Here is a 113,309-nt window from a genome sequence, read left to right as displayed (position 1 = left end):
CTGCCAAGTCGACGCCAGACACTGCGACCTCGACCACATCGAGCCCTACAACCCCCACGGCCCACCCGGACAAACCAGCCCCTCCAAGCTCGCCGCCCTCTGCCGACGACACCACCGCGCCAAGACCGCAGGACTCTGGCGCTACACACGACTGCCCCACGGCGGCTACGAGTGGACCGGACCCGGCGGGATCACCGCACTCGTCTGACAACCGAGCCCGCCAATCATCCGTTGGCCGCCCGGGACTACAGCTCGAGCAGGTCGCGCGCCAGGTCGGCGGTGATCCGGCGCCCTATCGCGTCGTCCGCCGCCACGCCGGGGAAGCCACCATGGGCGAAGACGTCGTTCAGGTAGTCGACGAACGACATCAGCGTCTCGCCCGACCAGGTGCCGTCGACCCCGCGGTCGGGCAGCACGATGCCGTACGGGTCGCCACCGCTGGTGTTGCTCTTGTGCAGCGCGTCGGGCGCGAGCGGGATCACGAAGGGGTCGGCGTCGGGGTCCTCGTCGGACCACTCGCTCCATGCGTCGTGCTCGTCCTCGAAGTACCCCTGGATCGCCTCGCCGTCGGTCTCGCCCTGGACCGTGCCCTCGATCTCCAGGACCAACGGGTCCGACGCGTCGGCGTCCGCCCAGTCGGGGTGGGTGCCGACGAACCAGACGTCGCCGACGTGACGGACCCACGACTTCATCGTCAGCGGCACGCCGCCGAACTGCTCGTCCAGCCAGTCTGCGTGCTCGCCGGCGGTGGCGGTCGGGGGCGAGTGCGGAGGCATCGACGTCCTCCGGCCGTCGTTGGAGTGGAAGCGGTAGCCCGCGGCCGTCAGCCGGCGTACGAGCTCCTCCACGTTGCGCCGGGCACGGCGGGCCATCTCGTCGCACACCTCGGTCGCGGGTGCGAGCAGACCCGGCGAGCGGATGTCCGCGCCGACCTCGCGCATCTCCTGCCAGACCGTCGCGCGGTCGCCGGCGGCGTACCGCGCCGGCCAGTCCATGGCGTCCACGGGCCCATGATGCAGCGGAGAGTGGCCCGGCGACTGGCATTCGCGGGGAGTTCTGTGGGCACAGTGGGGGATGGTTCCCTGGCCAGACTTCCTCCTCCGCCTCGGCGTCGCGCTCCTCGTCGCGACCGTGGGCGTCGTCGTGATCCACGTCGCCGTGCGGCTGCTCGCCCGTCGCTGGTCGTGGGGCGGCGACCTGCTCCGCAAGACGTCGATACCGTTCCGGCTCACCGTGGCCTCGGCGACGGTCCTCGGCGTCGTCACCAACACCCGCCCCGAGGAGGTGGCCGAGGGTGGATGGGACGTGCTCGTCCTGGCGCTGCGGCTGCTCACCATCGGCGTCGGCGCCTGGCTGCTCGCGGCCGCGCTGATCTTCGTCGAGGACCTCGGGCTGAGCCGCTACGACACCGGCGTCGCCGACAACCGGCTGGCAAGGCGGGCCAAGACGCAAGGCCTCATCATCAGGCGGCTCACGGTCGCGATCGTCGTGGTCGTCGCGGTGGGAGCCGGGCTCTACAGCTTCCCCATCGTGCGCACGGTCGGCGCCAGCCTGCTCGCCTCGGCCGGCATCATCGGCATCGTCGCCGCCGTCGCCGCGCAGTCCACGCTGGCCAACCTGATCGCCGGCCTGCAGGTGGCCTTCAGCGACGCGATCCGGCTCGACGACGTGGTGATCGTCGAGGACGAGTGGGGCTGGATCGAGGAGATCACGCTGTCGTACGTCGTCGTCCGGCTCTGGGACGACCGGCGGCTGGTGCTGCCGTCGACGTACTTCACCAAGACGCCCTTCCAGAACTGGACCCGCCACAGCTCCGAGCTGCTCGGCGCCGTCGAGCTCGACGTCGACTGGCGGGTCGACGTGGAGGCGCTGCGCGCCCGGCTCGACCGCGTCCTGGACGGCACCGACCTCTGGGACGGCCGCACGAAGGTCCTCCAGGTGACCGATGCCGTCGCCGGGCTCGTGCGGGTGCGCGCGCTGGTCACCGCCACCGACGCGGCCCGCCTCTTCGACCTGCGCTGCCACGTGCGGGAGGAGCTGGTGTCCTGGCTCCAGGTGCACGACAGCGACAGCATCCCGCGCCAGCGGGTCGAGATGGTCGAGCACGAGGAGCGCCGGGTCCGGACGGCGACCCCGACCCAGGAGCAGGCGGACCGACCGGGCCTGTTCTCCGGCGACGAGGCCGGCGAGGCCCGGGCCGCCAGCTTCCGCCGCGGCGAGCAGGAGAACGCCCAGGTCGACCAGGAGCAGGGCGGGCCGAGTTGACGAGTGGGGGCCACTCCGTAGGCTCAACATGTGACAGACGTGAGACAAAGACTCGGTGAGGCGCTGTTCGCCCGCGTCGCCGGGCCCGACGGCGCCCGGCACCGCGAGCGGATCCACGGCACACCGGGGCCGCGCTGGTTCGACGCCGCCAGCCCGATCGTCCAGGTGCACGCCGACGCGGCGATGTTCGTCGGCGGCATCCGGGCCGTGCTGCTCCAGACGCTGCACCCCGCGGCGATGACGGCGGTGTCCGAGCACTCGGGCTACCGCGGCGACATGTGGGGCCGGCTGGCGCGCACCAGCCGTTACCTGGCGGTGACGACGTTCGGCACCGCCGAGCACGCCCAGCAGGCGGTCGACGCGGTGCGCAGCATCCACGCGCGGGTCACCGGCACCGTCGACGACGGCACGCCGTACGCCGCCGACGACCCGCACCTCCTGATGTGGGTCCACGTCGCGCAGATCGACAGCTTCCTGCGCGCGCACCAGACCTACGGGCGGCTCCCCCTGGACCAGGCCCGAAGGGACGAGTACGTCGTGCAGACCGGCGAGGTCGCCCGCCGCCTCGGCGTGGTCGACCCGCCGCAGACGGAGGCGGAGCTCGCTGACGTCCTCGAGAGCTACCGGCCGGAGCTCCGGGTCACCGACCACGCGCGGGAGGCCGTGCGGCACCTCGTCTGGCATCCCGACCTGCCCTACGCCGCCCGGCCGGCGTACGGCGTGCTCATCGCCGCCGCCATCGGCTCACTGCCCGCGTGGGCTCGGCGCGACCTGCGCCTGCCCTGGCTGCCGGTCACCGGGCCGGCCGTCACGAGGGCCCTGGGGAAGGCGGCGACGTCGACCATCCGGTGGGCGATGCGGCCACCCGCGGTGGTGGTACCAGCCGCCGCGACGTCTGGACAAGGGGCCTAGACCAGTGCGCCAACGGTGTGCTCGGAGGGGCAAGATCCCAGACAAGCTCCCCCGGCCCACACATCGAAGGAGCGCAGCATGCTCAAGATCCACCAAGGGCGTCTCGGGTTGGCGATAGCCGGCGCCGCGACCCTCAGCCTCATCACCACCTCCGCCGCCACCGCGGCGGTCGCCCCGAGCGAAGATCCCGTGGCCCTGGGCAACGCGATGTCCGCGGTCGGCGTGACCGGCGCCGCCTTGACCATCGACTACGACTGCACGGCGGGCCCATGCCCCACCGGCATCGGTGACTCCGCCCTGGCGGGCTTCCCGACTGCGGGCGGGACGTTCGGCATCATCACGAGCGGCGACGCCAACCTCGCGGACGACGCGAACACCGAGGGCGGCAGCGGCGAGTCGTGGTCCCAGACCGGCACGCCGATCGCCGGCGACGTCTGGGACCAGCAGGTGCTGCGCGTCGACCTGCCCGCCGCCACCGGCAACTGCCTGGCGTTCGACTTCCGCTTCCTCTCCGAGGAGTACCCGGAGTTCGTCGAGTCGGGCTACAACGATGCCTTCGTCGCCCAGCTCGACACCTGGAACGTCAGCGTCGACCCAGCCGCGCAGAAGGTGAACGCTCCCGGCGACTTCGCCGCGGGCGCCGGCGACACGATCTCCGTCGACGCGGCCGGCCCGAGCTCGATGAGCGCGGCCGAGGCGGCCGGCACGACGTACGACGGCGCGACGCTGCGACTCGTGGCCCGCACCCCGGTGGCTCCCGGCTCGGCGCACGCGCTCTACCTGACGATGTTCGACCAGGGCGACTCGATCCTCGACAGCGCCGTGTTCGTCGACAACATCCGCTTCGAGAACCAGGCGGCCGGTCAGTGCAAGTCGCTCGCCCTGGACCCGTTCGAGGCGACGACGGGGGCGAGCGTCGCCGGTGTGCCGACGTTGAGCGGCACCACGCTCAACATCCCGGTCACGTGCAACCTGCCGCAGGGCCCGATCGGGTGCCCGCTGACCGCCTCGGTCAGCTTCGTCAACTGGGGCGACACGCTCCCGGCGCGGAAGGCCACCACGCCGTTCGCCTCCGGGTCCGCGACGATCCCGGCCGCGACGACGGGGACGATCGCCGCGGCGACGACACCTGAGGGCATCAAGGCGCTGACGGCGGCGAAGCTGCTGCCCAAGAAGCTCAAGAAGAAGGCGAAGAAGCTCCTCAAGAAGGCCAAGAAGCTGAAGGCCAAGGCCGCGACGCTCAGCCCCGCCAAGGCTGCCCCGCTGCTCAAGAAGGCGGCCAAGCTGATCAAGAAGGCCAAGAAGTTGAAGAAGCGGGCCCGGAAGCTGCTCAAGCAGCCGCTCGGCACCTTCTCGGTGCGGCTGACCAACTCCAGCAACGGCGCGACCGCGGTCACCAACGTGACGTTGCCTCGCTGACGCCGCGTCACTCAGTCCGGGTCGGCGGCCAGCGTGCCGTCGGCCCGGACTGACACCCGCACCGGGTCGATGATGTCGAAGGCGAGAACGCCTTCCGGCTCGGTGTTGCGGAAGCCGACGAACGCCCACGATCCGTCCCGCTGCTCGACGAGTGGCGCGGCGAAGAGGTGCGGCTCGGCCACGAGGGGCAGCGCCCGGCTGACGTCCCATGGACCCAGGAGGCCCTGTCCGTCGGCGGCCGGCACGGACCAGGTGCAGCAGCCGCCCGACGCGGCCCGGCGGGCCGCGGTCATCTCCTGGGGGTGGCACGTGAAGACGAGCACCGGTGCGCCGTCGACGACCCGCACCTGGGCCACCTCGAGCTGACCGAACCCGGCCCCCGGCTCGCACACTGGTGGGCCGAGTTCCCACGTGCGCAGGTCGTGGCTGCGCGCGTGCGCGAGCACGCCGTCGTCGTTGGGTTCCGCGCCGACGGCCCGGGCCGTGACCAACATGTGCCAGCCGTCGCCGTCCGGATCGCGGAAGACGAAGGGGTCGCGCCAGGTCTCGCTGGCGGTGCCGTTCTCGGGCAGGGTCTTGTACCAGCGTGGGTCGGGCGCCAGCAGCGGCTCGCGGCCGACCTTGCGCCAGGTGATCAGGTCGTCGGACTCGGCGAGGCCGAGCCGCTGGTCACGCAGCCCGTGACCGCGACTGTTGATCGCGGTGTAGAACATCCGCCAGCGACCTTCGTCCCCGCGGACCACCGACCCGGTCCAGATCGCGACGTCGTCCCACGCCCCAGGCGTCGGCCCGAGCGCGTCCGGAAGCACCTCCCACTCGACGAGGTCGCGTGACCGCGCGTGCCCGACGGTCGCGCGCGTGTGTCGGAGACCCGCGTCACCGAGGGACCGAGGCGCTTGGAGGTAGAAGAGGTGATAGTCGACTCCGTCGTCGGCGACCCAGCTGTCCCAGACCCATGAGTTGTCCAGTCTCAGCACGGGCCCATCCTGGCGTAGAGTCGCCCTCCCGCCATCGCCACCCGGGAGGTCCTGCCATGCCCACGTCCGAGCTCGAGCGGGAGCAGGCCCACCTCGCGAAGTCACGGGCCCAGCTCGCCCGGATGCGCGAGCGCACGGCCTCGATGGACGCGGCCGGTGCGGCCGACTGGGTGAGCCGGGAGTACCTCCAGTCCACCTTCGAGCTGCGGATGCGCCAGCTGCAGGACGACCCGACGGTGCCGCTCTTCTTCGGCCGGCTGGACTACGACGAGGAGTCGGGCCTCGGCTCGTCGGGCGCAAGCTTCCACATCGGCCGGCGGCACGTGTCCGAACCGGGCGGCGAGCCGATGGTGGTCGACTGGCGGGCCCCGGTGAGCGTGCCGTTCTACCGCGCCACCAAGCTCGAGCCGATGGGCGTCACGCTCCGGCGCCGCTACGGCTACCAGCACGGCACGCTGACGGCGTACGAGGACGAGGACCTCGCCTCGCCGGGGCAGGACGACGACTACTCCGCCATCCTCGAGCAGGAGATCGAGCGCCCCCGGGTCGGGCCTATGCGCGACATCGTCGCCACGATCCAGCCCGAGCAGGACGTCATCGTGCGCGCCGACGTCTCGCGCAGCATCGCCGTGCAGGGCGCGCCCGGCACCGGCAAGACCGCGGTCGGGCTGCACCGCGCGGCGTACCTCCTCTACGCCCACCGCGACCAGCTGCGCCGGCAGGGCGTGCTCGTGGTCGGGCCCAACGAGAGCTTCCTGCGCTACATCCGCGACGTGCTGCCCGCCCTGGGCGAGATCGAGGCGGGCCAGACCACGATCGAGGCGATGGTCGCCAAGAGCCTGCGCACCCTCAATGCGAAGTGGACGATCCGGGGCGCGGACGAGCCGCACGTCGCGACGCTCAAGGGCGATGCCCGGCTGGCCGAGGTGATCGCCCGAGCGGTGTGGGCGCACGTCGGGACGCCCACCGAGGCGCTGGTCGTCCCGGTCGGGGCGCGGCGGTTCCGGGTGCCGGCGTACGAGGTCGAGGAGATCCTTTCCGACCTGCGCACCCGCGGCGTCCGCTACGGCGCGGCCCGCGCGATGCTCCCCCAATCGCTGGCGCACCGGATCCTGGTGAAGATGGAGCTCTCGGGCGACTCCCCCGACGACCGCGTGCAGGCTTCGGTCGCCAGGAGCAAGCCGGTCAAGGCGTACGCCGCGCAGCTGTGGCCGGCGGTCGACCCCGCCAAGCTGGTGCACCGGCTGCTGGCCGACCCGGCGGCTCTCCAGGTGGCGGCCGACGGCCTCCTCACCGACGACGAGCAGGCCGCGCTCCTCTGGGCGAAGCCGAAGGCCTCGCCCGGCACGACGCCCTGGTCGTTGGCCGACGCCGTGCTGCTCGACGAGGCCGCCGACGTCATCGAGCGCACGCCGTCGCTCGGCCACATCGTCGTGGACGAGGCCCAGGACCTGTCGCCGATGATGCTGCGCGCCATCGGCCGCCGCTCCTCCACCGGGTCGCTGACCGTCCTCGGCGACCTGGCCCAGGCGACGACCCCCTGGGCCACCCGCTCCTGGGGCGAGGCGCTCGGCCACCTGGGCAAGCCGCAGGCCCACGTGGAGGAGCTGACCCGCGGCTTCCGGGTGCCCGGCGAGGTCATCGAGTACGCCGCCCGGCTGCTCCCCCACATCGCCGCGACCCTGGCCCCGCCCACCTCGGTTCGGCGCAGCCGTGGCGAGCTCAGCCTCGTCGAGAGCGCCGACCTGGCGCACGAGGTCGAAGCCGCGCTGCTCCGGGAGGGGTCGGTCGGACTGATCGTGCCGGACGCCCGCCTGGCCGAGGCCGAGCGCGCGATCGCCTCGCTCCCCCACGTCGTGCTCGGCCGCGACGTGCCGGACGACGACCTGGAGACCGAGTTCGACACGCGGCTCGACCTGGTGCCGGCGTCGCTCGCCAAGGGGTTGGAGTTCGACCACGTCGTGCTGCTCGACCCCGAGGGGGTCGTCGAGGGCGAGCCCGACCGGGTCACCGGCCTGCGTCGCCTCTACGTCTGCCTCACCCGCGCGGTCACCTCCCTGGTCGTGCTGCACACCGGCCCGCTGCCGGCCGAGCTCGGCGCGTGACGGAACTGCGGGAGCGCTGGCCGCTCGACGACCGGCACGCCCTGCGCGACGAGCTGCTGGCGGCGTACGCCGATCCGAGCCGCGGCTACCACGACACCCGCCACCTCACCGAGGTGCTCGACCGGCTCGACGAGCTCGCGGCCGCCGGCGAGGACTTCGACCGGGTCGCGGTCGTGCTGGCGGCGTGGTTCCACGACGGCGTGTACGACGGTCGCCCGGCCGCTGAGGAGCGGTCAGCGCAGTGGGCGGAGCAGGCCCTGCCCCCCGACGTCGCGGCCGAGGTCGCTCGCCTGGTCCGGATGACCGAGCACCACCGCCCCGACGAGTCCGACCGCAACGGGCGGGCGCTGAGCGACGCCGACCTCGCCATCCTCGCGGCCGGTCCCGAGCGCTATGCAAAGTACGTCGCGGCCGTCCGTCGCGAGTACGCCCACGTCTCCGACGCCGACTTCGCGACCGGCCGCGGGCTCGTCCTGCGCGACCTGCTGGCCAAGCCGGCGCTGTTCCAGACCCGGCACGGCCACGACGCCTGGGAGGCGACGGCGCGGGCCAACCTGCTCGCCGAGCTAGCTCTCTGACTTCCGGCGCCGCAGCCCGGCCCGCACCAGTCGGCCGACCAGCTCGCGCGACGACACCGGCACGGCGCCGGCCTCGACCAGCCGGATGTAGAACTGGTCGGGCACGTCGTAGTGATCGCGCTCGAAGCCGCGGGCCGGGATGCCGTGCGCGGCGGCGAACTCGTGCAGCTCGTCGTACGACGTGTCGCTGACCAGGTGCGACCACATCCGCCCGTGCGCCGGCACCGCAGGCGGGTCGATGAGGATCATCGCGCCGGCGCCGAGTCGAGGAGCGTCCGCCACGACCGCACGAAGCCGGCGTCGACGTACGACTTGTAGCTCTGGCCGGGGCGGACCTGCACGCCGACGTGGAACTGCGTCACGCCCGCCCGCGCGAACCACGGCACGTGCTCGGCGAGCAGCCCTCCGGCCGGCATGAGCAGCCTGGCCACGTCCGGGTCGGCCGTCGCCAGCGCGAGGAGGTCGTCGTAACCGTGCGCCAGCCCCTGGGGCGAGCCGCCGGAGCGCACGGCCGTGAGGCCCGGCAGGTGCTTGACCTGCCGCCAGGCGCGGCGCGGGTCGAGCGCGGAGTCGATGGCGCGGTGGAAGGTCCAGGGCACGGCGGGCAGCGCCCGCGCCAGCGCCTCGCAGGTCTCGACGTCGATCTCGAGGTCGGCGTCCAGGAAGCCGAAGACGACGCCCTCGGCCCCGAGCGAGAGGTACTCCTCGGCGAGACCCACCAGGCGGGTGAACTCACCGCCCGTCGTGGTCGTCGAGTCGTTGAGGCGCAGCATCACCCGGACCGGGAGGTCCGTGGCGCGCAGCACGGCCGAGGCGGCCGCGACGTCGGGCGAGAGCCCGGCGGTCTCGCTCGGCGCCACGAGCGCCAGCCGGTCGGCACCGCCGTCCTGGGCGCCGCGGACGTCCTGGACGTGGTGGACCGCCACCTCCAGCAACAGCCCCGACAACATGGACGGCAGCCTAGAGGGAGCCGGCGTCGCCGAGCGCCGTCACGAGCGCCCGGATCGCCGGCGAGCGGTCCTGGCTGCGCCGCCACACCACGATCACCTCGCGCTCGGGAACCGGGTCGGTGACCCGGACGGCGCGGGTGCCGTCCGGCAGCGCGGACCGGCCGAGGCGGGGCACGAGCGCGATCCCGAGCCCGGCGGCGACCAGGGCGAGGTGGGAGTCGAACTCCATCGAGGTGTGCTCGATGACCGGGAGACGGCCGGTGCCGGCGTACATCCGGTCCAGCCACTGGCGGCAGATGGTCCCCTCGGGCGTGGCGATCCAGCATTCGTCGACGAGGTCGCGCGGGGTGACCGACCGCCGGCCCGCCAACGGGTGGTCGACGGGGAGCACGACCTCGGCCACGTCGCGATGCACCACCTGCCGCGCGAGGCCGTCGGGGATCGCGATCGGCACGTCGCCCCAGCGGTGCACGACGCCGACGTCGGCCCGCCCCGCGGCGACGCGGTCGACGGCGTCCCACGGCTCGACCTCGGCGAGCCTGATCCGCAGCGAGGGGTGGTCACGCATCAGCGCCGCCGCGACGGGACCGACGAGCCCGCGCATCGCCGTGCTGAACCCGATCAGGTCGAGCTGACCGGCGACGCCACCGGCATGGGCGTGCAGGTCGGTCTCCAGGCGCTCGAGGTCGGCGGTGATCCGGGCGCCCTCGGCGACCAGGATGCGACCAGCCCCGCTCAGGATGACGCCGCGGCCGACACGTTCGAGCAACGGCACCCCGGACTGCCGCTCCAGCCGTTTGATCTGCTGGGACACCGCCGATGGCGTGTAGCCCAGCGCCTCGGCCGCCCCGACGACCGATCCGTGCTCGTGCACGGCGTCGAGCGAGCGCAGCGCGGTGAGATCCATCATGCAGCGATGCTACGTGAATAGATGCACATCATGTCGCTGGTGCTTCACGGTCGTCTGATCGAGAATCCGTGACATGACCACGCGCGACTCGCTCCTCGCCGCGCTGGTCGCCACCGTCTGGGGCTTCAACTTCGTCGTCATCGACTGGGGGATGGGCGACGTGCCGCCGCTGGTGTTGGTCGCCGTCCGCTTCGCCGCCGTGCTGGTGCCGGCCGTCTTCCTCGTGCCCCGTCCGCAGGCGCACTGGCGCACCGTGGCCGGTGTCGGGCTCTTCATGTCGCTCGGTCAGTTCGGACTTCTCTACACGTCCATGCACGCAGGGTTGCCGCCCGGGATCGCCGCCCTCGTGCTGCAGGCGCAGGTGCTGTTCACCGTGCTGATCGCCGCGGCGTGGATCGGCGAGCGTCCGACCGGGCTCCAGCTGGTCGGGATCGGCGTGGGCGCGGCCGGCCTGGTGGTCGTCGGGGTCGGCCGCGGCGGGCACGTCCCGCTGTCGGCGCTGCTGCTGTGTGTCGCGGCGGCCCTGTCCTGGGCGGTCGGCAACGTGATCAGCCGGCGCGCCGGCGTACGCGCCGGTCTGTCGATGGCGGCGTGGTCGTCACTGGTGGTGCCCGTGCCGCTGCTGGCGCTGAGCCTGCTCCTCGACGGGCCGACCGCGGTCGCCGAGGGGTTCCGCGCCTTCGACGGCGCGGCTGCACTGTCCACGCTCTACACAGCCGGGCTCGCCTCGCTCGTGGGCTACTCGCTCTTCAACGGGTTGCTCGCCCGCTATCCGGCCTCCTCGGTGACGCCGTTCGTGCTGATCGCGCCGCCGGTCGCGATGGCCAGCGCGTGGCTGCTCCTGGACCAGTCGCCCAACCTGGCTGAGGGCGCCGGCGCCGTGGTCGTCCTGGGCGGCGTGCTGCTCACCGTGCACGCGGGACGGCGGGCGTCGGCAGCCGGCGCCGCAGCGGCGGCTGCGGCCGCGATCCCGGCTCGCGCCTGACCCGCGCGACCGGTCGCCTGGCAGGATGGATCAGTGGTCGACTCCGTCTTCCTCGCGGCGCGCGCGGCGGTGCTCGCCGACCTCGAGGCTCGACGCGCCGCCAACGCCGACGCCGTCTCCGCCCTCGAGGACGCGCTGGAGCAGCGCCGGTGGTGGGCCGAGCAGTGGCCCGAGGGATCGGTGTACGTCGCCGGGCTGGTCGCCCAGGACGTGCAGGACGCGCTCTTCGAGACTGCCGGCCGCTGGCCGCTCTGCCTCGCGTGCGACGACGCTCCCGAGCACCCGCTCTACATCCAGCCCGACCTCGGCGGCCCCGACCCGAAGTGGGTCTGCGAGGAGTCCGGCGCCGAGGTGGCTCCGCTCGGCAGGCTCGGCTCGCTGTCCGGGATGGACGGCTAGCTTTCCTCGCCCAGCTGCACCCAGAGGGTGAACCGGTCCGCGCGGTAGACCGAGCGTGAGACCTCGACGGGCTTCTCCCCCGCCAGGGCCCGGCGGGCGACGACGAGCACGGAGGTGCCCGGCTGCACCTGGAGCAGGTTGGCCTCCTCGGCGTTGGCCTTGTCGGAGGTGATCGCGTCCTCCGCCCAGGTGGGCCGCAGCCCGCGGGCGGCGAGCGCGTCGAAGAGGCTGGTCGGCATCGCCGCCTGCAGGAAGCCCGGCAGCAGCACCTCGTTGAGGTAGGCGTCCTCGATGCACATCGGCGCGTTGTCGGCGTACCGCATCCGCTTCCAGTGGATCACCGCGTCGCCCGGGGTGATGCCCAGCGCCTTCGCGACACCCGGCCCCGCCTGCTCCCGCCGGGCGAGGAGAGTCTGGGACTCCGCGAGCATGCCGCGGCGCTCCATGTCCTCGGTGAAGCTCGTCAGTCGGCCGACCCGCCGGCGCGGCCGGGCGACGAAGGTGCCGCGCCCGGGCATGCGTTCGAGCAAGCCCTCACTCACCAGGGCGTCCATCGCCTGGCGAACCGTCATCCGTGCCACGCCGAACCGCTGCACCAGCTCCCGCTCGGAGGGGGCGGGGGATCCAGCATCGGCCCCCTCGACTAGCGACCGTACGTACTCGCGGACCGCGACGTGCTTGAGAGACCGTGGCGTAGCTGCCACTTCGTCCACGTGGGCACTCTAGGGGTGGTCTAGACCCTCTGTCACCGATATGCGTGCCGCGGACACATCTTGGGTAAGTGAGAGGTTTGCCTCGTCACTCGGTGGCGATCGCTCTGAGCACGTCGAGACGGGCCGCTCGGCGGGCCGGGAACACCGCCGCCAGCACGCCGATGACCAGTGAGAGCAGCACGAAGACCAGCAGCTGGCCCGTGGGGACGCTGATCACCTCGAGACCCTCGTCACGCAGCGAGTACATCAGCGCGATGCCGAACACCAAGCCCATCACCGTGCCGAGCAGGGCGCCCAGCACCGAGATGACGACCGACTCCAGCGTGATCATCCGGCGCAGCTGACCACGGCTCAGGCCGATCGCCCGCAGCAGGCCGACCTCCCGGGTGCGCTCGATCACCGAGAGCGCGAGCGTGTTGACGATGCCGAGCACGGCGATGATCAGCGCCAGCCCGAGGAGCGCGAAGATGATCAGCACGAACTGGTCGATCGGCGCGCGTTGCTCCTCGGCGAACGCGGCTTGGTCCTTGACCGTGACGATCGGGAGGTCGGCCACCACCTCGTCGAGCCGGTCCTCGAGTGCGGCGCCGGCTCCCGGTTCGGCGAAGACGATGAGGGCGTTGTCGGCCTCCTCGAAGCCGGCGTCCGCGAGCGTGGTGAGGGTGGTCACGACGCTGGCGAAGACCACCGGGTTGTCCTCGACGATGCCGACGACCGGCCACTTCTGGTCGCCGGACGGGACGGCGACCTCGACCTCGTCGCCGACCCCGAGGTCGTGCTCGTCGGCGAAGGAGCGCTGGACCAGGACGGTGCCGTCGACGAAGTCCGCGGCAGAGCCCTCGGTGACGTCGAGCCGCAGCGGCTCGACCGCCGAGGGGTCGATCGCCCCGAGCGCGTCGTCGTCGCCCTCCACCTCGGTGAACTGGTAGCGCTGCCGCACGACCGAGTCGACCCCGTCGACGTCGGCCATCTGGTCGGCGATGGTCGTGTTGAACTCGCCGCCGAAGGTGTTGCTGACGACGTAGTCGCCGACGAAGTTGTCCTCGATCGTCTTGTCCACCGACGCCTTCGCCGAGTCGCCGACGATCGCCATCGTCGCGGCCAGGGCCAGGCCGATCATCAGGGCCGACGCGGTCGCCGCCGTACGCCGTGGGTTGCGCAGGGAGTTCTGGCCGGCGAGGTTGCCGACGGTGCCGAAGAGGCGGGCGTACACCGCGCGCGCCAGGGCCAGGAAGGGACGGGCGAGGACAGGGCTCGCCGTGGCCGTGCCCAGCAGCATCAGGAGGACACCGGCGCCGACCCACCAGCCGGGTCGCGGCACGTCCGCGAAGAGGCCGGTCGTGAGCACGCCCGCCCCGGCGACCAGCATCGCGACGCCCACCAGGAGACGGCGGTGCAGCGAGGCCTCGGGGAGCGCGATGTCGTCGCGCATGGCCTGGACGGGGGCGATGCGGCCGGTGCGCCGCGCGGGCAGGTACGCCGCGACCATCGTGACGACGATCCCCACGGCGTACGACGCCAGCACGGTCGTGGGCTGGAAGATCAGCGGCTGGCCTGACAGGTCGAGACCGAACTGCCCGAAGACCACCCGCAGCAGCATGGCGAGCAGCACCCCGAGACCCAGGCCGATGGTGGAGCCGAGCGCGCCGAGCACGAACGCCTCCACCAGGACCGAGCGGGTGACCTGACGACGCGAGGCGCCCAGCGCGCGCAGGAGCGCCAGCTCGCGGCTGCGCTGCGCGACGAGCATGGAGAAGGTGTTGACGATCAGGAAGGCGCCGACCACCAGAGCGATGCCGGCGAAGATGAGCAGGAACGTGGTGATGAACGAGATCGCCTCGAGCAGGTCGGAGGCCGACTCGTCGGCGGCGGCGTCGCCGGTGACGGCCTCGACGCCGTCGGGGAGCAGGGGGGCCACCGCCGCCCGGAGCTCTTCTTGGGAGACGCCGTCCTCCCCGGTCACCCAGATGTCGTTGAAGACGTCCTCCCCGTCGAGGAAGAGGTCCTGCGCGGTGGCGGTGTCGAAGGCCGCGAAGGTCGCGCCGTTGAGCGAGCCGCCGTCGGGGAAGCCGGCGATCCCGACCAAGGTGGGCTGCATCAGGCTCTCGCCGCGCGGGCTGATGAGCGGCACCGCGTCGCCCACGGCGTAGCCGGCCCGCTCGGCCGTGCTGTCGTCGAGGACCACCTCGTCCGGGCCGTGCGGCTCGACGCCCTCGACGAGGGCGAGACCCTCGCCGCCGGCGGCGGGCGCGTCGGACCAGTTGCCCGCGAGCGCGGGTGGGCCGAGACCGCCCACCACCTTGCGGTCCCGGTCGACGACGTAGACGCCGACCGCGAACACGTTGCCGTCCACGCGCGCCACCCCGTCGACGTCGTCGAGCTCGTCGACGACCGAGGCGTCGATGGTCAGCGCCGACGGGCCGCCCTGCTGGGTGGTGCCCCCCTCGGGCCGGACGACGACGTCACCGACCGTCGAGGCGAAGAGCGCGGTGAAGCTGCGCGACAGCGTGTCGGAGAAGACCAGCGACCCGGCCACGAACGCGACGCCCAGCACGATCGCGAAGGTGCTCAGCAGCAGCCGCAGCTTGCGGCCGAGCAGGCTCTTGAGGGCGACCCTGAGCACGGGTCAGACCCCCGCGGCCATCGCCTCGAGCACGGACTCGCGGGTCGGCTGACGCAGCTCGCGCACCACCTTGCCGTCGGCGAGGAAGACCACGCGGTCGGTGTAGGCCGCCGCCACCGGGTCGTGGGTCACCATCACCACGGTCTGGCCGTGCTCGTCGACGCTGCGCCGGAGGAGGTCGAGCACCTCGGCGCCGGACTGGCTGTCGAGGTTGCCGGTCGGCTCGTCGGCGAAGACGATCGTGGGCCGGCTCACCAGCGCGCGCGCGACGGCGACTCGCTGCTGCTGGCCGCCGGACAGCTCGTTGGGCTTGTGGGTCAACCGGTCACGCAGGTTGACGGTGTCGATGACGCTGTCGTACCAGGCGGCGTCGGGCTTGCGCCCCGCGATGGCGAGCGGCAGCACGATGTTCTCCCCCGCGGTCAGCGTCGGCACGAGGTTGAACGACTGGAAGACGAAGCCGATCTCGTCTCGGCGCAACCGGGTCAGCGCCTTGTCCTTGAGCCGGGTCAGGCCGTGCTCGCCGATGTGCACCGACCCGGAGTCGGCCGTGTCGAGCGCCGCGCAGCAGTGCATCAGGGTCGACTTGCCCGAGCCGCTCGGACCCATGACGGCGGTGAACTCCCCCGCGTAGAGGTCGAGGGTCACGCCGTCGAGCGCGCGCACCATCGCGTCGCCCGTCCCGTAGGTCTTGGTCAGGTCGACCACCCGCGCCGCAGGGGTGCGCTCCCTCGTCCCGTCACTGGTCATGTGGACACTCTCCCAACTCGCACCGACAACCAGCCACCGGGTTCACCCTGGTCCAACCCTTGGTATGGCCGGGCTGCAGCTCCTGGTCATTCGAACAGGTGTTCGGTATCCTCGACGGGGTGGACTACCAGGGCTCACTCTTCGACTCGCCCGTGCTGGACCGGCGCCTCGACGCCGCCTCGCTGGCCGGCACCACCCGGACCCCGCTCGATCGGGGCGCCTGGGTCGACGTACGCCGCGACTGGCTGGCCGACGCCGACGGGGTCTTCTCGACGATGGTCGCCGAGGTGCCGTGGCGTGCCGAGCGCAGGCAGATGTACGACCGGGTCGTCGACGTCCCCCGTCTCGTCTGCATGTACGCCGTGGGCGAGGAGCTCCCGCACCCGACGCTCGAGCTCGCCCGCGACGCGCTGTCGGAGCACTACCGCGGGGAGCTGCGGGAGCCGTTCGTCACCGCGGGCTGCTGCTTCTACCGCGACGGCCGCGACTCGGTCGCCTGGCACGGCGACCGCATCGGTCGCGGCGAGCGCAAGGACACCATGGTCGCGATCGTCTCCCTCGGCGATCCGCGCCGCCTGGCGCTGCGGCCTCGCGGTGGCGGCGCCTCGATCTCCTTCACCATGGGCCACGGCGACCTGCTCGTCATGGGCGGTTCCTGCCAGCGCACGTGGGAGCACGCGGTCCCCAAGGTCGCCTCGGCAGGTCCTCGGATCAGCGTGCAGTTCCGGCCACTGAACGTCTTCTAGCCACGGGGGGACTCGGCGCGCACCTCGCTGTCTCGTGACGGTTGCCGGCGCAACCTCGAGACCCCCCACGGCTAGAAGCTGACCGTCGGCGGGACTTCCTGGCCGGCGGGGGCCTCGTAGAACTCGCGCTGCTTGACGCCGGCGATGCCGGTGAAGAGCAGCCAGGGCAGCGTGCGCACGAGGGTGTTCAGCTTGGCCACGGCGTCGTTGTAGTACTGGCGCGCGAAGGACAGCTGGTTCTCGGTGTCGGCGAGCTGGCGCTGCAGGTCGAGGAAGTTCTCGTTGGCCTGGAGGTCGGGATAGGCCTCGGCCACGGCGTTCAGGTTGATGAGCGCCTGCTGCATCGCGGCGTCCGCCTCGGCCTTGGCGTGCACGTCGTCCCCTGCGGCGGCGGCCTGGAGACCGGCCCGCGCGCGGGTGACCTCCTCGAAGACCGACTTCTCGTGGGCGGCGTACCCCTTGACCGTGTTGACCAGGTTGGGGATCAGGTCGGCGCGACGGGTCAGCTGCACGTCGATGCCGCCGAGTGCCTCCTCGGCCCCGACGTCGGCGGTACGCAGCTTGTTGAAGCCGACCACCGCGAATCCCGCGAGTGCGACGAGCACCGCGATGACGATGACTGCGGTCATGAGAGACCTCTCCTCTTGTTGTGAACCATTGGCCCGTCCGCTCTGCTCACCAGGATCCCCCGCCGCCGCCGCCACCGCCGCCGCCTCCGGAGAAGCCGCCGCCACCGCCGCCGCTGGACGACGACCGTTGGGTGGCTTCGTAGGAGCTGATGGCGGAGTTCAGCGTGCTCGAGAAGTCCCCGAGCATCTGGGAGACGTGGTTGGAGGTGTGGGCGCCGTAGTAGCCGGTGCCGAGGTACGTCGGGACGGGCGGCTCGACGCCCATCTCGGTGCGGTACTTGGCCGCCCACTCGTCCGCGCAGTCGAGCGCGATCGCCCAGGGGATGTAGGCGGTGTAGAGCTCCTGGCGTCCGGAGAAGTCGAACCTCTCCTTGCTCGACGGCGTCGACAGCACCCGGTGGAAGCCGCCGATGCGCGACCACAGGTCACGGCCCTTGGCGGTGCGCTTGGTGCCCGAGCCGCGCCGGAGCAGAGGTGCGGCGAACACCGCGAAGACGCCCGGGACCAGGGCGAGCACGCTCATCTTGAACGGGTTGAACAGCGCGAGCAGCACGGCGAGGCCGAACGCGACGAGCACGACGATCCCCCCGGCGCCGGCGAGCCCGCTGGTGACCATGAGCCCCTCCTGACGGGCCCACGACTTGGTGCTCGACTCGAAAGAGGAGAGCTCCGACTGCAGCACCTTGCCCGTGCTCACGTCGCTGGGCAGCGCCACGAACGTGCCGCCCTCGCCGGGCAGCAGGCGTGCGACCCGGTTGGTGATCTTGTCGAGACGGGCCCAGCCCTTCGGGCCCTGCTGGTCGGTGACGGTCCAGGCGCCCTGGTTGCGCTCGAGCTTCACGGCGCCGCGCTCCGCGGCGTACATCATCGTGGCGACGTAGTCCTCACGGTCGGACACCTCGGTGAAGATGTACGCCGCCTGGGCGGGCCCGAGCCCCTCGGGCGGCGCGTACATCAGCGGGAAGGGCGGCGTCGGCTCGTAGGACGAGCGCGCGGCCCGCCAGCCGACGAGCGCGAAGAGCGCGACGGCACCGGCCACGAACGGCAGCAGCCAGACGCTGGGGCCGAAGACGGGGTCGAAGCGCGGCGTCCACGGACGCGGGTCGCCCGGGTCGGGCGTGGCCATGTCGAGCCCGGCGCGGACCGTCACCGGCGTGCGCGCCGGGAGCGGCCCGGTCGTCACGGTCAGCGTGGTCCCGTCGACCGAGGCCTCACAACCCTCGGTCTGCCCGACCCCGACGGCGCACTCGACGTCCTGCGGGGCGACCGGCAGGTGCACCACGAGGTGCGACTCCTCGATGGCTTGTTGCCAGCCACCGGGCACGAGGTCCCAGTAGAGCTGGGTCGGCAGGTCTCCGCTGCCCGGCTGCAGCACCCCGTCGATGGTGTAGTCGATGGTGTAGCGATGGTTGCCCGGCTCGAGGGTGACCTCCTCGCGCCCGATGCGGGCGACCCGGTAGCGGGTGCCGTCGCGGGTGACGTCGAGCCCGTCCTCACCGCCGTCGCGGGTCACCTCGATGTCGTGGGGGATGTGCCGCACGTGCGGGTCGCTCTGGTCGATCACGTCCCAGAACCGGAAGATGCCGTGCTTGCCGGAGTAGGGGAAGTAGACGTCGAGCGTCTCTTTGGCGGTCAGGTCACCGTCCTCGTCGATCGTGAGCTCGGCGTCGTAGTCGGTGATCGTGGTCTCTTCGTACGTCGTCGACTCGGTGCCGAGGTCGAGCCCGAACCACGCCGCGGGCAGGAAGACCAGTCCGGTGAGCAGGCCGAGGCCGAGGAGATAGCCCACCAGCCTCTTCACGGCTCGGAGACTAGCGGCGCGCGGCTCTCCGGGTCAGTCAATCGCCGGAGCGGGCTGGACCGGTGTCCCCGATCGCCGTGGTCACGAGACCTTCGTCAGAACAGGATGACGAGCAGCACCACGATCACGACGAGGGCGACGACCGCCTGCTTCCAGTAGGTCTTGGCGAGGATCGGCAGGACGGCGGCGCCGAGGTCGAGCGCGTCGTCGTTCTTGCGCGGCGGCGGCGCGGCAGCAGGAGGAGGAGCCGCAGCCGGAGGGGCGGCAGCCGGAGCCGGAGGTGGCACCTCGGCAGCCGGGGCCTCGCTGGTGGCGTCGAGCTCGGCGACGGCAGCCGCCTCGGACGTGACCGCCTCTTCCGTGTCCGCGGGCGGCACCGCTGGGGCTTCTCCCCCGAGCCGCTCCTCGAGGCAGGCGACGAACTGCCCGAGGAGCTTGTCGGAGACGTCCTGCATCACGCCCCGGCCGAACTGCGCCGGCTTGCCGGTGATCGCCAGGTCGGTGACGACCTCGACGTCGGTCCCCGCAGCAGCGTTGGACGCCATCGTCAGCGTCACCTTCGCCCCGGCGGTGCCGTTGCCGCGCTTGTCCTTGCCCTTGGCGTCGACGACGAACCGGTGCAGGTTCTCGTCCTTCTCCACGAAGGTGCCGGTGCCGTTGTAGACCAGCGCGATCGGCCCGAGCTTGACCTTCACCGAGCCGGCGAACGAGTCGCCGTCGGCCGAGGTGACCTGGGCGCCGGGGAAGCACTCGGCGACAGAGGCGATGTCGTTGAAGTGCGCCCAGGTCTCGTCGACGCCGACGGGGACGGTGAAGCGATGGGTGAGATCCACAGGCTCAGACGCCTCCCTCAAACATGGGCTGCCTTGAGGACCGCGCGCCTGGTGAGCACGCCCGCGAGGTGCCGCCGGTAGTCGGCGTTGCCGTTGAGGTCGCTCGGCGGGTTGGTGCCCTCAGTGGCGCGGTCGCACGCAGCCTGCACGCCGGACTCGGTCGCCTCCGCGCCCGCCAGGCCGGCCTCGACGCCGCGCGCCCGGATCGGCGTGGACCCCATGTTGGTCAGGCCGATCCGTGCGTCGGAGATGGTCGAGCCGTCGCTCTTCACGGCGGCCGCGACGCCGACGATCGACCACTGGTGGGCGATCCGGACGAACTTCTCGTAGTGGGCGCCCCAACCGGTGTGCTTGGGGATCCGCACCTCGGTCAGGATCTCGTCCTCGCCGATCGCGGTCTCGAAGATGTCGACGAAGAAGTCGTCGGCCGAGACCGTGCGGGTGCCGCCGGACCCCGCGATCACGAAGTCGGCGCCCAGGGCCGCGACGGGTGCTCCCAGGTCGCCGGCGGGGTCGGCGTGCGCGAGCGCCCCGCCGAAGGTCCCGCGGTGCCGGATCTGCGCGTCGGCGAGGTCGTGGACGGCGCGGGCGACCAGCAGGGCGTGCTCGTTGACCAACGGGTCGTGGAGCACCTCGTGGTGCGTGGTCATCGCTCCGATCACGATCGCGTCGCCGTCGTCGCGTACGCCGCGCAGCGACTCGATCTTGCCGAGGTCGATGACCAGCTCCGGCGCGTTGAGGCGCATCCGCAGCACCGGCAGCAGCGACTGCCCGCCCGCCATGATCTTCGCGTCGTCGCCGGCCTCGGCCAGGGCGGACAGGGCATCCTCGACCGACGTCGGAGCGACGTAGTCGAACCGGGTGGGGATCACTGCTGGCCTCCCTCGGCCTCGAAGTGCGGTTGGGCGTCCTCGACCGTCGGGGCCCCGGAGCCCGCCCCTTGGATGGCTGTCCACACGCGTTCGGGCGTGCACGGCATCAGGATGTCGTTCACCCCGAAGTGCCGCACGGCGTCGACGACCGCGTTCACGACCGCCGGCGTCGACGCGATGGTGCCGGCCTCGCCGACGCCCTTCGTGCCCAGCGTGTTGGTGGTCGACGGGGACGTCGTGTGGTCGATCTCGAAGCTGATCGTGTCGGCCGCGGTCGGCAGCAGGTAGTCGACGAAGGAGCCGCTGACCAGGGTCCCGGACTCGTCGTACACCGCCTCCTCCCACAGCGCCTGCGAGATGCCCTGCACCAGGCCACCGTGCACCTGCCCCGACACGATGAGCGGGTTGATGATGTTGCCGATGTCGTCCACGCAGACGTACTTGCGCAGCGTCACCTGACCGGTCTCGGTGTCGACCTCCGCGGCACACAGGTGCGTCCCGTGCGGGAACGAGAAGTCGACCGGGTCGTAGGTCGACTCGGCGTCGATGCCCGGCTCCATGCCCTCCGGGTAGTTGTGCGCCGCGAAGGTCGCCAACGCGACCTCGGCGATGCCGATGCCCTGGTCGGTGCCGCGCACGGTGTACCGGCCGTTGGCGAACTCCAGGTCGTCGGCGCTGGCCTCCAGGAGGTGCGCCGCCAGGGGCTTGGCCTTCTCGATGACCTTGTCGGCCGCGAGCACCAGGGCCTCGCCGCCCACCACGAGCGACCGCGAGCCGTAGGTGTCGAGGCCCTTGTGCGACACCTGCGTGTCGCCGTGCAGGATCTCGACGTCCTCGAAGGGCACGCCCAGCCGGTCGGCGATGATCTGGCTGAACGCCGTCTCGTGGCCTTGCCCGTGGGCGCTCGTGCCGGTGATCACCTCGACCTTGCCCGTCGGCAGCATCCGGACGGTGGCGTGCTCCCAGCCGCCGGCGCCGTAGTTGAGCTGACCGAGCACCCGGCTGGGGGCCAGACCGCACATCTCGGTGAACGTCGAGATGCCGATGCCCAGCTGCACCTTGTCACCGCGGTCGCGCCGCTCCTTCTGCTCGGCGCGCAGGGCGTCGTACCCGAACATCTCCTTGGCCTTGGCCGTGGCCGCCTCGTAGTTGCCCGAGTCGTAGGTCATGCCGGCGACCGTGGTGAACGGGAACTCGTCGTGCTTGATCCAGTTCATCTCGCGGACCTCGAGAGGGTCCTTGCCGACCTCGGCGGCGAGCTCGTCCATGAGCCGCTCGATGGCGTACGTCGCCTCGGGCCGTCCGGCACCGCGGTAGGCGTCGACCCACGTCTTGTTGGTCAGCACCGGCGTGCAGTTGAACTGGTAGGCGTCGAACTTGTAGATCGCGTTGAACATCCACGCGCCCAGGACGGGCACGCCGCCGCCGATGACGCCGATGTAGGCGCCCATGTCGGCGAGCAGGTCGACCTTGAGGCCGGTGACCCTGCCCTCCTTGGTGGCGCACAGGGTGAGCTTCTGCCACTGGTCGCGGCCGTGGTGGCCCGAGACGAGGGACTCCGAGCGGGTCTCGGTGTACTTGCAGGGCTTGCCGATCCTGCGGGCCACCGCGAAGGTGATCCACTCCTCCGGCGTCGTCTGGAGCTTGCCGCCGAAGCCGCCGCCGACGTCCGGGGCGATGACCCGGATCTTCGACTCGGGCACGCCGGTCGTGGCCGCCAGGAGGAACCGCGTGATGTGCGGGATCTGCGTGGAGGTCCACATGGTGATCTGCTCGCCGGTCGGGTCGACCACCGTCGAGCGCGGCTCCATGAACGCGGGGATCAGGCGCTGCTGGCGGTACTCGCGCTCGATGACGATGCCGCCGGCGCGTGCCTCCTCGATGACCTCGTCGATGCCGCGCGTGCTGCTGCCCTGACCCTGGGAGTCGAGCTGCCAGAACGCGCTCTTGTTGGTGCCGAGGTCCGGGTGCGCCAGCACCCCGTTGTCAGCGTCGGCCTCGGCGGCTTCCTTGAGGTCGAGGGCGGCCGGGAGCAGCTCGTACTCGACGTCGACCAGCTCGGCCGCGTCGCGCGCCTCGGCAGCGGTGCGAGCGACCACGACGGCGACGATCTCGCCGGCGAAGGCCACCCGGTCGACCGCCATGGGCAGGTGGGCCGGGGCGATCTGGTCGGGCGTGATCGGCCAGGCGTTGGCGTTGACGCCCTGGGTGTCGGCCAGGTGCTTGCCGGTGAAGACCTCGTAGATGTTGAGGGACCTGTCGGCCGCCTCGATGTCGATGCTCAGGATCTTCGCGTGGGCGTGGGGGCTGCGGACCATCGCCAGGTGCAGCATGCCCGGGAGGGCCATGTTGTCGGTCCACCGGGTGCGGCCGGTGATGAGGCGCTGGTCCTCCTTGCGACGGCGATCCCGACCAATCTCAGGGCCGCTGTCGGGTGCGACGTCCGGACGGTCGTCGACGGCGGTCATGCGCCCACTCCTGTCTCTTGGCTCTTCTTGAGCTGGGCGGCGTGCAGGACCGACTTCACGATGTTGTGGTAGCCGGTGCAGCGGCAGAGGTTGCCCTCGAGGCCGAGCCGCACCTCCTCCTCGGTGGGGTCGGGGTTCTCGTTGAGGAGGTCGACGGTCTGCATGATCATCCCGGGCGTGCAGTAGCCGCACTGGAGGCCGTGGCACTCGCGGAAGGCCTCCTGGACCGGGTGCAGCGTCCCGTCGTCGTCGGCCAGCCGCTCGATCGTGTCGACGACGGCGCCGTCTGCCTGGACGGCGAGCACGTTGCACGACTTCACCGACCGCCCGTCGAGCAGCACGGTGCAGGCTCCGCAGTTGCTGGTGTCACAACCGATGACGGTTCCGGTCTTCCCGAGCTTCTCCCTCAGGTACTGCACCAGCAGCATCCGGGGCTCGACGTCGTCGGAGACGTTCTCCTGGTCGACGCGCAGGTTGATCCTCGTCATTGACGCACCTCCTGGAATGGCGCAGGCGTCTGCGCCGTGATGCGCGTCACGCTAGGGCGGGCAGGTTGGCGCTTGGTTGGCCCCTGGTCCCGACAGGCCGCTCCCGGTTGTCGAGCCGAGTCGAGGCATCGCTGCTCGACCACTCGGCTGGGGAAATGCCCGATCGGCTATTCCCCTTTCGGCCGACCCGGCGCACACTCGACGGGGGCATGGGGCCTCATCTCGGGGTTATTGCATAGGAACGCTTCGACATGGGACAGCACGACCACGAGGTGGCGGTCTACGAGACCGTCCGCGAGCTGGGCGGGCGCGTGGCGGCCTTCGTGGCCGCAGGGCTCGCGGCCGGCGAACGCAGCCTGATGCTCGCTCGTCCCACGCTGCGCCTCGCGGTCGACGACGCGCTCCTCGCGTCGGGTGTCGACGTCGTCGAGGCCGAGCGGGCCGGCGACTACGTCCCGCTGGACGCGGAGACGACCCTGGCGCGATTCCTCGTCGGGGGCGTGCCCGATGCCGCGCGCTTCATGGCGCTGGCCTCGGAGTCGATGCCCGACGACGGCCGGCCGACCCGCGCGTACGGCGAGATGGTGTCGCTGCTCTGGGAGCGCGGCGACGTGGTGAGCGCGCTCCAGCTCGAAGCGCTCTGGACGGCGTACTCACGCGGCCGCCCGATCTCCATCATGTGCTCCTACCCCGTCGCCGCGGTCTCGCAGGCTGACCTCGGTGACGTGGCCCGGCTCTGCGAGCTGCACACCGACGTCGCGTACGCCGGCGACTACGCGCTGACCGAGCTGACCACCAGCTCCTCCGACGCCGCGTCGGGCGTGCTCGTGCCGGTGCCCGCGGCCGTCGCGGCCGCCCGGCACTTCGTGGTCGACGTGCTCCGCTCGTGGGGCCGACGCGACCTCACCGCCGATGCCGCCCTCGTCATCTCCGAGCTCGCCACCAACGCCGTCACCCACGGCGGGTCCCCCTTCCGCGCGCTCGTGCACCGCGAGCAGGACACCGTCCGGGTCTCCATCGAGGACGTCGCGCCCAGCTGGCCCGAGCGCCAGGACGCGCTGCCCACCGACCTCGACGGCCGCGGGCTCGCCATCGTCGAGGCCGTCGCCACCCGCTGCGGCTGCTCGGTGTCTCCCCAGGGGAAGGTGGCCTGGGCCGAGCTGTCGGCGTGACCTTGACAGGACCACGCCTGAGTGATGGGTTGGCGACTTTAGTCACCCCAGCTCCACTCTTGCCATGGAGGCACTCGTGAACACCCTCGTGAGGCGGTCCCTGACCGCGCTCCTGACGCTCGCCGCGCTGACCACCGTCAGCGCTCCGGCGCAGGCCATCAACTACGGCGTCGACGACGACGGGGCACACCCCTACGTCGTCCTCGTCGCCATGTTCGACGCCGATGACGAGTACATCGGCCGCTGCAGCGGCTCGCTCCTCGCCGCCGACGTCGTGCTGACCGCGGCGCACTGCACGGACGGCGCGGAGTACGCCCGCATCTTCCTCGAGGAGAACCTCGAGGGCGTCGCCTTCGCCACCTCGGACCTGTACGACGCCACCGGCGAGCCGCACGCGATGCCCGGCTGGACCGGCGCGCTCACCACGCCCGACACCCACGACCTCGGCATCTACACGCTGGACACCGAGCTCGTGGTCGAGCGCTACGCCACGGTCGCCCCGCTCCGCACCCTCGACGAGCTCGCCACCAAGCGTGGCACCCGCGACACGTACTTCACGACGGTCGGCTACGGCCTGCAGCAGCGCAAGCCCTACCTCGTCAACCAGCCGAAGCGGATGTACGCCGTCAGCGACCTGATCAACCTGCGCAGCAACCTCGTCGACGGCGTCGGCCTGCAGACGACCAACAACCCCGGCGACGGCCGCGGAGGCAACTGCTCCGGCGACTCGGGCGGCCCGATCCTGTGGCAGGACTCCGACGTGATCGTCGCCGTCAACAGCTTCGGGCTCAACAACACCTGCAAGGGCAACGACTTCGCCTACCGCGTCGACACGGAGGCCGCGCAGGCGTTCATCCTGCCGTTCCTGGCCTAGTCGGGCCGCGGTCGCCCGGGCCGGTCAGGTCCGGGCGGCTGCGAGCCGGCCCTTGAGCAACGGCTTGGCCGGGTGCGCGTGCTCGCCGAGCGCGGCGAGGCAGACCTCGACCACCTCGATGTCGTACGGCGCCCGCTCGCTGTAGGCCAGCACGGCGTCGGGGCGCGGGTCGGCCAGCAGCGCCTCGCGCAGCGCGACGGCGACGTAGTCGGCCAGCTCGGTGAGCGCCGGCGAGTTGGTGCCGGGCAGCAGGTCGCCGCCGTACGCCGCCACGGCCGCGCCCACGTCGCCGTGCCGCAGCAGCGTGAGCACCTGGTCGACATCCGTCGCGACGGGCAGCAGCAGGCGGTACGGGCGGGAGGCGAGCTGCCCACCGACGGCGCTGCGCAGGTGGGACACCTCGGCCTTGAGCGTCGAGAAGGTGACGGCCTGGTCGCCGTAGACGAGCGCGTGCAGCTGCTCCAGCGACAGGCCCTCGGGGTGCAGGGCCAGGAGCGCCAGGATCTCGGTCTGCCGACGGTTCAGGAGCAGCCGCTGCCCGTCGAGCCACGACTCGGCGGTGCCGAGCAGGGTCATCGTGAGACCGGGGGCCGGCTGGGGCGCCTCGCCAGCAGGGTCGGCGTACCAGCCCGAGCGCGGCATGGCCGTCTCGATCATCCGCGCCATCATCCGCGCGGTCGCGAGGCCGATGGGGTGGCTCCGGTCCCAGGTGGTCGAGAGGTCGAGGACGCCGATCGGCTGACCGCTCGCCGGGTCGATCACGGGGGCCGCCCAGCACACCCAGTTGTGCACGATCGAGGCGTAGTGCTCGGCGCTGAAGACCATCGACGGGGTGCCCTGCCGCATGGCGATGGCCAGGGCGTTGGTGCCGACGCTGGCCTCGTCCCAGCGGCCGCCCGCCACGAAGTTGACCGTCTCGGCCTTGCGCCGCATCACCCGGCCGCCGTACGTCCACAGGATCCGGGTGTCCGCGTCGGTGACCGCGATGACGAGGTCGCCGTCCTCGGCGGTACGCCGCAGCTCGTCCTCGACCGCGGCGACCGCGTGCTGGAGCGGGGACCCGCGCCACACCTCCGCGGTGTCGCTCTCGTCGGCGAGCGGGGCGCTGCTGACGTCGGGGGTGACGGCCTGCTGCGAGAGCTCCCAGCTGCGCAGGATCTCCGGGCGCACCAAGTCACTTGCTCGGTCACCCTGCTCGACGAAGGCCGCCCACGCGCGCGCAGCGGCGACCCGACGGTCCTGCAGATCTCGGTCGTGCGGTTTCATCGTGCTCCGGCCCACTGTCGTAGTGACGGTGGTCACGGTACCGCCCGGTGCCGAAGAGACCAGAGGGTCAGGGATTCTGGACGAAGCGTGGTCGGCGTCCACCCGCAGGCCGTAGCGCGCGTGACGCGACGAAGCCCCCGGTCCGGCGCCGGAGGGCGCCGGCCGGGGGCCGCGTTCGGTGCTGCGTCAGGTGCGGCGGATCAGCCGATCCAGACGACCTTGCCCCTGGGCGAGGAGCCGGGCTCGAGCCCGGTCAACGCGTTGGTCGTGGCGTAGAGACCGTCCTCGGTCCACTCGACCGCCGCGGTGAGCTTGGACGAGTAGTAGGGCTTCGCGACGCTCTTGCCCTTCTTGATGCGCGAGATCGTCCCCGGGAACAGCTGGGAGACGTAGACGTCACCGTTGTCGGCGACGGCCACGCCCGTGGCGCTGAACAGGTTGTCCGCGAGCAGCTTCACCGCCCCGGTCTTCGGGTTGATCTTGTAGACCTTCGAGAGCGCGCCGGTGCTGCCGTCCTCGGGACCGCCCGTGAGGGTCGAGACGTACAGCTTGCCGTCAGACCCCTTCTCCACGTCAGTGGGCACACCCTCGAGCACGTAGGTGAGGCCCACGGTGCAGTTGGGGAACCCGATGGCCGTCGCGATCTCCTGGGTGATGACGACGGGCACGCCCGGGATCAGGGCGACGGTCTTGATCTTGCCGTTGCCCTTGACCGCGAGGATCGCGTTGGCGCCGGCGTCCGCGACGTACGTCGTCGAGCCGTCGATCGCCGAGCCGTAGGGGTGCGAGTCGACGATGCCGGTGTACTGCGCCGGGGGCGCTTCCGGACCCGTGGGCAGCTGCTGCGCGCAGCCGGGGGTGATCGTCTCGAAGCCGTAGTGCGCACCGGCATCGGGGTTCTTCTCCGCCTCGTAGGCGCCGAGGTCGGCCATCTTGACCGGCTTGCCCGATCCGCCGATGCCCCAGAGGAGCTTCTTCTTGCCCGTGGTGGCGAAGCGCACCGAGCCGTGGTGCTCCGAGACCGCGCCGACCTCCTCGCCCTTCTTGCCCTGGAAGTGCTGCACGGGCTTCTTGCCCGGCGACTTGCTGAACAGCTGACCCGCGAAGTTCTGCGAGTAGTAGACGGTGCCGTCGTCGGACACCGCGAGGCTCAACGGGCTGAGCAGGTTCTTGACGATGGTCTTCGACGAAGGCGCGTCGGCGACCACGGCCGTCGCGGGTGCCGTGGTGGCCCCCGCCGCCACCAGGGCCAAGGTCGCGGCTGCGGCCGCGAGATGCTTGCGGTTCAACGTGGGTACTCCCTTTGGGGTTCTTGTCGGTACGCGCAGGCCGCCGCCTGCGCCACGAGGCACGATGCTGGGTCGGGCGCGGACTGTAAAGAGATTTGGCCAGCGTGTTCTGCTAAAGATCGTCCGGCTTTCGCAGCAGACAGGGCAGAAGTGGCCTGTCAGCGGTCGGCGAGGTGGTGGATTCGCCCGTCCGTGACCGCCAGCGGCTGGCCCGTTCCACCCCAGCGCACCGCGATGATCTCGGCCGCGATCGAGATCGCTGTCTCCTCGGGAGTGCGCGCTCCGAGGTCGAGGCCGATCGGGCTGGAGAGCCTGGCCAGCTCCTCGTCGGTCAGTCCGGCCTCGCGCAGTCGGGCGGTGCGGTCGTCGTGGGTACGCCGGCTGCCCATCGCGCCGACGTACGCCAGTTCCGGCAGCCGCAGGGCGACCTCGAGCAGCGGCACGTCGAACTTCGGGTCGTGGGTCAGGACGGTGATGACGGTGCGGGCATCGACCGAGCCGGCGTCGACCAGCTTGGTGAGGTAGCGGTGCGGCCAGTCGACGACGACCTCGTCAGCCTCGGGGAACCTGGTGGCCGTCGCGAAGACGGGCCGCGCGTCGCAGACCGTGACGTGGTAGCCGAGGAAGGCGCCCACCCGCGCCACGGCGGCGGCGAAGTCGATCGCCCCGAACACCAGCATCAGCGGCTTCGGCGCGAACGCCCAGACGAAGACCTTCATGCCCTCGCCGCGCCGCTCGCCGTCGGGGCCGTAGGTGAGCGTCGCACTGGTCCCCGAGGCCAGGAGCCCCAGCGCGTCGTCGCGCACCGCGTCGTCCATGCGCGCGGACCCGAGGGACGCGCCTTCGACGGCTTCGTCGGGTCGGACGAGGATCCGACGTCCGACGACCGTGGGGTCCGGGTGCTCCACCACGGTGGCCACCGCGATCGGGCGGCCGGCCTCGATGTCGGCGGCGATGTCGGCGAGCTCTGGGAAGGTCTCACGCGAGACCTTCTCGACGTACACGTCGAGGATGCCGCCGCAGGTGAGCCCGACCGCGAACGCGTCGTCGTCGGAGACGCCGTACCTCTCGAGCACCGGGGTGCCCTCGGCGACGACCGACTGGGCCAGGTCGTAGACCGCACCCTCGACGCAGCCGCCCGACACCGACCCGACGGCCTCGCCGTCGGGCCCGACGAGCATCGACGCGCCAGGGGGCCGCGGCGCGGACTGGAAGGTCGCGACCACGGTGCCGACGCCGATCGTCTCGCCGGCCTCCCACCACCGCATCAGCTCGGGCAGCACCTCACGCACGCGCGATCACCTCCGCGACCTCGTGGAACGTCGCCAGCGAGTGCCCGGCGACGAAGTCCTGGCACCACGGCAGCGCCGCGACGACGCCCTGCTGGACGGGCTCGTAGCCCACCTTGCCGCGGTGCGGGTTGACCCAGACGACGCGGTGCGCGATCCGGTGCAGGCGCTGCATCTGCTCGGCCAGCAGCGTCGGGTCGCCGCGCTCCCAGCCGTCGCTGAAGATGACCACGACCGCGCCGCGCGCCATGCCCCGCTGGCCCCAGCGGTCGAGGAAGACGCGCAGGGTCTCGCCGAGCCGGGTGCCGCCGGACCAGTCCGGCACCGTCTCCCCGGCCGCGACGATGGCGCGGTCGGCGTCGCGCAGTCGCAGCGCCCGGGTGAGGTGGGTGAGCCGGGTGCCCACGGTGAACGTCTCGACACGCGCCCTTCCGCTGGTCGAGCCGGTCGAGACCGTGAAGCGGTGGGCCAGGCGCAGCAGCGCGTCGGCGTACGCCGTCATCGAGCCGGAGACGTCGACCAGCAGCACCACCCGGCGCGGCCGCCGCCCACGGCGTCGCCGGGCGATCTCGGCGGGCTCGCCCAGCCGCCGCAGGCTGGCGCGCAGGGTCCGGGTCGCGTCGATCTCGCCGCGGTGCCAGCGCTGGTGCCGGGCGGTACGACGCGTCGGCGGCCGCAACGACAGCGAGGCGAAGAGCGCGGCCAGCCGCTGCTTCTCGGCCGGGGTCATCGCCGCGACGTCGCGGTGCCGCAGCACCTCGGTCTCGCTGGCCAGCGCGCGGACGTGGTCCTGGTCGTCGGAGTCGGCGTCGCCCTCGGCCGCGTCGTCGTCCTCCAGGCTCATCGAGCTGACCGGGGTCGGCTCCGAGGCCGGCCGGGAGCGCGGCAGCCCGTCGCGGGCGTTGAAGTAGGCGTCGAAGACCTGGTCGTAGCGGGCCCGGTCGTCCGGACCTGCGCAGAGGGTGGCCCGCCCGGCCCAGTACGTCGCGCGCCGGTCGTCGACGCCGACGATCGAGGCGGCCTCGAGGTAGCCCTGCGTGCGGTCGAGCGTCACCGGCACCCCGCTGGCCGCCAGGGCCCTGGCGAAGCCGACCAGGATCTCGTCGGGCTGCCTCAGGGTCGCCGTCACGTCGTCAGCATCCGCTCGAGTGCCTGCCTGACCCGGTCGCCGTCCTCGCGGTACTTCACGAGGGCGCCGAGCGTCGCCGACGCGGTGGCGAGGTCGACCTCGGCGGCGCCGAGGTGGTGGAGCGCGCGGGCCCAGTCGAGGGTCTCGGCGACACCCGGCGGCTTGAGCAGGCCGTCGCCGGTGCGCAGCTGCTGGACCAGGGTGACGACCTGCTCGGCCAGCGCTTGCGAGACCTCGGGCGCCCGCGACCGGACGATGGCCACCTCCCGCTCCAGCCCCGGGTGGTCGATCCAGTGGTAGAGGCAGCGCCGCTTCAGTGCGTCGTGCAGCTCGCGGGTGCGGTTCGAGGTCAGCACCACGAAGGGCGGGCGGGCTGCCTTCACCGTGCCCAGCTCGGGGATGGTCACCTGGTAGGTCGACAAGACCTCCAGCAGGAACGCCTCGAACTCGTCGTCGGCCCGGTCGACCTCGTCGACGAGCAGCACGGCCGGGCTCTCCTGCAGCGCGGTCAGCACCGGACGCGCCAGCAGGAAGCGGGCGTCGTACAGGCTCTTCTCGGCCTCTTCGACGTCCTGCTCGGCGCCGCCGCGGTTGGTGACCGCCTCGAGGGCGCGCAGGTGCAGGATCTGGCGCGGGAAGTCCCAGTCGTAGAGCGCCTGCGTGGCGTCGATGCCCTCGTAGCACTGGAGTCGGATGAGCGGCAGGTCGAGCGACTGCGCCATCGCCTCGGCCAGCGCGGTCTTGCCGGTGCCGGGCTCGCCTTCGAGCAGCAGCGGCCGCTCCATGCGCTGGGCGAGGAACACGACGGTCGCGAGCGCCTCGTCGGTGAGGTAGCCGGTCGCCTGCAGCCGCGCGGCGACGTCCTGCACCGACTCCCCAGGCTCGGCGTTGTCCACGCTTCCAGGCTACTCAGCGGGGTGTTGGTTCCTGGTTGGCCGAGCGCCGCAGCCTGGACGGTGAGCGACCTCGACGACGACCTGGAGCGCACGATCCAGGATCCGCAAGTCCAGATAGGTGACCACGATCAGCACGGATAGGTGACCGCTCGGACGTGCTCCTCGTGGTCAGCTAACGCGAGTCCTGGTCGTGCCCGGACGCGAGGTCGCCGCACTCGACGAGGGTGAGCTGGTGCTGGTGGGCGAGGAGGTAGTCGCGGGCGCCCCGGTCACCGGCAGCGGTCTCGATGACGCCGGCCCAGTGGTCGCGGCCGAGGAGGACGGGGTGGCCGGGCTCGCCGTCGTACGCCGCCCTCGCGAGCGCCTGCGGTCCGGTCGCCGCGGCCAGCACGCGCGCGACCACGTCGGGTCCGACGTCGGGCAGGTCGACGAGCGAGACCAGGGTGGCGACCGGCCCGGTGAGCGCGTCAGGGAGCGCGCCGAGCCCGGCGCGGAGCGAGGCGCCCATGCCCTCCGCCCAGTCGGCGGCGATGACGACCTCGACCTTGCCGTCCAGCATCAGCCGGGCCTCCGCCGCACCGGCCCCGAGGACGACCGTGACCTGCGCGCAGCCGCCGTCGCGCAGCGCGGCGAGCGAGCGGTGCAGCCAGGACGTGCCGTCGTCGTCACGGACCAGCGCCTTGGGCATCCCCATCCGCCGGCCCTCGCCCGCCGCCAGGAGCAGACCGTGGACGCCGGTGGGATCAGGGAACCGATCAGCCACCGAACGCCTCGTCGTAGAGGCCGGCCAGCTGCTCGTCGTACGCCGCGCTGAGCCCACAGACCATCAGCTCCCCGTCGATCCCGGCGACCAGGAACCGTCCGCCCTCCTCGAACGCGACGGCACCGATCAGTGCCTGCATCTGCCCGGACTGGGCGCGGACCTGCGCGACGTCGCCGCCGTCGCCGCGGTACCAGTCGTCGACCTCGACGTCGACGAGCCCGTGCTCGATCGACCGGACCGTGCCGCTGAAGGCCACGTCCGCCTCGGCGAGCACGTCGGCCGACGGCGCCATGCAGCGGCCTGCGCCGGCGTCGGGCGGGGCCTCGAGCAGCACCGCCTCGCCGGCCGGCGACGACCCGCTCGTCGAGGCCTCGGCGGCACTCTCCGCGCCACCCAGGTCGTCGTCCTGGGCACTGGACCCGCACCCGGCGACCGCGAGGAGGACGACAGGGACGAGGAGACCGAGGCGTCGCATGCCTCCACGGTGCCACACTGCCGAGGTGGACCACCTCGAGCCGGAGCAGCTCGACGTCGACGGCCGGAGGATGAGCTACCGCCGGGCGGGCGCCGGCGACCCGCTGGTGCTGCTGCACGGCGGCTGGAGCGACAGCCGGGCCTGGTCTCACCAGCTCGGCTCACTCTCGGACGACTTCGACGTCCTGGCGTTCGACGTGCCCGGCTGCGGCGGCTCCGACGACCCGCCCGGGCCGGTGCCGTTCGCGTGGTACGCCGACGCGGTGGCCGACCTGATCGATACGCTCGACCTCGGGCCGGTCCACCTGGGCGGGCTCTCCTTCGGGGCCGGACTGGCCCTGGCCTTCGCGCAGCGGTATCCGGCGAAGGTGCGCTCGCTGGTGCTCGCCGGTGCGTACGCCGGCTGGGCCGGTTCCCTCCCGGCCGACGAAGTCGCCGCCCGGCTGACCCGGCTGCGCGGCGAGCTCGCCCGCCCGCCGTCGGAGTGGGCCGACGCCTATCTGGCGGAGTTCTTCCACACCGACCCGGGCCCCGAGCCGACCGAGCTGTTCCGCACGATGCTGCACTCCGTGCGCCCTGCCGGGACGCTGCCGATGATCGAGGCGTTCGCCGCTGCCGACCTGCGACCCGGACTGGCCGGTCTCGACCGTCCGACGCTGCTGATGGTCGGCGAGCACGACGTGCGCGCTCCGCTGCCCGTCGCGCGGGCGATCCACGCAGCCCTGCCCGACTCCCGGCTCGTCGTCGTGCCGGGCGTCGGCCACGACGTCCACGTCGAGGCACCCGGGTTCTTCGAGCGCGAGGTCCGCGCGTTCCTCGCCGGCCTCTAAGACGCAGAACGCCGTGACGCAGAACGGCCCCCGCCGAAGCGGGGGCCGTTCTGGTGTTGCGCTGTCTGCTTGGCGGACCGAGGCTTCGAGACGCACCGGGCAGTCCTTCGCTTCGCTCAGGTCTGCGCCGGACGCTCCTCAACCTGATCGACCGACGGCGTCCGCGGCTTCGCCGCGTGCGCCTGGTCGATCAGAAGTCCATCCCGCCCATGCCGCCGGACGGGTCGCCGCCCATCGGGGCAGCCTTCTCCGGCTTGTCGGCCACGACGGCCTCGGTGGTGAGGAACAGCGCGGCGATCGACGCGGCGTTCTGCAGCGCCGAGCGGGTCACCTTGGCGGGGTCGATGATGCCGGTGGCGATCATGTCGACGTACTCGCCGGTGGCCGCGTTGAGCCCGTGGCCCGGGGTCAGGCCGCGCACCTTCTCCGCGATGACGCCACCCTCGAGACCGGCGTTGACCGCGATCTGCTTGAGCGGGGCCTCGATGGCGACCTTGACGATGTTGGCACCGGTGGCCTCGTCGCCCGAGAGGTCGAGCTTCTCGAACGCCGTGGCGCCGGCCTGCACCAGGGCCACGCCGCCGCCGGCGACGATGCCCTCCTCGACGGCCGCCTTCGCGTTGCGAACGGCGTCCTCGATGCGGTGCTTGCGCTCCTTGAGCTCCACCTCGGTGGCCGCGCCGACCTTGATGACGGCCACGCCGCCGGCCAGCTTGGCGAGGCGCTCCTGGAGCTTCTCGCGGTCGTAGTCGGAGTCCGACTTCTCGATCTCGGCGCGGATCTGGTTGACACGACCGGCGATCTGGTCGCTGTCGCCCGAACCCTCGACGATGGTGGTCTCGTCCTTGGTGATGACGACCTTGCGGGCCTGGCCCAGCAGCTCGACGCCGGTCGACTCGAGCTTGAGACCGACCTCCTCGGAGATGACCTGGCCACCGGTCAGGATCGCGATGTCCTGCAGCATGGCCTTGCGGCGGTCACCGAAGCCCGGTGCCTTGACGGCGACGGACTTGAAGGTGCCGCGGATCTTGTTGACCACCAGGGTCGACAGGGCCTCGCCGTCGACGTCCTCGGCGATGATCAGCAGCGGCTTGCCCGACTGCATGACCTTCTCGAGGAGCGGCAGCAGGTCCTTGACCGAGGAGACCTTCTGGTTGGCCACGAGGATGTAGGGGTCCTCGAGGACCGTCTCCATGCGCTCGGGGTCGGTGACGAAGTAGGCCGAGATGTAGCCCTTGTCGAAGCGCATGCCCTCGGTCAGCTCGAGGTCCAGCCCGAAGGTGTTGGACTCCTCGACGGTGATGACGCCTTCCTTGCCGACCTTGTCCATCGCCTCGGCGATGATCTCGCCGACGGTCTCGTCGGCCGCGGAGATGGACGCCGTCGAGGCGATCTGCTCCTTGGTCTCGACGTCCTTGGCCATGGTCAGCAGCTGGGCGGAGACGGCCTCGACAGCCGCCTCGATGCCGCGCTTGAGGCTCATCGGGTTGGCACCGGCTGCGACGTTGCGCAGGCCCTCGCGGACCATCGCCTGGGCGAGCACGGTGGCGGTGGTGGTGCCGTCACCAGCGACGTCGTCGGTCTTCTTGGCGACCTCCTTGACGAGCTCGGCACCGATCTTCTCGTAGGGGTCCTCGAGCTCGATCTCCTTGGCGATGCTCACACCGTCGTTGGTGATCGTGGGGGCGCCCCACTTCTTCTCGAGGACGACGTTGCGGCCCTTGGGACCGAGCGTGACCTTGACGGCGTCCGCGAGCGTGTTCATGCCACGCTCGAGGCCGCGCCGGGCCTCCTCGTTGAAAGCAATCAGCTTGCTCATGCTGGGCGATTCCTTTACCGGATCTGATGTCCTGGAGGATCGGAACGCTGCCCGCGACGGACGGCCCGGCCGTGTCGGCGGACCCTTCCCGCCGGCGTTCCGGACCTCAGCCTCCCCGATCCAGGGTTGTCACTCTCGTGTCGAGAGTGCCAGCGTCATGTTTAGCACTCGCCCACGTCGAGTGCAAACGGTGCGCGTTTCCGGTAGACAGGCCTCATGACGCTCTCTCGGATGCTCGCCCGCCCGATGCTCGCCTCGGTGTTCGTCGCTGGGGGCGTCGCCGCGCTCAAGGACGCGAAGTCCAAGGCAGGGGCCGCGGAGCCGGTGACCGACAGGCTGGTCCCGCTGCTGCAGAAGCTCGCCCCTCAGCTCCCGATCCCCGAGGACCCCACGACGCTCGTGCGGATCTCCGGCGCGGCGCAGGTCGTGGCCGGCCTCGCGCTCGCCACCGGGCGCGCCCCCCGGCTGTCGGCGACGGTGCTGGCCGTGACGCTGGTGCCCACGACCGTGGCCGAGCACCCCTTCTGGGAGGAGCCCGACCCCGCGGCCAAGCGCGCCCAGCGTCAGCACTTCCTCAAGAACGTCTCGATGCTCGGCGGCCTGTTCCTCGCGGCCGTCGACACCGAGGGCAAGCCGGGTCTCGCCTGGCGGGCGCAGCGGGTCGCCGGCGACGCCCGGCGCGAGGCGCGTCAGCTGGCCAGGGAGGCCCGGCGCGAGGCCAGGCTCGCCCGGGCCCGCCTCACCTGAGCCGTCCCGGACCCAACCGCGCAGCCACCAGGTCGGCGAACGGCTCGGCGAGCCCCGGCAGCACGTCGAGGTAGAGCCCCGGCTCGATCAGCTCCAGCTCCCCCACGCACCAACGACCCTCGTGACGGAGCAGGTCGACGCGCGCGTAGTCGATCCGGCGCCCGGTGATCTCGCCCGCCCGCACGAGCGCTGCCTCGGCCAGCGCGACGACGTCCTCGTCGAGGGACACCGGACTCACGACCGCTCCGCGCTCCTCGTGCGCCCGGATCTCGCCGCGGCCCGGCACCTTCCGGACCCGACCCCGGGCCCGCCCGTCGATCATGAAGATCGAGTGCTCGCCCTCTGTGCGTATCGACTCGACGAGCGGTTGCACGACGAGGGGTACGTCGGGCACGCCTGCCAGCACCGGGTCCGCGGCGTCGGAGGCCAGCACCACGCCGTGCCCGCTCGCGCCCACGCGTGGCTTCACCACGGCGACCCGCCCCAGCGCCGCCACCGCACCCACCAGCCCCCACCGGCCGGCCAGCGCCACGGTCGGGACGACGGGCAGGTCGCCGAGCCCGGTGAGGTAGGCCTTGTCGGAGTTCCAGGCGAAGACGTCGGCGCCGTTGAGCAGGAGCGTCTCCTGCTCGACCTGCCGCGCCCAGACGAGGAAGTCGTCGAGACGGTGGGTGTAGTCCCACGTGGACCGAACCGCGACCAACCCGGCCTCCGACCAGCGGACCGCAGGGTCGTCCCACCGCACCCAGCGGGAGTCGATGCCACGCGCGGCCAGTGCCGCGTCCAGGACGGCGGCGTTCGGCTCACCCTCGGGACGATCGGCGCAGGTAGCGAGTAATACGCTCACCTCATCATGCTAGGCCCGCGCCCGTGGTCTGGACAATCATCAGAGCCTTGTCGATTCGACAGCTCGTCGCCCGTCATCTCGATGACAGACTCCGACCGAGCGAGAGGAACCCCATGACCGAGTACATCGTCCTGATCCCCGACAACGAGACCACCTGGGCGGCGCTCGACGAGACCGAGCGCCAGCGGGTCTACGGCAAGCACCGCGACTTCGCCGCCGCGCTGGCCGAGCGCGGGCACAAGATGACCGGGGGCGCCGAGCTCGCGCCGGCGTCGCAGGCACGCGTCGTACGACGCGACACCGGCGGCGCGATCGCGGTCACGGAGGGACCGTACGCCGAGGCCGTCGAGCAGCTCAGCGGCTTCTACCTCATCGAGACCGACGACCTCCCGGGACTCCTCGACACCGTCGGCATCCTCGCCGAGGGGGAGGGCGCCCTCGAGGTGCGCGAGTGCCTGTCCGGAAGCGGGGGGTGACGGTGTGAAGTTCGTCGTGATGATGGCGGAGGAGAACGCCGCCGAGCGCTGGGAGGCGTTGACCGAGGCCGAGCGCGACGAGGCGATGGCCGCGATGGGCGCCTTCCACGAGGCCGTCGAGCAGCGCGGTTCCGTCGTCGCGGGCGAGGCGCTCGACGACGCGTCCACCGCGCGCACCGTGCACCCCGGCTCCGGCGCGGACCGCAAGGTCACCGACGGCCCCTACGCCGAGACCGTCGAGCAGGTGGGCGGCCTCTGGATCGTCGACCTCCCCGACCTCGACACCGCCGTCGAGCTCGTCCGGATGCTCCCGGCCGCCTACACCGTCGAGATCCGCCCCGTGGTCGACATCGGCGAGTGACCCCGGAGCCGGAACCGCAGCCAGGCGCCCAGACAGGCGCCCAGACCGTCTTGGCGACCGTCCAGCGCGACGAGTGGGCCCGACTGCTGGCCCTGCTCGTCGCTCAGTACCGGCGCCTCGACCTCGCCGAGGACGCCCTCGCCGACGCCGTCGAGGCCGCAGCCCGCACCTGGGCGCGCGACGGCGTCCCGACCAACCCACCCGCGTGGCTGCTGACCACCGCGCGGCGCAGGGTCCTCGACCGGATCCGGGCCGAGGCGGTGCACGCCCGCACCCTGCCCCGGCTCGCCGTCGAGGCCGAGATCCAGGAGGAGGCCCAGCGCGTCATGGCCGACTCCACCGCCCCGGGCGAGAGGCTCGTCCACGACGAGCGCCTGCGCCTGGTGCTGTTCTGCACGCACCCCGCGCTCGCTCCCGAGGCGGCCGCTGCGCTGACCCTGCGCCTGGTGATGGGCGTGCCGACGGCCGACATCGCGCGGCTGTTCCTGGTGCCGACCGCCACCATGGCGGCCCGGCTCACCCGGGCGCGAAAGCGCCTGGCGGCCGAGGCGTTCGTGCTGCCCACCGGCGCCGACCTCGACGGGCGGCTGGACCTCGCCGCGGAGGTGGCCTACCTCGCCTTCACGGCCGGCTACGCGCCCGGGTCGGGTCCTGACGTCCTGCGCACCGACCTGGCCGCCGAGGCGGTCCGGCTGGTGCGGGTCATCCGGGAGGTCGCGCCGCCCCGCGCCGAGCTGGACGCCCTCCTGGCGCTGGTCCTGCTGCAGCACTCGCGGCGCCGCGCCCGGGTCGCCCCGGACCCGGAGACCGGCGAGCCCGCGGTCGTGCTGCTGCCCGACCAGGACCGGACGCGCTGGGACCACGCGGCGATCGACGAGGCGATCCGGCTGCTCAGGCCGCTCGTCCACGCCAGCCCGGCGCCGTACCTCCTCCAGGCCCTCATCGCCGCCGAGCACGCCATGGCCGCGAGCGCGGCCGAGACGGACTGGCCGCGGATCGCGGAGCGGTACGCCGAGCTCGAGCAGCTCACCGGCTCCCCCGTCGTCCGGCTCAACCGCGCCGTCGCGATCGCCGAGGCCGACGGGCCGCTCGCGGGTCTCGCCCTGCTCGACGGCCTGGACCTGCCCGGTCACCGGTTGCCGTCGGTGCGCGCCGAGCTCCTCGTCCGGGCCGGGCGTCACGACGAGGCGCTGGCGGCGTACGACGCTGCGCTGGCCCGCTGCGACAACGAGGCCGAGCGAGCGCACCTGCGCCGGCGCCGCGAGGCCGCGGCGGCCGAGACGAGGGCCTAGCCCTGGCCGGGCACCGCCAGCCCGAGGAAGATCAGGATCCCGTCACCGCCGGGGTTGCCGTCCTTGCCGGGAGCGCCGAAGGCGTCGACGTCGAAGGGCGGCTTCCAGTTGTTGATGGTCCAGAGGTTGCCGGCCGCGTCGATCTGCGACGCGGTCTGCCGCATCATCGGGCTGAAGCTCGGCTTGCCGCCCGTGCCGTAGAGCGGGGTCCCGTCGGCGAGCAGCACCTGGCTGCCCGCGCTGGGCATGGTCAGACCGGTGCCCGGCGTGAGGGGGGCGCCGGTGGCGGCGCCGCCGCAGTGCCGCCTCGAGAGACCGCACAGCGCCGAGACGCGACCGTAGGGCAGCCTGTCGTCGACCTCGACGTGGCCGAAGTTGCTGATCCAGAGGTTGTCGTGGCCGTCGACGGTGACGTCCCAGGGGCCGAGGACGCCGCCGGCGTCGTGGAAGGGGCCGATCTTGTCGCCGTTCGGGCGGATGCCGTAGACCGAGTCGTCACCGAGGGACGCGACCCAGGCCACGCCGTGCGAGTCGACGTCGATGCCCTTCAACGCGGTGCCGACCTGGACGACGAAGCTCTCGTGGAGCCGCGTGCCGTCGAAGGTCAGCCGGGCGACGGAGCTGGTGAAGGTGCCGAAGAGCCCGCCGCTCAGCGAGACGTACGCCGCACCGTCGGGCGCCACCGCGACGTCGAAGGGCTGGCTGCCGGGGTAGAACTCGTGGCCGATCCCGGCGCCGAGGTCGCCCTTCGGGAAGACGAAGACCTTGTTGTTGCCATAGCTGGTCACCCAGACGTTGCCGTCGGCATCGGTGGCCATGCCCTGCGCGCGGTCGACGCCGGGAGCCGAGGCGAAGCCACCGACCGGCTCGCCCGAGGGTGAGTAGCGGGTGATGCTCTGGCCGGGCGCCGGCTGGTAGTCGGAGCCACCCCACCCGTAGTTGCCGAACCAGACCCGGCCGTTGGCCCCGACGGTGACCCCGAAGCCGGTGCCGAGGATGCCGCCGCCGACGACCGGCGACCTCGGGGTGCTGCCGCTGCCGTCGGCCGGTGAGCCGTCGGGCTTCAGCACGACCACCGAGGTGGCGGAGTAGGGAGTGCCCTGCACGACGTTGTTGGTCGCCCAGGCGAAGCCGCGGCGGTCGAACGCGATGTTGCCCGGCCCGCCCCACAACGTGCCGTCGTCGCCGGTGTCGTTCACCTTCACCGCGATGGACCAGTTGTCGGGGGTCCTGCCGAGCCCCGGCCTGAAGGTGACGCGCTGCCGCGACAGGTCGTGGATCTCGTCGGCGTCCTGCCCGGGGATCCTGGCCAGGTTGGCCAGGCCCTGGACGACGCTGCCCGGCCGGCGACCGAAGCGGCGCGTCGAGTGGAGGAAGTCGTCGGTCGCCACCCGGCTCGCGACGGTCGCGGCCACGACGTTCGCCAGCGACCGGGTCAGCCGCAGGGAGATCGTCTCGTCGGCGTTCGGCGACCTGCGCAGCACCTTGCCGACGGCGCCGGTGAGCGGCGACGCGACGTTGCGCGCCATGCCGTCGGCGATCTTGAGCGCCTGCACGTCGCCGCTGAACTCGCCGCGGTGGCTGAGCTGCGCCAGCGCGTACGCCGCCGCGACCGTGGTCAGCTCGTTGACCGTCGCCTTGCCCGGCAGCTGGGAGCCGAGCAGCGTGACCAGGTCGACGCGGGGCGCGACGGCGGCCGACAGGTAGTAGACGCCCTTCGGCGGCTTGTGCTTCGGCGCGACGGTGAAGCGCCCGCGGGCATCCGTCGTCGTGGTCGCGAACACGCGGGGACCCTTGGCGGTCGCGCGCATCAGCCTGACGGGTACGCCGGCGAGCGGGTCGGCCCCGCTGCCCGCGCCGCTCTGCACGACGCCGTCGAGCGTCGGCCAGGCGGTCTCTCGAGACGCAGCAGGTGGCGTCTCGCTCGGCACCGCCCCCGTGCTCGCCACTGGAAGCGCGCCCAGCGCACCCCCGAGCAGCCCCAGCGCACCCACGACCGCGACGCAGCTCCGACCCAGCTCCATTGGCGTACCTCCCCAGCGGAGTCTCGCTGCCGGGGCGGGACCCGTCAATGCGGTCGTATCATCTCGCGCTCGCGAGCCACTCGACGACGGTTCGGCCGAACTGGTCGCGCAGGTCGGTGGTGAGCGAGTGCGTGACGCCCTCGACGAGCCGGACGTCGGCGTGCGGGACCGCCGCGGCGAACCTCGGGGCGGCCTGCTCGCTGAGCTCGCGCGTCGCGGCGGGCTCGGTGGCGAGGAGCAGCAAGACCGGGTAGCCGCCGGCGGCGATCGCGGGCCAGCGCGACACGGGCGAGCTCTGCATGAGGTGGTAGCGCGCGGCCCCGGCAGCGACCGCGCCGACCTTGGTGACCAGACCTCCCTCGGGGTCCTCGGTGACCGCGATCAGGATCAGGTCGACCAGCGGGTCGTCGACGTCGACCTCGAGCTGGCCGGCCAGGTCGGCGCGGTCGCGCGCGCGCAGCCGGCTCTCCCCCGCGGCGGCCACCATCTCCTCGAGCGTCGCGCCGACCGGGGCGCCGGTCGAGGCGTCGTAGTCGACATGCCCGCTGTCGACGAGCACCAGGGACTCGACCCGCTCGGGTCGCGCCGCGGCCATGTACGCCGCGATAGCGCCGCCCCAGCTGTGCCCGCCGAGCACGACTCGGTCGAGGCCGAGCTGGCCGGCCAGCGACCAGAGGCGGTCGGCCATCGCGGGCACGGAGTAGTCCTCGGCGGCCAGCGCGGGCGAGTCGCCGTAGCCGGGCAGGTCGGGCGAGACGACGTGGAAGCCCGCCTCTACCAGGGGCGCGACCGAGACGTCCAGCAGGGCGGCCGAGCTGGCCGGGCCGAGAGCGTGCGCGAAGAGCACCGGTCTCCCGCCTGCCTCTCCCCACTCGCGGACCGCCAGGTCGGTCCCGCCCACGTCGACATGCCGCACTCGCATCTCGCGATCGCGCCGCAGCGACCTCATCATGTACTGCGCGACGTCTCCGTAGTCATTCGGACGGCGACCGCCGATCACGTCCACCGTTCTGTGAGTGATGTCGTACGACGGCCCACACTTGCTCGTCCATTGACCGTCCGGCAGTTGACGGGCGGCATGCGTCGGGGCTCCTGACAAGGAGTACAGGGCAACCTTTTCCAGGCCTTCTTCAGGGTCGCCGGAGTCACAAGGCTCGTAGCCCAGAGTGCGGAACGCTGCGACAAAGTTCTCTATCGTCGGATCGAGGTCAATCCCATCGGGCCAGTAGTGACCTCCGAGCTGCCGTCCACCAATGGACTGAGCTGGCCACCACCATCGCTGATCGTCCCCAGCGGCCCAAGCGATGCAGTTGTACTCCGGAGTTCTGTTGCTGGTTACGACGAAATGATCGGGCCGCAACCGTGGAAAGACCTGGCAGAGCAGGGTTTCCGCGGTCAGCGGCCCTGGTCGTACCATTCAACCCACTTTTGAGCAGCTTCGCGCATCGTGTCAGCTCCAGTTCCGTGATCTGTCCCCACGATGGCCGCCAGCGCCCAGTAGTAGTGCTGCGGCCCGCTCCGCAGTTCATCGATCATGAACGGGACTACTTGTGGGCCAAGTCCGATCATCTGTTGGTACGCAGGGTGCATCGTCATTTGCTGGACGTTGGAAACCATCTCCGTCGCTGCGAGCCACTCGTCGCGAAGATCTGAGAACTGGGCGAACACTTCTACATTGCTTCGCTGTAACCCGTCCGGTCTCGGCGGCGCGATCTTCGCGAACTGCAGCAGATCAAACTTGTACGACTTTCCTGGATCGTCGATCTCCCAGCCGCCACGTAGCCCTTCGGCTTTGGCCTCAGATGGGGTCGGCTCGTCTGAGTACTCCTTGATAGGGTCCAGCACTTCGTGTTCACGCTGAGAGGAGCGGAGAGGCATTAGTCATCCTCGGAAGTGTCGAAGGCGGACATCGAGAGTCGGCCAAGCATGGCTTCCAGCGATGCGGCCTTCTGTTGAGCGCGGGTGATGGCCTCCAACAGTTCGGAAAGTTGAGATGTGGTCATCGCGACCTCCACCACCTCGTCCCGTTCGGCGAAGCAATCGAGGCGGAGTCGGTGTACCACCACGGCGCCAAGTGGCTCTTCGTCGGGGTCATCAAAGATAGGCACCAGATCAGTCACGAATCTTGCGAGGTGTAGTCGGCGTGAGTGCTCCGTGACAAGGTCCGCGGCTTTGCCGAGCGTCTTCACCGCTGGCGAGTCGAGAGCTCCGTGTAGGAACGCGACGAAGCCACCTCGCTGCTCGTCGTCAACATCAACGCCGTCAGCACGCGAAACTCCATCTGCAACAGCCTCAAGACCCCAGTCATGGGCTTTCGCGACGGCTGCGAGCCCGAATAGCTCGCCAAGTACTTCATTTGCCCACTTTGTTGACTCCGGGGCATTCCCCAGCGCCTCCGCGATTTCTACTTTCAGCGCGTGCATCGAAACTGTGACGGGCTTACCGTGTAGGACTCGCTGGACTGCAGCCCGCGCGTCGGCATTCAGCGAGACCAGAAAATTGATTGTCGGAACGGCTCGCGCCGGAACACGCACTCCAACTCGCTCAACCACCTCTGCTCCTGTCCCTCGGGCGCCTGACGACGTCAGGATGTCACACAGCACACAGTCACCTGGGCACCTTCGTTGGAAGGGCGACAAGGCAAGTAGCGGTTCGCGGGTCCCGCCCTCGCATCAGGTCGTCGTCTTCTCGGGGATCTCGGGGTCCTCGGAGTCGTCTAGCACCGGTGGCGGCAGCCAGCGCGGGAACAGCCCCGCCACCACGACCACGAGCACGGCCATGCCCGACACCAGCGCCGCGTAGCCGAGCCAGAACGACCCGATCGCGAAGCCGGCGTACAAGCCCATCGCGAAGATCTCCGAGCCGAGGCCCGCGACCGACGTGACGGTGGCCCGCGCCGGTCCCTCGATGGCGTCCTGCAGCCGCGCCTCGGTGACGATGAGGACGAGCTGGAGAACGCCGTACCCGAGCGAGATCCCGACGACCGCCGGATAGAGCGACAGCGCCGCGCCGACCCCGATCAGCATCGCCGAGACCGCTGTCAGGGCAGCCATCGAGAGCGCTGACAGGCGCGCGGCCGGCCCGGCCAGCAGCCCACCGAGCGCCTGCGCGGCCGCGGTCGCGGCGGTGAGGAGCGCGACCATCGCGGTCGTCGCGCCGAGGTCGACGAAGACGAGTCCGAAGTACTCGTCGAAGGCGAGGAAGCCGTACATCAGCGCGGTGAGCACGACAGCCCGGCGGACGACCTGGTGCGTGGTCGCCTCTCGGGTGCCGGCCCGGAGCATCGTCCACCAGCGGGCGAGCGGTCCGCCTCGCTGGTCGATCTCGGGGTCACATTCGAACCCGGTTCCTGAGGAGGGAGCGAAGCGACCGCCTCGAAGGGCGGCCTCGGTGTGCGGCGAGGCGCGCGGCAACGACAGCGCGACGAGCGCGTTGACGCAGCAGACCCCGAAGCTGATCCAGCCGGTGAGCTCGATGCCACCCAGGTCGATCAGGGGGGCGGCGGCCAGGTTGGACAGCAGCAGGCCGACCAGTCCGGCGGTCGTGGTCCAGCCGATCACCTGGGCGTAGCGGTGCTCCTGGCCGGCGGCGGCGAGCTCGTCGTAGGTGAACGCCTCGTAGGTCCCCGACGCGAGCGCGGAGGCCAACCCCCACAGCACGAAGCCGATCAAGAAGCCGGTGTAGCCCGGCCAGGCGACCCAGAGCGCGTAGCCCAGACCGTTGACCACGGCGCTCGCCGCCAGCAGCGCGCGCCGCGAGACCACGTCGGCCCAGGCGCCGGAGGGCACCTCGAAGAGGAAGGTGGTCGCCGACCAGACCACGAACAGCGAGGAGATCTCGGCGGCCGACAGTCCGTGCTGGGCGAAGAGCAGCGCGTAGACCGGGTAGATCGGGATCGACTCGCTGAGGAAGGCGTACGCCAGGAGCCTGCCGGTCGGAGCGCTCGGGGCGGATCGGCGGCTGCTGTCGGAGCGTCGGCTGGGTCAACCCTTGGGAGCGGTGAAGGCCATGCCCCATCCTGGCCCGGTCACGACGACGGCTCAAGCACATAACGACTCGGCGTCAGGTCTCGGCGGTCCGTCGCAGCGGGGGCAGGATCGGGCCATGCCCCTCCTCAGGCCCGTGGCACGCCCGCGCGTGGACTGGCTGACGGGCGAGATCAGGACATGGCAGAGCGAGGGCTGGCTCGAGGCGCAGCACGCCGAGGAGCTGCTCCGCCCGCGGCGGCGGGCCCGGCGCCAGCACCTGGACGTGCTCGTCGACGACCTCGTCGACGCCGTCGCCAGCGGAGCGCGCGTCGTCGGCGACCTGGTGGCCAGGTGCGCCGGGGCGCTCAGCCGCCCGCGACCGCGGGGATGACCGAGATCTGCGTGCCGTCGGGCGTCGCGGTGTCGAGGTTGTCGAGGAAGCGCACGTCGTCGTTGCCGACGTACACGTTGACGAATCGCCTGATCTGACCCGCTTCGTCGAGGATCCGGCCCTTGATGCCGCTGTAGCTCGCGTCGAGGCTGTCGATCACCTCGGCCAGGGTGCCGCCCTCGACGCTCACCTCGGACTCGCCGCCGGTGTAGGTGCGCAGGATCGTCGGGATGCGGACGGAGACGGACATCGTGCGGGGCTCCTCGGTCTCGGTGTCAGAGGTTGGTCGCGGCGAAGGCAGCGTACGACGGGTCGATGGTCGCGGCCGGTCCGACCCGGTCGGCCACGGCGTCGATGGTCTTGAGGCCCATGCCGGTGTTGATCACGACGGTCTCGAGCGTCGGGTCGAGCTGGCCGGACTCCACGAGCTTCTTGAGGACGCCGACCGTGGTGCCCCCGGCGGTCTCGGTGAAGATGCCCTCCGTGCGGGCCAGCAGCACGATGCCGTCGCGGACCTCGTCGTCGGAGACGTCCTCGACGGTGCCGCCGCTGCGGCGGCAGATGTCGAGCACGTAGATGCCGTCGGCGGGGTTGCCGATGGCGAGGCTCTTGGCGATCGTGTCGGGCTTGACCGGGCGGATCGCGTCGACGCCGTCCTTGAAGGCCGTGGCGACCGGGGAGCAGCCGCTGGCCTGGGCGCCGTAGATCTTGTAGGGCTTGGCCTCGACGAGGCCCAGGGCGATCAGCTCCTGGAAGGCCTTGTCGACCTTGGTGAGCTGGGAGCCGGACGCGACGGGGATGACGACCTGGTCGGGGAGCCGCCAGCCGAGCTGCTCGGCGATCTCGTAGCCCAGTGTCTTGGAGCCCTCGGCGTAGAACGGGCGGACGTTGACGTTCACGAACGCCCAGCCCTCCTCCTCGCCGGCGATCTCGGAGGCGAGCCGGTTGACGTCGTCGTAGTTGCCGTTCACCGCGACGAGCTGCTCGGTGTACACCGCGGAGTTGATCTGCTTGGGCCGCTCGAGGTTGCTCGGGATGAAGACGACGGTGCGGATGCCGGCGCGGGCGCCGGCCGCGGCGACGGCGTTGGCGAGGTTGCCGGTCGAGGGACAGGCGAAGGTCGTCGCGCCGAGCTCGCGCGCCGCGCTCAGTGCGCAGGCGACCACGCGGTCCTTGAAGGAGTGCGTGGGGTTGGTGGAGTCGTCCTTGACCCACAGCCGGTCGATGCCGAGCTTGTCGCCCAGGTTGTGGGCGCGCAGCAGACGGGTGAAGCCGGGCTCGGTGTTGGGGCTCTCCTCGATGTCGGTCGGGACCGGCAGCAGCGCCTTGTAGCGCCAGATGTTGCGGGGGCCGGCCTCGATCTGCTCGCGGGTCACCGCCGGGAAGTCGTAGGCCACCTCGAGGGGACCGAAGCACTCCGGACAGGCGTACTGAGGGCCCAGGTCGACCTGGTGACCGCACTCGCGGCACGACAGGGCCCGGGCGTTGCCGAAGGCTCCTTCGCGCAGCGCGCGGCCGGTGGTCGCGCTCGGCGTGACGGGCTCTGACAGAACGGCGCTCATGGAGGTCCTCCTTCTCATCTGCCCCGGACGACGGTCGTCCGGGCCGGAATTAGCACCGTTTCCGCGACCGTCCCGACCAGGCGATGGAGCTGCTGACCAGAACAGGAGGCTCGCGGCGGTTGCCGGGACTTCGACGGGCCGTTCCCTCAGTCCCTCTTGATGAGCTGTCCCTCAGCGTAGGCGAAGCCGTCTCAGCATGCGAGTCGACTGTCCGCGATGTGATCAGGGAGCGTCGGCGGTGAGCTGGCGCAGCAGGTCGAGGACGCCGTCGGGGCCCGGGACGACCACGTCGGCGAGCTCGACCAGGGCCGACTGCTCGTCGGAGGCGGAGCAGACCAGCAGCGTGTCGAGACCCCGCGTCCGGAGGTCGGCGACCGCGTGGAACGCCTCGAGGTCGCCGAGGTCGTCGCCGGCGAAGAGGAAGCCGCCGGCCTCGAGCTGCTCGGCGAGGTAGTCGACGACCAGGCCCTTGTGCATGCCACCGGCGCGCACCTCGACGACCGCCCGACCGGGCTCGAGGCTGAGGTCGTGCTGGGCGGCGGCCTTCTCCAGGACGGGGATGAGCCGCTCCTGCGCCGCCGCCGGGTCGTCGAGCTGCCGCGTGTGCACGGCGACCGCGAGACCCTTCTCCTCGATGTACGCCCCCGTGACGTCGGCGCTGCGGATCAGCTGGGGCAGCTCGCGCAGGAACCGCGCGAGCCCGGCCGGCGGCCGCGGGGAGACGATGCGGCGCTGAGTCGAGGACCAGCGCTCGTTGCCGTACTGGCCGAAGAGGTAGAGCTCGCGGCCCTCGCCGGCGATCTCGGCGCCGATCTCGTCGAGGCCTCCCAAGGCCAGCGCCTGGCGGGCCGGGCGTCCCGTGATCACCGCGACGGCCAGGGCCTTGGTCGCGAGCGGGACGAGGACGTCGTGGGCGTCGGGGTGGATGTGCGCCTGGGCCGGGTCGTCCACGATCGGCGACAGCACGCCGTCGAAGTCCAGCCCGATGACGGTGCGCGACATGTTCGCCGCCAGGGCGGCGTACCGCTCCTTCGCCTCGTTCGAGGTCAGCTCCACCCTCGACAGCCTGCCACCCTCCCCCTCAGCGCAAGTGACAGGGGTTTCGACGCGCCCTGCGCGACCTCGCACGCTCGGTCGCGGGCTTGCTCGACCTGGCCCAGCCCACGCCGACCGCTCGTTCCTCGCGGCCGGCTGCTCGTCTCACAGCTCGCCCGTGAGGACGATCGTCAGTCGGTCCAGCTTCATGGAACCGACAGCAGGTTGGACGCGGCGGATGCCGAGGTCGAGGGCGAGCTGGCGGCCGGCGGCCTTCAGCCGCGGCGGGAAGTAGACGGTGTTGGCCGGGATGGTGCCGACCCAGTTGTCGGAGCCCACGACCTGCCAGCCGATGTCGGTGGCGCGCTGCGAGACCCGCCCGGCAAGCCCCTGGATGCCGGTGTTGTTGTAGACCTCGACATAGACCTTGGCCCGCTGGACCTTCGGCTTCGCCGGCTTCTTCTCCGGCTCGGGCGTGACGGTCGGCGTCTCGCTTGGGGTGCTGGGCGGCGCGGCGGCGGGGGTGATCTGCCGCTCGGTCTCCGGCTGGTCCCGCGTGGCCACGAAGGCGATGCCCGCCATCGCGACCGCGACCACGCTGAGCATCACGAGGGGGGACGGGTAGGCGAAGCCACGCTCGTTGCGGGCTCTGTCGAGGGTGCTGCGGACGAACATGGGGAAGACGTCCTTCGGTCGGCGCTGTCCGGGCTGGAGCGTCAGAGCTCGAAGCCGAGACGGCGGGCGGATCGCTGACGCTGGCGGGAGGCCCGCAGCCGGCGCAGCCGGCGGACCAGGAGCGGGTCGGCCTCGAGCGCCTCGGGCTTGTCGATCAGCGCGTTGAGGACCTGGTAGTAGCGAGTGGAGGACATGTCGAACTTCTCGCGGACGGCCGTCTCCTTGGCGCCGGCGTACTTCCACCACTGCCGCTCGAACTCCAGGATCTCCCGGTCGCGGTCGCTCAGGGTCGGCTTGTCGCCCTGGGGCGAGAGCGAGCTGGCGGCGTCCATCTGACAGGCTCCTGGAAGAGAGGGCTGGGCGGTCGTGAGGCTGTGGCTGACCTCAGCATAGGTGACGAATCACAGCGATGTCATTCGTCCTCGGGCGAGTCGCGGCGCGGTGTCAGGTGTGCCAGGGTCGCGGCATGACTGTGGGCTCGACCATCGACTCCCCCATCGGTTGGGGCATCTGCTCGACCGGCAAGATCGCGACGGGCTTCGCCCGCAACCTCGCCGGGGTGCCCGGCGCCCGGATCGCCGGCGTCTCGTCCCGGGCGGTCGAGACCGCGGCGGCGTTCGCGCGCGAGCACGGCGACGGCTCCACCCGGTCGTACGACTCGGTCGAGGAGCTCGCGGCGGACCCGGCCGTCGACGTCGTGTACGTCGCGTCGCCACACTCCCTGCACCCGACCCACGCCCGCGCGGCCATCGAGGCGGGCAAGGCGGTGCTCTGCGAGAAGCCGCTCACGCTCAACGCCCGCCAGGCGCAGGAGCTGGTCGACCTGGCTCGCGAGCGCGGCGTCTTCTTCATGGAGGCCATGTGGATGGCCTGCAACCCGGTCGTCCGCGAGCTGCTGTCCCAGCTCGCCACCGGCAGGTTCGGCACCCCCCGCCAGGTGCGCGCGGACCTCGGCTTCCGCGTGGACCGCCCGGCCACGGACCGGCTGCTCGCCCCCGAGCTCGGCGGCGGGGCGCTGCTCGACATGGGCATCTATCCCCTCACCTTCGCGCACCTGGTGCTCGGAGCGGCGGAGACGCTGACCGCGACCGGGGACCTGTCCGACACCGGGATCGACCTCGACGTCGCCATCGCGGGCCGCTACCCGGGCGGCGCCGTCGCCGCCCTTTCCGCGTCGATCACCTCCGCGCTCAGCACGACGGCCACGATCGCCACCACCGAAGGCCTGCTGTCCCTGCCGCGCCAGTTCCACCACCCGACGTACGTCGACTGGGAGCCCACCGACGGCCAGCCGGAGCGCATCGAGGCTCCGGGGCTCATCGGCAGCGGGCTCGGCAACGAGGCGGCGGAGGTGCAGCGGTGCCTGAGCGAGGGGCTGCTCGAGAGCCCTCTGGTCCCGCACGCCCAGACCCTGACGCTGATGCGGCAGCTGGACTCGATCCGAGCACAGATCGGTCTCGTCTACCCAGGGGACGACCCTGCGGGGTGAGCACGCCTCAGGCAGGTGACCCTAGGGTTGAGCCGTGACCACGAGCGGATCGGCGGACCTGGTGATCGTGGCCAACCGGCTACCGGTCGATCGCGTCCGCGACGCCGAGGGCAACCCCGCATGGCGGCGGTCACCCGGTGGCCTGGTGTCCGCGCTCGAGCCGGTGCTGCGTCGCAACGACGGCGCCTGGATCGGTTGGCCGGGCGGTGACGAGGCCGGCCTCGAGCCCTTCACCGAGGACGGCCTGCGGCTGGTCCCGGTGGCGCTCTCGGCCCAGGAGATCGAGGAGTTCTACGAAGGCTTCTCCAACGGCACGCTGTGGCCGCTGTACCACGACCTCGTCGCCAAGCCGGAGTTCCACCGGGAGTGGTGGGACGCCTACGTCGCGGTCAACCAGCGCTTCGCGATGGCCGCCGCCGAGACCGCGGCCAAGAACGCGACCGTGTGGGTGCAGGACTACCAGCTGCAGCTGGTGCCGCAGATGCTGCGCGAGCTTCGGCCCGACCTGAAGATCGGCTTCTACCTCCACATCCCCTTCCCGCCGACCGAGCTCTTCCAGCAGCTCCCCTGGCGTCGACAGATCCTCGAGGGCCTGCTCGGCGCGGACCTGATCGGCTTCCAGCTCGCCGGCGGTGCGGCCAACTTCGTCCGCCTGGTCCGCCAGCGGGTCGGGCACCGCACGCACCGCGACACCATCGAGCTGCCCGACGGCCGGCTGGTGCGCGCCCGCAACTACCCCATCTCGATCGACGCCGCGGCGTACGAGGAGCTGGCGCGGTCCGAGGGCGTCGCCAAGCGGGCGGTCGAGATCCGCGCGCAGCTCGGCGACCCCGAGACCGTGTTCCTGGGCGTCGACCGGCTCGACTACACCAAGGGCATCCGCGCCCGGCTCCGCGCCTACGGCGAGCTGATCGAGGAAGGGGTCATCGACGTCGGCAAGTCGGTGTTCGTCCAGGTCGCCACGCCGTCGCGCGAGCGGGTCGAGCAGTACCGGCTGCTACGCGACGAGATCGACCGGCTGGTCGGGAGGCTCAACGGCGACCTCGCCCGGATCGGCCGCCCCGCGGTCTCCTACCTGCACTCCTCCTACCCCAAGGAGGAGATGGCCGCCCTCTACCGTGCCGCCGACGTGATGGTCGTGACGCCCTACCGCGACGGCATGAACCTCGTCGCCAAGGAGTACGTCGCCTGCCGCTTCGACGACGACGGGGCGCTCGTCCTCTCGGAGTTCGCCGGTGCCGCGCACGAGCTGCGACAGGCCTGGCAGGTCAACCCCTACGACCTCAACGGCATGAAGGCCACTCTCGTCGAGGCCAGCCGGGCCGACCCCAAGGAACGCACCCGCCGGATGCGCGCGCTGCGCAAGCAGGTGCTGGAGAACGACGTCGCCCACTGGGCCGACTCGTTCCTGACGGACTTGGCCGGGGACGTCAAGCCGAAGCGCTGACCCCTCCGGTGGTCACGAGACAGTGACGTGCGCCGATCTCAGCAAGGGTCTCGTGACGGTCCTGACCGACCTCCTCGACCACCGGGTCGTTAGTGGGCGCCGGTGGCGCCGGCTTGGTGCACCTCGGTCAGCATCAGGTCGGTGATCTCCTTGACCAGCGTCTCGCCGGGGAGGCCCCAGCCGGCGTCGTACCCGTAGACCTCGCGCAGCGAGCGGCTGCTGCGCAGCCCGTCGAGGATGTCGACGTCATCGGGGCCGACGAGACCCGGGTGCACGACGCCGACCGCCTCGGAGACCTTGAGCAGGTCGCGACGCAGCGTCTTGATGTAGTTGGCGGCCCGGACGCTCTTCGACGTCGGGTCGAGGCCGCGCGTGTAGCGAGGGTTCTGGGTGGCGATGCCGACCGGGCAGTGGTCGGTGTGGCACTTCTGGGCCTGGATGCAGCCGATCGACATCATCGCCTCGCGGCCGACGTTGACCATGTCGCAGCCGAGGGCGAAGGCGATCACGGCGTTCTCGGGGATGCCGAGCTTGCCGGCGCCGATGAACGTCAGGTCGTCGGTGAGGCCGGCGGCGGCGAAGCGGCGGTAGACCTCGGCGAAGCCGACGCGGAAGGGGTACGCCACGGCGTCGGCGAAGATCATCGGCGAGGCGCCCGTCCCACCCTCGCCGCCGTCGATGTTGACGAAGTCGACGCCGCGGTCGCGGCCCGACATCACCTCGACCAGGTGGTCCCAGAACTCCAGGTTGCCGACCGCGCTCTTGATGCCGACGGGCAGCCCGGTCTCGGTGGCGAGCAGCTCGACGAAGTCGACCATCGAGTCGACGTCGCTGAACGCGGTGTGCCGGCTGGGCGAGGCGCAGTCGACGCCGGCCTCGATGCCACGGATCTCCGCGATCTCGGCGCTGACCTTCACACCGGGTAGCAGCCCGCCCAGGCCGGGCTTCGCGCCCTGCGACAGCTTGACCTCGATCGCGCGCACCGGCGAGGAGGCGACGAGGTCCTTGAGCCGGGCGAGGTCGAAGGCTCCCGCCTTGTCGCGGCAGCCGAAGTACGACGTCCCGATCTGGAAGACGAGGTCCCCGCCGTGCCGGTGGTGCGGTGAGATCGCACCCTCGCCGGTGTTGTGCAGGCACCCGGCGGCGGCCGCCCCCCGGTTGAGAGCCTCGATCGCGTGCCCGGACAGGGCGCCGAAGCTCATCCCCGAGACGCTGACCACCGAGTTGGGACGGAACGCGTGCTCACGGCCTCGCGGACCGCCGAGCACCTTGGCCGACGGCAGCCGGACCTCCTCGCCGGCGTGGATGGCGGTCGGCGCCCCCGGGCCGGTGAAGGTCCGGTGCTTGATGACCGGGTAGCCGTCACCGCGCTCCATGTCGTTGTCGGTGCCGAAGCCGAAGTAGTTGTTCTCGAGCTTGGACGATGCGTAGACCCACCGGCGCTGGTCCCGGCTGAACGGCCGCTCCTCGTCGTTGCCGGTCACGATGTACTGCCGCAGCTCGGGCCCGAATCGTTCGAGCAGGAAGCGGAGGTGACCGATCACGGGGAAGTTGCGCAGGATCGCGTGCTTCTTCTGGGTGAGGTCGTGCGCCGTCACCGCACCCAGCGCCGCAGTCGCGCCGATGCCTGCCGTCCGTGCCCACTTCATGGCGACCTCCCGGTCCAGTCTCGGTGCCGCAGGGCGGGCCTGTCGAGCACCCCCGGGTAGCGTCGGTACCCATGGACCTGGTGCCGAAGCCCGATCAGGTCGTGGCGGCCGCTGGCAACGTCGCCCACTCCCTGTTGTACGGCGGCCTCGCCGACCTGCGCCCGATGCCGCGCACCCTCGTCGACGACGGTGAGCTGCGCGAGGTCTACCACTACCGCCCGGCGGCCGGCGTCGACCCGTCCGGTGATCCGGTCCTGCTGGTCACGCCGCTCGCCGCCCCCGCGCTCTGCTACGACCTGCGCCGCGGCTGCTCGCTCGTCGAGCACCTGGTCACGCAGGGGCGGCCGACCTACCTCGTGGAGTACGGCGAGGTCGCCTTCCGCAACCGCTCGCTCGGGATCGAGCACTGGGTCGACGAGGTCGTCCCCGAGGCGGTGCGGGTGGTCTCCGAGCACGCCGGCGGGCGGCCGGTCCACCTGGTCGGCTGGTCCCTCGGCGGGATCTTCTCCCTGCTCGCCGCCGCGGACCGGCCCGAGCTCCCCATCGGGTCGCTGACCGTCCTGGGCTCACCGGTCGACGTGAAGCAGGTGCCTCTCGTCGCGCCGCTGCGTCCCCTGCTCGACCTCGGCGCCGGGGGCGGGATCATCACCCGCGCCTACCGCGCGATGGGCGGCGTGCCGAAGCCCCTGGTGGGCTGGGCGTTCCAGCTCGCGTCGGTGCAGAAGCTCGTCACCAAGCCGCTCGCCATCGCGGCCAACCTCGACGACACCGAGTTCCTCGCACAGCTGGAGGCGGTCGACCGGTTCTCCTCGCGGATGACGGCCTACCCCGGCCGGTCCTTCGGGCAGGTCTACCACCGTCTGGTGCGCGGCAACGCGCTCGTCACCGGCTCGATGGAGCTCGGCGACCGGACGATCGAGCTGGCCTCGATCAAGGTGCCCGTGCTGGTGTTCGCCGGCGCCGCGGACGGGATCGCCCCGCTCCCGTCGGTGCAGGCGCTGCTGCCCCTGCTGACCGGGTCGCGGGAGACCGCGCTCGAGGTCGTGCCGGGCGGCCACCTCGGCCATCTCACCGGACGGGCCGCACGTCACGCCACCTGGCCGGTGATCGACGAGTGGGTCGCCCGCTGGTCGGCTGCCGACGACCTCGACAGTGGCTCCTCGTCGACCACCGGCCGCGCGCGCAAGAAGGCGCCAGCCCGGCAGGCCGCCAAGAAGGCAGCGCCGGTCAAGAAGGCAGCCGCCAAGAAGGCGGCCGCGAAGAAGGCGGCCGCGAAGAAGGCGCCGGTCAAGAAGGCGCCGGTCAAGAAGGCGGCCGCCGAGAAGCAACCCGCCGAGAAGGCCGCGCCGGTGATCGGCACCAACCCCCGGCGTCGCTACGGATCGGCGTCCTCACGCACCCTCGGCCGCTGACGCGCGGCCCCGCCGGCTCTCCACGAGGGCGGCGACGGCCCAAACACACCCGGCCAGGGAGAGCACGGACAGGAAGGCGAGCCCGGCCACCAGCTCGGAGACGTAGTAGAGCATCGGCATCACCAGCACCGGAGGCAGGAACCCGAAGACCACGGTGGGGACCGCGATCAGGGCCGCGACGCCCAGCCGTCTGCCGACGACCGGGTCGAGCCGACGAGCGGTCACCGCGACGACGACGAGGCCGAGCGCGATGACGCCGAGCGCGGCGGCGAAGTGCTCTGCGGTGAACGCCGTCTTCTCGGCGTACAGCCTGGCCGCCTTGCCCGGGGCGGCCCTCACCTCATCGAGGTAGACCTCGCGCATCACCTCGTCGAACTCGGGCGTGAACGGCAGGGTGCCGGGCCGCTCCTCGGCGGCACGGGCCCACGCGTGCTCGTCGGACCACGGCACGCCGAACGTGGACTCCTCGCCCGTCATCGGCTGCGGCCAGGAGAGGCCGAGGTAGAGGTTGTCCCAGGGGGCGTTGGCCATCGTCGACGACGTCTCCACCGTCACGGCGTCGGCCCGCTGCTGCTCGACCAGGTCCATCGCCAGCTTGGGCACGAGCAGGCTCACGCCGGCGGCCAGTCCCGCGACGACGACCCCGAGCCCGGCGGCGGTGACCCAGCGCCGCGATCGACGTGCCTGCACGAACCACAGGACCCCCAGGGCGAGGGCGACCCCGATGCCGGACAGGCCTCGCAGCAGGTTGGAGAAGCCCGCGATCGCCACCGACACGATGCTGAGGGCCACGAGCCACCGGGTGCTGACCTCGCGTGCGTAGGCGTAGCCGAGCAGCACCAGGGATCCGAAGACGATGGCGCCGGGGAGGGCGTACACGGCGTAGACCGGGACCAGGCTGGCGTCGTCGGACTGACCGTAGTTGCTGCCGGTGAGGACCTCGCCGTGGTTGGTGACCAGGGCGACGAGCGGCACGAGGAGCATCGCCAGCCCGGCCCAGGTGCGCCGGACCAGCGCGGACACGAAGGCGGGCAGCACCAGCATCGGCAGGGCGCTCACGAGGGCCATCAGCCAGCGCAGCCCGGTGTACGGCGAGGACGCGTCGGTCAGGTGCGACATCAGGGAGGCGACGAGGTAGATCCCCGGGTCGTCGTCGCCGGAGGCGCGGGTCATCCCGGTGCCCTCGACCGCGCCGTACCAGGAGCCGCTGCCGTTGGGCTTGATCAGGAGGACGCCTGTCTGGCGGTAGGTGTCGTACGTCGCCCGCAGCTCCAGGTCGCGCGCCGGGTGGAAGAGGAAGTCCGGCTGGGACAGGACGTAGACGAAGGTGCCCACCGCGAGGACGAGGCCGGCGCTCCACACCAGCACGAGACCGAGCAGGTGGGACCTCTTGCTCAACGACTCTCCTCGATCAGGTCTCGGCCTCGGTCTCGGCCTCGGGTCTCGGGGCCGTCGCGACGGCGACGGCGGACACCAGTGTGCAGGTGACGAGGTAGGCGACGACGAGGAGGTGCCGCCCGGTGCGCCTGCCGCCGCTACATTGCGCTCGTGTCGTCGACCACGAGCCTGCCGCGTCGCGTGCGGATCGGGTACGGCTCGGGCTCGGTGGCGACGGGTGCCTTCGGGACCGTGCCGGGGCTGATGCTGCTGCCCTACCTCACCGACTCGCTCGGCATCGCGGCGATCTGGGCCGGCGTCATCGTGTTCCTCCCGAAGGCGTGGGACGTGGTGCTCAACCCGGTCGCGGGCCGCATCTCCGATCGCACCACCGACCCCCGCGGGCCGCGACGGCCGTGGCTGCTGCGCGCCGGGATCGGGCTCGCCGTCGCGTTCGCGCTGATCTTCGCCGGACCCGACGCGGGATCGCGGGTGGCCCAGGCGGCATGGGTGCTGGTGTTCTTCCTGGCCGCCGCGACGGCGTACGCCTTCTTCCAGGTGCCGTACGTCGCCATGCCGGCCGAGCTGACGGCGTCGTACGACGAGCGCACCCGCCTGATGACCTGGCGGGTGGCGATCCTGGCCTTCACGATCATGCTGGCCGGCGCGACGGCGCCGGTGATCCGCAACCAGGTCGGCGGCCGTGACGGCTACCGCGCGATGGGCGTCGTGATGGCGGTGGTGATCCTGGTCGGGGTCGTCGCGGTCTACCGCGGCACCCGCGACGCCCCCGTCGGCACGGTCGAGCCCGGGACCGGCAGCCTGCGCGAGCAGCTGCGCATCGTGGCCGGGGCGCAGGACTTCCGCTGGCTGCTCACGACGTACGTGCTGCAGGCGCTGGCGACCGGCGCGATGCTCGCCGGCGTCGACTACCTCGCCACCGACGTGCTCGAGAGCGAGGCCGCCTCGACGATCCTCTTCGTCTGCTTCGTGGGCCCGGCGCTGCTGCTCACGCCGGTCTGGGCACGGGTCGGCGAGCGGGTGGGCAAGAAGCGCGGCTACCAGGTGGCCTCGCTCGTGCTCGCCGCCGGGGCGACGCTGGCCGTGCTCTCGGCCGTCGCCGGCTCGGCCGTCGCCTTCGTCGCGACCGCGCTGGTCGGGGTCGGGTACGCCGGGTGCCAGGTCTTCCCGCTGGCGATGCTCCCGGACGCCGCGGCCGTCGACGCCCGGCGCACGGGCAGCAACCGCGCGGGTGTCTACACCGGCGTCTGGACCGCCGGGGAGACCTTGGGCCTCGCGCTCGGTCCCGGTGTGTACGCCGTCGTGCTGGCCCTGGGTGGCTACGTCAGCTCGACGTCCGGTGGTGTCGACCAGCCCGGCTCGGCCGTCGTCGCCATCGTCCTCGGCTTCTCGCTGCTCCCCGCCGCGCTCACCCTGCTGAGCCTGCGGTGGCTGCGCCGCTACTCCCTCGACGCGCAGACGGTCGACTCGGCCTTCGAGGACACCGCCCGCGGTTGAACCCGGGTGGTCGAGGAAGCTGCGCCAGCAGCTGTCACCAGACCCCCGAACGTGACCGCCGGCATGTCCCGGCAACGGTGCCTCGTTGTCCCTGGGCCGCGGGACAGGCGGCCCGACAACCTCCTTCCATCGACGCACCGTCGATCCCACACGGAAGGAAAGACCTCATGACCACCCACATCTCCACCCGCAACCCCGTCCGCAGCGACGTCGCCGTCGCCCCCGGTCAGCCCGACGAGGCCCACACCACCGCACCGTCGCGCAACTGGGCCCTCGCCGGGGTCGGCGCCGGCCTCGCCGGCATCGCGACCATCGTCACCTCCAGCATGGTCGGCTCCGTCTACAACAAGGAGCTGGTCGGCGACCCCGAGGCGATCGCCGCCGACCTGGCCGACAAGACGGTGGCCATCGGCCTGTTCCACACCGCCACGCTGGTCGGCGCCGTGCTGCTCGTCGTGTTCGCCGCCGGTCTCCAGCGCCGGCTCCGCGCCCGGCTGGGCAGCGACAGCCTCGTCCCGCAGATCGCCTTCGCGGGCCTGGTCGGCACCGCCGTCGTGTCCGTGCTCAGCACCGGTCTCGACACCGAGTTCATCGCAGTGGCGGACAAGGAGTTCATCGACCCCTCCAACGCCGCGATGTTCAACCACTGGATCGGCACCATCCCGTGGTGCTGGGTCCTCGCCGGGCTCTCCGCCGCCGCCGTGCACGTCGCGGCGCGGGCCGGGGCCGTCCCGCGCTGGATCGGCCGGACCAGCCTCGTGCTGGGCGGCATCACCCTGGTGGCCGGCGTCTCGCCGCTGCAGTACCTCGCCGGCATGACCGGTCCGCTGTGGCTGCTCGTCGTCGCTCTCGGCTTCTTCGCCGGGGACAAGGTCTTCCGGAGCGAGCGCTGAGGCCGACCCTCGGTGGTCGATCAGCCGCCGGCGGTCGAGCAGCCGCCGGCGGTCGATCAGCCGCCGGTGGTCGAGCAGCCGCCGGTGGTCGAGCAGCGAGCGCAGCGAGCGATCAGTCGAGACCACAGTCGAGACCACAGTCGAGACCATCCTCGTCGGGTGGTCTCGACTGCGCTCGACCACCGAAGGTCCGCGTCCCGCACAATGTCGCGGTGACGACTGCGCCGGGGCCCTCGCCAGCGGACCGGCGCGCGCTCCGGACCGCCGTGCCCGTCGCGCTGCTGCTCGCCGCACTGGCCTGCGTGGGCGTGACGATCCTGCTCGAGCTCCGCGTCGCGGCGGCCGACGTGCAGGGCAGTCTCGGCCCGGCGCTCGACACGAGCGGCCTGCTCGGTCTCGTGGGACTCGCCATGGTCGGCTGCGCCCTGGTGGTGCTGCGCCAGACGGCGTACCGGGGCTTCGGCTGGACCCTCGCCGCCGTCGGGATCTTCTGGCTCCTCGACGGGCTGTCCCAGTCGTACGTGCGCCTCGGCGTCGCGACCGACGAACCCATGAACGGCATGACCTTCGCGGTGTGGTTCCTCTACCGCTTCACCTCGCTCCTGCCGCTGACGATCGTGATCCTCCCGCTGCTCTTCCCCGACGGCCGCTTCACCTCGGGCGCGACCCGGGTCGCCGGCTGGGTGACCGTCACGGTGATGTCGGTCAGCGCGCTGGTCTACGTCGTCGTCCCGTCCGACGACGCGAGCCTCGACCTGGCCTACCCGCCGGGCATCGACCGCGACCCGACCACCATCTCGGCGCTCGGAGCGTACGCCGGCGCGATCGTCGACTCGGTCCAGGTCGTCGCGATCGCGCTGGGTCTGGTGGTTCCGGTCTGGTCCGTGACGGTGCGCTACCGCCGCTCCGTCGGCGTCGACCGCGACCGGATGCGCTGGCTGCTCTGGGGCGTGCTGGTCGCGGCCATGCTCGTCGTGGCCGCGCTGCTCGTGCGCGTCGAGGTGATCGGCGACGTCGCGCTCTTCCTCGTGGTCGTCCTGGTGCCGGTGGCCATGACGGTGGCCGTGGTCAACCCCGCACTCGTCCCGATCCAGGACCTGCTGGCCCGCACGACCGTGTACGGCGCGCTCGGGTTCGTCCTTGTCGTCGTCGACCTCGCAGCCGTGGCCGGCCTGACGGCCCTGATCGGCGACTCCCTCGACACGGGCCAGGTCGTGCTGGTCGTGCTGCTCGTCACCGTGCTGCTCTACGGACCCCTGCGGCAGTGGTTGGGCGGCTGGGTGCGCCGCCTGGTGCTCGGCGAGCGCGACGACCCCTACGACGTCGTCGCCGGTCTCGCCTCGACCCTCGAGACGGCCGACGACGGCGCGGCCCAGCTGGCCGCCGTCTCGCACGCCGTCGCCGGCGCGTTCGGCATCTCCTTCGTGAGCGTCGACGTCGACCGAGGCGGTGGCGAGAGGTTGGTGGCGACCTTCGGCGAGCGTCCGCCGGAGACCCGCACGCTGCCGATCAACTACCGCGACGTCGAGGTCGGGCGGCTCGTGCTGCCGGCCAGGGGCCTGCGCAGCCGGCTCAGCGGACGCGACGAGCGGCTGCTCGGCGACCTCGTCCGGCAGGCCGCGACGGCCGCGCGCACCAGCCGGCTGGCCGAGGAGCTGCAGGACTCGCGCGAACGACTGGTCGTCGCCCGTGAGGAGGAACGCCGCCGGATCCGCCGCGACCTGCACGACGGGCTCGGGCCTGCGATGAGCGGGGTGGTCTTCCAGCTCGAGAACGCGCGGATGATGGTCGACGGCGATCCCGACGGGGCCAAGGCCCAGCTGGTCCGGGCCCGCGGGCACGTGCAGGAGGTCGTCGCCGACGTACGCCGCCTCGTCCACGACCTGCGACCACCCGCCCTCGACGACCTCGGGCTGGTCGGCGCGCTGCGCCAGCAGGCAGCGAACACCAAGGCCCGCACCACGGTCGAGGCCGCCGAGGACCTCGGCCCGCTTCCGGCGGCCGTCGAGGTGGCCGCGTTCCGCATCGTCGGGGAGGCCCTCACCAATGTCGACCGCCACGCCGGGGCGACGACCTGCACGGTCCGGCTGCGCCGCGAGGCCGATGAGCTGCTGGTCGAGGTCACCGACGACGGCACCGGCATCGACGAGCGGGCCGAGGTGGGCGTCGGGCTGGTCGCGCTCCGCGAGCGCGCCGACGAGCTGGGCGGGCGCAGCGAGGTGACCTGTCCGCCGGGCGGCGGCACCAGCGTGCGAGCCTGGCTGCCAGTGAGAGAGGGGCGTGCGTGAGCGACATCCGCGTGGTCGTCGTCGACGACCACCAGATCGTGCGCGACGGGTTGGTGGCGCTGCTGGGCAACCTCGACGACGTCGAGGTGGTCGGGTCCGCCAGCGATGGGCGGGAGGCGTTGCACGTGGTCGCCCACGCCTCGCCCGACGTGGTGGTGATGGACATCCAGATGCCGCAGCTCGACGGCATCGAGGCGACCCGCTTCGTCACCGGCCGGCACCCCGGCGTACGCGTGGTGATGCTGACCATGAACGAGGACGACGAGACCATCCTGGCGGCCCTCCGCGCCGGAGCGTCGGGCTACCTGCTCAAGGGATCCGGCGCCGACGAGGTGCAGACCGCGATCCGCGCGGCCGCCGGCGGCGGGATGGTCTTCGGCGCCACGCTCGCTGGCCGGATCGCCGGGTTCTTCGCCACCGCGACCGCCGCGCCGGCCACGCCCGAGGAGCCCTTCCCGGACCTGTCCGACCGCGAGCGGACGGTGCTGCACCTCTTGGCCGCCGGCCGGTCCAACGACGACATCGCCGCCGAGCTCTACGTCTCCAGCAAGACCGTCCGCAACACGGTCTCGGCGATCTACGCCAAGCTGCACGCCGCAGGACGGGCCGAGGCGATCATCAAAGCCCGCGAAGCGGGCTACGGGCGCGACGAGTCGCACTAGCCTCTCGGCATGACCGACCGGGCTCAGGTCTTGGCAACGCTGCGTGACCGGCAGGCCGGCGACCTGCCGGTGCACGGCGGCCGCACGCTGGCCTACGTCTACGACTCCGGCCTTCCCGACGTCGACGCCGTCGGGCGCGAGGCGGTGGCGTCGTACGCCGGCACCAACGGGCTCGACCCGACCGCCTTCCCGAGCCTGCTGGCGATGGAGAACGAGCTGGTCGGCTTCGCTCTCGACCTCCTCGACGCGCCCGAGACCGCCGTCGGCACGGTCACCTCGGGCGGCACCGAGTCGTGCCTGCTCGCGGTGCAGGCAGCGCGCGACGCCCGGCCCGACGTAGACCGTCCGACCATGGTCGTGCCCGACACGGTGCACGCCGCCTTCCACAAGGCGGCGCACTACTTCGGCGTCGAGACGCGCGTGGTCCCGGTCGGCGCGGACTTCCGGGCCGACGCACGGGCCATGGCCGCCGCGATCGACGACAGCACCGTGCTGGTCGTGGGTTCCGCGCCGTCGTACGCGCACGGGGTCGTCGACCCGATCGCCGAGCTGGCCGCGGCGGCGAGCGCTCGCGGCGTCCGCTGCCACGTCGACGCGTGCATCGGCGGCTGGGTGCTGCCGTACGCCGCGCGCCTGGGCCGCGTCGTGCCGCCGTGGACGTTCGCGGTCGACGGCGTCACGTCGATCTCCGTCGACACCCACAAGTACGCCTACGCCCCGAAGGGCACCTCGCTCCTGCTGCACCGCGATCCGGCCGGACGGCGGCCGCAGTACTTCGCCTTCGCCGACTGGCCGGGCTACACGATGCTCAACTCGACGATGCAGTCGACGAAGTCCGGCGGTCCGCTGGCCGGGGCGTGGGCGGTGACCCAGACGCTGGGCGACGAGGGCTACCTGCGGCTCGCGGCGGAGACGTTCGACGCCGTCGACCGGATCGTGGCCGTCGTCGAGGCGCAGCCCGGTCTCTCCGTCCTGGTCGCGCCCGACTCGACGCTCGTGACGATCGCGACCGACGGCTCGTGCGACGCCTTCACCGTCTGCGACGAGATGGCCGCCCGCGGGTGGTTCGTGCAGCCGCAGATGTCGTACGCCGGGACCGCACCCACGATCCACCTGTCCGTGAGCGCGGCGACGGCCGCGCACCTGGACGACCTGGTCGTCTCCCTGGGCGAGTCCGTGGCGGCCGCGGCCGCGGCGGGACCGGTCGCCGTCGACGCCGACGTGGTGGCCTTCATCGAGGCGCTCGACCCCGCCGCGCTGTCGGACGCGGACTTCGACGGCCTGCTCGCGGCGTCCGGGCTCGTGGGCACCGACGACGCCGACCAGGGCGGTCTCGCCCTTCCCGACCGGATGGCCGGCGTGAACGCCCTGCTGGACGTCGCGTCGCCGCGGATGCGCGAGGCGCTCCTGGTCGCGTTCCTGGACCGGTTGGCCCGTCCCGTGCGCGGCAGCGGCGGGAGCTGACCGTGCGCAGGTGGCTGCGCCGGCTGCTGGTCGTGCTGGCCGTGCTCGTGCTCCTGGCCGTCGGCGGGGCCGTCGCCTTCGAACGCTTCGTCCTCCCCCACGACGACCTGGACGTCGTGGAGGCGGGGGCGCTGACCGTGGCGAGCGGGGTCGCGGGTGAGTGGGAGGTCGACGGGCTGACCGTCACGCTCAGCGCGGCCGAAGGCCTGAGCATCCGTGAGGGCGAACGTGTCGTGTGGGCGTCCGACAGGGGCGCCTTCGTCACCGGCGCACGCGGGTCGGTCGCCTGGGACGAGCGGCGCGGCTACTTCTGGCCCACGGTCACGATCGAGGACAGGCTCGGCGACCAGTCGGTCACCGGTGTGACCCCGACCGACGAGCAGGTGGAGATCACCGGCCGGCTCTCCGGCATCGGCAACGGCGCGCCGTACACGGTCACCGTGCGGCCGCGCGAGGCCGGCGGGGCCACGATCGACGTGGTGACCGATGGCGGGCTCTACGCCGTGGGACTCGTCTCCGGGAGGTCGGAGGGCGCCGGAGTGCACGGGTTCGGCGCGCAGACGGCCGGGTGGGACCTCGACGGCAGGCTGCTGCCGATCGTCGTGCGCGAGCAGGGCGTCGGGCGCGGCCAGCAACCGCTGACCTTCCTGGCCGACGTGACCAACGGCGGGGCGGGTGGGACCGAGGACATGACGTACGGCGCATGGTCCTCCTTCGTGACCGACGACCTGCGCGGCCTGCGGCTCGACCCGGACGAGGAGACCTCGCACGCGTTCGCCGTCGCCGACCTGCGCGACCCCGGGCGCGTCGTGCTCGAGGTCTGGAGCAACCGGCTGCGCGCCGAGGTCACCTCCGCGCTGGACCCGGCGGGCCTGGTGGCCGCGCAGCAGGGCGGACCGGCGGCGCCGCTGGCCGAGTGGCCGCTGGACGGGGCGATCGTCGGGCTCCAGGGTGGGACGACGGAGGTGCGCGAGCACCTCGACACCCTGCTCGCCGCGGACGCGGACATCTCCGCGGTGTGGATCCAGGACTGGACCGGGCGTCGGATCACGTCGTTCGGCGACCGGTTGTGGTGGACCTGGCAGCGCGACGACGCGTGGTACCCGGGCTGGAGAGGTCTCGTCCGCGACCTCGCGGAGCAGGACATCCAGGTGACGACGTACGTCAACCCGTTCCTGGTGGACGCGTCACTGCGCCCAGGAGGTGACGGCGGCATCCGCAACCTGTGGCAGGAGGCGGCCGACGCGGGCTTCCTGGTACGCCGCTCCGGCGACGGCACCTACGAGCTGGACCAGGGCGGGTTCGAGGCGTCGCTGGTTGACCTGACGAACGCGCGGGCGCGGTCGTGGTTCGCCGACGTGATCGCCGACGAGGTGCTCACCGACGGGGTGAGCGGCTTCATGGCGGACTTCGGTGAGGGACTGCCGTACGACGCCGAGCTGGACGACGGGCTTCCGGCGTATGCCCACAACCGGTGGCCGGCGCTGTGGGCGCGCACGGTCGCGCTGGCCTGCCGGCGCGCGGAGCTGCCCGACTGCGTGACGTGGATGCGCAGCGGCGCGCTCGGGCAGGCCCGCGACGTGCCGCTCTTCTGGGCCGGCGACCAGCTGGTCGACTGGAGCGAGCAGGACGGGCTGCCGTCCGCGCTGCACGCGATGCTGTCGGCCGGCGTCTCGGGCTGGCCGCTCGTGCACAGCGACGTCGGCGGCTACACGTCGGTCGACGCGGTGGTGCGCGACTACACCCGGTCCGAGGAGCTGCTGGAGCGCTGGGCCGAGCTCGAGGCGTTGGGGGTCGTGATGCGCACCCACGAGGGCAACCGGCCCGATGACAACGTGCAGGTCTACGACACGCCGGAGACGGCCGCGGCCTTCGCGAGCATGACGCGCCTGCACGCGGCGCTAGGTGAGTACCGGCGCGACGTGGTCGCCCGGGCCGCGGCAACCGGCGTACCTGCCCTGCGGCACGTGTGGTTCGCCGGGCCGCAGGCGTCGGCGGCCGACCAGGACGACATCTTCATGCTCGGCGACGCGCTGCTGGTCGCGCCGGTGCTCTCGGCCGGCGAGGACAAGGTGGAGCTCACCTTCCCGTCGGGCACGTGGACCCACGTCTGGACCGGCCGGGAGTACACCGCCGGCGAGACCGCCGAGGTCGAGGCCCCACTGGGCCGGCCCGCCGCCTTCGTCCTCGCCGACCACCCCTGGACCGACAACCTGCTGGACGCCTTCACCTTCCTCGACACCGGTCGATAGTCAGGACAGCCCACGCTCGGCCAGCCACTTGCGGGCGGCGGTCTTGGAGGCCCGGGCCAGCCAGGCGTCGTACACGGTCTCGGCGAGCTGGTCACGGTCGAGCTCGCCGATCCGGCTGCCCCGGAGCAGCACCGACGGGTGGCCGTCGAAGTGCGGGGTGGTGAAGAAGGGCGTGCCCTCCTCGGAGAGGATCTCGCGCTTGGCGCCCTCGTCGGCGACCCAGAAGACGATGACGTCGTCGTAGCGCTCGCCCGTCTCCGGGTCGAAGGCGTCGGGCCGCCGGCTGCGGAAGAAGATGAAGCTGCGCCCGGCGACCTGATAGACGCCCTGGCCGCCCTCGACGACCTTCGTGCCCGGCATCGACAGGGCGATCTCGCGGACGTCGCTGACGCGGGCACGCCTCGGCGCTCGTGGGCGGCGGGTCACCTCGGCACTGTACGGTCCCGGCATGAGCGCGCCCTCGGGATCGGCATTGGCGGGACTCGTGGACAAGGGCCTGATGGCCCCCGACTGGGCTGAGGCGCTGGCGCCGGTCGACGAGCAGATCGCGACGATGGGGCGGTTCCTGCGCGAGGAGGTCGCCGCCGGCCGTCCCTACCTGCCCGCCGGCGACGCGATCCTGCGGGCCTTCGCGCGACCGCTGGCCGAGGTGCGGGTGCTCGTCGTGGGGCAGGACCCCTACCCCACGCCCGGGCACCCGATCGGGTTGTCCTTCGCGGTCGCCCGCGACGTACGTCCGCTGCCGGGCAGCCTGCGCAACATCTACCAGGAGCTGCGCACGGACGTCGGCATCGAGCCGCCTGCGCACGGTGACCTGACCGCATGGACCGAGCAGGGCGTGATGCTGCTCAACAGGGTGCTCACGGTCCGGCCCGGCGAGCCAGCCTCGCACCGGGGCCGCGGGTGGGAGGCCGTCACCGAGCGCGCGATCGAGGTGCTGGCCGCTCGGTCGGCCGCGGGCACGCCGATGGCGGCCGTGTTGTGGGGGCGCGACGCCCAGTCGCTCAAGGGGCTGCTCGGCTCGGTTCCGTGGGTCGAGTCCGCGCACCCGTCGCCGCTGTCGGCGTCGCGGGGGTTCTTCGGCTCCCGGCCGTTCTCCCGCGTCAACACGCTGCTCGAGGAGCAGGGCGGGGCGCCCGTCGACTGGGCACTGCCTGCGTGATCCCACGCAAGTTGAAAGTTGAACTATCGGGAGTAGCATGGTGTCCATGACTGACTCGTCGGGTCGCATGCCCGCGCTCTACATCGGCCACGGGGCCCCGCCCCTGCTCGACGACCCGCTGTGGTCGGGGCAGCTGGCCGCCTGGGCCCAGGACCTGCCGCGCCCGAAGGCGATCCTGATCGTGAGCGCGCACTGGGAGTCGGCGCCGGTGATGCTGAGCGCCAGCCAGGCGCCGCTGGTCTACGACTTCGGCGGCTTCGCGCCGCGCTACTACGAGATGACCTACGACACTCCCGACGCCACGGCGCTGGCCCAACGAGTGGCCGCGATGATGCCCGCGCACGAGCCGGTGCACCAGCACCCCAGCCGCGGCCTCGACCACGGCGCCTGGGTGCCGCTCAAGATCATGTATCCCGAGGCCGACATCCCCGTCCTGCAGATGTCGCTGCCCACCGACGACCCCACCAGGTTGCTGGCCCTCGGCGAGCGGCTCCGGCCGCTGCGCGACGAGGGCGTGCTCATCATCGGGTCGGGCTTCCTGACCCACGGCCTGCCGTTCCTCACCGAGTGGCGCATCGACGCCCAGGTGCCGGGCTGGTCGGCCGACTTCGACGCCTGGGCCGGCGAGGCGCTGGCCCGCGGCGACGTCGACGCGCTCGCGGCATACCAGCACCAGGCGCCCGGCATGCCCTACTCGCACCCGACCGTGGAGCACTACACCCCGCTCTTCGTCACCCTCGGTGCGGCCACCGACCCCGAGGCACCCGGCCTGCAGGTCATCGACGGCTTCTGGATGGGCCTCTCGAAGCGCTCGCTCCAGGTCGCCTGATCTCGACTGCGCTCGATCACCGCGACGCGCTCGATCACCGCGACGCGCACGATCACAGCGACGCGCGATCACCGGGACGCGCTCGATCACCGGGACGCGCTCGATCACTCGTCCTCGGTGAGCTCGTCGAGGGCGACGAGATCGGCCTCGGTCGGTAGCCAGCGCAACGCGGCCGCGTTGGCCCGCACCTGGTCGCCCGAGGTGACGCCGGCGATCACCGACGCGACCATCGGCTGCGCGGCCAGCCCGGCGATGGCGACGTCGAGGAGGGTCAGGTCGCGCTCCTCGGCGTACGCCGTCAGCGCGGTCACCCGCTCCCAGTCGGCGTCGCGCAACCACGCTGCCCGGTCGAGCTCCTGGTGGGCCCGCGACCCCTCCGGAGCCGGAGCACCGGGCTGGTACTTGCCGGTGAGCAACCCCCGCGCAAGAGGGAAGTAGGGCAGCACCCCGACGCCGTAGGCCTCGCAGGCCGGCACCACCTCGTCCTCCAGCTCGCGCTCGAGGAGGGAGTACTCGTTCTGCAACGAGACGAACCGTTCGAGCCCGGCGGTGCGGGCGGTCCAGTCGGCGTCGGCCAGCTGCCACGCGGAGAAGTTGGAGCACCCGATGTAGCGCACCTTGCCCTGCTGGACCAGGTCGGTGAGCGCCGACAGCGTCTCCTCGATCGGGGTCAGGTCGCACGGCACGTGCAGCTGGAAGAGGTCGAGGTGGTCGGTCTGGAGACGACGCAGGCTGCCCTCGACGGCGCGCATCACGTAGGCCCGGCTGCCGCGGGCGCCGAGGGCCGGACCGGGCTCGCTGTGGCCGAACTTGGTGGCCAGCACGAACTCGTCGCGCTGCCCCTCGAGCGCCGCGCCCAGGAGCTCCTCCGAACCACCGAACGTGCCGCCGTAGACGTCGGCGGTGTCGAGGAAGGTGATCCCGGTGTCGCGCGCCGCGGCCACGATCTCGGCGACACCGTCGGCGTCGACGCGGCGGGAGAAGGCGTTGCAGCCGATGCCGACCGCGCTCACCAGCAGGCCGGAGTCGCCCAGCGGGCGGTAGGTCATCTCCATGAGGGCGACCCTAGGGCGCGGCGCCTGACTCGAGGCGGTCGAGGTCGCGCACGCAGAACGAGTGGTGCGCCCACTCCTCGTTGAGCACGACGTGCAGGCAGTCCAGCAGGGTTCTGCCCGGCTGCGGAGCCGGGAACGAACCAGCGGGCAGCTCGCGCACCGGCGCGCCCACGGTGTCAGGGGTCGCCGCCACCAGCACCCGGGTCACGAAGTCGACGCGCTCCGCGTTGACGGCCAGCACCTCGTCCAACGTCACGTGCGCGTCGGGGTCGAGTCCGAGCTGCCTGCCGTCCATGAACGACGCGCCGAGCCCCAGCGGGTGGTAGGCGAGCGGCCCGTCCAGGACATGGCCGCGGAGCCACGCGTCGGCGACGAAGACCAGGTGGCGCAGGGTCTGCACCGCGGACCACTCGCCGCCCACGCTCGTCTGCGCGGCCCCCTCCCCCATCCGGCGCAGCCGCTCGGTCGTCACGGCCCAGCCGGCCTGGAGCACCATCCAGGCCTCTCGCAGGTCGTCGAGGTCGTCCGACCTCAGCAGGACCCGGACCGGCTCGCGGCGGTCGAGCTCGGCCTCGACGTACGCCGTCACCTCGACGCCGTTCACCGTCAGGTTGGTGATCAGCCCGTCGAGCTCGACGTCGCGCATCACCACGCCGACGAAGCGCGACTTGTCGAGCACGGTCTCGCGGACCACCCACCCCGTGAGGTCGAGGTCGTCGACGTCAGGGTGGTCGTCAGTCATCCTGCGCCTCGATGAGGTCGAGGTCGCGCAGCGTGTAGTGCAGGTGCCACCACTCCTCCTCGGGGACCACCTTGACCGCCTCGAGCGCGGAGTACTCCGGCTGGTGCGGCGGCCACCCGTTCGTCGTCAGGTCGGGTCGCGGCGCCGCGCCCTGCTCCGGGGTGGCGTCCCGCAGCCAGACCGTGACCTCGTCGACCCGCTCCCGCCGCTGCGCCAGCACCTCGTCGAGCGTCGGGTCGGCGTCGGCGTCGAGGCGGGCGTCGACCTCCGGCAGGTGGCCCGGCTCGAGCCAGCTGCCCGGGATGCCGAGCGCGCCGTAGGGCGTCTCCTGGCCCAGCGCGCCACGACGGAACCACGCGTCGTGCGCGAAGAGCAGGTGCCGCAGCGTCTCGATCGGCGACCACTCGTCGTTGACGCTACGCCGCTCGAGCCCGGGCGTGCGGCGGAGCCGCTCGATCGTGGCCGTCCACTGCTGCTGGAGGAGCCGCCAGCCCTCGCGCAGCTCGTCGAGGTCGCCGGACCGGAGCAGGCGGCGCTCGGGGTGGCGTCGGTCGAGCTCCGCCTCGACATAGCCCGCCACGTTCACGCCGTTGATGGTGAGCCCGCCGATGTTGTGACTCTCGATCGTGACGCCGAGCATGCTGGCGCCCACGAAGCGGGCGCCGTCGAGCAGCACCTCGCGGAACTCCGCACCCGACAGGTCCCTGTCGACGAAACGCTCCATGGCAGGCACCCTAGGTCCGGACGTCGACAAGTGGCTGCGTCCGCTGGGGGAGCCGGGGAGGTGAGGCGTGGCGCACGACGTGACGGCAGCCGCGCCCGCCCGGCCCTTCGCGCCGAGCCCCCTCGACCGGTTGGTCGACGCGATCCGCCGCGGCCGCGTCCCACCGCACCTGCTCTACGCCGCGCTCGCGCTCGTCCTCGTGCTGACGGTCGTCGCCGTGACGTGGGCGGACGGCACGTTTCCGGACGACTTCCGCTTCATCCACGTGATGCTGCCGGTCTACGCGATGGCCCTGCTGCCGTCGTACCACTATCGCAACGACGTCGCCGTCCGCGCCTTCGCGCAGACCCGCCCGCTCCTCGTGGGAGACGAGCAGGAGCTGGCGGCGCTGGAGTTCCGGCTCGTGCACCTGCCGACCCGCACCCTGGTGGCGGGTGCGACCGGCGGCCTGCTCCTCCTCGCCGCCGCGATGGCCATCCGCCCGGAGGACTCCGACGAGCGGCTCGCGATGATGACCTCGCCGGCTGCCTCGGTCGTGGAGGGCGCCCTGCAGCTGCTCGTGTGGACGGGGGTCGGCATCACGACGGCGCACATCCTCACCCAGATCCGCGTCGTCAACGAGATCTACACCCGTCACGTGCGCGCAGACCTCTTCACGCTCGGACCGTTGTACGCCCTGTCGCGACTGGCGGCGGTCAACACCCTCTTCACCGTCGCGGTCGTCGTCGTGGCCTCGCTCGCCCTGTCGCAGCTGGCGACCACGGCGCAGTGGGCCGCGATCGGCGGCGCGGCGCTCCTGCTCGCCGCCGCGTCGTTCCTGGCTCCCGTCTGGGGCGCGCACCGCCTCCTCTCTCAGCAGAAGACCCGCCATCGCGATGCGCTGCGTCGACGCAGTGCCCGCACCCTGGATCGGCTGCAGGAGCTCGTCGACGAGGGCGACTTCGAAGGCGCCGCGGCCCTGAACGACGTGATCGCCGCCCTGACCGCCGCGGACAAGGCGGTCGACGACGTCTCCACCTGGCCGTGGGACGTCGACACCGGTCGTGCCGTCGTCACCGGGCTGCTCGCCCCGATCGTGATCTGGCTGGTGACCACCGTGCTCGACCGGCTCGCCTTCTGAGCGCTGCGCCGCGGGTGCGACGATGACGGGATGCGGTTCCTGTCGATCCAGTCCTCGGTGGCCTACGGTCACGTCGGCAACTCGGCGGCGGTCTTCCCGCTGCAGCGGCTCGGCCACGAGGTGTGGCCGGTGTTCACCGTCGTCTTCTCCAACCACACCGGGTACGGCGCCTGGCGCGGCCCGCTGCTCCCGCCCGACGACGTGCGCGACGTGATCACCGGCATCGAGGAGCGCGGGGTGCTGCCGACGTGCGACGTGGTGCTCTCGGGCTACCAGGGCGGCGCCGGCATCGCCGAGGTGATCGTCGACGCGGTGGCGCGGGTGAAGGCGGCCAACCCGGCGGCGACGTACACCTGCGACCCGGTCATGGGCAACGCCAAGTCGGGGTGCTTCGTCGACCCGGCGATCCCGCCGATCATCCGCGAGAAGGTCGTGCCGGTCGCCGACCTGATCACCCCCAACCAGTTCGAGCTCGGCTTCCTCACCGACACCTCTCCCGGGTCGCTCGAGTCGACCCTGGAGTCCGCCGACCTCGCGCGGGCCATGGGTCCGTCGTCGGTGCTGGTGACCTCCGTCGAGCGACCCGACGCCGCCGCCGACACCATCGAGATGCTCGCCGTCGAGGGTGACTCCGCCTGGATCGTGCAGACGCCGCGGCTGCCGATGAAGGCCAACGGCTCCGGCGACCTCACCGCCGCCCTCTACACCGCCCACCTGCGCTCGACCGGTTCGCCGGCGGACGCACTCGCGCGGACGGCGTCGTCGGTGTACGCCGTGCTGCTGGCGACGCTGGAGTCGGACGAGCGCGAGCTGCGGCTCATCGCCGTCCAGGACGCCATCGCCGAGCCTGCGTGCGAGTTCGAGGTGCGGCAGGTCCGCTGACCTCGTCAGCACGGCTGGCCGTGGGCGTTTGTAGGTCAACAACTGCGAGTCACAGTTGGGCAGGCGAGTCGGAGGTCGTCACGCCTGTTGTTGTCTGCGTCGCCGTCGATGTGGTCCAGGACCAATGTGAGCGGCAACCCCTGCCACTGGGTCCCACCGGCACAGATGGCGCACACGCCCCCCCTTGAACAGCAAGGACGTGGGACCGGATGTAGTGCTGGGCGCGCGAGGACGTCGTCCCCTCACCAGTCTCCCACCAGCGCGCGAGCAGCACACGCTGATTCGACGCCATCTGGCAGGAGTTTCTGCAGAAGGCGCGACCTCGACGGCCGCTGCTCTCGCGACCGCAGCCGCGACACTCGAATTCAGGCATTGGTGCAAAGTAGGGACAGCCGCTGACATCGAGCCGCGTGTCAGGATTGAACTGACGACATTTCGCTTACAAGGCGAATGCTCTACCACTGAGCTAACGCGGCGGATCCACGTGTGGACGCGGAGCCACATCGTAGGCGAGCGCGGAGTCGAGTGCTCAGAAGGCCTCCAACTTGAAGCGAACTTGAGGTCACCCGTCACAATGGGAGCATGGTCCTCACCATCGGCGAGCTGTCGGCGAGATCGGGCGTCGCGCCGAGCGCGCTGCGCTACTACGAGTCCATCGGGCTGATCGAGTCGGTGCGTACGACGGGCAACCAGCGCCGGTACGCGCAGCCGACCCTGCGCCGGGTGGCGTTCGTCAGAGCCGCCCAGCAGGTCGGGCTCAGCCTCGACGAGATCACCGACGCGCTCAGGACCCTGCCGCAGGGACGCACACCGACCAAGGCCGACTGGTCGCGGCTGAGCAGCAGCTGGCGGCAGCGGCTCGAGGACCAGATCGAGCGGATCGAGCGGCTCCGCGACCGGCTCGACGGCTGCATCGGCTGTGGCTGCCTCAGCCTCAAGACGTGCACGCTGAACAATCCCGGCGACGAGGCTGCCCTGCGTGGACCCGGCGCGGCCTTCCTCGAGCCGACCGGTCGCCGGCGCGGCCGCTAGCCGAGCCCGCGAGGCACTAGCCTCGACACGTGGCCCTCCGCTTCGTGGCGAACAGGCCCGACCCCGCGATCGTCTCGCTCCCGTGGTCGGTGCCGCTGGAGAAGTGGACCGACGAGTTCGTCGTCCCGCTCCCCCGCGGGCTCTCGCGACACGTCGTCCGCATCGTCCGGCTGGGCGCCAAGACGTATGCCGTCAAGGAGACCCAGGAGCCGATCGCCTTCCGGGAGTACACGATGCTCCGCGACCTCCAGCGCCTCGGCCTGCCCAGCGTCGTCCCGCAGGCCGTGGTCACCGGCCGGGTCGACCCCGACGGCGAGCCGCTGCCGACGGCGCTGCTGACCCAACACCTGAGGTTCTCGCTGCCCTACCGCTCCCTCTTCGCGCACGGCATGACCGCCGAGCACCTGCCCTCGCTGGTCGATGCGATCGTCGTGCTCCTCGTCCGCCTGCACCTGTCCGGCTTCTACTGGGGTGACGTGTCCCTGTCCAACGTCCTCTTCCGCCGCGACGCGGGCGCGTTCGCGGCGTACCTCGTCGACGCCGAGACCGGCGAGCTCCGCCCCCAGCTCAGCGACCAGATGCGCCGCAACGACCTGACCGTCGGCACCGAGAACATCTTCGCCGAGCTGCTCGACCTCCAGGCCAGCGAGAACCTCGACGCCGAGGTGGAGGCGCACGAGATCGTCGAGATGCTGGCGGAGAGGTACGACGCGCTCTGGGCCGAGCTGACCGTCGAGGAGGAGTTCCCTGCCGAGGAGATGTGGCGCATCCAGCAGCGCATCGAACGACTCAACGAGCTCGGCTTCGACGTCGAGGAGCTCGACATCGTGACCGACTTCGACGGCGACAAGGTCCGGCTGCAGCCTCGGGTCGTGGAGCTCGGCCACCACCAGCGCGAGCTGCAGTCGCTCACAGGCATGCTCGTCGAGGACAACCAGGCGCGCCGGATGCTCAACGACGTCAACAGCTACATCGCCCACTTCGGCCTCGACGGTGAGGACCGCCAGCTCGCGGCCAGCCGCTGGATGACCGAGATCTACGACCCCATCATCTCGATGGTGCCTCCCGAGGCGCGTGGCAAGCTCGAGCCCGCCGAGATCTTCCACGAGATCCTCACGCACCGGTGGTACCTCTCCGAGCGCGCCGGCGCCGAGGTCGACATCTTCGACACCGCGCGGGACTACATCGCCACCGAGCTCTGGAGGAAGCCCGAGGAGGCGATCACCTCGGCGCCGGCGATCCGGCCGTCGATGGATCTCGAGGCCTGACACACCCTCGACCACCGAGGACTAGGACGACGGGGACGTGCGGGGAGTGCCGATGTCAGTGGGGTCGGCACTGTCGTCACCGCCGTCGATGCCGTCGAGCTCGACGAAGTCGCCGACCACGAAGAGACCGTCGGTCCGCAGGGTCACTCCTTGGAGGCCGATCGGGCGACCGTCACGGTAGGTGAGCAGGGTGACGTCGGCCGAGCGCCGCGGCTTGCTGCCCAGCGCGATGGCGTACGCCGCCCCGCCGGTCGTGCCGGTGGTGTAGCTGTAGCCGATCTCCCCGTCGGGGCCGAGGAACTGCTCGGGTCCCTTCGGCACGTGCAGGTGGCCGCCCACGACGAGGTCGACGCAACCGCGCTCGAGGGTCTGCCGGCCGAGGTTCGCGTCGTGCACCAGCAGCGTCGCCACCCGCTCGGAGGTGGCGCAGACCGCGTCGGCGAGCCGCTCCCCCACCTCGGTGAAGGACAGCCCCGTCTCGTCGCGCCAGCTGCCCAGACCGCTCGAGCGCGGGTCGTCGACGCCGAAGAGGGTCATCCCACCGGGACCCTCGACGAGCTCGCCGTCGAGCATCGTCCAGCCCAGGTCGGACAGGTACGACGCGACGAAGGGACCGTTGTCGTGGTTGCCCGCCACGCCGTACCGGTCCAGGTCCAAGAACGCCTCGTTGAGCGAGTCGAGGCTGAACGCCTCCCACTCCGCACCCGTCGAGGTGTCGTCGCCCGCGTCGAAGACGGCGGTCGCGCCGCCGCGGTCGGCGATCGCGCGGGCGACCCGGTCCATGCCGATGTTGTCGTGGCGGTCGGAGACGAGGACGACGACGGTCTCGTCGTCCGCGGGTTCGCGGAGGGCGAGGAGCGCAGCGTCGTCGGCGGCCCGGTTGTAGAAGTCGAGGCTCTTGTCGTAGGTGTCCACCGCGCTCTCGACCAGCCGCCGGGTCTGCGCGGTCGTCACGTCGCCGCGGATCTGGAGGGCCTGGACCTCCTCGGGCAGCGGGACCTCGGGCCCGAGCCAGTCCGCGATGGTCTGCCACTCCAGGTTGTCGGAGAGCTGGGGGTCCCTGTCCGCCCACGGCTCCCAGATCACGAGGCTGGTGGTCACGACCGCGACGCCGAGGCCGAGGTAGAAGGGGTTGCGCAGCCGGTGGGTCAGCTCGCGACGGCGTCGCCTGCCGAGCAGGAACCACATCCCCACCGGCACCAGCCCGAGAGTGCCGCCCCTCAGCGCCGCACTGACCACCATGTCGCGCAGCGCTGCGGCGACCTTGGCCTTCTGGCCGTCGGGCTGCGCCGCGATGACGGCGTACCTCTCGATCAGCGCCTCGGTCGACTCGGCCTCGGTCTTGCCGAGGTAGACCTCGACCCCGAGTCGCGCTCCCGAGGGGAACCGGACGTCGGGCAGCACCGGCCCCGGCAGCACCTCGACCCAGCCCGACGTGGTGGGCCGCAGCACGGCGTCGTGGCTCGCCAGCACGAGGGACCGGCTGCTGTTGAGGAAGATCACCAGACCGAAGAGGAAGGTCAGCACCACCCAGATCCCGGTCCACGCGAGTGCACGCACCAGCAGCTTGACGCGACGGCGCGTCAACAGCCGCCGACGGGGCCGCGGGGAGTCGGGCATTCCTTCACGTTAACGACGCGCCCAGCGCCCGACGGCCGGAACGCTCGGATCAGCCCAATGATCAGCCCAGTGATCAGCCCGGTGATCAGCCGTCGGATCCGGCGCGGGCCCGGGAGACGGCGTACAGCGCGATGGACGCCGCGACCCCGGCGTTGAGCGACTCGAGCGAGCTGGCCATCGGGATCGAGATGAGCTGGTCGCAGGTGTCGGCGACCAGTCGCGACAACCCCTTGCCCTCGGACCCGACCACGATGACGAGCGGGCCGTCGGCCCACCCGCTCGCGATCGCGTCGGGCAGGGTGGCGTCGCCGTCGGCGGCCAGGCCGATGACCATGCAGCCCTCGTCCTGGTAAGCCTTGAGCTGGCGCACGAGGTTGACCGCCTGGGCGACCGGCGTCCGCGCGGCCGCCCCCGCCGACGTCTTCCACGCCGAGGCGGTCATGCCCGCCGCCCGGCGCTCCGGGATCAACACGCCGTGGGCGCCGAAGCCGGCCGCGGAGCGCACCACGGCGCCGAGGTTGCGTGGGTCGGTCACGGAGTCCAGCGCCACGACCAGCAGGGGCTCGCCCTGCGCCGCGGCGGTGTCGAGGAGATCGTCGGGGTGGGCGTACTCGTACGCCGGGATCCGCGCCGCCAGCCCCTGGTGCACCGCGCCGGCCGTCATCCGGTCGAGCTCGGTGCGGCTCACCTCGAGCAGGCCGACGCCCCCCTCCGCGGCCAGGGCGAAGGCCTCGCGGAGCCGCCCGTCACGCTCGGCGCCTTCGGCGACGTACAGCCCGTTGACCGGCACGCCGGCGCGCAGCGCCTCCACGACCGGGTTGCGCCCGGCGATCCACTCGGCGTCCGAGCTCTTGGTGGTACGACGCTTGGGCCGGGCCGACTGGTCGCGCTGCGCGCGCGCCACCGCCTTGTGGGCCTTGTGGTAGGGCCGGTCCTTGGCCTTCGGCGTAGGGCCCTTGCCCTCGAGGCCGCGCTTGACCCGTCCGCCCGACCCGGCGGTCGGCTTCTTGGCGGTCTTGCGGATCGCGCCCTTGCGTTGCGAATTGCCTGCCATCAGGTCTCAAGACTCCACTTCGGTCCCTCGGGGGTGTCCTCGATCGCGATGCCGGCGGCCTTGAGCCGGTCGCGGATCACGTCCGCGCGGGCAAAGTCCTTGGCGGCCCGCGCCTCCCCTCGCTCGGCGAGCAGGCCGACGACCAGGGCGTCGACGGCCGAGGTGAGGCGGGCGTCGTCGCTGCCACCGGTCGAGCCCCATGCCGGGTCGGCGGGGTCGAGGCCGAGCACGTCGAGCATCGCGCGGACCTGGCCGGCCACGCGGCGTACGCCGTCGTCGTCGCCGTCCGTGAGCGCCTTGTTGCCCTCGCGGACGCAGTCGTGGATGGCCGCCACCGCCGCCGGGGTGCCGAGGTCGTCGTCCATCGCGGCCACGAAGACGTCGGGCAGGTCGGTCGCTGCCTCGTCCGCGCCGGCCCGGTCGAGGAAGCCCTCGATCCGGCGGAAGGCGCCCGCGGCGTCGTCAAGCGCCTCGAACGAGAACTCCACGTGCGAGCGGTAGTGGGCGGCGACCATGTAGTAGCGCAGCTCGATCCCCCGCACCCGCTGGAGCACGGCGGGGATGAGCAGCGAGTTGCCGAGCGACTTGCTCATCTTCTCGCCCGCGGTGGTGATCCAGGCGTTGTGCAGCCAGTACGACGCGAACGGGTGACCCGCCGCGCGCGACTGGGCCTGCTCGTTCTCGTGGTGGGGGAAGCGCAGGTCGACGCCGCCGCCGTGGATGTCGAACGCCGGGCCGAGGTACTTGCCCGCCATCGCGGAGCACTCGATGTGCCAGCCGGGCCGGCCGGGACCGTAGGGGCTCGGCCACGCGGCCGTCTGCGGCTCGGTCTCCTTCTTCCAGCCCTTCCACAGCGCGAAATCGCGCGGGTCCCGCTTGCCGCGCGGGTCGGCGTCTCCGGCGGGCTCCATGTCCTCGACCTTCTGCCGGGTCAGCTCGCCGTACGCCGGCCACGACCGGACATCGAAGTACACGTCACCCGAGCCGTCCTCGGCGGCGTACGCGTGCCCGCGGGCGATCAGCTGCCCGACGAGCTCGAGGATCTCCGGGACGTGGCCGGTGGCGGCGGGCTGGTAGGTCGGTGGCAGCACGTTGATCGCGTCGAGCGCCCTGTCGAGCTCGCGGCCCATCAGGTAGGCCACCTCGAACCAGGGCCGCCCCTGCGCCTCGCCCTTGGCCAGGATCTTGTCGTCGATGTCGGTGACGTTGCGGATGAAGGTGACGGCGTAGCCCTGCCTGGTCAGCCAGCGTCGCAGCACGTCGAAGTTGACCGCCGACCGCACGTGCCCGACGTGCGGCTCCGACTGGACGGTGAGACCGCAGACGTAGATGCCCGCCCGGCCCTGCTCGAGGGGGACGAAGTCGCGCACCCCGCGGGTCGCGGTGTCGTACAGGCGGAGACTCACCCGGCGGAGTCTAGTGAGAGCGAGGTCGTCGCCCCGCATCGTTGCGACCCGGGTTTGTGACTCCTGGGACAGATGTGACGTCGCGGGTTATCGTCTCGTGTGCGCGCTCCTCCCCCTGCCGCCGGTCTCGTGACGACCCTGCTGCTGACAACCCTGCTGCTGGCGACGCTTCCCGCGCAGTCCGTTGCCGTGGCCGCCCGGCAACCGCAACAGACTCCGTCCGAGGTCTCGCTCACGAGGTGGGACAGCGCCGCCGAGCTCGCCGCCGGCAAGCCCAGGGGCGTCACCGTGACCGGCGACGCGCTCACCCTCGACGCGCCCGCGCCCGGCCGGGCCCGCCTGGGCGCGACCACGTACGAGACCGGCCGCTGGCGCTCCCCCTGGGTCGACAGCGGCTTCGCCTTCGACGAGCTGGTCGCCTCCTGGGAGGCGACGACCACCAAGCGCAGCTGGATCGCCGTCGAGGTGCGCGGCCGCGCCACCGACGGCCGCCGGTCGAGCTGGGACACGCTGGCCCGCTGGGCGACCGGCGACAAGCGAGTACGTCGCACCACGCTCTCCGGCCAGAAGGACGACCTCGCCTCGGTCGCCGTCGACACGTGGCGAGCGCCGGCCGGACTGACCCGCTGGCAGCTCCGCGTCACCCTGGCCCGCAAGGCCGGCACGAAGGCGGCGGTCGGTGTCGAGTCGCTCGGCGCCGTCACCTCCGCAGCCACGCCAGCCGGTCCGACCAGCGCCCCGGGCGTCGGCCGCGGCGTGGTGCTCGACGTGCCGGCGTACTCCCAGATGACGCACCGCGGTCACTTCCCCCAGTGGGGCGGCGGCGGCGAGGCGTGGTGCTCACCGACCTCGCTGGCGATGGTGCTCGGCTACTTCGGCGCCCTGCCGCCCGCCCCGTCGTGGGCGCTTGCCGGGGATCCCGATCCGTGGGTCGACGCCACCGCGCGCGCGGTCTACGACCACGGGTACGACGGCACCGGCAACTGGTCCTTCAACGCGGCGTACGCCGCCGCCCGCATGCGTCCCCTCGGCGGCAGCGCCTTCGTGACCCGCCTGCGCGACCTGACCGAGGCGGAGCAGCTCGTCGCCGCAGGGATCCCCGTCGTCGTCTCGATCGCCTTCGGGAAGGGCGGGCTGACCGGCGCCCCGATCTCGTCGAGCAACGGCCACCTGCTGGTCGTCGTCGGCTTCACGAGCACCGGCGACGTCGTCGTCAACGACCCGGCGGCGACCTCGAACGCCACCGTTCGCCGCACCTACTCACGCGCCCAGCTCGAGCGAGCCTGGCTCGACGCCTCCGGCGGCACGGCGTACGTCGTCCACGACGCTGCGCACCCGCTGCCGGCGAGCCCCGGCAACTGGTAGGCAACTGGTAGGCAACTGGTAGGCAACTGGTAGGGGCACACCGATCGGGGGACTAGCCTCGCCCGATGGCGCCACCCGACGACCTCCGCGGTGACGCGCCCCTGCTGGATGCCTATCTGACCCACCTGGACGCCGGCCGCACCCCCTTCACGATCCCCGGCCACAAGGGCAGGGCGGACTGGCTCGACGCCGGCCTGGCCCGCGCGCTGGCGGGAGACGTGCCGCTCTTCGGCGGACTGGACGACGTGAAGCAGACGGCCGGGACCCTCGCCGACGCCGAGGCGCGGGCGGCCCGGCTGTGGGGAGCGGAGTGGTGTCGCTTCTCCACGGGCGGCGCGACGCACGCCAACCAGGCGTTGTGCCTGGCGCTGGGCACCCCTGGTGACCGGGTCGTCGTCGCCCGGACCGCGCACCGGTCGACCTTCGTGGGCCTCGCGCTGGCCGGGCTCGAACCGGTCTGGGTCGCGCCGCGGATCGACCCGCGCAGCGGCGTACCTCTGGGACTGGAGGCTGCCGACGTCGCCGGGGCGATGGCGGCCACCCCCGGCGCGCGGGCGGTGCTCGCGGTCGAGCCCGGCTACCTCGGCACCGTCTCCGACGTCGCCGCGCTCGCCGGCGTCGCGCACGACCACGACGTGCCGCTCGTCGTCGACCAGGCTTGGGGGGCCCACCTCGGGTTCCACGCACGCGTCCCGCGGCACGCACTCGCGCTCGGCGCGGACGCGATGGTGACCAGCGCCCACAAGGCCTGGCCTGCCTACAGCCAGGGCGCCCTCGCCCTCGCCCGGACGGAGCGGCTCGACGCCGCCCGTCTCGAGGCGGGCTTCGAGGCCGGCAACACCACGAGCCCGGCCGGCGCGGTCCTGGCCGGTCTCGACGGCGCCCGGGCGCTCTTCGCGGCCCGCGGCGAGGAGCTCCTCGGCGCCCTGCTCGGACGGCTCGACGACCTGCGCGACAGGCTGACCGCCGCCGTGCCAGACCTCCGCGTCCTGGGTCCCGCCGACTTCCCGGCCGGGCGCTTCGACCCGGCCAAGCTCGTGGTGCTGCTCCCCCCCACCGGCGCCGACGGGGTCCTCGTCGAGCGCGACCTCGTCGCCGCGGGCGTACCCGTCGAGATGGCCGACCGCGACACCCTCGTCGCGATGGCCACGGTGGCTGACGACGACGAGACCCTGGCGCGCCTCGAGGCCGCGCTCGTCGCCGCCGTACGCCGCCACGCCGGTCCGCCCCGCGCGCCCGTCCCCGCCCTGAGCTGGCAGGTCCGCCCCCAGGTGGAGCTGTCGCCGCGCGAGGCGTTCTTCGCCGCGTGGCAGGCCCTCCCGTGGCGGGACGCCGCCGGCCGGGTGAGCGCCGAGCTGGTCGCGCCGTACCCGCCCGGCGTGCCGGTGCTCGCCCCCGGCGAGCTGGTCACCCACGAGATCCTCGAGGGCCTGCGGGCCGCCAGAGCGAGCGGCACCCGCGTCGCCTACGCCGCCGACCCGACCCTCGAGACGCTGCGCGTCGTGCGCTGACCCCGGTCACCGCGGTCTAGGAGGTCGTGAAACGACCCCGGTGGTCGAGACCCCGACCGTCAGGTCGCGGTGAAGTCGATCTCGTGCAGACCGGTGGCGCCGTCGGGGACGACGTCGCGCTGGACGCTGGTCTGCCAGTCGCCGCCCTTCTCCTTGGCGCGCACCCGCAGCAAGTGGTCGCCGGGAGAGACCTCCAGCGTCGCCGCCCACTGCACCCACGTGTCGTCGGTCGGTACGCCGGCGAGCCGGGCCGGCTGCCAGGCACCACCGTCGAGGGCGACCTCCACGGCCTCGACCCCGACGTGCTGCCGCCAGGCGACGCCGCCGACCTCGACCTGGCCGGCGGCCACCTCGGTGCCCGACCGCGGCACGTCGATGCGCGAGGCCAGCTTGACGGGGCCCTGCTCGCTCCACCCGCGCTCGGTCCAGTACGCCGACACGTCGGCGAACCTCGTCACCTCCATCTCCACGACCCATTTGCACGCCGAGACATAGCCGTAGAGCCCCGGCACGATCGTGCGCACCGGGAACCCGTGCTCCAGCGGCAGCGCCTTGCCGTTCATCGCCAGCGCGAGCATGGCGTCGCGCCCGGGATCGGTCAGGGCGGCCAGCGGGGTGCTGCAGCTCCATCCGTCGTCCGACGTCTGGAGCACGCAGTCGGCGCCCTCGAGCGGCGCGGCCAGGGCGAGGATGTCGGCCAGCCGCACCCCGCTCCACCACGCGTTGCCGATCAACGAGCCCCCGACCGGGTTGGAGACGCAGTTGAGGGTGATCCAGGCCTCGGTGATCTGCCGGTCCATGAGGTCCTGGTAGGTCAGCACGATCTCCCGCTCGACCAGGCCGTGGATGCGCAGCTGCCAGTCGTCGGGGTCGAGGGTCGGGATCGCGATGGCGGTGTGGATCAGGTAGAACTCGTCCGCCGGCGTCTGCCACGACGACACCCCGTCCAGCCCGATCCTCGCCTCCGCTGGGACCCGCGGTCGCGTCACGCCGTCGAGGCGCAGCAGGTTGCGGGTCTGCTCGACGTGCCGGCGGCCACGGCCAAGGAACCGGCCCAGGACACCGCTTCCGATCGCGACCGCGCCGAGCACGCCGGCGCGCAGGAGGAACGTGCGCCGCTCCTCCCCGAAGCCGGGTCCGCCCGGCTCGAGGGGCGACGAGGGACTGCCCGTCGCGTGCTCGCGCAGCCGCCGCAGCGGCTCGGTCAGCAGGTTCAACGCGATGAGCCAGGTCCCGAACCCGGCTGCGAGAGGGAGCACGTCCCACGCGGTCGCGCCGGGACGGGTGAGCACCGCCGCCAGGCCCAGCACGGACAACCCCGCGAAGACGGCGAGGCCGAGCAGCCACGCCCGTCGCGTGAGCAACCCGGCCACGAGGAACAACACCACCAGCAGTCCGAGGATGGTCGTCACCAGCACCGGCTTGTCCCAGTGGCCGAGGGTCTGGATCGCCCACTCGGCCAGCTTTCCCGGCGTCAGCCGGATGACGGCCTCGGCGACCGCCACGACCGGCGACTGGCGCACGGTGAGCGCCAGCGCGGCGGCGTAGCTGACCGCCAGTCCGGCGAGCCCCGCACCCAGGCCCGCAAGCGCCCAGAGGGCACGGGAGTCCCTTGGATGCGGCGCCGTGGTGCTCATGAGGACATTCTCCCTCAGGCATGATCAGGCAGGTGGAACGAACTCCTTACGGATTCCCGCGCGTGGGCACCGGCACCGACGTGCACCGCCTCGTCGACGGCCGGCCGATGCACCTGGCCGGGCTCCACTGGCCCGACGAGCCGCAAGGCTTGGAGGGGCACTCCGACGCCGACGTCGCCGCCCACGCGGCCTGCGACGCCCTGCTGGGTGCCGCAGGGGTCGGCGACCTCGGGAGCGTGTTCGGCACGTCCGACCCGCGCTGGGCGGGCGCTTCCGGGGTCGACCTGCTGACCGAGACCGCGCGCCTGGTGCGCGCCGCCGGCTTCGAGATCGGCAACGTCGCCGTGCAGGTCGTCGGCAACCGTCCGCGCCTGGGTCCGCGGCGCGCCGAGGCCGAGTCGGTGCTGTCGCAGGCCGTCGGCGCCCCCGTGTCGGTCTCGGCGACCACCACCGACGGGCTCGGCCTCACCGGCCGCGGCGAGGGCGTCGCCGCCATCGCCACCGCCCTCGTCGTGGCGGCCGGGTAGGAACGGCTGGCGACGAGCGGCGGGGCTCACTGCCCCGAGAACACCGTGAAGGTGACTCCCGGGATCAGCGTCCAGTCGGGCTGTTCCTTGTTGAACGCCTTGGGTGGGGAGGACTCGATGGTCATCGCCAGCGCGACGCCGTCCTGCCGGATGCCCACGATCAGCCGCCCGTAGATCGGGCTGGAGCTCTGCGCGTCGACGTACGTCGCGACGTAGTCGACGAAGGCCAGCGAGACCAACGACCCCGTCGGCTCGACGGGCGTGATCTCGCTGCTCTCGAACTGGGTGTACGTCGAGTCCGGCAGCAGGTCGGGCGCGATCTCCTGCATCAGCGCCGCCGCCTCGGTGGAGGGGTCGGTCACGCCGGTGATGGTGAAGACGTAGGTGCGGCCGGCGTGCTGCAGCATCGCGGTGTCGTCCTGGCCGATCACCTCCCAGCCCGCCGGCACGTAGACGTCGACGCCGGGGTCGAGGGTGACCAGCCGTCCTTCGTCACTTCCGAGATCCCCGCCGAGGTCCCCGCCGAGGTCCCCGCCACCCGGGTCGTCGGTCTCGCCGGCGTCGTCGGGGTCCTCCCCCTCGGGCGTCAGGTCCTGCGTCGGCGCGAGCGGGGCGCCCAACGGAGCAGTCAGCGCCGCGGCCAGGGTGATCGCCGGAGGTCGCCCGGAGACGACTCCGGTCGCCTCGGCCCGGTCGAGGGGCGACGCCGGTGGGCTGGGCGTCCCGGCCGGACCGTCGTCGCCGAGCACCAGGCCGGCGACCGCGCCGAGCAGGCCGACGGTCACGACGCCCGCGAGGATGAGCGCGATCGTGCGGCCCTTGGTGGCGCGCCCTCCCGGAGGCGTCGCGGTCATCGGCGCCTGGCCCTGCGCGGGCCCGAAGCCGGCCGGGTCGGCCGGGTCGACCGGGGCCGCGGCGTAGGTCTCCGGCTCGTCGGGCACGTGGTCGGGCGGGGAGCCGGGACGGGTCTCGTCGCTCATGCGGCACCACCTGTCCGGCCGACGCCGAGATGGGTCCGGTTCTGGTGCGACGTCGAGCGCACCGACGTGCCGCACACGATGCAGAACTGCGAGCCGGAGAGCAGCGCGTGCTCGCACTCGGGGCAGAACGACTCGATGCTCGTCGAGCGCAGGTCGGCACCGCGGGCCGCGTCCTCGACGGCGGCCTCGAGCAGCGCCTGGTGCATGACCACCCGGAGCCGGATCACCAGCGCGGCCAGGATCACGAAACCCCAGAGCACGCCGAGGGCCTGACCCCAGGGCACGTAGGCGAGCAGCCGCACGCCGAGCCAGTACGCCGCGTTGGCGCCGGTTGCCAGCGCGAAAGCGGCGAGGTAGCGGCCGGTGAAGCCGTCGTAGCCCTGACCGCGCCCGGAGAACGTGGCCACCGAGATGCCCGTCGCCGTGCCGTAGATCAGCGACTTCACGATCATCAGGTTGACGACGACGGCGATCCAGCTGGCCAGCCCCTCGGTGGTGCGGAACTGCGGCGAGGTGAAGACGGCCGAGAAGAGGACCAGCGTCTCGAAGGCGGCGTACGCCGTCCCGGACGCGATGCCGAGGGTCAGCCCGTCGACCATGTCGTCGAACTGCGGCATCCGGGCGAGGACGATGCCGGCGAGGTTCTTGACCACCTCGGCGACCAGGGGCAGCAGCACCGCGAAGACCAGCAGCGCGCCGATCGGCATCGCCCCGACGCCGCCGCGGTTGACGCTCAGCAGCAGGCCGGTGAAGTCGTCGGCGAACACCCATCGGAAGAAGAACAAGGACACCACGACGGCGAGCGCCCCGGTGACCACGAAGGCCGCGAGCACGAACCTGACGGGCGTGTCCTCCCAGAGGTTCACGTCGTAGACGTAGACGAGGTAGGTCATCGGCACGAGGAACGCCGCCGCCGCGACCGCGATCGGCAGCAGCCCCAGGAAGGTCGCGCCGAGGATCAGCACCGAGCTGGCGATCAGCGCCCAGCGGTAGGAGTCAGCCGTCCGCCGCGACGTGTGCGGCATGATCGTCGAGATCAGGGCGAACTGGCCGACCCCCTCCCCGCCCTGGATCGCGTAGGCGCCACCGCGGGAGGCTGCGTGCAACGAGCTGCCGCATCGGTGGCAGTACGCCGCCACCTCGGGGTTGTGGGCCGCACAGGTCGAGCAGGGCACGTGGTTCCCCCGGATCTGGTGGTGGTCGCCGGATTCTGTCACCGCCGATCGTGGGCGGGGCCGGTCCTTCGGGGCCAGTCCTATCTAGACCATCGGGCGCGACCCGGGACTGGTGAGGGACCCTGCTCCCCGAGACAGTCAGGGCCGTCTGGGAGGAGCCGCATGCCGAGGAGGACCGCCGCGCACCGCGTGCTCGCCGGCGTCGTCGCGGGCACCGCCGCGCTCGGGGTCGCCGCGTGCTCACCGGTCCCTGGCAGCCCCGATGGTGGCCCGTTGGCCAGCGACCGGGAGCCGAGCACGCTGGTCGTGTCGACGACGTACTCGCCCGGCGACGCGGTGGCCGCCGCCGACCGGTTGCGCTCGCTGGACCGGGCGATCGACGACCTCCGCGCGACGACACGCTCGGGGTGGGTGGGCCGCCAGGACGACGTCACCGGCTACCTGGGCGAGCTCGACGGCGGCCGCTACCCCGCGGCGACCGAGCCGGCCGAGCCCGAGGTGGCCGTGGTGATCGCGGCCTTCCTGGACGCCTACGGGCCGGACCTCTTCGGCGTCTCCGCGACCGACGTCGAGCCCGACGGCGCGGGGGCCCTGCCGGAGCACGAGTCCGGTGCCGTGACCATCCGCGCGACCCAGCGGCTCGGCGGCGTGCCCGTGCTGGAGGGCGGGCTGGTCTTCGACCTGTCGACCACGGACGGAGCGGTGCTGCACGCGGTCGGCGGGCGGGTCTATCCCGGCCTCGACGTGTCGACCACCCCCGGGCTCGGCCGGCGCGCGGCCCGGCGTGCGGCCGTCCGGCTGACCGGCGGGACCGTCCAGCGGCAACCGGCGCTCGTGGTGCTGCCGCAGGGCACCGGACGGCTCGCATGGAGCGTGGTCGTCGCCGGCGTCGACCCCGAGCGCGGGCCGATCGGGCTGACCGACGGCACCTACTTGCTCGACGCGCAGACCGGCGACCCCCTCGACTTCCGCCCGGGATCGGCCGAGACCCGCACCGTCGCGTCGACGCGGTGGAGCACGCCCCGGCAGCAGCCCGGCGTGCACCTGACGACGTCGCGTGCCAGCGCGCAGAGCGCGCCCGGCGACACCGTCGAGGTCGACGGTCGCGGTCCCGGAGGCGAGGAGCTGCGGGCCAACGGAACCCGCGTCGCGGGCGGCGTGCAGCTGCTTGACAGCACCGTGCCGTCGTACGCCGCGAGCAGCGGTCGCGGCGGCATCTACACCTTCACGATGGGCGACCGATACGAGGACCGCAAGCCACTGCCCGGCGATGCCTACGTCGAGCGCGGCGGCACCCGCATCACCGACCCCGAGGCGCTGGCGGCGCACTCGCTGGCTCGCGAGATCTACGACTACTACCGCGACGTCCACGGTCGGTTGTCGTGGGACGGCCAGGGCGCCAGCCTGATCAGCGTTGTCAACTACGGCGACAACAGCTACTGCAACTCGCGGTTCGACCCCAACCTCGCGGAGCCGGCGATGGTCTACGGCAACCCGTGCCAGGACTCGAGCGGCGCACCCCAGGAGGTCACCGAGGTCGAGATCGACACCGCCGCCCACGAGATCACCCACGGGGTGACCAGCTCGAGCGCGGCGCTCATCTACGCCGGCCAGAGCGGAGCGCTCAACGAGAGCTTCTCCGACTACTTCGGCAACGTGATCGGCAACCGCTACAAGGGTGTCGACACCCCGCTGCTGATGGAGGACGCCTGCGTCGGCTTCACGACCGAGACCTACTTCTGCAACGACTACCCCGAGGGCCTCGCGACGCGCTACATGCTGACCGGCAACACCTTCGACGACTACCTCTACCTGCTCAACCCGCCCAACCACCTGGCGTTGCTCGGCGTGAGCACGCAGGACAACGGCGGCGTCCACCTCAACTCCTCGATCTGGAACAACGCGCTGTGGAGCATCCGCGCACGCCTGGCGAGGATCGACGGCAGGTCGGGCAACGACTCCCCGCTGGCGCAGTCGTTCGACGCCGCCGTCTACGACGCGCTCACCAACCGGCTCGGCCCGACCGCGGGCTTCCTGACCGCGCGGTCGGCGGTCGAGCAGGCGATCTCGGCGCGGCGCGACGACCCGACGATCCTGCGAGTGGCCCGGGAGCAGTTCGAGTTCAACAAGATCTGCGCCGACTGCTCGGCGTTCCTGGAGCCCTTCGGAGACCCGGTCGCCGTCTCCTCCGGCACCGAGATCGAGCCCGTCGTCAGCGGCACCCGCACCGGGTGGCTGCTGCGTGGGCAGGGCCCGCTCGGGCTGGCGACCGTCAAGGACGGCTCGGGCAAGCCACGCGTGCTCGCCGACTACCCCGACACCTGGCAGCTCGCGTTCGCAGGCAACGCGTCCGTGCGCCTCGACTCGTTCTACGGTCTGATCCGTGCTGCCGGCGGCGGGGACAAGGGTAGGGACAAGGGTGGGGACAAGCTCGTGGCCCGTGTCGACGACAGCACCTACGAGATCGGGCTGGCCGGCTCCGAGGACGGTGCGGCCTGGGTCGACGAGAGTGCCGGGATCGTCGGGTTCGTCGACGCGGCGGGCAAGGTGGTCAGGACCCGGCTTCCCCGGCTCGGCGGCCAGCAGGTGACCGCGCTCGGGGCCGGTGGCGGCAGCATCGCCTTCGGCACCAACGGGGGCCAGCTGTGGACCGCTCGACCCGGCGGGAAGTTCGCCAAGTTCGGCAGCATGGGTGAGCTGGTCGTCTCGGTCGACATCTACGGCGACCTGGTCGCCGCCGTCGACCGCGGAGGGGAGGCCGCCGCGGCGGACACGGCGTCCGGAGGGGTGTACAAGCTCTCCGGCGACGCGGCTCCGATGGGCGTCACCGTGTCCGCGTCGTACGTCGTGTGGGCCGACCGTGTGGGCACGCTCGGCGGTGGCGTGGCCAGATCAGAGGGGATCAGCGCCGGCGACACCGACCTCATGGTCTTCTCACCAGCTTCCGGATCGACGTTCCCGGTGAGGGCGAGCCGTGGCCAGCAGGGCTACCCGGACCTGTCGGGCAACCGGCTGGTCTGGCAGGAGTCGGGCTACGGCGGTGACGACGTCTTCAGCGCGAACCTCAAGCCTGGGCTCTGAGCCGCCCTCCCACCAGCACCATCCCGTCGACCACCTTCACCTCGTACGCCGGCACGCTGACCGTCTCGACCTCGAGGCACATGCCGGTCCGCAGGTCGAAGGCGTGCTTGTGCACGGGGCTGCCTACGAACGGGATGCCGCGCCGCAGCCCCACGATCCCCCGCGCCAACACAGAGCGGCGGGCGAAGGGGTCGTGGTTGCCGAGCGCGAAGATGTCGTCGGACGCGGTGCGGAAGATGGCGATCGACTGTCCGTGCACCAGCGCTGAGACGCCGCGCTCGAACTCCAGCTCGTCCGCCCGGCACACCGGCTCCCATGCGACTGCGCCCATGGCGCGACGGTAGGCCGCGCTGACGCACCCCAGGTTGTCGCCCGGTAACGACCTGTTACGGCCAGGAAACGAGATCGCCTCTTGCGTGACGTCCGTCTCACGCTCTACGGTTCGTGAACAGACGTGATTGACATATGCACATTTGTGCAGATGGACGCCCGAACGGAGCACCATGACCCACCCCCTCCAAGACGCGGCCAGCGCGAGCGAGACATTGCTGACGATGTGGACGATCCGGCGGTTCGAGGAGGCGGTCGACGACCTCTTCGCCCGGGGTCTCATGCACGGCACGATGCACCTCTCCATCGGCCAGGAGGCCTCGGCGACGGGGTCCTGCCGGGCGCTGCGCCCCGACGACGCGATCACCTCGACGCACCGCGGCCACGGACACTGCATCGGCAAGGGCGCCGACCTGGTCGCGATGATGGCCGAGCTGCTCGCCAAGGAGACCGGCTACTGCCGCGGCCGCGGCGGCTCGATGCACATCGCCGACGTCGCCACCGGCAACCTCGGCGCCAACGGCATCGTGGCGGGCGGCATCCCCATCGCCGCCGGCGCGGCGCTGGCCTACAAGCTGCGCGGCGAGGACCGCGTCGTGGCCTGCTTCTTCGGCGACGGAGCCGCCAACGAGGGCGCGTTCCACGAGGCGGTCAACCTGGCCGCGATCTGGAACCTCCCCGTCGTCTTCATCTGCGAGAACAACAAGTACGGCATGTCCTTCTCGACCGAGAAGGCCTTCGCGATCGAGCACATCTCCGAACGCGCCGCCGGCTACGGCATCCCCGGCGTCACCGTCGACGGCAACGACGTCGCCGCCGTCTACGACGTCGTGGCGCAGGCCGTGGCCCGGGCCCGCAGCGGCGAGGGGCCGACGCTCGTCGAGAACGTGACCTACCGCTGGAAGGGCCACAGCAAGTCCGACAAGAACCTCTACCGCACCAAGGAAGAGATCGCCGAGTGGCGCGGCCTCGACCCGATCCTGCGCTTCGAGGCACAGATCCGCGAGGCGGGGCTGCTCAGCGACGAGGACATCCAGCACGTCCGCACCCAGGCGCTCGAGGACATGCGCTCGGCGGTGCGTGAAGCCAACGCCGCCCCCGACGCCCAACCCGCCGACCTGCTCGACGCGGTGTTCGCACCCGTGACCGCCCAGCTCGGCGCCTGAGGAGGCTGATCAACATGACCACACGCGAGATCACGTACGCCGAGGCCGTCCGCGAGGCGATCGGCCAGGCGATGGAGGCCGACGACCGCGTCTTCATGCTCGGCGAGGACATCGGGGTGTACGGCGGCGCGTTCGGCGTCAGCGGCGACCTCTACCACCGCTTCGGCGCCGAGCGGATCCGGGACACCCCGATCTCCGAGCTCGGCATCGTGGGCGCGGCGGTCGGGGCGGCGCTGGCCGGGATGCGCCCGATCGTGGAGATCCAGTTCTCCGACTTCACCAACCAGGCGATGGACCAGATCGTCAACCAGGCCGCGAAGATCCACTTCATGCTCGGTGGCGCGGCCACCGTGCCGATGGTGCTGCGCGCCCCGACCGGATCGGGCACCGGCGCCGCGGCCCAGCACTCCCAGAGCCTCGAGGCGTGGTTCGCCCACGTGCCCGGCCTCAAGGTGGTCATGCCCGCCACCGCGGCCGACGCCAAGGGCCTGCTGCTCTCGGCCATCGACGACCCCAACCCGGTCATCGTGCTCGAGCACAAGCTGCTGTACCGCACCTCGGGCCCGGTTCCCGAGGAGGCGGTCCGCGTGCCGATCGGCAAGACCGCCGTGCACCGCACCGGTCGTGACCTCACCCTCGTCGCCACCGGCATCATGGTGTCGCGTGCCCTCGAGGCCGCCGAGACGCTGGCCGGCGAGGGCATCGACATCTCCGTCCTCGACCCGCGCACGCTCTCGCCGCTCGACGACGCCCCGATCCACGAGGACGTCTCGCGCACGGGCCGACTGCTGCTGGTCCAGGAGGCGCCCGGTCACGCCGGCTTCACCGCCGAGATCGCAGCCCGCATCACCGAGTCGCCGACGATCTACCGGCTGCTCGCGCCGGTCAAGAGGCTCAGTGGTCTCGACATCCCGATCCCCTACGCGCCGCAGCTCGAGCGCGCCTCCGTCCCGCAGGTGCCCGACATCGTCGAGGCGGCCCGCGTGCTCATGAAGGAGTCCTGAGCATGGCCAGGCTCGCCATCCGGATGCCCAAGATGTCCATGACGATGACCGAGGGCGAGGTCAACGGCTGGAGCGTCAAGGTCGGCGACGAGATCGCCGTCGGCGACGTCGTCGCCGAGGTGATGACCGACAAGGTCGACATGGAGGTCGAGGCCACGGTCGCCGGCACCCTGGTGGAGATCGTCGTCGAGTCCGGCATCGTCGAGGTCGGCGAGCCGATCGGTTGGGTCGAGGGCGAGGACGACGGCGGCGGCTTCGGCGACCTCCTCGCCGCCCCCGTCCCCGAACCCGTCCAGGCCGACGCAGCCGCCGAGCCGGACCAACCGGCGGCCGAGGAGGAGCCGCCCTCATCGGTGGTCGAGGAGGTCGCGCAAGCAACCGTCCCGAGTCCCCAGGAAGCCGACAGCGGCCCGATCCCCGCAGTCCCCCGCGCACGAGGCCTCGCCCGCGAGCACGGCATCGACCTGGAGACCGTGACCCCGACCGGTCCCGAGGGCCTGGTCCGGGTGTCCGACGTGGAGCAGGCGCTGCCCACCGGTGGTCGAGCAGCGAGCGAAGCGAGCGGTCAGTCGAGACCCCCGGCCCCGGTGAGCGCCCCCGCGGCGACCGCTGCCGCCGTCCCCACCGACAAGGCCCAGGCCCGCCGCGTCGCCGTGCGCCGTGCGGTGGCCCGCGTCATGGTGCCCACCGCGGCGATCCCGCAGTTCACCGTCTGGCGCGAGATCCACCTCGATGCCGCCAACGCGCGGCGCAACGGGCTCTCGTGGACGACCGTCCTGCTGCGGGCGTACGCCGCCGCGCTGCGCGAAGTGCCGGAGCTGCTCTCCCGCTGGGAGGACGACCAGCCGACCACGGCGGGCCCGCCGAGCATCGCGCTCGCCGTGGCCACCGACCGCGGCCTGCTGGTCCCGGTCTTCGCCGAGCCCGACCTGGGCGACGCGCGCGACAAGGACGCGGAGGTGCGCGAGGTCGTGCGGGCCGCCCAGGGCGGCAAGGTCGACGGTGCCTACATGGCCGTCGCCAACGGCTCCCTGTCCAACCTCGGCGGCGCGGGCGTGGACCGCTTCCAGGCCCTGCTCACGCCCCCTCAGGCCAGCGTGCTGTCCCTCGGCTCCATCAGGCCGCGGCCCGTCGCCGTGCCCGGCGGCCTCGGCGTCGCGCTGACCGTCGAGGCCGGCGTGACCGTCGACCACCGGGTGGCGGACGGCGCCCACGGGGCCGACCTGCTGGCCCGGTTCGCCGAGCTGCTGGACGTGCCGCCCGCCTGACCTTCTCGCCACCAGCAATTGGCGGACCAAACCTCGCCAGAACCCTTGACGTGACCACCGTCACAGCCCTACGTTCGTCGCGAACGAATGTGAACATCCATCGTCACAAAGGTGAACATGCCTACTCCACGCGATCCCGCCACCTTGGTGGCTGCGGCGCGCCTCTACTACGTGGAGGGGCGCTCGCAGGCCGAGGTCGCCTCGCTGCTGAGGACGAGCCGCAGCAACGTGTCGCGGATGCTCACCGAGGCGCAGAAGCAGGGCATCGTCGAGATCCGGGTCAACGACCCGGCCGGCCGGGTGAACGAGCTCGAGGACGAGCTGCGCGACCTGTTCGGGCTCCGTGAGGTCCGGGTCGCGCACGCGCGCACCGGGGCCGGCCTGCGGATCGAGGACCAGGTGGGCGCCCAGGCCTCACGGCTGCTGCTCGACCACCTCAAGGACTCGATGACCGTCGCCCTGTCGTGGGGCACCGCACTGCAGTCGATGGTGTACGCCACCACGACCGACCAGACCTACCACGACCTCACGCTCTGCCAGCTCGTCGGCGGACTGTCGTCGGTGCGCAACGAGATCAGCGGGCAGGCCCTGGTCCGTGAGCTCGCCGTGCGCCTCGGCGCCGACTACCGGTTCCTGCACGCTCCCGCCGCACTCGAGTCCTCGGCCGCTCGTGAGGCGCTGATGGCCGAGCCCTCGATCGCCGACTCGGTCGCCGAGGCGGCCCGCGCCGACCTGGCGCTGGTCGGGATCGGTACGCCGACGCACGGGTCGTCCGAGGCGGTGCTGCTGTCGTTGGGGCTGAGCCAGAAGGAGCAGGCGGCGTTCTGGGCCGCCGGCCCTGTGGGCGACGTGGGCGCCCGCTACTACACCGCCAGCGGCCAGCCCATCCACGGCGCGGTGGAGGACCGGGTGCTCGCGGTGACCTTGTCCGACCTGCTCGCGATCCCCCACGTCGTCGGCGTCGCCTCGGGTCGGGCCAAGACCCCGGGCGTGCTCGGCGCCCTGCGCGGCCGCGTCGTCGACTCCCTCGTCTGCGACGAGAGCCTGGCCCGCAGCGTGCTCAGCGCCGCCCACACCGACGGTTCCTTCCAGCCCACCCCCGCCCAGCCCGTCCCCACCCAGCCCGTCCCCACCCAGCCCGCCCAGCCCGCCAACGAAAGGACCAGCTGATGGACTCCGCGCTCATCCTCCTCGCCGCCGTGGTCGCCGGCTGGGTCGTCCAGGCCTACCTGACCTACCAGCAGTCGGTGGCCTTCCAACAGCAGGTGCGCGCGCTCCGCGCCCGCAACCCCGGAACCCCCGTCAGCATCGGCATCGGCGGCAAGCGCTACCGCGGCGGCCGGGCGTACGTCGCCCTGGCCGTCGACGAGCACCGGATCGTGCGCGACGCGCTGACCATCCAGGGCTTCACCACCTTCGCCCGCGGCAAGGCCTGCCCGGCGATCGTGGGCGCCAAGGCCAACCAGATCCTCGGGGACCGGGCGTACCCCGGCCTCACCAGGCAGCAGCGAGAGGCGGCCCGACAGGCCGTCGAGCTTCTCGGGCAAGGGGGTGGTCGCCAGCTCACCGACGCTGCCTGAGGCCGCTCGCACGCGCGCCTATCGGCGCGAGCCGGGCCCGTTGATCCAACGAGCTGAACCAAGGAGAGGGCGGCAACCCTCACCGCGGACCCGACCCGTACCGGTCGAGCGGACGATCCCGCTCATGAGAACGAGAACCACCGATGCCAGGCAAGCATCATCACGGTCCTTCGACAGAAGGCCGACTCGACAGGAGAAATCATGCCAGCAACATTCCTGGCCGCGGCCCTGCAGGCCGCGGAGGAGACACCGACGGTCAATGAACCAGGTGGCTTCTGGGGCGCCATCGCAGGATGGGCCGACGCCTTCATCGGCGTCTTCGAGCAGGGCGGCGCCACCTTCATGGGCCTGGTCACGGGGATCATTCCGACCCTGATCGTGCTGCTGACGGCCGTCAACGCGCTCATCCGGTTCATCGGGCCGGAGAAGATCGACAAGATCGGCGAGATGGCTGCGCGTCCGGGGCTCATCTACTACCCCGTGCGCTACCTGGTCCTGCCGTTCCTCGCGGTGTTCTTCCTGACCAACCCGATGGCCTACACCATGGGTCGCTTCCTTCCGGAGCGCTACAAGCCGGCGTTCTACGACTCGGCCGTGAGCTTCGTGCACCCGATCACGGGCATCTTCCCGCACGCCAACCCCGGTGAGCTCTTCGTGTTCCTCGGCATCGCCGCGGGCATCATCGAGCTCGGGCTCAACGAGACCGACCTGGCCGTGCGCTACCTGATGGTGGGCCTCGTCGTCATCCTCATCCGCGGCGTCGTCACCGAGTTCATCACGACCCGGATGATCGCCCGTCGTGACAGCGAGCTGCAGGAGGCCGCGGCATGAGCACCACCACCACCTCACCCAAGCGCGGCGGCGGCATGAGCGGGTTCAACACCCTGCTCGTCAGGATCGGCAAGGCGGTCGGCGGCGTCGTCGGCACGCTCTACCAGGCCGGTCGCGACACCATCGACACCGTCATCCGCAACATCCTGCCCTTCATGGCGTTCATCGCCGTCCTGATCGGCATCATCAACGGCGTCGTGATCAACGACCGCACCATCGGCGGCTGGCTCGCGCACCTGATCGAGCCGCTCGCCAGCAACCTGGTCGGTCTGCTCGCCATCAGCATCTTCTGCGCCATCCCGATCCTCTCGCCGGTGCTCGGTCCTGGTGCCGTCATCGCGCAGGTGGTCGGCGTGCTCCTCGGCACGCGCATCGCGGAGGGTGACATCCCGCCGCAGTACGCCCTGCCCGCCCTGTTCGCCATCGACCCCCAGGTCGGCTGCGACTTCATCCCTGTGGGCCTGGCCCTCGGAGAGGCGGAACCGGAAACTGTGGAAGTGGGAGTTCCAGCCGTGCTGATCTCCCGCCTCTTCACCGGTCCGATCTCGGTGGTCCTCGCCTGGCTGGCCAGCTTCGGGCTCTACAGCTCCAGCTGACCCGCCACCAACTGAAAGGTTCGACATGCCTGACTACAAGTCCGTGACGGTGACCAAGGGCCGCGGCGGCTGGGGTGGTCCCCTGACCATCACGCCGACCGACGAGCGCCCGCTCATCTACTCCGTCACCGGCGGAGGGATCCACCCCGTGGCCCAGCGGATCGCCGACCTGACCGGCGGCGAGGCTTTCGACGGCTTCTCCAGCTCGGCCAAGTTCGAGAAGATCGCCGTCGCGGTGATCGACTGCGGTGGCACCGCTCGCGTCGGCGTCTACCCCATGAAGAAGGTGCTCACGGTCGACGTGCACGCCACCAGCCCGTCCGGGCCGCTGGCGATGTTCATCACCGAGGAGCTCTTCGTCTCCGGGGTCAAGCCCGAGGACGTGCAGGAGGCATGACCACCGCCGACCCGGTGCAGACCGGTGCACGACCGGTCTACGAGTCGGCGGTGACCCAGATCGGGAGCCAGGTCGAGGCCTTCCTCGAGCACGGCATCCTCATCTTCTTCGGCGCTGGTGCCCCAGAGGAGCTGCACGACATGTCCGTGCTGCACCAGGTCACCAGCGCCGAGGACGGGCCCCGGCCCGGCGACACGATCACCCTGGGCGACACCAGCCTGGAGATCCTCGCCGTCGGATCGGTGGTCCGGGACAACCTGCTCAACCTCGGCCACCTCGACCTCAAGGCCGACGGCCGCACCGAGGCCAAGCTGCCCGGTGACGTCTGCGTCGCCGTCGGCCCCATCCCGCGCCTCACCCCAGGTGACGCGTTCACCATCACCAGATCTCAGGAGACCTGACCACCATGAGTTACCGCGATCGCCTCCAACAGCGGTTGGACGAGACCGGACGCCCCCTGCGCGTCGGCCTCATCGGCGCCGGCCAGATGGGCCGTGGATTCGCGGCCCAGCTGCTCCGGATGCCGGGCATCTCCCTCTCCGCCGTGCTCGACGTCCAGCGTGAGCGCGCCGAGGAGGCCCTCGGCCAGTCGGGCATCACCCCCGACAAGGCGACCACCACCGACGAGGCAGTGCGCGCCATCGAGAACGGCGGGTCCGTGGCACTCGGCGGCATCGACGAGCTCGGCGCCCTGCCGCTCGACATCGTCGTCGAGGCCACCGGCGTCCCCGACGTCGGCGCCCGCGCGGCGGTCGAGTCGCTCGCGGCGGGCATGGGCTTCGCGACGCTGAACGTCGAGTCCGACGTCACGATCGGCCGCTACCTCGCGCGGCTCGCCGACGAGTCCGGCGCCATCTACTCCGTGTGCCGCGGTGACGAGCCGGTCGAGACCAAGATCCTGGTCGACTTCGCCCGCGACCTGAACTTCGAGGTGATCTGCGCCGGCAAGGGCAAGAACAACCCGCTCGACCGCTACGCCACCCCCGACTCGCTCGCCGAGCGGGCGACGTCCAAGGGCATGAACGCGAAGATGCTGACCAGCTTCGTCGACGGGTCGAAGGCGATGATCGAGATGGCGTCGCTGGCCAACACCACCGGCCTCGGCGTCAGCAAGCGCGGCATGCACGGTCCGGCCTCGACGGTGCCCACGCTGCACCAGACGTTCGCCCTCGTCGAGGACGGCGGCGTCCTCGAGAAGCCGGGCGTGGTCGACTACTGCACCGGGCCGGTCGCGCCCGGGGTGTTCGTCGTCGTCCGCACCGAGGACCCCTACGTCCACCACGAGATGACCTACCTCCAGATGGGTGACGGGCCGTACTTCGCGCTCTACCGCCCCTACCACCTGGCCTCGCTCGAGGCGCCGCTCACCGTCTACGAGATGGCCCTGGACCACCGGGCCAGCCTCACCTCGGAGCACTGGACCGCCGAGGTCGGCGCCGAGACCAAGCGGCCCCTCAAGGCCGGCGAGCGGATCGACGGCATCGGCGGGAGCACCGTGCGCGGTCTCATCGACGACTCCGCCGACTTCGTCCGCGACAACGGCGTACCCCTCGGCGTGCTCGCGGGGGCGACCCTCACCCGCGACGTCCCGGCCGACCACCTGCTGACCTACGACGACGTCGAGCTGCTCGAGGACTCCACCATCGTCAGGATGCGCCGCATCCAGGAGGCGATGGACACCGAGACGGCGCCCAGCCTCAAGGAGCTCCGGGACGCGCTCGCTGGCGCCCCCTAGGCTCTGGCGGTGCCCTCCGCTCCTCGTGCCGCCCTCGTCGTCCTCGCGGGCGGCGACGGGCGGCGGGTCGGGCAGGACACCAACAAGGTGCTGCTGCCGCTGGCGGGGCGACGGGTGTTCACCTGGTCGATCCGCTGGGCGCGGGAGCTCCCCCACGTCACCCACACCGTGCTGGTCATCCGCGAGCGCGACCGCGAGGTCGTCGAGCGGACGCTCGACCGAGAGCTCGAGGGCCCCGAGGTCACCGTGGTGGTCGGCGGCGACAGCCGGCACGGCTCGGAGTGGGCGGCCCTGCAGGCGCTGGCCGGGCCGATCGAGCGCGGTGAGGTCGACGTGGTGGTGATCCACGACGCCGCCCGCCCGCTGGCCTCCACCCGCCTCTTCGAGGACGTCGTCGCCGCGGCGTCGCTGCACGGCGGCGCGCTCCCCGTCCTCGCGCCGGCCGGGCTGATCACCCTCGCGCCCCACGGCGAGGCCGGACCCGACGATGTCTCGGCGGTCACCGAGGGGGCGGTCGTCGCGGTGCAGACCCCTCAGGCCTTCGCGGCCGCTCCACTGCTGGCGGCGTACCGCGCCGCCGACCGCGACGGCTTCGTCGGCACCGACACCGCCAGCTGCATCGAGCGGTACGCCGACCTGCCGATCGCCTGCGTGCCGAGCGACGCCCGCAACCTCAAGATCACCTTCCCCGAGGACCTGTTCCTCGCGGAGCGGCTGCTCGCCAAGGCCGGCTACGACCTCAGCGACCGGCGCGCGCCGTCGGCGCACCACTCGCCGCTCGACTGGCTGCGGCACGCCCGGCATCCCCGGCAGGACCGCCAGGACCGCCAGGACCGCCAGGACCGCCAGGACCGCCACGACCGCCCGGCGACCGGACCCATGGAGGAGGGCGCATGAGCACCGAGCACGTCGAGCTGCACTGCGAGACCTGCGACCTGGACACCTCGCACGAGCTCCACTACGCCGGGCGGCTGCTGGAGTCGACGCGCTGCACGCGCTGCGGCACCCACCTCGAGGTCAACCCGCGCACCATGCTGCCGGCGTACGCCCACGACCTCGAGAAGCGCATCCTCAGCAAGCCGGGGCGCATGCTGCGCCGGGCGCGCAAGGACCCCTGGGGCTACCTGCGCTCGCTCCCCGGCGCGGTCCTGCGCCAGCCGGTGAAGTTCGTGCGGGAGTTCTCCGAGGTCCTGCGCCGCAAGTCGTGACGACCATTTCCGCGCAATTGCGCAGTTAGGGCCGCCACGGCGGCCCACGAAGGGCAACATCAGTTCAATTGCGCGGCAGTGGCCCCACGCAACGACCCGGCGCCCCGACGTCAGCGAGTACGCCGCGCCATCTCGTCGACGCACTCCAGCAGCGCGACGCTGCCGAGGTCGTGCACGCGCCGGGCCAGCGACGGCGAGCGGACCAGGTCGACGGTCGTCCGCGCCCGCAGCCAGTCGACCAGCCGGGCGAGATCGAGCGGCGGCGCGGGCCCATCGGCTCCGACCTCGAGCGGGACCAGCACGGGTGCGACCACGATGCCGAGACCGTCGCGGTCGATGGTGCCCTCGATGCGGTCGTCCCGGGCTGTCTTCACCGTGTCGGTGACCGGTCGGTACGCCGCCACGGCCGGCCCTCGCCCCGCAGCCGCCGCAACCTCGGCCAGCAGGGAGGCCGGCGCGAGCGGGCAGAGCGCGTCGTGGACGAGCTCGGCCGGCGCCGTACGGCTCGCCCACCACTCCTCGACCGTCATCGAGGCGACGGCGGGGGCGACGTCCTGGGCAGCCCGGCGCGTCGCGTCGTCGACGACGACCACGACCTCGGCCGCTACCGCGGCCGACGCGGTCCGCAGTGCATGAGCCAGGAGCGGCTCGCCGTGCAGGGTCGCGAAGGCCAGGTCGCCGCGTCCGGCCACGACCACCGCCACCCGGACACCAGACGCAGAACGGGCGACGCCCCCGGAGCTGGTCCGGGGGCGTCGCCTGTCGTCAGGGGTGGCGCTCAGGAGGCGAGCACCTCGTCGAGGATGGCCTCCGCCTTGTCCTCGTTGGTGTGCTCGGCCAGCGCCAGCTCGGAGACGAGGATCTGCCGGGCCTTGGCCAGCATCCGCTTCTCGCCGGCCGACAGGCCGCGGTCGCGCTCGCGGCGCCACAGGTCGCGCACGACCTCGGCGACCTTCATGACGTCGCCGGAGTGAAGCTTCTCCAGGTTGGCCTTGTAGCGGCGCGACCAGTTGGTCGGCTCCTCGACGTGCGCAGCGCGCAGGACGTCGAACACGCGGTCGAGCCCTTCCTTGTCGACGACGTCGCGGACGCCGACGAGGTCAAGGTTGCAGGCAGGGACTCGGACGACGAGATCCTGCTGGGCGACGATCCGAAGGACGAGGTACTCCCGGTCCTCCCCCTTGATGGTCCGCATCTCGATGTCCTCGATGACGGCGGCGCCGTGATTCGGGTAAACAACCGTTTCGCCTACGGTGAAAGTCATATGTGATGTGCCCCTCTTCCTAGGGCTCCAGTCTATCACGTCCCCTGCGGGCTACTCGAAGCGTTTGCGCAGGTCAGAGGCCCTATTGAGGATACGCGAGGGCTTGACATCGCGGCCCGGGTTGTGCGTGCGCGGCACGTCGGCGGTCTCTGCGGGGGCCGGTGGCCGATACTGCCGGGCATGTCCGCGCTGTCGCAGACGTGGTCGCTGCTGACCCGGGCGAGCCACCCCAGACGAGCCTTCCTGGTCATGGCCGGGCTCGCCGGCGCGGCCGCCGTGAGCGGGCGGGAGGCACGGGAGGTCGGCGTGGTCGCCGCCGCCGTGCTGGTCGGCCAGGCGGTGCTGGGCTGGCACAACGACCTCGTCGACGTCGCCCGCGACCGAGCGGCGCTCGACGCCGACGAGCTGGCGTCCAAGCCGCTGGCCGCCGGCGACGTCCGCCCTGCCAACGCGTGGTTCGCGATGGCTTGCGCCGTGCTCCTGCTGATCCCCCTCTCCTTGACCAGCGGGGTGGTCGCCGGGGGCTGGTACCTCGGCAGCGTCGCGGTCGGCCTGCTCGGCAACCTGGTCCTGCGGCGGTCGTGGCTGAGCTTCCTGCCGTGGGCGGTCGCGTTCGCGGCGTACCCCGCCTTCTTGTCGTACGGCGGCTGGGGCGGCTCGCCCCCGGCCGGCGACATCGGCCCGCCCCGGCCGGTCCTCGTCGCGCTGTCGGCGCTCCTCGGGGTGTGCGTGCACGTGCTCGGCGCGCTGCCCGACCTGGTGCAGGACAACCGGGTCGGCTACCGGCACCTCCCGCTGCGCGTCGGGCTGCGCACCGGCGCGACCCGGCTGCTGGTGCTGACCGGCATCGCCACCACGGCCGTCGTGACCGGGCTCGTGGCCGCGGCGTTCGCCGGTGGGCTGCGCTCCTAGCCTGACGCCTGAGCCTGGCGGCGTCCGAGGTAGCGGAGGCACTAGGGTGAGCACGTCCGACGACCCGACCGCGAAGGCAGCACACATGCCCCACCGTTGGCCCCGACGCCGCCGCACGACCGCCCTCGTGGTGGGTGCCCTGGCAGCCTCGGCCCTCACGTCCTGTGGTTTCGACGCGGCCACCGACCGGCCCTACACGCCGGGAGTCGGGGTCAGCGACCAGGACGGCCAGATCGACGTGCTGAGCGCGGTCGTGGTGTCCTCGGCGCCGGGGCAGGGCCGATTCGTCGCCTCGCTCTCCAACGGCGACCAGCGGGACTCCGGCACCTTCGACTCCTTGGCGCCCGCCGGCGGCTCCGACGTCGAGGCTGCCGAGTTCGAGCCGATCGAGGTCGGTCCCGGCTCGCTGGTCAACCTCGTCGACGTCGAGCCGATCACCTTGACCGGTGACTTCGAGGCGGGAGACTTCGTGACGGTGACGATCGGCTTCTCGTCCGGCGAGAGCTCGACGATGGACGTCCCGGTCGTCGACAACGCCGGTTACTACGCCGATCTCGACGGGCCGAGCAGCCCCGACGCCACCGCCGACACCGAGTCGGAGTGACGTCGTGCCCACGATGACCCTCGTCCTGCTCCGCCATGGCGAGAGCGAGTGGAACGCCAAGAACCTCTTCACCGGCTGGGTCGACGTCGACCTCAACGACAAGGGCCGCACCGAGGCCGTCGCCGGCGGCCGCCTGCTCGCGGAGTCCGGGCTGCTCCCGGACGTCGTGCACACCTCGCTCCTCCGGCGGGCGATCACCACCGCCAACCTCGCCCTCGACGCCGCCGATCGGCACTGGATCCCCGTACGCCGCGACTGGCGGCTCAACGAGCGCCACTACGGTGCGCTTCAGGGCAAGGACAAGAAGCAGACGCTCGAGGCGTACGGCGAGGAGCAGTTCATGCTCTGGCGACGCAGCTACGACACACCCCCGCCCGAGCAGGACCCGAGCGACGAGTTCTCCCAGGCAGGAGATCCGCGCTACGCCGACCTCGGCGACCAGATGCCGCGCACCGAGTGCCTCAAGGACGTCGTCAACCGGATGCTCCCCTACTGGGAGTCCGGCATCGTCCCCGACCTGCGCGCCGGCCTCACGGTGCTCGTCGCCGCCCACGGCAACTCCCTGCGTGCGCTGGTCAAGCACCTCGACGGCATCAGCGACGAGGACATCGCCGGCCTCAACATCCCGACCGGCCAGCCGCTGGTCTACCAGCTGGACGACTCGCTGGCGCCGACCGTCGCGGGTGGCGAGTACCTCGACCCCGAGGCGGCCGCCGCCGCTGCTGCGGCCGTGGCCAACCAGGGCCGCTGACCCGTTCCTGCCAGCTGCGCTGTTGAAGAGCGCGACCACCCCCGGCCGGTGACGCACGCAAGAGAAGAGTCTCAGGAGACGCCGACCGGGTGCTGGCCGGTGACCACGAAGACGACCCGGTGCGCGACCGACACGGCGTGGTCGGCGATCCGCTCGTAGTAGCGGCCGAGCAGGGCGATGTCGACGGCGGACTCGATGCCGTGGGTCCACTCGCCGACGAGCAGCTGGGAGAACGTGGTGACGCGGAGCTGGTCCATCTCGTCGTCCATGAGCTCGAGCTCCTCGGCGGCAGCGACGTCGCGCCCGCCGATGATGGGCCCGAGCCGCGACACCATCTCCTCGGCGACGGTGGCCATGCGGAGGAGGGTCGGTCGCGCCTGGGGCGGGACGGCGATCTCGGGCACCCGCAGGCGGGCGATCTTGGCCACGTGGACGCTGAGGTCGCCCATCCGCTCGAGCTCGCTGACCATCCGCAGCGCGGCCACGATGGTGCGCAGGTCGCCGGCGACGGGCTGCTGCAGGGAGAGCAGGAGGAACGCTGCGTCCTCGACGGACTCGGCGGCTCGGTCGATCTCCTTGTCGTCGGAGATCACCGTCTCGGCGATGGCAGCATCGCTGGTGAGCAGGGCGCGGCTGGCGTCGTGGACGGCCTTCGTGACCTGGACCGAGATCGCCGCCAGGTCGTCGAAGAGCGCGTCGAGCTGCTCGTGGTAGGCCTCTCGCATACGTAGGACCGTACGTGCGCAAGATGACCAGCCGGGGGGATGCGGTGAACGCGGGATGAACGTTCCCTAGGTCGCCTCGCAGGAAGCGAACGTCCGGTGACGCGCTGCGTACCATCGAGACGTGGACCCGACCACGCAAGCCGCGTTGGCCGCGCTCGTCGGCGCCGTCGTGGCAGGCGGCGCGGTGCTGGCGTGGGCGATCAGCGACCGCCAGCAGCGCCACGTCCCGCAGACGGAGCCCGCGGTCCCGCCGGGCGCGGCCGCCGTCCTCTCGGTGCTGCGGAGCTCGGCCGTGCTGGTCGACGGCGACGACGTCGTGGTCAAGGCGTCTGCGCCGGCGTACGCGTTCGGCCTGGTGCGAGGTACGGCGCTGGCGTCCGAGGCCCTCGCCGACCTGGTGCGGCAGGTGCGTCGTGACGGGCAGATCCGCGAGACCGAGCTGATGATGACCCGTCCCGACCTGCCTCCGCGCACGGTGACCGCCCGGGTCGCCCCCCTGGGCTCCCGCCTGGTGCTGGCCCTCGTCGAGGACCGCACCCGCGAGCGCCGTGTCGAGGCGATCCGCCGCGACTTCGTCGCCAACGTCAGCCACGAGCTCAAGACCCCGGTCGGTGCGATCCGGCTGCTGGCCGAGGCGGTCTGCGACGCGGCCGACGATCCCGAGGCGGTCAAGCGCTTCTCGGCGCGGATGCTGACCGAGAGCGACCGGCTGTCGCGGCTGGTGCAGCAGGTCATCGAGCTGTCCCGGCTGCAGGGCGACGACCCGCTGGAGTCCCCGAGACCGGTGTCGATCGACGACGTCACGAGCGCCGCCGTCGACACCAGCGCGATCGACGCGTCGACCAAGCGCATCGGCCTCGTGACCGGCGGCGAGACCGGGCTCGAGGTCTACGGCAACCGCGAGCAGGTGCTGGCCGCCGTGAGCAACCTGGTGGCCAACGCCGTGGCGTACTCCGCCGAGGGGTCGGCCGTCGTCGTCAACGCCAAGTCGACGCCGACCACCGTCGAGATCTCCGTGGTCGACCAGGGCATCGGCATCCCCGCCGCCGAGATCGACCGGATCTTCGAGCGCTTCTACCGTGTCGACCCCGCCCGGCACCGCTCGACCGGCGGCACCGGGCTCGGCCTGTCGATCGTCAAGCACGTCGCAGCGACGCACGGTGGTGAGGTCAAGGTCTGGTCCGTCGAGGGCCAGGGCTCGACCTTCACGCTCTCGCTCCCGCGCAGCGCGGTCTCGCTCGGGGAGCCGCGCACGAAACCCTCGTCCTCGACCACCGCGGTCGACGGAGGCAACGCGACCCAGCCCACCCACCCCCAGGAGGTACGCCGGTGACCCGCGTGCTCGTCGTCGAGGACGAGGAGAGCTACAGCGAGGCGCTCGCCTACATGCTCCGCAAGGAGGGGTACGACGTCGCGATCGCCGCGACCGGCCCCGACGCCCTCACCGAGTTCGACCGCAACGGTGCCGACATCGTGCTGCTCGACCTGATGCTGCCCGGGCTCCCGGGCACGGAGGTCTGCCGCCAGATCCGCGCCACGTCCAACGTCCCGGTGATCATGGTCAGCGCCAAGGACGACGAGGTCGACAAGGTCGTCGGGCTGGAGCTGGGCGCCGACGACTACGTCACCAAGCCCTACTCCCCCCGCGAGCTGGTCGCCCGCATCCGTGCGGTGCTGCGCCGGGGCCAGGACGTCGACCTGGCGCCGGCGACAATGGAGGTCGGCCCGATCCGGATGGACGTCGAGCGACACGTGGTGACGGTCGACGGCTCGGAGCAGCGGCTGCCGCTCAAGGAGTTCGAGCTGCTCGAGATGTTCATGCGCAACCCTGGCCGGGTGCTCACCCGTGGGCAGCTGATCGACCGGGTCTGGGGCTCGGACTACGTCGGGGACACCAAGACCCTCGACGTGCACGTGAAGCGGCTGCGCGCCAAGCTCGAGCCCGACCCCGCCGAGCCCCGCTTCTTAGTCACGGTGCGCGGGCTCGGTTACAAGCTGGAGCCCTAGGGACCTGCTCGGTCCACCCGGCTGGCGGGAACTCCCGCAACGCTGTCCGATAACCGCGTGTCGGGTGTCGGGGCCCGTCCCTAGGCTGCCCGGGTGACGACGACGCAGCAGACCGACGAGACCCGAGCCGACGCTGGTTCCGGTCCGCCCGCTTGGCTCCCGGTGGCCGCGGTGAGCGTGACGCTGGTGCTGTGGGCGTCGGCCTTCGTCGCGATCCGGCACCTCGGCCACGACTTCTCCCCCGGCGCGCTGACGCTGGGCCGCACCGCGGTGGCGTCGATCGTGCTCGGGGCGGTTGCGCTGACCCGCGGCTGGGTGCGCCCGAGCCGCGGTGAGTGGGTGCGCATCGTGGTCATCGGCTTCCTGTGGTTCTGCGTCTACAACGTCGCCCTCAACGCGGGCGAGACGCGGGTCGACGCCGGCACGGCCGCGATGCTGCTGCAGGTCGCGCCGATCCTCATCGCGCTGCTGGCCGCGGCGTTCCTGGGCGAGCGGTTCACCCCGTTCCTGGCGGCGGGTCTCGCGCTGGCCTTCGGCGGCGTCGCGCTCATTGGCACAGCGTCGTCCCCCGGAGGCGATCGCGACCTGGTCGGCGTCGGTCTCTGCCTCGTCTCCGCGCTGGTCTACTCCATCAGCCTGGTGCTGCAGAAGCCCGTCGTCGGCAGGTTGCCGGCGCTCCAGGTCACCTGGCTCGCCTGCAGCGTCGGTGCGCTCTGCTCGCTGCCGTTCACCGGCCAGCTCGTGTCCGACACCGCCGACGCGCCGGTCTCCTCGATCCTCTGGACGATCTACCTCGGGGTCTTCCCCACGGCGATCGCCTTCACCACCTATGCCTACGCGCTGCGACACATGCCGGCGGGCAACCTCGGCATCACGACCTACCTCGTGCCGCCGATCACCATCGTCATGGGTCTGGTCTTCCTCGGGGAGACCCCGCCCACACTGGCCTACGCCGGGGGCGTGCTCGCGCTCCTCGGCGTCTCCCTGGCGCGTCACAAGCCCAGGAGAAGCGTGCCTGAGACACTGCCCGCATGACAGTGGTCGCGGTGGTGCTCGCGGCTCTCGTGGCCGCGCTGCACGCCTACTTCCTGGTCCTCGAGATGTTCCTGTGGACCACGCCGACCGGCCGCCGGGTGTTCGGCCTCGACGCCGACTTCGCGGAGAAGTCCAAGGCGCTGGCCGCCAACCAGGGGCTCTACAACGGTTTCCTGGTCGCGGGCCTGGTCTGGGGGCTGGTCGCCGACCGGACCGACGTGCAGGTGTTCTTCCTGGTCTGCGTCGTCGTCGCCGGGGTGTACGGCGCCGCGACGGTCAACCGGCGGATCCTCTTCGTCCAAGCCGTGCCCGCCGTGCTCGCCCTCGGCGCGGTGCTGCTCGCCCGCTGACGATCCCGACTGCTCAGGCGACCCCGAACCACGGACGGCACGGGTCGACCCCGCTGACCTCGACGCGGTGCCCGCCCGCTCGCCACTGGTCGGCGGTGAGACGGAGGTGCTGCAGCTCGGCCGGGCCGGACTCGGTGCGGATCAGGCTGCGGCCGTTGTCGGCGTACCCGAGGCGCCGCGAGACCCCGAGCGATGCGTGGTTGTCGAGCACGGCCGAGCTGACCGCGGCGATCGCCCCGAGGTGGTCGAAGGCGAGGCCGAGCACCGCCGTACGCATCGCGACCCCGAGTCCCCGGCCACGCTCCGAGGGCACCAGCCACGAGGCGGTGTCGACGGTCCGCAGCTGGCCGAAGTGGTCGCCTTCGAGGGTCTGGACGCCCACCGCGCCATCCGCCGTGTCGACGCGCAGGTCGAGGCACCACGAGTCCGGCGACCACTCGCCGCGCGAGCTCCAGAGTCCCTGGACGAAGCGGCGCTGACGGTCCCGCGCCGGGTCGAGCCCGGGGAACCGCTCGCGGTGCGGGTCCAGCTCGAGGTCGTCGGGCAGCACTGCCGCCAGCTCCTCGGCGTCGGCGTCGGTCACGGCCCGCAGCGAGACGGGTCCGCAGGCCAGGCGCAGGTCGAACAGCGGCCACTCCATCCGCGAAGTCTGCACCGGCGGTGACCTGGACAGGCCCTCGGGCGCGCGAGATCCCTATCCCTGTCTAGGTCACCGCTCGGGCGCGGGTGGTGCGTCACCCGACTCGAGCCAGCCGCGGAACGCCTCGAGGTTGCGTGTGGACTCACCACGCAGCTTGCGCCACTCCCACTCCTTGCGGATCGACCCTTCGAAGCCGAGCTCGAGGATGGCGTTGAACGAGTCGTCGCTGGTGGCCAGGACCACGCCGAGCAGCCGGTCGAGCTCGTCGTGGGTGACCACCGAGAGCGGCAGCCGACCGTCGAGGTAGATGTCGCCGAGCCGGTCGACGGCGAAGGAGACGCCGAAGAGCTTGAGGTTGCGCTCGAGGAGCCAGCGGTAGACCCGCTCGTGCTGCTCGTCGGGGTTGCGGCAGACGAAGGCGTGGATGCTCATCGAGTGCGGGCCGATGTCCAGCCGCACAGGCGTCTGCAGCTTCTTCTCCCCGGGCAACCCGAAGGTGAAGACGCCGGGCGCGACCTCGGTGTAGTCGAGCTCCTGGGACTCCAGGTAGGAGCGGACGACCTCGCTGGGACCCTCGCTCACGCCAGCACACCGTCCGTGTCCGCTCGCATCAGCCGCCGCGCCTCGCGGTAGACCTCCAGCGTGCGGTCGGTGGTGCGCTCCCACGAGAACTGCCGGGCCTGCTCGAGCGCGCCGGCTTCGAGACGGGACCGCAGGCCGTCGTCGCGAAGCACGCGCTCGAGCGCTGCCGACCACGCCGCCGGGTCGTGACCGTCGACGAGCAGCCCGCTGTGCTCGTCGCGCACGACCGTCGGGAGGCCGCCGACCGCCGCTGCCACCACGGGGGTCCCGGTCGCCTGCGCCTCGACGGCGACCAGGCCGAAGGACTCGTTGTACGACGGCACGGCGACCAGCGTGGCCGCGGCGTACCACCGCGCCAGCTCGGACTGCGCGACCGGCGGCACGAACCGCACCACGTCGGAGAGGCCCAGGTCGGCGGCGAGCTCGGCCAGCGACTCGGGGTGCTCGAGCCCCGAGCCCGACGGCCCGCCCACGATCGGGACGACGAGGTGCGACCGGAGGTCCGGCGACCGGCCGAGCAGCTCGGCGACGGCGCGTAGCAGCACGTCCGGCGCCTTGAGCGGCTGGATCCGGCCGGCGAAGAGCAGCACGTCGGCGTCCGCGGGCAGGTCGAGCGAGCTGCGGGCGTCGGCCTTGGACTGCGGTCGGAAGACGTCGAGGTCGACGCCCGGGTGCACGACCTCGACGCGGCCGGCCTCGGCGTCGTAGAGGTTGATCAGCTGCTTGGCCTCGGCGTCGGTGTTGGCGATCAGCATGTCGGCGGCCTGCACGACCTGCTCCTCGCCGATCACCCGGGCGGTCGGTTCGGGGCTGTCGCCCTCGGCGAGCGCGGCGTTCTTCACCTTCGCCATCGTGTGCATCGAGTGCACCAGCGGGACGCCCCAGCGGTCACGGGCCAGCGCCCCGACCTGCCCGGAGAGCCAGTAGTGCGAGTGCACGGCGTCGTAGTGGCCCGCGTCGAGACCGGCCTCGGCCCTCAGCACCTCACGGGCGAACGTGCACAGCTGGCCGGGCAGCTCGTCCTTGGACAAGCCCTCGAAGGGACCGGAGGTGATGTGCCGCACGGTCACGCCGTCATCGGTCTCCATGACGTGCGGCAGGGTCGACGACGTGGCCCGCGTGAAGATGTCGACGTCGATGCCGCGTCGCGCCAGGCGCCGTGACAGCTCGATGACGTAGACGTTCATCCCACCCGCGTCGCCCATGCCGGGCTGGTCCAGCGGCGAGGTGTGCAGGCTGATCATCGCGATACGCGGCACGGGCTGCCCTTCTTGGACGTACTGGTCGTCCGGATGCACGGGTTCCGACGGAGTGGACTTCCGGGATCGGTGGTCCAACCCCGCATAACCCCGCGAACCGCTCAAGGATTCCCGAACCAGGTACCCATCCGCTTGGACGTCCGCTCCACGAGCCACCAGGCGGCGACGCCGACGGCCAGCGAGAGCACGGTCGCGAGCCACGGGACCTGGTGCTCGAGGTGCGGGTAGACCTGCCAGTGGAGCAGGTAGATCCACAGCGACGCCGCCGCCACCAGGCCGAGGACGCGCACCACGGGAGTGGGCAGGCGCAGCGCCGGGACCCAGATGAGGGCGAGCAGTCCGGCAGCGACGTACGCGTCCCGCGCACCCTCGTCGAAGAAGCCCGGGACGGTCGCGAGCGCCATCACCGAGAGCAGGACCCGATGGGAGCGCCGCGACGCCCGGGCCGTCGCCCAGCCGAGCGCGAAGAGCCAGAAGACGACGTGGGCGCGGTGCAGGTTGTCCCCGGGCACCCCCACGATGCCGTAGCGGGTGACCAGGGCGGCTGTCGCCAGGGCGAACGGCAGCCAGAACGGGTGCCGGCGCTCGAGCCGGTCGAAGGCGGGGACGGCCGCCAGGGCGGCGACCAGCAGCACGAGGTAGACCGCTGCCTCGACGAACCAGTAGTACCAGCCCGGTTCGCTCCAGTTCCGCGTGGTGATGCCGTTGACCAGCATCGCCTGCCGCAGCCCGATGCCGTCGGTCCACAGGGACACGGTGGCGATGACCACGATCGACGGCACCGCGATCCGCATCGCGCTGCGCAGGAGGTGCCGCACCCGCTCGGTCCTGGCGGCGGCGGTCAGCTGGAAGCGGGCGAGGTTGAAGCCGGCCACGGCGAGCAGCAGGTGGGCGCCGCCCAGCAGGGTGAAGAGGTTGGCGTGACTGCCGACGATGCTGACGATCGCGAACGCGCGGAGCACCACGTTGGCCTCGACCAGGCGGCCCCAGCGCCGTTCGGGCACGTGATGGTCGGCCGCCAGGCTCGCGACCGTGGCCGTGGGCCACTCCACGGGCAGGTGACCGAGCAGCCGCTCGAGCCCGAGGGACACCTCGACGTACGACAGCGAGTCGCCCCCGAGGCTCACGAAGGTGTCGGCCGGGCCCGCCCGACGTCCGAGCGCGGCGCTGTAGAGGCCGGCGACGTCGTCGACGCTCACGCCGGCGTAGGCGGGCTCCACCGACTCCACCGCCGGCCCCGACATGACGACCAGGGCCCCGGCGTCGACCTTGCCGCTGGCCAGCCGAGGGAGCTCCGCGACGACCACCAACGCCAGTGCGGTCGGCGGCAGGCCGAGCACCCCGCCGGCGAGCGCCAGCACGCGTGCCCGGTCGACGCGACCGGCCTGGTCGACGACGCCGAGCACGAGCCGGTCGCCGCCGTCGGCGACGACGGCGACCAGCCCGCTGGCGGCCAGCAGCCGTTCGGCCCGGTCGAGGTCGATGCGCAGGCCGAGCACCTTCGCCACGCGGCCGCGCCGGCCGACCACCTCCCACAGGCCGTCCGGGCGCAGCCGGCCCAGGTCACCGGTGGCCAGCGCCTCGACGGTCCTGCCCAGCGCGAGGTCGTCCGGGTGCTCGGCGTACCCGAGCATCACGTTGGGGCCGGCGTAGACCAGCTCTCCGACGCCGGGCTCGACCGCCGCCTCGTCGTCGGGGAGAGGACGCACCGACAGCGAGCCGCCCGGCACCGGCAGCCCGATCGCCCCCGGTGCGCCGATCGTCCGGTCCGGCGGCAGCACCGCGATCCGCGCCGTCGCCTCGGTCTGCCCGTACATCACCACGAGGTCGAAGCCCTTGCGCTCACCCAGCTCTGCGAACCGCCTGACGCGATCGGGGGCCATCCGCCCGCCCGCTTGGGTGAGGTAGCGCAGCGAGGGCACGTCCCGGTCGGCGAACCCGCTCCGCTCGAGCAGCTCGAAGGTGTGCGGCACGCCGGGGATGGTGGTGACGCCGTGCTCGCGCACCTCGCGCCAGAGCCCGTCGTCGACCACCGAGTGCTCGGTGAGCAGCAGGGCGGCGCCCGCCATGAGGTGCGCGTGCAGCACCGACAGGCCGTAGCAGTAGTGCAACGGGAGCGTGAGCGCGGCCACGTCGGTGGGGCGGATCCCGAGCGCCTCGACGATGGCGGCGGCGTTGGCGACCAGGCTCTCGGCGGAGAGCCGCACCAGCTTGGGCGAGCCGGTCGAGCCCGACGTCGAGAGCAGCAGGGCCAGGTCGGGGTGCAGCTCGTGGGCGGGTTCGGAGCGGACGTCGCGGCGCCCGCTCGCACCGACGACGACGTCGGGGTCGTACGCCGCGGCGAGGCCGTCGAGCGTGGCCTCACCCGCCACCAGGACCACCTGGTCGGCAGCGAGGGCGCCGAGGTAGGCCACGACGCCTGGTAGGTCCGCGCGGCCCCCCAGCAGGACGAGCCGGCGCGCGCCGGCGTACGTCGCCGCCTCCTGCTCGACCCGCTCCGCCAGCTGTGCGTAGGTCAGCCGCACCCCGTCGGGCCCGACCAGCGCGAGGGCGGTCCCGAACCCGCGCAGGTGCTCGACCAGCCGCACCCCCCGCGACAGGACGCGCGGGCGCTCGGTGGGTGCACCATGCAGGAGGGTCACGGCAGCACTCTAGTTTAGGGAAGCCTTACCTATGAAGCCGGAAGGCTGGATCTGGTGGAGCCCGGGGGCGAGGGGCGGACGGGACGCTCAGCCCGCGTGAGACCCGTGGTAGCGCTCACGCCCGGACGAGCGCAGCGGGCGGACGAGGAACACCACCCCGAGGACGACGGCGACCACCCCCGACGCGAGGTCGACGAGGTCGGGGTCGGCCGGCCGGACCGCGGAGTAGACGGACAGCACCATGGCCGGAAAGGCCGCCCCGACCACGATCCGCAGCCATCCTGCGCCGGACTTCACCAGGCCTGCTCCCGCCCCGGCGAGAGCGACAGCCACCAGCGCAAGACCCACCCAGTAGAGCGCTTCGAGGGTCCCGTCGAGCAGCCGTGCGACGGCCAGGACCACCCCTCCGGCAAGGGCGGCGAGGCACGCGAGGAGACGCAGCGCGATCAGTCCTTTCAGGGCCGGAAGGTCCGAGTGCGACCCCCCATCGCAGAGGTCAGTCTGCCACGAGGACGCGACCGCGCTCCCGTGCAAGACTGCCCTCCGTGCAGACCATCGGCCTGATCGGCGGCATGAGCTGGGAGAGCAGCGCGGTCTACTACCGCGACCTCAACGTGGGCGTGCAGCAGCGCCTCGGCGGCCTGTCCTCCCCCAAGCTCGTGCTCAGCACGGTCGACTTCGCGGAGGTGACGGCGCTCGAGGACGACGAGCGCTGGGACCGGGTCGGCCAGCTCCTCGCCGACGCCGCCCAGGGCGTCGAGCGCGCCGGCGCCGACTTCCTCCTGCTCTGCACGACGACCTTCCACAAGGTGTCCGACCAGGTCGAGGCGGCCGTCGACCTCCCCCTGCTCCACCTGGGCGACGTCGTGGCCGAGGCGGCCCTGGCCCAGGGCGTCACGAAGGTCGGCATGATCGGCACGAAGGTGGCCATGTCGGAGGACTTCTTCGTCGACAGGCTCGCCGCGCACGGCCTCGACGTCGTGGTGCCCGACGTCGAGCACCACGACTGGCTCAACAGCGCGATCTACGAGGAGCTCGTGCACGGTCACGTGCTCCCGCGCACCCGCAGCCGGGTCGTCTCGATCATCGAAGAGCTGTGGGACGCCGGCGCGGGCGGCGTGCTGCTCGGCTGCACCGAGCTCGAGCTGCTGGTCAAGCAGGCCGACGTCGAGCTGCCGGTGTTCCCGTGCACGACCCTCCACGTCTCGGCGGCCCTGGACCGGGCGCTTGCCTCCGACGGGTGATCAGCGACCCAGCACGAGCGCAGCGAGACGGGCGAGCTCGGGACTGAGCTGCTGCTCGGGCACTGTCACGGGCGGCCGGCCGGGCAGCTCGAAGGTGTAGACGTAGGAGTCCGGCAGCGGCGAAGCGTCTCCGGTCCCACTCAGGTCGACCCGGCCCATCAGGTCGAGCGCCTCGATCGCGACCGGGTCGTCCCGCGTCAGGTCACAGCGCGCTTCCTCGGTGCGGCCGAGGAAGCCACCCGAGCGGCGCACCACGAGCGCCGCTGGGTCCGCCTCGACGGAGGACGCCGGCGCGTGCACCACGGCCCGGCCGGGCTCGACCCCCACCGCGGCCCAGGCGCTCCGGACCGCGTCGGCGTGCGCACCCGCGGCGGCCATCGTCGCCGCGGCGAAACCGCCGAAGCCGGTGCTGGCGCGCACGGCTCCTTCTGTCAGCGCCTGCCACCAGACCCGGCCGGCCCCCTCCCACGAGGTGCCGCCGATCGCCGTGGCCGCAAGGTGGAACGCCCGATTGGGGATACCGGAGTTGAGGTGCACGCCCCCGTTGTCGTCCTGCGTCACGACGTAGTCGTCGAGGTGGCCGACCTGGGGGTCGCGCCCGAGCTCGGGGTCGTCGTACGCCGTCCCCGGTGCGGCCATGTCACGCAGTGCGCGGGCCCGGACCCCGGGTCGGAACAGCTCGGCCCCGATGAGCCAGTCGCCCTGGCTCGCCGTCTGGCCGAGGAGCCTCTGCTTGAGACAGACGGCGAAGACGTCGGAGACCGACTCATTGAGGGCGCCGGGCTGGTCGCGGTAGACCAGGCCCGCGGTGAACTCCGTGACCGCATGGGCGAACTCGTGTGCGAGCACGTCGACGGACTTGGTGAACCGCTCGAAGACCCGGCCGTCCCCGTCGCCGAAGACGAGCTGGTCGCCGTTCCAGAACGCGTTGACGTAGCTGCGCCCGTAGTGGACCG

The 113,309-nt window shown here is 71.9% G+C and carries 111 protein-coding genes, 1 tRNA gene, 1 pseudogene and 1 riboswitch (2 of these 114 only partly in view); of the genes and pseudogenes, 56 read left to right on the top strand and 57 right to left on the bottom strand.

From position 1 onward, the window contains the following. On the top strand, nt 1-208 hold the final stretch of the coding sequence (locus tag ABD295_RS13845) for an HNH endonuclease signature motif containing protein (protein WP_344304343.1). It extends 269 nt beyond the left edge of the window; the window shows 208 of its 477 coding nt (coding positions 270-477); its start codon lies beyond the left edge, outside the window; the stop codon is at nt 206-208. A gap of 37 nt (nt 209-245) precedes the next feature. Here the strand turns inward: ABD295_RS13845 and ABD295_RS13840 are convergent, their stop codons facing one another. After that, complete coding sequence (locus ABD295_RS13840) at nt 246-1,004, bottom strand: hypothetical protein (RefSeq protein WP_344304342.1); 759 nt, start codon at nt 1,002-1,004, stop codon at nt 246-248. 70 nt (nt 1,005-1,074) lie between these two features. Here ABD295_RS13840 and ABD295_RS13835 point away from each other — a divergent pair, with 70 nt between their 5' ends. From ABD295_RS13835 to ABD295_RS13825, 3 genes are all read left to right on the top strand, one after another. Further along, entirely contained in the window at nt 1,075-2,265 is a 1,191-nt protein-coding gene (locus ABD295_RS13835; RefSeq protein WP_344304341.1) for a mechanosensitive ion channel family protein, read from the top strand. A gap of 30 nt (nt 2,266-2,295) precedes the next feature. Further along, nucleotides 2,296-3,177: an oxygenase MpaB family protein gene (locus tag ABD295_RS13830; RefSeq protein ID WP_344304340.1), complete on the top strand. Its 882-nt coding sequence runs from the start codon at nt 2,296-2,298 to the stop codon at nt 3,175-3,177. A gap of 78 nt (nt 3,178-3,255) precedes the next feature. Beyond that, nucleotides 3,256-4,596, top strand: coding sequence for a choice-of-anchor L domain-containing protein (locus ABD295_RS13825; RefSeq protein WP_344304339.1), 1,341 nt, complete (start codon nt 3,256-3,258; stop codon nt 4,594-4,596). An 11-nt stretch (nt 4,597-4,607) separates the two neighbouring features. On the opposite strand, the gene ABD295_RS13820 is transcribed toward ABD295_RS13825, so the two are convergent. Then, nucleotides 4,608-5,573: a glycoside hydrolase family protein gene (locus ABD295_RS13820; protein WP_344304338.1), complete on the bottom strand. Its 966-nt coding sequence runs from the start codon at nt 5,571-5,573 to the stop codon at nt 4,608-4,610. A gap of 56 nt (nt 5,574-5,629) precedes the next feature. On the opposite strand from ABD295_RS13820, the gene ABD295_RS13815 reads away from it, so the two are divergent. Beyond that, nucleotides 5,630-7,678: a HelD family protein gene (locus ABD295_RS13815; protein WP_344304337.1), complete on the top strand. Its 2,049-nt coding sequence runs from the start codon at nt 5,630-5,632 to the stop codon at nt 7,676-7,678. After that, nucleotides 7,675-8,256 carry an HD domain-containing protein gene (locus tag ABD295_RS13810; RefSeq protein WP_344304336.1) on the top strand — a complete coding sequence of 194 codons (582 nt, stop codon included), beginning with the start codon at nt 7,675-7,677 and terminating at the stop codon, nt 8,254-8,256. The genes ABD295_RS13815 and ABD295_RS13810 overlap by 4 nt, the downstream gene beginning before the upstream one ends. Here the strand turns inward: ABD295_RS13810 and ABD295_RS13805 are convergent. The 3 genes from ABD295_RS13805 to ABD295_RS13795 are packed head-to-tail and all read right to left on the bottom strand — an operon-like array spanning nt 8,245 to nt 10,116. Continuing rightward, a complete protein-coding gene (locus ABD295_RS13805) occupies nt 8,245-8,538 on the bottom strand; it encodes a DUF4031 domain-containing protein (protein ID WP_344304335.1) in 294 nt (97 codons plus the stop codon). The two genes, ABD295_RS13810 and ABD295_RS13805, sit on opposite strands and share 12 nt — an antisense overlap. Then, nucleotides 8,502-9,206, bottom strand: a complete 705-nt coding sequence (locus ABD295_RS13800) for a copper homeostasis protein CutC (RefSeq protein ID WP_344304334.1) — start codon at nt 9,204-9,206, stop codon at nt 8,502-8,504. The genes ABD295_RS13805 and ABD295_RS13800 overlap by 37 nt, the downstream gene beginning before the upstream one ends. 10 nt (nt 9,207-9,216) lie before the next feature. After that, nucleotides 9,217-10,116 carry a LysR family transcriptional regulator gene (locus ABD295_RS13795; RefSeq protein WP_344304333.1) on the bottom strand — a complete coding sequence of 300 codons (900 nt, stop codon included), beginning with the start codon at nt 10,114-10,116 and terminating at the stop codon, nt 9,217-9,219. 73 nt (nt 10,117-10,189) lie between these two features. On the opposite strand from ABD295_RS13795, the gene ABD295_RS13790 reads away from it, so the two are divergent. Together ABD295_RS13790 and ABD295_RS13785 are read left to right on the top strand one after the other, a co-directional pair. After that, entirely contained in the window at nt 10,190-11,101 is a 912-nt protein-coding gene (locus tag ABD295_RS13790) for an EamA family transporter (protein ID WP_344304332.1), read from the top strand. Nucleotides 11,102-11,134: 33 nt separating this feature from the next. Next, complete coding sequence (locus ABD295_RS13785) at nt 11,135-11,500, top strand: hypothetical protein (protein WP_344304331.1); 366 nt, start codon at nt 11,135-11,137, stop codon at nt 11,498-11,500. Here the strand turns inward: ABD295_RS13785 and ABD295_RS13780 are convergent. The 3 genes from ABD295_RS13780 to ABD295_RS13770 all read right to left on the bottom strand — a co-directional run bounded on the left by ABD295_RS13780 (nt 11,497) and on the right by ABD295_RS13770 (nt 15,586). After that, nucleotides 11,497-12,213 carry a GntR family transcriptional regulator gene (locus ABD295_RS13780; RefSeq protein WP_344304330.1) on the bottom strand — a complete coding sequence of 239 codons (717 nt, stop codon included), beginning with the start codon at nt 12,211-12,213 and terminating at the stop codon, nt 11,497-11,499. The two genes, ABD295_RS13785 and ABD295_RS13780, sit on opposite strands and share 4 nt — an antisense overlap. Before the next feature lie 85 nt (nt 12,214-12,298). Further along, on the bottom strand, nt 12,299-14,836 hold the full coding sequence (locus tag ABD295_RS13775) for an ABC transporter permease (protein ID WP_344304329.1): 2,538 nt from the start codon (nt 14,834-14,836) through the stop codon (nt 12,299-12,301). A 3-nt stretch (nt 14,837-14,839) separates the two neighbouring features. Then, a complete protein-coding gene (locus ABD295_RS13770) occupies nt 14,840-15,586 on the bottom strand; it encodes an ABC transporter ATP-binding protein (protein ID WP_344304328.1) in 747 nt (248 codons plus the stop codon). A gap of 119 nt (nt 15,587-15,705) precedes the next feature. Here ABD295_RS13770 and ABD295_RS13765 point away from each other — a divergent pair, with 119 nt between their 5' ends. Further along, complete coding sequence (locus ABD295_RS13765) at nt 15,706-16,332, top strand: alpha-ketoglutarate-dependent dioxygenase AlkB (protein WP_425574074.1); 627 nt, start codon at nt 15,706-15,708, stop codon at nt 16,330-16,332. Between the two features lie 71 nt (nt 16,333-16,403). Here the strand turns inward: ABD295_RS13765 and ABD295_RS13760 are convergent, their stop codons facing one another. The 6 genes from ABD295_RS13760 to ABD295_RS13735 all read right to left on the bottom strand — a co-directional run bounded on the left by ABD295_RS13760 (nt 16,404) and on the right by ABD295_RS13735 (nt 23,423). After that, nucleotides 16,404-16,961 (bottom strand): LemA family protein, encoded by a 558-nt coding sequence (locus tag ABD295_RS13760; RefSeq protein WP_344304327.1) that lies wholly within the window; start codon nt 16,959-16,961, stop codon nt 16,404-16,406. A gap of 46 nt (nt 16,962-17,007) precedes the next feature. Continuing rightward, nucleotides 17,008-18,762, bottom strand: coding sequence for a DUF2207 domain-containing protein (locus ABD295_RS13755; protein WP_344304326.1), 1,755 nt, complete (start codon nt 18,760-18,762; stop codon nt 17,008-17,010). Nucleotides 18,763-18,857: 95 nt separating this feature from the next. After that, nucleotides 18,858-19,595: an SRPBCC family protein gene (locus ABD295_RS13750; RefSeq protein ID WP_344304325.1), complete on the bottom strand. Its 738-nt coding sequence runs from the start codon at nt 19,593-19,595 to the stop codon at nt 18,858-18,860. A gap of 17 nt (nt 19,596-19,612) precedes the next feature. Further along, nucleotides 19,613-20,467, bottom strand: coding sequence for an FAD binding domain-containing protein (locus ABD295_RS13745; RefSeq protein ID WP_344304324.1), 855 nt, complete (start codon nt 20,465-20,467; stop codon nt 19,613-19,615). Beyond that, nucleotides 20,464-22,935: a xanthine dehydrogenase family protein molybdopterin-binding subunit gene (locus ABD295_RS13740; protein ID WP_344304323.1), complete on the bottom strand. Its 2,472-nt coding sequence runs from the start codon at nt 22,933-22,935 to the stop codon at nt 20,464-20,466. Before ABD295_RS13740 ends, ABD295_RS13745 begins: the two co-directional genes overlap by 4 nt. After that, on the bottom strand, nt 22,932-23,423 hold the full coding sequence (locus ABD295_RS13735) for a (2Fe-2S)-binding protein (RefSeq protein ID WP_344304322.1): 492 nt from the start codon (nt 23,421-23,423) through the stop codon (nt 22,932-22,934). Before ABD295_RS13735 ends, ABD295_RS13740 begins: the two co-directional genes overlap by 4 nt. Nucleotides 23,424-23,674: 251 nt before the next feature. Here ABD295_RS13735 and ABD295_RS13730 point away from each other — a divergent pair, with 251 nt between their 5' ends. After that, nucleotides 23,675-24,595, top strand: a complete 921-nt coding sequence (locus tag ABD295_RS13730) for an MEDS domain-containing protein (protein WP_344304321.1) — start codon at nt 23,675-23,677, stop codon at nt 24,593-24,595. A 64-nt stretch (nt 24,596-24,659) separates the two neighbouring features. Continuing rightward, nucleotides 24,660-25,469: a trypsin-like serine protease gene (locus ABD295_RS13725; protein ID WP_344304320.1), complete on the top strand. Its 810-nt coding sequence runs from the start codon at nt 24,660-24,662 to the stop codon at nt 25,467-25,469. 24 nt (nt 25,470-25,493) lie between these two features. Here the strand turns inward: ABD295_RS13725 and ABD295_RS13720 are convergent, their stop codons facing one another. The 7 genes from ABD295_RS13720 to ABD295_RS13690 all read right to left on the bottom strand — a co-directional run bounded on the left by ABD295_RS13720 (nt 25,494) and on the right by ABD295_RS13690 (nt 32,576). After that, nucleotides 25,494-26,639 (bottom strand): transcriptional regulator, encoded by a 1,146-nt coding sequence (locus tag ABD295_RS13720; protein ID WP_344304319.1) that lies wholly within the window; start codon nt 26,637-26,639, stop codon nt 25,494-25,496. Between the two features lie 296 nt (nt 26,640-26,935). Beyond that, the gene (locus ABD295_RS13715; RefSeq protein WP_344304318.1) at nt 26,936-28,024 is read right to left on the bottom strand and encodes a ScyD/ScyE family protein; all 1,089 of its coding nucleotides are present in this window, start codon (nt 28,022-28,024) and stop codon (nt 26,936-26,938) included. A 158-nt stretch (nt 28,025-28,182) separates the two neighbouring features. Next, a complete protein-coding gene (locus ABD295_RS13710; RefSeq protein ID WP_344304317.1) occupies nt 28,183-29,316 on the bottom strand; it encodes an XdhC family protein in 1,134 nt (377 codons plus the stop codon). After that, a complete protein-coding gene (locus ABD295_RS13705; protein ID WP_344304316.1) occupies nt 29,309-30,442 on the bottom strand; it encodes a vWA domain-containing protein in 1,134 nt (377 codons plus the stop codon). The genes ABD295_RS13710 and ABD295_RS13705 overlap by 8 nt, the downstream gene beginning before the upstream one ends. Further along, the gene (locus ABD295_RS13700; protein ID WP_344304315.1) at nt 30,439-31,338 is read right to left on the bottom strand and encodes an AAA family ATPase; all 900 of its coding nucleotides are present in this window, start codon (nt 31,336-31,338) and stop codon (nt 30,439-30,441) included. The genes ABD295_RS13705 and ABD295_RS13700 overlap by 4 nt, the downstream gene beginning before the upstream one ends. Before the next feature lie 172 nt (nt 31,339-31,510). After that, nucleotides 31,511-32,101 (bottom strand): nucleotidyltransferase family protein, encoded by a 591-nt coding sequence (locus ABD295_RS13695; protein ID WP_344304314.1) that lies wholly within the window; start codon nt 32,099-32,101, stop codon nt 31,511-31,513. After that, nucleotides 32,094-32,576: a hypothetical protein gene (locus ABD295_RS13690; RefSeq protein ID WP_344304313.1), complete on the bottom strand. Its 483-nt coding sequence runs from the start codon at nt 32,574-32,576 to the stop codon at nt 32,094-32,096. Before ABD295_RS13690 ends, ABD295_RS13695 begins: the two co-directional genes overlap by 8 nt. Before the next feature lie 25 nt (nt 32,577-32,601). Between ABD295_RS13690 and ABD295_RS13685 the strand changes: the two genes are divergently transcribed. Beyond that, the gene (locus tag ABD295_RS13685) at nt 32,602-33,405 is read left to right on the top strand and encodes an alpha/beta fold hydrolase (protein ID WP_344304312.1); all 804 of its coding nucleotides are present in this window, start codon (nt 32,602-32,604) and stop codon (nt 33,403-33,405) included. A 190-nt stretch (nt 33,406-33,595) separates the two neighbouring features. Here the strand turns inward: ABD295_RS13685 and groL are convergent, their stop codons facing one another. Further along, nucleotides 33,596-35,224: a chaperonin GroEL gene (gene groL / locus ABD295_RS13680; protein WP_344304311.1), complete on the bottom strand. Its 1,629-nt coding sequence runs from the start codon at nt 35,222-35,224 to the stop codon at nt 33,596-33,598. A 216-nt stretch (nt 35,225-35,440) separates the two neighbouring features. Here groL and ABD295_RS13675 point away from each other — a divergent pair, with 216 nt between their 5' ends. Then, nucleotides 35,441-35,971: a DoxX family protein gene (locus ABD295_RS13675; RefSeq protein ID WP_344304310.1), complete on the top strand. Its 531-nt coding sequence runs from the start codon at nt 35,441-35,443 to the stop codon at nt 35,969-35,971. Here the strand turns inward: ABD295_RS13675 and ABD295_RS13670 are convergent. Further along, nucleotides 35,964-36,818, bottom strand: a complete 855-nt coding sequence (locus tag ABD295_RS13670; protein WP_344304309.1) for an ATP-grasp domain-containing protein — start codon at nt 36,816-36,818, stop codon at nt 35,964-35,966. The genes ABD295_RS13675 and ABD295_RS13670 overlap by 8 nt on opposite strands. 113 nt (nt 36,819-36,931) lie before the next feature. Here ABD295_RS13670 and ABD295_RS13665 point away from each other — a divergent pair, with 113 nt between their 5' ends. The 3 genes from ABD295_RS13665 to ABD295_RS13655 are packed head-to-tail and all read left to right on the top strand — an operon-like array spanning nt 36,932 to nt 38,947. Continuing rightward, complete coding sequence (locus tag ABD295_RS13665) at nt 36,932-37,294, top strand: YciI family protein (RefSeq protein WP_344304308.1); 363 nt, start codon at nt 36,932-36,934, stop codon at nt 37,292-37,294. Between the two features lie 4 nt (nt 37,295-37,298). After that, complete coding sequence (locus ABD295_RS13660; protein WP_344304307.1) at nt 37,299-37,655, top strand: YciI family protein; 357 nt, start codon at nt 37,299-37,301, stop codon at nt 37,653-37,655. A gap of 50 nt (nt 37,656-37,705) precedes the next feature. After that, nucleotides 37,706-38,947 carry an RNA polymerase sigma factor gene (locus tag ABD295_RS13655; RefSeq protein ID WP_344304306.1) on the top strand — a complete coding sequence of 414 codons (1,242 nt, stop codon included), beginning with the start codon at nt 37,706-37,708 and terminating at the stop codon, nt 38,945-38,947. On the opposite strand, the gene ABD295_RS13650 is transcribed toward ABD295_RS13655, so the two are convergent. From ABD295_RS13650 to ABD295_RS13630, 6 genes and pseudogenes are all read right to left on the bottom strand, one after another. After that, a complete protein-coding gene (locus ABD295_RS13650; RefSeq protein ID WP_344304305.1) occupies nt 38,944-40,971 on the bottom strand; it encodes a hypothetical protein in 2,028 nt (675 codons plus the stop codon). The two genes, ABD295_RS13655 and ABD295_RS13650, sit on opposite strands and share 4 nt — an antisense overlap. Before the next feature lie 58 nt (nt 40,972-41,029). Further along, nucleotides 41,030-41,893 (bottom strand): alpha/beta fold hydrolase, encoded by an 864-nt coding sequence (locus ABD295_RS13645; RefSeq protein WP_344304304.1) that lies wholly within the window; start codon nt 41,891-41,893, stop codon nt 41,030-41,032. Nucleotides 41,894-41,932: 39 nt separating this feature from the next. Further along, a pseudogene (locus tag ABD295_RS21215) lies at nt 41,933-42,388 on the bottom strand (DUF7689 domain-containing protein); the annotation flags it as partial. Continuing rightward, nucleotides 42,367-42,849: a hypothetical protein gene (locus ABD295_RS13640; protein ID WP_344304303.1), complete on the bottom strand. Its 483-nt coding sequence runs from the start codon at nt 42,847-42,849 to the stop codon at nt 42,367-42,369. The gene ABD295_RS13640 and the pseudogene ABD295_RS21215, both read right to left, overlap by 22 nt. Beyond that, a complete protein-coding gene (locus ABD295_RS13635; protein WP_344304302.1) occupies nt 42,849-43,523 on the bottom strand; it encodes a hypothetical protein in 675 nt (224 codons plus the stop codon). The genes ABD295_RS13640 and ABD295_RS13635 overlap by 1 nt, the downstream gene beginning before the upstream one ends. Nucleotides 43,524-43,643: 120 nt before the next feature. Continuing rightward, nucleotides 43,644-44,894 carry an MFS transporter gene (locus ABD295_RS13630; RefSeq protein ID WP_344304435.1) on the bottom strand — a complete coding sequence of 417 codons (1,251 nt, stop codon included), beginning with the start codon at nt 44,892-44,894 and terminating at the stop codon, nt 43,644-43,646. Between the two features lie 181 nt (nt 44,895-45,075). On the opposite strand from ABD295_RS13630, the gene ABD295_RS13625 reads away from it, so the two are divergent. After that, a complete protein-coding gene (locus ABD295_RS13625) occupies nt 45,076-45,330 on the top strand; it encodes a hypothetical protein (RefSeq protein ID WP_344304301.1) in 255 nt (84 codons plus the stop codon). On the opposite strand, the gene ABD295_RS13620 is transcribed toward ABD295_RS13625, so the two are convergent. The 5 genes from ABD295_RS13620 to napA form a co-directional block, all read right to left on the bottom strand. After that, the gene (locus ABD295_RS13620; RefSeq protein WP_344304300.1) at nt 45,305-45,580 is read right to left on the bottom strand and encodes a MoaD/ThiS family protein; all 276 of its coding nucleotides are present in this window, start codon (nt 45,578-45,580) and stop codon (nt 45,305-45,307) included. The two genes, ABD295_RS13625 and ABD295_RS13620, sit on opposite strands and share 26 nt — an antisense overlap. 25 nt (nt 45,581-45,605) lie before the next feature. Beyond that, nucleotides 45,606-46,892 carry a threonine synthase gene (gene thrC, locus ABD295_RS13615; RefSeq protein WP_344304299.1) on the bottom strand — a complete coding sequence of 429 codons (1,287 nt, stop codon included), beginning with the start codon at nt 46,890-46,892 and terminating at the stop codon, nt 45,606-45,608. Between the two features lie 11 nt (nt 46,893-46,903). Next, nucleotides 46,904-47,058, bottom strand: a riboswitch (SAM riboswitch). A 56-nt stretch (nt 47,059-47,114) separates the two neighbouring features. Further along, nucleotides 47,115-47,948 (bottom strand): trehalose-phosphatase, encoded by an 834-nt coding sequence (otsB, locus tag ABD295_RS13610; protein WP_344304298.1) that lies wholly within the window; start codon nt 47,946-47,948, stop codon nt 47,115-47,117. Nucleotides 47,949-48,092: 144 nt separating this feature from the next. Then, the gene (locus ABD295_RS13605; protein WP_344304297.1) at nt 48,093-48,602 is read right to left on the bottom strand and encodes a LytR C-terminal domain-containing protein; all 510 of its coding nucleotides are present in this window, start codon (nt 48,600-48,602) and stop codon (nt 48,093-48,095) included. 41 nt (nt 48,603-48,643) lie between these two features. Continuing rightward, a complete protein-coding gene (gene napA / locus ABD295_RS13600) occupies nt 48,644-48,934 on the bottom strand; it encodes a nucleoid-associated protein NapA (protein ID WP_344304296.1) in 291 nt (96 codons plus the stop codon). 134 nt (nt 48,935-49,068) lie between these two features. Here napA and ABD295_RS13595 point away from each other — a divergent pair, with 134 nt between their 5' ends. Further along, complete coding sequence (locus tag ABD295_RS13595) at nt 49,069-50,091, top strand: Gfo/Idh/MocA family protein (protein ID WP_344304295.1); 1,023 nt, start codon at nt 49,069-49,071, stop codon at nt 50,089-50,091. 34 nt (nt 50,092-50,125) lie between these two features. Then, the gene (locus tag ABD295_RS13590) at nt 50,126-51,538 is read left to right on the top strand and encodes an alpha,alpha-trehalose-phosphate synthase (UDP-forming) (RefSeq protein ID WP_344304294.1); all 1,413 of its coding nucleotides are present in this window, start codon (nt 50,126-50,128) and stop codon (nt 51,536-51,538) included. Nucleotides 51,539-51,627: 89 nt separating this feature from the next. Here ABD295_RS13590 and ABD295_RS13585 read toward each other — a convergent pair whose 3' ends face one another. Beyond that, on the bottom strand, nt 51,628-53,187 hold the full coding sequence (locus ABD295_RS13585) for a glutamate synthase-related protein (RefSeq protein ID WP_344304293.1): 1,560 nt from the start codon (nt 53,185-53,187) through the stop codon (nt 51,628-51,630). A 71-nt stretch (nt 53,188-53,258) separates the two neighbouring features. Between ABD295_RS13585 and ABD295_RS13580 the strand changes: the two genes are divergently transcribed. Next, nucleotides 53,259-54,599 (top strand): alpha/beta fold hydrolase, encoded by a 1,341-nt coding sequence (locus ABD295_RS13580; protein ID WP_344304292.1) that lies wholly within the window; start codon nt 53,259-53,261, stop codon nt 54,597-54,599. Here ABD295_RS13580 and ABD295_RS13575 read toward each other — a convergent pair. Beyond that, a complete protein-coding gene (locus ABD295_RS13575) occupies nt 54,579-55,997 on the bottom strand; it encodes a hypothetical protein (RefSeq protein WP_344304291.1) in 1,419 nt (472 codons plus the stop codon). The genes ABD295_RS13580 and ABD295_RS13575 overlap by 21 nt on opposite strands. Before the next feature lie 150 nt (nt 55,998-56,147). Between ABD295_RS13575 and ABD295_RS13570 the strand changes: the two genes are divergently transcribed. The 6 genes from ABD295_RS13570 to ABD295_RS13545 all read left to right on the top strand — a co-directional run bounded on the left by ABD295_RS13570 (nt 56,148) and on the right by ABD295_RS13545 (nt 65,053). Beyond that, nucleotides 56,148-57,494 (top strand): MFS transporter, encoded by a 1,347-nt coding sequence (locus ABD295_RS13570; RefSeq protein WP_344304290.1) that lies wholly within the window; start codon nt 56,148-56,150, stop codon nt 57,492-57,494. Between the two features lie 167 nt (nt 57,495-57,661). Next, nucleotides 57,662-58,387, top strand: coding sequence for a hypothetical protein (locus ABD295_RS13565; protein ID WP_344304289.1), 726 nt, complete (start codon nt 57,662-57,664; stop codon nt 58,385-58,387). Nucleotides 58,388-58,599: 212 nt separating this feature from the next. Continuing rightward, on the top strand, nt 58,600-60,675 hold the full coding sequence (locus tag ABD295_RS13560; protein ID WP_344304287.1) for a sensor histidine kinase: 2,076 nt from the start codon (nt 58,600-58,602) through the stop codon (nt 60,673-60,675). Beyond that, complete coding sequence (locus ABD295_RS13555) at nt 60,672-61,337, top strand: response regulator transcription factor (RefSeq protein WP_344304286.1); 666 nt, start codon at nt 60,672-60,674, stop codon at nt 61,335-61,337. The genes ABD295_RS13560 and ABD295_RS13555 overlap by 4 nt, the downstream gene beginning before the upstream one ends. A gap of 9 nt (nt 61,338-61,346) precedes the next feature. Further along, on the top strand, nt 61,347-62,801 hold the full coding sequence (locus ABD295_RS13550; RefSeq protein WP_344304285.1) for a pyridoxal phosphate-dependent decarboxylase family protein: 1,455 nt from the start codon (nt 61,347-61,349) through the stop codon (nt 62,799-62,801). Nucleotides 62,802-62,803: 2 nt separating this feature from the next. Then, the gene (locus tag ABD295_RS13545) at nt 62,804-65,053 is read left to right on the top strand and encodes an alpha-glucosidase (protein ID WP_344304284.1); all 2,250 of its coding nucleotides are present in this window, start codon (nt 62,804-62,806) and stop codon (nt 65,051-65,053) included. Here the strand turns inward: ABD295_RS13545 and ABD295_RS13540 are convergent, their stop codons facing one another. Then, the gene (locus tag ABD295_RS13540; RefSeq protein WP_344304283.1) at nt 65,054-65,479 is read right to left on the bottom strand and encodes a hypothetical protein; all 426 of its coding nucleotides are present in this window, start codon (nt 65,477-65,479) and stop codon (nt 65,054-65,056) included. 22 nt (nt 65,480-65,501) lie between these two features. Between ABD295_RS13540 and ABD295_RS13535 the strand changes: the two genes are divergently transcribed. Beyond that, nucleotides 65,502-66,215: a uracil-DNA glycosylase gene (locus ABD295_RS13535; protein WP_344304282.1), complete on the top strand. Its 714-nt coding sequence runs from the start codon at nt 65,502-65,504 to the stop codon at nt 66,213-66,215. Between the two features lie 46 nt (nt 66,216-66,261). Next, nucleotides 66,262-67,044, top strand: a complete 783-nt coding sequence (locus tag ABD295_RS13530; protein ID WP_344304281.1) for a dioxygenase family protein — start codon at nt 66,262-66,264, stop codon at nt 67,042-67,044. Nucleotides 67,045-67,148: 104 nt separating this feature from the next. Here ABD295_RS13530 and ABD295_RS13525 read toward each other — a convergent pair whose 3' ends face one another. Genes ABD295_RS13525 through ABD295_RS13515 form a run of 3 tightly spaced genes read right to left on the bottom strand, consistent with a single transcriptional unit; the run spans nt 67,149 to nt 69,565 of the window. Then, nucleotides 67,149-68,099: an aldo/keto reductase gene (locus ABD295_RS13525; RefSeq protein WP_344304280.1), complete on the bottom strand. Its 951-nt coding sequence runs from the start codon at nt 68,097-68,099 to the stop codon at nt 67,149-67,151. A gap of 10 nt (nt 68,100-68,109) precedes the next feature. Beyond that, entirely contained in the window at nt 68,110-68,841 is a 732-nt protein-coding gene (locus ABD295_RS13520; RefSeq protein WP_344304279.1) for a DinB family protein, read from the bottom strand. Then, the gene (locus tag ABD295_RS13515) at nt 68,834-69,565 is read right to left on the bottom strand and encodes a DinB family protein (protein WP_344304278.1); all 732 of its coding nucleotides are present in this window, start codon (nt 69,563-69,565) and stop codon (nt 68,834-68,836) included. Before ABD295_RS13515 ends, ABD295_RS13520 begins: the two co-directional genes overlap by 8 nt. Nucleotides 69,566-69,632: 67 nt before the next feature. Here ABD295_RS13515 and ABD295_RS13510 point away from each other — a divergent pair, with 67 nt between their 5' ends. Together ABD295_RS13510 and pdxY are read left to right on the top strand one after the other, a co-directional pair. Beyond that, a complete protein-coding gene (locus ABD295_RS13510; RefSeq protein WP_344304277.1) occupies nt 69,633-70,685 on the top strand; it encodes a hypothetical protein in 1,053 nt (350 codons plus the stop codon). Between the two features lie 30 nt (nt 70,686-70,715). Then, entirely contained in the window at nt 70,716-71,567 is an 852-nt protein-coding gene (gene pdxY, locus ABD295_RS13505) for a pyridoxal kinase PdxY (protein ID WP_344304276.1), read from the top strand. Nucleotides 71,568-71,971: 404 nt separating this feature from the next. Here the strand turns inward: pdxY and ABD295_RS13500 are convergent. Further along, nucleotides 71,972-72,043: transfer RNA gene (locus ABD295_RS13500), tRNA-Thr, on the bottom strand. Between the two features lie 106 nt (nt 72,044-72,149). On the opposite strand from ABD295_RS13500, the gene soxR reads away from it, so the two are divergent. Then, the gene (soxR, locus tag ABD295_RS13495; protein WP_344304275.1) at nt 72,150-72,599 is read left to right on the top strand and encodes a redox-sensitive transcriptional activator SoxR; all 450 of its coding nucleotides are present in this window, start codon (nt 72,150-72,152) and stop codon (nt 72,597-72,599) included. A 29-nt stretch (nt 72,600-72,628) separates the two neighbouring features. Further along, complete coding sequence (locus ABD295_RS13490) at nt 72,629-73,867, top strand: DUF4032 domain-containing protein (protein WP_344304274.1); 1,239 nt, start codon at nt 72,629-72,631, stop codon at nt 73,865-73,867. A gap of 21 nt (nt 73,868-73,888) precedes the next feature. Here ABD295_RS13490 and ABD295_RS13485 read toward each other — a convergent pair whose 3' ends face one another. The 3 genes from ABD295_RS13485 to cysS all read right to left on the bottom strand — a co-directional run bounded on the left by ABD295_RS13485 (nt 73,889) and on the right by cysS (nt 77,947). Then, the gene (locus ABD295_RS13485; RefSeq protein WP_344304273.1) at nt 73,889-75,487 is read right to left on the bottom strand and encodes a metallophosphoesterase family protein; all 1,599 of its coding nucleotides are present in this window, start codon (nt 75,485-75,487) and stop codon (nt 73,889-73,891) included. Nucleotides 75,488-75,572: 85 nt separating this feature from the next. After that, nucleotides 75,573-76,541: a 23S rRNA (guanosine(2251)-2'-O)-methyltransferase RlmB gene (rlmB, locus tag ABD295_RS13480; protein WP_344304272.1), complete on the bottom strand. Its 969-nt coding sequence runs from the start codon at nt 76,539-76,541 to the stop codon at nt 75,573-75,575. Further along, on the bottom strand, nt 76,541-77,947 hold the full coding sequence (gene cysS / locus ABD295_RS13475) for a cysteine--tRNA ligase (protein ID WP_425574072.1): 1,407 nt from the start codon (nt 77,945-77,947) through the stop codon (nt 76,541-76,543). Before cysS ends, rlmB begins: the two co-directional genes overlap by 1 nt. Nucleotides 77,948-78,046: 99 nt before the next feature. Between cysS and ABD295_RS13470 the strand changes: the two genes are divergently transcribed. After that, nucleotides 78,047-79,312, top strand: a complete 1,266-nt coding sequence (locus ABD295_RS13470; protein ID WP_344304270.1) for a peptidase C39 family protein — start codon at nt 78,047-78,049, stop codon at nt 79,310-79,312. 65 nt (nt 79,313-79,377) lie between these two features. After that, entirely contained in the window at nt 79,378-80,823 is a 1,446-nt protein-coding gene (locus ABD295_RS13465) for an aminotransferase class I/II-fold pyridoxal phosphate-dependent enzyme (protein ID WP_344304269.1), read from the top strand. Between the two features lie 59 nt (nt 80,824-80,882). On the opposite strand, the gene ABD295_RS13460 is transcribed toward ABD295_RS13465, so the two are convergent. Beyond that, nucleotides 80,883-82,460, bottom strand: coding sequence for a molybdopterin-dependent oxidoreductase (locus ABD295_RS13460; protein WP_344304268.1), 1,578 nt, complete (start codon nt 82,458-82,460; stop codon nt 80,883-80,885). Nucleotides 82,461-82,492: 32 nt separating this feature from the next. Between ABD295_RS13460 and ispF the strand changes: the two genes are divergently transcribed. Then, complete coding sequence (gene ispF, locus ABD295_RS13455; RefSeq protein WP_344304267.1) at nt 82,493-82,987, top strand: 2-C-methyl-D-erythritol 2,4-cyclodiphosphate synthase; 495 nt, start codon at nt 82,493-82,495, stop codon at nt 82,985-82,987. Nucleotides 82,988-83,013: 26 nt separating this feature from the next. Here the strand turns inward: ispF and ABD295_RS13450 are convergent, their stop codons facing one another. Both ABD295_RS13450 and ABD295_RS13445 read right to left on the bottom strand, forming a co-directional pair. Continuing rightward, the gene (locus tag ABD295_RS13450) at nt 83,014-83,967 is read right to left on the bottom strand and encodes a hypothetical protein (RefSeq protein WP_344304266.1); all 954 of its coding nucleotides are present in this window, start codon (nt 83,965-83,967) and stop codon (nt 83,014-83,016) included. Continuing rightward, the gene (locus ABD295_RS13445) at nt 83,964-85,184 is read right to left on the bottom strand and encodes a PrsW family glutamic-type intramembrane protease (RefSeq protein ID WP_344304265.1); all 1,221 of its coding nucleotides are present in this window, start codon (nt 85,182-85,184) and stop codon (nt 83,964-83,966) included. Before ABD295_RS13445 ends, ABD295_RS13450 begins: the two co-directional genes overlap by 4 nt. A gap of 120 nt (nt 85,185-85,304) precedes the next feature. On the opposite strand from ABD295_RS13445, the gene ABD295_RS13440 reads away from it, so the two are divergent. Then, a complete protein-coding gene (locus tag ABD295_RS13440) occupies nt 85,305-88,223 on the top strand; it encodes a M4 family metallopeptidase (RefSeq protein ID WP_344304264.1) in 2,919 nt (972 codons plus the stop codon). Here ABD295_RS13440 and nirD read toward each other — a convergent pair. After that, the gene (gene nirD / locus ABD295_RS13435; protein ID WP_344304263.1) at nt 88,207-88,554 is read right to left on the bottom strand and encodes a nitrite reductase small subunit NirD; all 348 of its coding nucleotides are present in this window, start codon (nt 88,552-88,554) and stop codon (nt 88,207-88,209) included. The two genes, ABD295_RS13440 and nirD, sit on opposite strands and share 17 nt — an antisense overlap. A gap of 172 nt (nt 88,555-88,726) precedes the next feature. Here nirD and ABD295_RS13430 point away from each other — a divergent pair, with 172 nt between their 5' ends. The 12 genes from ABD295_RS13430 to ABD295_RS13375 all read left to right on the top strand — a co-directional run bounded on the left by ABD295_RS13430 (nt 88,727) and on the right by ABD295_RS13375 (nt 98,338). After that, a complete protein-coding gene (locus ABD295_RS13430; protein ID WP_344304262.1) occupies nt 88,727-89,719 on the top strand; it encodes a thiamine pyrophosphate-dependent dehydrogenase E1 component subunit alpha in 993 nt (330 codons plus the stop codon). Nucleotides 89,720-89,733: 14 nt separating this feature from the next. Further along, nucleotides 89,734-90,723, top strand: a complete 990-nt coding sequence (locus ABD295_RS13425) for an alpha-ketoacid dehydrogenase subunit beta (protein ID WP_344304261.1) — start codon at nt 89,734-89,736, stop codon at nt 90,721-90,723. Between the two features lie 2 nt (nt 90,724-90,725). Beyond that, a complete protein-coding gene (locus ABD295_RS13420; protein WP_344304259.1) occupies nt 90,726-91,991 on the top strand; it encodes a dihydrolipoamide acetyltransferase family protein in 1,266 nt (421 codons plus the stop codon). 117 nt (nt 91,992-92,108) lie between these two features. Beyond that, nucleotides 92,109-93,161: a sugar-binding transcriptional regulator gene (locus ABD295_RS13415; protein WP_344304258.1), complete on the top strand. Its 1,053-nt coding sequence runs from the start codon at nt 92,109-92,111 to the stop codon at nt 93,159-93,161. Continuing rightward, nucleotides 93,161-93,571 (top strand): transcriptional regulator GutM, encoded by a 411-nt coding sequence (locus ABD295_RS13410; RefSeq protein WP_344304257.1) that lies wholly within the window; start codon nt 93,161-93,163, stop codon nt 93,569-93,571. Before ABD295_RS13415 ends, ABD295_RS13410 begins: the two co-directional genes overlap by 1 nt. A 201-nt stretch (nt 93,572-93,772) precedes the next feature. Further along, nucleotides 93,773-94,402, top strand: a complete 630-nt coding sequence (srlA, locus tag ABD295_RS13405; RefSeq protein ID WP_344304256.1) for a PTS glucitol/sorbitol transporter subunit IIC — start codon at nt 93,773-93,775, stop codon at nt 94,400-94,402. Further along, on the top strand, nt 94,399-94,998 hold the full coding sequence (locus tag ABD295_RS13400; protein ID WP_344304255.1) for a PTS glucitol/sorbitol transporter subunit IIB: 600 nt from the start codon (nt 94,399-94,401) through the stop codon (nt 94,996-94,998). Before srlA ends, ABD295_RS13400 begins: the two co-directional genes overlap by 4 nt. A 25-nt stretch (nt 94,999-95,023) precedes the next feature. Then, nucleotides 95,024-95,395, top strand: coding sequence for a PTS glucitol/sorbitol transporter subunit IIB (locus tag ABD295_RS13395; RefSeq protein WP_344304254.1), 372 nt, complete (start codon nt 95,024-95,026; stop codon nt 95,393-95,395). Then, the gene (locus tag ABD295_RS13390) at nt 95,392-95,796 is read left to right on the top strand and encodes a PTS glucitol/sorbitol transporter subunit IIA (protein ID WP_344304253.1); all 405 of its coding nucleotides are present in this window, start codon (nt 95,392-95,394) and stop codon (nt 95,794-95,796) included. Before ABD295_RS13395 ends, ABD295_RS13390 begins: the two co-directional genes overlap by 4 nt. A 5-nt stretch (nt 95,797-95,801) precedes the next feature. Next, on the top strand, nt 95,802-97,130 hold the full coding sequence (locus tag ABD295_RS13385; protein WP_344304250.1) for an NAD(P)H-dependent oxidoreductase: 1,329 nt from the start codon (nt 95,802-95,804) through the stop codon (nt 97,128-97,130). A gap of 9 nt (nt 97,131-97,139) precedes the next feature. Then, complete coding sequence (locus ABD295_RS13380; RefSeq protein ID WP_344304249.1) at nt 97,140-98,027, top strand: IspD/TarI family cytidylyltransferase; 888 nt, start codon at nt 97,140-97,142, stop codon at nt 98,025-98,027. Then, complete coding sequence (locus ABD295_RS13375; protein WP_344304248.1) at nt 98,024-98,338, top strand: hypothetical protein; 315 nt, start codon at nt 98,024-98,026, stop codon at nt 98,336-98,338. The genes ABD295_RS13380 and ABD295_RS13375 overlap by 4 nt, the downstream gene beginning before the upstream one ends. A 110-nt stretch (nt 98,339-98,448) precedes the next feature. On the opposite strand, the gene ABD295_RS13370 is transcribed toward ABD295_RS13375, so the two are convergent. Both ABD295_RS13370 and ABD295_RS13365 read right to left on the bottom strand, forming a co-directional pair. After that, nucleotides 98,449-99,042 carry a 2-C-methyl-D-erythritol 4-phosphate cytidylyltransferase gene (locus ABD295_RS13370; protein WP_344304247.1) on the bottom strand — a complete coding sequence of 198 codons (594 nt, stop codon included), beginning with the start codon at nt 99,040-99,042 and terminating at the stop codon, nt 98,449-98,451. A gap of 74 nt (nt 99,043-99,116) precedes the next feature. Continuing rightward, a complete protein-coding gene (locus ABD295_RS13365) occupies nt 99,117-99,602 on the bottom strand; it encodes a CarD family transcriptional regulator (protein ID WP_134739844.1) in 486 nt (161 codons plus the stop codon). A gap of 180 nt (nt 99,603-99,782) precedes the next feature. Here ABD295_RS13365 and ABD295_RS13360 point away from each other — a divergent pair, with 180 nt between their 5' ends. From ABD295_RS13360 to ABD295_RS13350, 3 genes are read left to right on the top strand one after another with little or no spacing between them, the layout of a single operon-like run. Further along, nucleotides 99,783-100,514 carry a UbiA family prenyltransferase gene (locus tag ABD295_RS13360; RefSeq protein ID WP_344304246.1) on the top strand — a complete coding sequence of 244 codons (732 nt, stop codon included), beginning with the start codon at nt 99,783-99,785 and terminating at the stop codon, nt 100,512-100,514. Nucleotides 100,515-100,560: 46 nt separating this feature from the next. Further along, on the top strand, nt 100,561-101,118 hold the full coding sequence (locus tag ABD295_RS13355; protein ID WP_344304244.1) for a hypothetical protein: 558 nt from the start codon (nt 100,561-100,563) through the stop codon (nt 101,116-101,118). A 13-nt stretch (nt 101,119-101,131) separates the two neighbouring features. After that, nucleotides 101,132-101,869, top strand: coding sequence for a phosphoglyceromutase (locus ABD295_RS13350; RefSeq protein ID WP_344304434.1), 738 nt, complete (start codon nt 101,132-101,134; stop codon nt 101,867-101,869). Between the two features lie 71 nt (nt 101,870-101,940). Here ABD295_RS13350 and phoU read toward each other — a convergent pair whose 3' ends face one another. Continuing rightward, entirely contained in the window at nt 101,941-102,594 is a 654-nt protein-coding gene (gene phoU / locus ABD295_RS13345) for a phosphate signaling complex protein PhoU (RefSeq protein ID WP_344304243.1), read from the bottom strand. 121 nt (nt 102,595-102,715) lie between these two features. Between phoU and ABD295_RS13340 the strand changes: the two genes are divergently transcribed. The 4 genes from ABD295_RS13340 to ABD295_RS13325 all read left to right on the top strand — a co-directional run bounded on the left by ABD295_RS13340 (nt 102,716) and on the right by ABD295_RS13325 (nt 105,986). Then, nucleotides 102,716-103,927: a sensor histidine kinase gene (locus ABD295_RS13340; protein WP_344304241.1), complete on the top strand. Its 1,212-nt coding sequence runs from the start codon at nt 102,716-102,718 to the stop codon at nt 103,925-103,927. Next, complete coding sequence (locus ABD295_RS13335; protein WP_344304240.1) at nt 103,924-104,601, top strand: response regulator; 678 nt, start codon at nt 103,924-103,926, stop codon at nt 104,599-104,601. Before ABD295_RS13340 ends, ABD295_RS13335 begins: the two co-directional genes overlap by 4 nt. A gap of 93 nt (nt 104,602-104,694) precedes the next feature. Next, a complete protein-coding gene (locus ABD295_RS13330; protein ID WP_344304239.1) occupies nt 104,695-105,636 on the top strand; it encodes a DMT family transporter in 942 nt (313 codons plus the stop codon). Next, the gene (locus ABD295_RS13325) at nt 105,633-105,986 is read left to right on the top strand and encodes a DUF1304 domain-containing protein (protein WP_344304238.1); all 354 of its coding nucleotides are present in this window, start codon (nt 105,633-105,635) and stop codon (nt 105,984-105,986) included. Before ABD295_RS13330 ends, ABD295_RS13325 begins: the two co-directional genes overlap by 4 nt. Nucleotides 105,987-105,999: 13 nt before the next feature. Here ABD295_RS13325 and ABD295_RS13320 read toward each other — a convergent pair whose 3' ends face one another. From ABD295_RS13320 to ABD295_RS13300, 5 genes are all read right to left on the bottom strand, one after another. After that, nucleotides 106,000-106,626 carry a GNAT family N-acetyltransferase gene (locus ABD295_RS13320; protein ID WP_344304237.1) on the bottom strand — a complete coding sequence of 209 codons (627 nt, stop codon included), beginning with the start codon at nt 106,624-106,626 and terminating at the stop codon, nt 106,000-106,002. A gap of 69 nt (nt 106,627-106,695) precedes the next feature. After that, complete coding sequence (locus tag ABD295_RS13315) at nt 106,696-107,208, bottom strand: type III secretion system chaperone family protein (RefSeq protein WP_344304236.1); 513 nt, start codon at nt 107,206-107,208, stop codon at nt 106,696-106,698. Further along, nucleotides 107,205-108,467, bottom strand: coding sequence for a D-inositol-3-phosphate glycosyltransferase (mshA, locus tag ABD295_RS13310; protein ID WP_344304235.1), 1,263 nt, complete (start codon nt 108,465-108,467; stop codon nt 107,205-107,207). The genes ABD295_RS13315 and mshA overlap by 4 nt, the downstream gene beginning before the upstream one ends. Nucleotides 108,468-108,568: 101 nt before the next feature. Further along, nucleotides 108,569-111,109, bottom strand: a complete 2,541-nt coding sequence (locus tag ABD295_RS13305) for an AMP-binding protein (RefSeq protein ID WP_344304234.1) — start codon at nt 111,107-111,109, stop codon at nt 108,569-108,571. An 87-nt stretch (nt 111,110-111,196) separates the two neighbouring features. Continuing rightward, nucleotides 111,197-111,643 carry a hypothetical protein gene (locus ABD295_RS13300; protein ID WP_344304233.1) on the bottom strand — a complete coding sequence of 149 codons (447 nt, stop codon included), beginning with the start codon at nt 111,641-111,643 and terminating at the stop codon, nt 111,197-111,199. Between the two features lie 11 nt (nt 111,644-111,654). Between ABD295_RS13300 and ABD295_RS13295 the strand changes: the two genes are divergently transcribed. Continuing rightward, on the top strand, nt 111,655-112,353 hold the full coding sequence (locus ABD295_RS13295; protein WP_344304232.1) for an aspartate/glutamate racemase family protein: 699 nt from the start codon (nt 111,655-111,657) through the stop codon (nt 112,351-112,353). On the opposite strand, the gene ABD295_RS13290 is transcribed toward ABD295_RS13295, so the two are convergent. Further along, on the bottom strand, nt 112,354-113,309 hold the 3' portion of the coding sequence (locus ABD295_RS13290; RefSeq protein ID WP_344304231.1) for a M4 family metallopeptidase. It continues 376 nt past the right edge of the window; only the last 956 of its 1,332 coding nucleotides appear in the window; its start codon lies beyond the right edge, outside the window; the stop codon is at nt 112,354-112,356.

The sequence above is a fragment of the Nocardioides bigeumensis genome, from assembly GCF_039531755.1.
Lineage (GTDB): Bacteria > Actinomycetota > Actinomycetes > Propionibacteriales > Nocardioidaceae > Nocardioides > Nocardioides bigeumensis.
This window is presented reverse-complemented; position numbering and strand designations above follow the sequence as displayed.

Coding starts and splice junctions, on each gene's coding strand:
- ABD295_RS13835 (WP_344304341.1), top strand. CDS start 1,075: ATGGTTCCCTGGCCAGACTTCCTCCTCCGCCTCGGCGTCGCGCTCCTC.
- ABD295_RS13825 (WP_344304339.1), top strand. CDS start 3,256: ATGCTCAAGATCCACCAAGGGCGTCTCGGGTTGGCGATAGCCGGCGCC.
- ABD295_RS13815 (WP_344304337.1), top strand. CDS start 5,630: ATGCCCACGTCCGAGCTCGAGCGGGAGCAGGCCCACCTCGCGAAGTCA.
- ABD295_RS13800 (WP_344304334.1), bottom strand. CDS start 9,206: ATGTTGTCGGGGCTGTTGCTGGAGGTGGCGGTCCACCACGTCCAGGAC.
- ABD295_RS13795 (WP_344304333.1), bottom strand. CDS start 10,116: ATGATGGATCTCACCGCGCTGCGCTCGCTCGACGCCGTGCACGAGCAC.
- ABD295_RS13790 (WP_344304332.1), top strand. CDS start 10,190: ATGACCACGCGCGACTCGCTCCTCGCCGCGCTGGTCGCCACCGTCTGG.
- ABD295_RS13770 (WP_344304328.1), bottom strand. CDS start 15,586: ATGACCAGTGACGGGACGAGGGAGCGCACCCCTGCGGCGCGGGTGGTC.
- ABD295_RS13760 (WP_344304327.1), bottom strand. CDS start 16,961: ATGACCGCAGTCATCGTCATCGCGGTGCTCGTCGCACTCGCGGGATTC.
- ABD295_RS13740 (WP_344304323.1), bottom strand. CDS start 22,935: ATGACCGCCGTCGACGACCGTCCGGACGTCGCACCCGACAGCGGCCCT.
- ABD295_RS13735 (WP_344304322.1), bottom strand. CDS start 23,423: ATGACGAGGATCAACCTGCGCGTCGACCAGGAGAACGTCTCCGACGAC.
- ABD295_RS13730 (WP_344304321.1), top strand. CDS start 23,675: ATGGGACAGCACGACCACGAGGTGGCGGTCTACGAGACCGTCCGCGAG.
- ABD295_RS13725 (WP_344304320.1), top strand. CDS start 24,660: ATGGAGGCACTCGTGAACACCCTCGTGAGGCGGTCCCTGACCGCGCTC.
- ABD295_RS13690 (WP_344304313.1), bottom strand. CDS start 32,576: ATGCGACGCCTCGGTCTCCTCGTCCCTGTCGTCCTCCTCGCGGTCGCC.
- groL (WP_344304311.1), bottom strand. CDS start 35,224: ATGAGCAAGCTGATTGCTTTCAACGAGGAGGCCCGGCGCGGCCTCGAG.
- ABD295_RS13675 (WP_344304310.1), top strand. CDS start 35,441: ATGACGCTCTCTCGGATGCTCGCCCGCCCGATGCTCGCCTCGGTGTTC.
- ABD295_RS13665 (WP_344304308.1), top strand. CDS start 36,932: ATGACCGAGTACATCGTCCTGATCCCCGACAACGAGACCACCTGGGCG.
- ABD295_RS13650 (WP_344304305.1), bottom strand. CDS start 40,971: ATGGAGCTGGGTCGGAGCTGCGTCGCGGTCGTGGGTGCGCTGGGGCTG.
- ABD295_RS13645 (WP_344304304.1), bottom strand. CDS start 41,893: ATGCGAGTGCGGCATGTCGACGTGGGCGGGACCGACCTGGCGGTCCGC.
- ABD295_RS13640 (WP_344304303.1), bottom strand. CDS start 42,849: ATGCCTCTCCGCTCCTCTCAGCGTGAACACGAAGTGCTGGACCCTATC.
- ABD295_RS13625 (WP_344304301.1), top strand. CDS start 45,076: ATGCCCCTCCTCAGGCCCGTGGCACGCCCGCGCGTGGACTGGCTGACG.
- ABD295_RS13620 (WP_344304300.1), bottom strand. CDS start 45,580: ATGTCCGTCTCCGTCCGCATCCCGACGATCCTGCGCACCTACACCGGC.
- thrC (WP_344304299.1), bottom strand. CDS start 46,892: ATGAGCGCCGTTCTGTCAGAGCCCGTCACGCCGAGCGCGACCACCGGC.
- ABD295_RS13605 (WP_344304297.1), bottom strand. CDS start 48,602: ATGTTCGTCCGCAGCACCCTCGACAGAGCCCGCAACGAGCGTGGCTTC.
- napA (WP_344304296.1), bottom strand. CDS start 48,934: ATGGACGCCGCCAGCTCGCTCTCGCCCCAGGGCGACAAGCCGACCCTG.
- ABD295_RS13595 (WP_344304295.1), top strand. CDS start 49,069: ATGACTGTGGGCTCGACCATCGACTCCCCCATCGGTTGGGGCATCTGC.
- ABD295_RS13585 (WP_344304293.1), bottom strand. CDS start 53,187: ATGAAGTGGGCACGGACGGCAGGCATCGGCGCGACTGCGGCGCTGGGT.
- ABD295_RS13580 (WP_344304292.1), top strand. CDS start 53,259: ATGGACCTGGTGCCGAAGCCCGATCAGGTCGTGGCGGCCGCTGGCAAC.
- ABD295_RS13565 (WP_344304289.1), top strand. CDS start 57,662: ATGACCACCCACATCTCCACCCGCAACCCCGTCCGCAGCGACGTCGCC.
- ABD295_RS13550 (WP_344304285.1), top strand. CDS start 61,347: ATGACCGACCGGGCTCAGGTCTTGGCAACGCTGCGTGACCGGCAGGCC.
- ABD295_RS13535 (WP_344304282.1), top strand. CDS start 65,502: ATGAGCGCGCCCTCGGGATCGGCATTGGCGGGACTCGTGGACAAGGGC.
- ABD295_RS13530 (WP_344304281.1), top strand. CDS start 66,262: ATGACTGACTCGTCGGGTCGCATGCCCGCGCTCTACATCGGCCACGGG.
- ABD295_RS13525 (WP_344304280.1), bottom strand. CDS start 68,099: ATGGAGATGACCTACCGCCCGCTGGGCGACTCCGGCCTGCTGGTGAGC.
- ABD295_RS13520 (WP_344304279.1), bottom strand. CDS start 68,841: ATGACTGACGACCACCCTGACGTCGACGACCTCGACCTCACGGGGTGG.
- ABD295_RS13515 (WP_344304278.1), bottom strand. CDS start 69,565: ATGGAGCGTTTCGTCGACAGGGACCTGTCGGGTGCGGAGTTCCGCGAG.
- pdxY (WP_344304276.1), top strand. CDS start 70,716: ATGCGGTTCCTGTCGATCCAGTCCTCGGTGGCCTACGGTCACGTCGGC.
- soxR (WP_344304275.1), top strand. CDS start 72,150: ATGGTCCTCACCATCGGCGAGCTGTCGGCGAGATCGGGCGTCGCGCCG.
- ABD295_RS13485 (WP_344304273.1), bottom strand. CDS start 75,487: ATGCCCGACTCCCCGCGGCCCCGTCGGCGGCTGTTGACGCGCCGTCGC.
- rlmB (WP_344304272.1), bottom strand. CDS start 76,541: ATGGCAGGCAATTCGCAACGCAAGGGCGCGATCCGCAAGACCGCCAAG.
- ABD295_RS13465 (WP_344304269.1), top strand. CDS start 79,378: ATGGCGCCACCCGACGACCTCCGCGGTGACGCGCCCCTGCTGGATGCC.
- ABD295_RS13460 (WP_344304268.1), bottom strand. CDS start 82,460: ATGAGCACCACGGCGCCGCATCCAAGGGACTCCCGTGCCCTCTGGGCG.
- ABD295_RS13450 (WP_344304266.1), bottom strand. CDS start 83,967: ATGAGCGACGAGACCCGTCCCGGCTCCCCGCCCGACCACGTGCCCGAC.
- ABD295_RS13440 (WP_344304264.1), top strand. CDS start 85,305: ATGCCGAGGAGGACCGCCGCGCACCGCGTGCTCGCCGGCGTCGTCGCG.
- nirD (WP_344304263.1), bottom strand. CDS start 88,554: ATGGGCGCAGTCGCATGGGAGCCGGTGTGCCGGGCGGACGAGCTGGAG.
- ABD295_RS13430 (WP_344304262.1), top strand. CDS start 88,727: ATGACCCACCCCCTCCAAGACGCGGCCAGCGCGAGCGAGACATTGCTG.
- ABD295_RS13425 (WP_344304261.1), top strand. CDS start 89,734: ATGACCACACGCGAGATCACGTACGCCGAGGCCGTCCGCGAGGCGATC.
- ABD295_RS13420 (WP_344304259.1), top strand. CDS start 90,726: ATGGCCAGGCTCGCCATCCGGATGCCCAAGATGTCCATGACGATGACC.
- ABD295_RS13415 (WP_344304258.1), top strand. CDS start 92,109: ATGCCTACTCCACGCGATCCCGCCACCTTGGTGGCTGCGGCGCGCCTC.
- ABD295_RS13410 (WP_344304257.1), top strand. CDS start 93,161: ATGGACTCCGCGCTCATCCTCCTCGCCGCCGTGGTCGCCGGCTGGGTC.
- srlA (WP_344304256.1), top strand. CDS start 93,773: ATGCCAGCAACATTCCTGGCCGCGGCCCTGCAGGCCGCGGAGGAGACA.
- ABD295_RS13400 (WP_344304255.1), top strand. CDS start 94,399: ATGAGCACCACCACCACCTCACCCAAGCGCGGCGGCGGCATGAGCGGG.
- ABD295_RS13395 (WP_344304254.1), top strand. CDS start 95,024: ATGCCTGACTACAAGTCCGTGACGGTGACCAAGGGCCGCGGCGGCTGG.
- ABD295_RS13390 (WP_344304253.1), top strand. CDS start 95,392: ATGACCACCGCCGACCCGGTGCAGACCGGTGCACGACCGGTCTACGAG.
- ABD295_RS13385 (WP_344304250.1), top strand. CDS start 95,802: ATGAGTTACCGCGATCGCCTCCAACAGCGGTTGGACGAGACCGGACGC.
- ABD295_RS13375 (WP_344304248.1), top strand. CDS start 98,024: ATGAGCACCGAGCACGTCGAGCTGCACTGCGAGACCTGCGACCTGGAC.
- ABD295_RS13365 (WP_134739844.1), bottom strand. CDS start 99,602: ATGACTTTCACCGTAGGCGAAACGGTTGTTTACCCGAATCACGGCGCC.
- ABD295_RS13360 (WP_344304246.1), top strand. CDS start 99,783: ATGTCCGCGCTGTCGCAGACGTGGTCGCTGCTGACCCGGGCGAGCCAC.
- ABD295_RS13350 (WP_344304434.1), top strand. CDS start 101,132: ATGACCCTCGTCCTGCTCCGCCATGGCGAGAGCGAGTGGAACGCCAAG.
- phoU (WP_344304243.1), bottom strand. CDS start 102,594: ATGCGAGAGGCCTACCACGAGCAGCTCGACGCGCTCTTCGACGACCTG.
- ABD295_RS13325 (WP_344304238.1), top strand. CDS start 105,633: ATGACAGTGGTCGCGGTGGTGCTCGCGGCTCTCGTGGCCGCGCTGCAC.
- ABD295_RS13320 (WP_344304237.1), bottom strand. CDS start 106,626: ATGGAGTGGCCGCTGTTCGACCTGCGCCTGGCCTGCGGACCCGTCTCG.